Source organism: Rhodoferax bucti, assembly GCF_005876985.1.
Taxonomy (GTDB): domain Bacteria; phylum Pseudomonadota; class Gammaproteobacteria; order Burkholderiales; family Burkholderiaceae_C; genus Allorhodoferax; species Allorhodoferax bucti.
In genome coordinates this window covers 677,584-788,413 of record NZ_VAHD01000001.1, presented here as the reverse complement: position 1 = coordinate 788,413, position 110,830 = coordinate 677,584, and the positions used below count along the sequence as shown (strand labels likewise).

Annotated in this window: 112 protein-coding genes (2 of these 112 running past the window's edge); 64 read left to right on the top strand and 48 right to left on the bottom strand. The window is 61.2% G+C overall.

The features are described from left to right. A protein-coding gene (locus FDM28_RS03755) for a Fic family protein (RefSeq protein WP_240791883.1) crosses the window boundary here: on the bottom strand, window positions 1–688 show its 5' portion. Its footprint begins 599 nt before the window's first position; 688 of the gene's 1,287 nt are visible here — the first part of the coding sequence; the start codon lies at window positions 686–688; its stop codon lies beyond the left edge, outside the window. A gap of 222 nt (window positions 689–910) precedes the next feature. Between FDM28_RS03755 and FDM28_RS03750 the strand changes: the two genes are divergently transcribed. The 12 genes from FDM28_RS03750 (at window position 911) to FDM28_RS03695 (ending at window position 9,707) form a co-directional block, all read left to right on the top strand. After that, a complete protein-coding gene (locus tag FDM28_RS03750) occupies window positions 911–1,462 on the top strand; it encodes a hypothetical protein (RefSeq protein WP_138513150.1) in 552 nt (183 codons plus the stop codon). A 54-nt stretch (window positions 1,463–1,516) separates the two neighbouring features. Further along, window positions 1,517–1,714: a heavy-metal-associated domain-containing protein gene (locus FDM28_RS03745; RefSeq protein ID WP_138513148.1), complete on the top strand. Its 198-nt coding sequence runs from the start codon at window positions 1,517–1,519 to the stop codon at window positions 1,712–1,714. After that, the gene (gene cueR, locus FDM28_RS03740; RefSeq protein ID WP_138513146.1) at window positions 1,698–2,159 is read left to right on the top strand and encodes a Cu(I)-responsive transcriptional regulator; all 462 of its coding nucleotides are present in this window, start codon (window positions 1,698–1,700) and stop codon (window positions 2,157–2,159) included. The genes FDM28_RS03745 and cueR overlap by 17 nt, the downstream gene beginning before the upstream one ends. A gap of 49 nt (window positions 2,160–2,208) precedes the next feature. Next, on the top strand, window positions 2,209–2,883 hold the full coding sequence (locus FDM28_RS03735; protein ID WP_138513144.1) for a Crp/Fnr family transcriptional regulator: 675 nt from the start codon (window positions 2,209–2,211) through the stop codon (window positions 2,881–2,883). Between the two features lie 66 nt (window positions 2,884–2,949). Beyond that, a complete protein-coding gene (locus FDM28_RS03730) occupies window positions 2,950–3,141 on the top strand; it encodes a YgaP family membrane protein (RefSeq protein WP_138513142.1) in 192 nt (63 codons plus the stop codon). A gap of 219 nt (window positions 3,142–3,360) precedes the next feature. Further along, the gene (locus tag FDM28_RS03725) at window positions 3,361–4,392 is read left to right on the top strand and encodes an ABC transporter ATP-binding protein (RefSeq protein WP_138513140.1); all 1,032 of its coding nucleotides are present in this window, start codon (window positions 3,361–3,363) and stop codon (window positions 4,390–4,392) included. An 84-nt stretch (window positions 4,393–4,476) separates the two neighbouring features. Continuing rightward, window positions 4,477–5,757 (top strand): ABC transporter substrate-binding protein, encoded by a 1,281-nt coding sequence (locus FDM28_RS03720; protein WP_138513138.1) that lies wholly within the window; start codon window positions 4,477–4,479, stop codon window positions 5,755–5,757. Between the two features lie 30 nt (window positions 5,758–5,787). Further along, window positions 5,788–6,708 carry an ABC transporter permease gene (locus FDM28_RS03715; protein ID WP_138513136.1) on the top strand — a complete coding sequence of 307 codons (921 nt, stop codon included), beginning with the start codon at window positions 5,788–5,790 and terminating at the stop codon, window positions 6,706–6,708. Further along, window positions 6,705–7,592, top strand: coding sequence for an ABC transporter permease (locus tag FDM28_RS03710; RefSeq protein WP_138513134.1), 888 nt, complete (start codon window positions 6,705–6,707; stop codon window positions 7,590–7,592). The genes FDM28_RS03715 and FDM28_RS03710 overlap by 4 nt, the downstream gene beginning before the upstream one ends. Next, window positions 7,589–8,299 (top strand): GntR family transcriptional regulator, encoded by a 711-nt coding sequence (locus FDM28_RS03705; protein ID WP_138513132.1) that lies wholly within the window; start codon window positions 7,589–7,591, stop codon window positions 8,297–8,299. Before FDM28_RS03710 ends, FDM28_RS03705 begins: the two co-directional genes overlap by 4 nt. A 5-nt stretch (window positions 8,300–8,304) precedes the next feature. Next, window positions 8,305–9,039 (top strand): aspartate/glutamate racemase family protein, encoded by a 735-nt coding sequence (locus tag FDM28_RS03700; protein WP_138513130.1) that lies wholly within the window; start codon window positions 8,305–8,307, stop codon window positions 9,037–9,039. A gap of 113 nt (window positions 9,040–9,152) precedes the next feature. Then, window positions 9,153–9,707 (top strand): glycine zipper domain-containing protein, encoded by a 555-nt coding sequence (locus FDM28_RS03695; protein WP_138513128.1) that lies wholly within the window; start codon window positions 9,153–9,155, stop codon window positions 9,705–9,707. Here the strand turns inward: FDM28_RS03695 and FDM28_RS03690 are convergent. Both FDM28_RS03690 and FDM28_RS03685 read right to left on the bottom strand, forming a co-directional pair. Then, a complete protein-coding gene (locus FDM28_RS03690; RefSeq protein WP_138513126.1) occupies window positions 9,704–10,594 on the bottom strand; it encodes a dienelactone hydrolase family protein in 891 nt (296 codons plus the stop codon). The genes FDM28_RS03695 and FDM28_RS03690 overlap by 4 nt on opposite strands. Window positions 10,595–10,681: 87 nt before the next feature. Then, window positions 10,682–11,617, bottom strand: a complete 936-nt coding sequence (locus FDM28_RS03685) for a recombination-associated protein RdgC (protein ID WP_138513124.1) — start codon at window positions 11,615–11,617, stop codon at window positions 10,682–10,684. Window positions 11,618–11,764: 147 nt separating this feature from the next. Between FDM28_RS03685 and FDM28_RS03680 the strand changes: the two genes are divergently transcribed. The 3 genes from FDM28_RS03680 (at window position 11,765) to FDM28_RS03670 (ending at window position 13,394) form a co-directional block, all read left to right on the top strand. Next, window positions 11,765–12,250, top strand: a complete 486-nt coding sequence (locus FDM28_RS03680; RefSeq protein ID WP_138513122.1) for a Spy/CpxP family protein refolding chaperone — start codon at window positions 11,765–11,767, stop codon at window positions 12,248–12,250. An 86-nt stretch (window positions 12,251–12,336) separates the two neighbouring features. Continuing rightward, window positions 12,337–13,179: a DUF2189 domain-containing protein gene (locus tag FDM28_RS03675; protein WP_240791882.1), complete on the top strand. Its 843-nt coding sequence runs from the start codon at window positions 12,337–12,339 to the stop codon at window positions 13,177–13,179. Next, complete coding sequence (locus tag FDM28_RS03670) at window positions 13,179–13,394, top strand: DUF2788 domain-containing protein (RefSeq protein WP_138513120.1); 216 nt, start codon at window positions 13,179–13,181, stop codon at window positions 13,392–13,394. Before FDM28_RS03675 ends, FDM28_RS03670 begins: the two co-directional genes overlap by 1 nt. 9 nt (window positions 13,395–13,403) lie before the next feature. Here FDM28_RS03670 and FDM28_RS03665 read toward each other — a convergent pair whose 3' ends face one another. Beyond that, window positions 13,404–14,957, bottom strand: a complete 1,554-nt coding sequence (locus FDM28_RS03665) for a sensor domain-containing diguanylate cyclase (protein WP_138513118.1) — start codon at window positions 14,955–14,957, stop codon at window positions 13,404–13,406. A gap of 493 nt (window positions 14,958–15,450) precedes the next feature. On the opposite strand from FDM28_RS03665, the gene minC reads away from it, so the two are divergent. Genes minC through minE form a run of 3 tightly spaced genes read left to right on the top strand, consistent with a single transcriptional unit; the run spans window position 15,451 to window position 17,342 of the window. Then, on the top strand, window positions 15,451–16,227 hold the full coding sequence (minC, locus tag FDM28_RS03660; RefSeq protein WP_138513116.1) for a septum site-determining protein MinC: 777 nt from the start codon (window positions 15,451–15,453) through the stop codon (window positions 16,225–16,227). 34 nt (window positions 16,228–16,261) lie between these two features. Continuing rightward, a complete protein-coding gene (minD, locus tag FDM28_RS03655) occupies window positions 16,262–17,077 on the top strand; it encodes a septum site-determining protein MinD (protein WP_138513114.1) in 816 nt (271 codons plus the stop codon). A gap of 4 nt (window positions 17,078–17,081) precedes the next feature. Continuing rightward, complete coding sequence (gene minE, locus FDM28_RS03650) at window positions 17,082–17,342, top strand: cell division topological specificity factor MinE (protein WP_087495717.1); 261 nt, start codon at window positions 17,082–17,084, stop codon at window positions 17,340–17,342. On the opposite strand, the gene FDM28_RS03645 is transcribed toward minE, so the two are convergent. Next, window positions 17,339–18,094: an NRDE family protein gene (locus FDM28_RS03645; RefSeq protein WP_138513111.1), complete on the bottom strand. Its 756-nt coding sequence runs from the start codon at window positions 18,092–18,094 to the stop codon at window positions 17,339–17,341. The genes minE and FDM28_RS03645 overlap by 4 nt on opposite strands. Window positions 18,095–18,103: 9 nt before the next feature. Beyond that, on the bottom strand, window positions 18,104–18,568 hold the full coding sequence (locus FDM28_RS03640) for an Lrp/AsnC family transcriptional regulator (RefSeq protein ID WP_138513109.1): 465 nt from the start codon (window positions 18,566–18,568) through the stop codon (window positions 18,104–18,106). Window positions 18,569–18,811: 243 nt separating this feature from the next. Here FDM28_RS03640 and FDM28_RS03635 point away from each other — a divergent pair, with 243 nt between their 5' ends. Further along, window positions 18,812–19,297, top strand: coding sequence for a HugZ family pyridoxamine 5'-phosphate oxidase (locus tag FDM28_RS03635; RefSeq protein ID WP_170211577.1), 486 nt, complete (start codon window positions 18,812–18,814; stop codon window positions 19,295–19,297). Here FDM28_RS03635 and FDM28_RS03630 read toward each other — a convergent pair. Continuing rightward, on the bottom strand, window positions 19,294–19,998 hold the full coding sequence (locus FDM28_RS03630; RefSeq protein ID WP_138513105.1) for a glutamine amidotransferase-related protein: 705 nt from the start codon (window positions 19,996–19,998) through the stop codon (window positions 19,294–19,296). The genes FDM28_RS03635 and FDM28_RS03630 overlap by 4 nt on opposite strands. 519 nt (window positions 19,999–20,517) lie before the next feature. Between FDM28_RS03630 and infA the strand changes: the two genes are divergently transcribed. Next, the gene (infA, locus tag FDM28_RS03625) at window positions 20,518–20,766 is read left to right on the top strand and encodes a translation initiation factor IF-1 (RefSeq protein WP_087495722.1); all 249 of its coding nucleotides are present in this window, start codon (window positions 20,518–20,520) and stop codon (window positions 20,764–20,766) included. Between the two features lie 127 nt (window positions 20,767–20,893). On the opposite strand, the gene FDM28_RS03620 is transcribed toward infA, so the two are convergent. Together FDM28_RS03620 and FDM28_RS03615 are read right to left on the bottom strand one after the other, a co-directional pair. Next, window positions 20,894–22,435, bottom strand: coding sequence for a methyl-accepting chemotaxis protein (locus tag FDM28_RS03620; RefSeq protein ID WP_138513103.1), 1,542 nt, complete (start codon window positions 22,433–22,435; stop codon window positions 20,894–20,896). Between the two features lie 107 nt (window positions 22,436–22,542). Then, window positions 22,543–24,267 (bottom strand): IlvD/Edd family dehydratase, encoded by a 1,725-nt coding sequence (locus FDM28_RS03615; protein WP_138513101.1) that lies wholly within the window; start codon window positions 24,265–24,267, stop codon window positions 22,543–22,545. A gap of 136 nt (window positions 24,268–24,403) precedes the next feature. Here FDM28_RS03615 and FDM28_RS03610 point away from each other — a divergent pair, with 136 nt between their 5' ends. Further along, window positions 24,404–25,180, top strand: a complete 777-nt coding sequence (locus tag FDM28_RS03610; protein WP_138513099.1) for an SDR family NAD(P)-dependent oxidoreductase — start codon at window positions 24,404–24,406, stop codon at window positions 25,178–25,180. A gap of 15 nt (window positions 25,181–25,195) precedes the next feature. Here FDM28_RS03610 and FDM28_RS03605 read toward each other — a convergent pair whose 3' ends face one another. Beyond that, complete coding sequence (locus FDM28_RS03605) at window positions 25,196–26,170, bottom strand: LysR substrate-binding domain-containing protein (RefSeq protein ID WP_138513097.1); 975 nt, start codon at window positions 26,168–26,170, stop codon at window positions 25,196–25,198. A 146-nt stretch (window positions 26,171–26,316) separates the two neighbouring features. Here FDM28_RS03605 and chvE (FDM28_RS03600) point away from each other — a divergent pair, with 146 nt between their 5' ends. The 10 genes from chvE (FDM28_RS03600) to FDM28_RS03555 all read left to right on the top strand — a co-directional run bounded on the left by chvE (FDM28_RS03600) (window position 26,317) and on the right by FDM28_RS03555 (window position 37,790). Further along, window positions 26,317–27,393, top strand: coding sequence for a multiple monosaccharide ABC transporter substrate-binding protein (chvE, locus tag FDM28_RS03600; protein WP_138513095.1), 1,077 nt, complete (start codon window positions 26,317–26,319; stop codon window positions 27,391–27,393). A gap of 87 nt (window positions 27,394–27,480) precedes the next feature. Next, the gene (mmsA, locus tag FDM28_RS03595) at window positions 27,481–29,013 is read left to right on the top strand and encodes a multiple monosaccharide ABC transporter ATP-binding protein (RefSeq protein WP_138513093.1); all 1,533 of its coding nucleotides are present in this window, start codon (window positions 27,481–27,483) and stop codon (window positions 29,011–29,013) included. Window position 29,014: 1 nt separating this feature from the next. Continuing rightward, window positions 29,015–30,208 carry a multiple monosaccharide ABC transporter permease gene (gene mmsB / locus FDM28_RS03590; protein ID WP_138513090.1) on the top strand — a complete coding sequence of 398 codons (1,194 nt, stop codon included), beginning with the start codon at window positions 29,015–29,017 and terminating at the stop codon, window positions 30,206–30,208. 9 nt (window positions 30,209–30,217) lie between these two features. Continuing rightward, window positions 30,218–31,147 carry a dihydrodipicolinate synthase family protein gene (locus FDM28_RS03585; protein ID WP_138513088.1) on the top strand — a complete coding sequence of 310 codons (930 nt, stop codon included), beginning with the start codon at window positions 30,218–30,220 and terminating at the stop codon, window positions 31,145–31,147. Window positions 31,148–31,180: 33 nt separating this feature from the next. Beyond that, a complete protein-coding gene (locus FDM28_RS03580; RefSeq protein WP_138513086.1) occupies window positions 31,181–32,341 on the top strand; it encodes a Gfo/Idh/MocA family protein in 1,161 nt (386 codons plus the stop codon). 16 nt (window positions 32,342–32,357) lie between these two features. Further along, complete coding sequence (locus FDM28_RS03575; RefSeq protein WP_138513084.1) at window positions 32,358–33,797, top strand: aldehyde dehydrogenase family protein; 1,440 nt, start codon at window positions 32,358–32,360, stop codon at window positions 33,795–33,797. Between the two features lie 18 nt (window positions 33,798–33,815). Then, window positions 33,816–34,880, top strand: a complete 1,065-nt coding sequence (gene chvE / locus FDM28_RS03570; protein WP_138513082.1) for a multiple monosaccharide ABC transporter substrate-binding protein — start codon at window positions 33,816–33,818, stop codon at window positions 34,878–34,880. Window positions 34,881–35,007: 127 nt separating this feature from the next. Continuing rightward, a complete protein-coding gene (locus FDM28_RS03565) occupies window positions 35,008–35,811 on the top strand; it encodes a TIGR00266 family protein (protein ID WP_138513080.1) in 804 nt (267 codons plus the stop codon). Between the two features lie 4 nt (window positions 35,812–35,815). Further along, entirely contained in the window at window positions 35,816–36,970 is a 1,155-nt protein-coding gene (locus FDM28_RS03560; RefSeq protein WP_138513078.1) for a M48 family metallopeptidase, read from the top strand. Window positions 36,971–36,980: 10 nt separating this feature from the next. Next, window positions 36,981–37,790, top strand: a complete 810-nt coding sequence (locus tag FDM28_RS03555; protein ID WP_138513076.1) for a FliA/WhiG family RNA polymerase sigma factor — start codon at window positions 36,981–36,983, stop codon at window positions 37,788–37,790. Between the two features lie 15 nt (window positions 37,791–37,805). Here FDM28_RS03555 and FDM28_RS03550 read toward each other — a convergent pair whose 3' ends face one another. The 11 genes from FDM28_RS03550 to FDM28_RS03500 all read right to left on the bottom strand — a co-directional run bounded on the left by FDM28_RS03550 (window position 37,806) and on the right by FDM28_RS03500 (window position 51,820). Then, window positions 37,806–38,900: a 3-deoxy-7-phosphoheptulonate synthase gene (locus FDM28_RS03550; RefSeq protein ID WP_138513074.1), complete on the bottom strand. Its 1,095-nt coding sequence runs from the start codon at window positions 38,898–38,900 to the stop codon at window positions 37,806–37,808. Between the two features lie 113 nt (window positions 38,901–39,013). After that, window positions 39,014–40,996, bottom strand: coding sequence for a DUF2075 domain-containing protein (locus FDM28_RS03545; RefSeq protein WP_138513072.1), 1,983 nt, complete (start codon window positions 40,994–40,996; stop codon window positions 39,014–39,016). 99 nt (window positions 40,997–41,095) lie between these two features. Then, window positions 41,096–41,599 carry a DNA-deoxyinosine glycosylase gene (locus tag FDM28_RS03540; protein ID WP_138513070.1) on the bottom strand — a complete coding sequence of 168 codons (504 nt, stop codon included), beginning with the start codon at window positions 41,597–41,599 and terminating at the stop codon, window positions 41,096–41,098. A 14-nt stretch (window positions 41,600–41,613) separates the two neighbouring features. Further along, a complete protein-coding gene (locus FDM28_RS03535) occupies window positions 41,614–41,940 on the bottom strand; it encodes a rhodanese-like domain-containing protein (RefSeq protein WP_138513068.1) in 327 nt (108 codons plus the stop codon). 1 nt (window position 41,941) lies between these two features. Next, a complete protein-coding gene (locus FDM28_RS03530; protein WP_138513066.1) occupies window positions 41,942–43,162 on the bottom strand; it encodes a Fic family protein in 1,221 nt (406 codons plus the stop codon). A gap of 46 nt (window positions 43,163–43,208) precedes the next feature. Next, window positions 43,209–45,383: an alpha-galactosidase gene (locus tag FDM28_RS03525; RefSeq protein ID WP_138513064.1), complete on the bottom strand. Its 2,175-nt coding sequence runs from the start codon at window positions 45,381–45,383 to the stop codon at window positions 43,209–43,211. A gap of 8 nt (window positions 45,384–45,391) precedes the next feature. Further along, entirely contained in the window at window positions 45,392–46,492 is a 1,101-nt protein-coding gene (locus FDM28_RS03520; RefSeq protein WP_138513062.1) for an ABC transporter ATP-binding protein, read from the bottom strand. Between the two features lie 26 nt (window positions 46,493–46,518). Then, window positions 46,519–48,765, bottom strand: coding sequence for a glycoside hydrolase family 2 protein (locus FDM28_RS03515; RefSeq protein ID WP_138513060.1), 2,247 nt, complete (start codon window positions 48,763–48,765; stop codon window positions 46,519–46,521). 9 nt (window positions 48,766–48,774) lie between these two features. Beyond that, entirely contained in the window at window positions 48,775–49,593 is an 819-nt protein-coding gene (locus FDM28_RS03510) for a carbohydrate ABC transporter permease (protein ID WP_138513058.1), read from the bottom strand. Between the two features lies 1 nt (window position 49,594). Continuing rightward, a complete protein-coding gene (locus FDM28_RS03505) occupies window positions 49,595–50,491 on the bottom strand; it encodes a carbohydrate ABC transporter permease (protein WP_138513056.1) in 897 nt (298 codons plus the stop codon). A gap of 42 nt (window positions 50,492–50,533) precedes the next feature. After that, the gene (locus FDM28_RS03500; RefSeq protein ID WP_138513054.1) at window positions 50,534–51,820 is read right to left on the bottom strand and encodes an ABC transporter substrate-binding protein; all 1,287 of its coding nucleotides are present in this window, start codon (window positions 51,818–51,820) and stop codon (window positions 50,534–50,536) included. Between the two features lie 356 nt (window positions 51,821–52,176). Between FDM28_RS03500 and FDM28_RS03495 the strand changes: the two genes are divergently transcribed. Next, window positions 52,177–53,196, top strand: a complete 1,020-nt coding sequence (locus tag FDM28_RS03495) for a LacI family DNA-binding transcriptional regulator (protein WP_138513052.1) — start codon at window positions 52,177–52,179, stop codon at window positions 53,194–53,196. A 13-nt stretch (window positions 53,197–53,209) separates the two neighbouring features. On the opposite strand, the gene FDM28_RS03490 is transcribed toward FDM28_RS03495, so the two are convergent. The 3 genes from FDM28_RS03490 to FDM28_RS03480 all read right to left on the bottom strand — a co-directional run bounded on the left by FDM28_RS03490 (window position 53,210) and on the right by FDM28_RS03480 (window position 55,772). Beyond that, a complete protein-coding gene (locus FDM28_RS03490; protein WP_138513050.1) occupies window positions 53,210–53,836 on the bottom strand; it encodes a flavin reductase family protein in 627 nt (208 codons plus the stop codon). A gap of 113 nt (window positions 53,837–53,949) precedes the next feature. Continuing rightward, window positions 53,950–55,410: a pyridoxal phosphate-dependent decarboxylase family protein gene (locus FDM28_RS03485; RefSeq protein ID WP_138513048.1), complete on the bottom strand. Its 1,461-nt coding sequence runs from the start codon at window positions 55,408–55,410 to the stop codon at window positions 53,950–53,952. A gap of 8 nt (window positions 55,411–55,418) precedes the next feature. Continuing rightward, on the bottom strand, window positions 55,419–55,772 hold the full coding sequence (locus FDM28_RS03480) for a RidA family protein (RefSeq protein WP_138513046.1): 354 nt from the start codon (window positions 55,770–55,772) through the stop codon (window positions 55,419–55,421). A gap of 103 nt (window positions 55,773–55,875) precedes the next feature. On the opposite strand from FDM28_RS03480, the gene FDM28_RS03475 reads away from it, so the two are divergent. Then, a complete protein-coding gene (locus FDM28_RS03475; RefSeq protein ID WP_138513044.1) occupies window positions 55,876–56,367 on the top strand; it encodes a low molecular weight protein-tyrosine-phosphatase in 492 nt (163 codons plus the stop codon). A 7-nt stretch (window positions 56,368–56,374) separates the two neighbouring features. Next, entirely contained in the window at window positions 56,375–57,235 is an 861-nt protein-coding gene (locus tag FDM28_RS03470; protein WP_138513042.1) for an NAD(P)-dependent oxidoreductase, read from the top strand. Between the two features lie 18 nt (window positions 57,236–57,253). Here the strand turns inward: FDM28_RS03470 and FDM28_RS03465 are convergent, their stop codons facing one another. The 7 genes from FDM28_RS03465 to dnaA form a co-directional block, all read right to left on the bottom strand. Then, a complete protein-coding gene (locus tag FDM28_RS03465) occupies window positions 57,254–57,910 on the bottom strand; it encodes a DUF2894 domain-containing protein (RefSeq protein WP_138513040.1) in 657 nt (218 codons plus the stop codon). Further along, a complete protein-coding gene (locus FDM28_RS03460) occupies window positions 57,907–58,536 on the bottom strand; it encodes an OmpA family protein (protein ID WP_420853005.1) in 630 nt (209 codons plus the stop codon). The genes FDM28_RS03465 and FDM28_RS03460 overlap by 4 nt, the downstream gene beginning before the upstream one ends. Window positions 58,537–58,544: 8 nt before the next feature. Next, window positions 58,545–60,431 (bottom strand): hypothetical protein, encoded by a 1,887-nt coding sequence (locus FDM28_RS03455; RefSeq protein ID WP_138513036.1) that lies wholly within the window; start codon window positions 60,429–60,431, stop codon window positions 58,545–58,547. A gap of 6 nt (window positions 60,432–60,437) precedes the next feature. Beyond that, window positions 60,438–61,121 carry a DUF3348 family protein gene (locus tag FDM28_RS03450; protein ID WP_138513034.1) on the bottom strand — a complete coding sequence of 228 codons (684 nt, stop codon included), beginning with the start codon at window positions 61,119–61,121 and terminating at the stop codon, window positions 60,438–60,440. Further along, window positions 61,121–63,724 carry a DNA topoisomerase (ATP-hydrolyzing) subunit B gene (gene gyrB / locus FDM28_RS03445; protein WP_138513032.1) on the bottom strand — a complete coding sequence of 868 codons (2,604 nt, stop codon included), beginning with the start codon at window positions 63,722–63,724 and terminating at the stop codon, window positions 61,121–61,123. The genes FDM28_RS03450 and gyrB overlap by 1 nt, the downstream gene beginning before the upstream one ends. A gap of 84 nt (window positions 63,725–63,808) precedes the next feature. Then, a complete protein-coding gene (dnaN, locus tag FDM28_RS03440) occupies window positions 63,809–64,915 on the bottom strand; it encodes a DNA polymerase III subunit beta (RefSeq protein WP_087495810.1) in 1,107 nt (368 codons plus the stop codon). Between the two features lie 98 nt (window positions 64,916–65,013). Then, entirely contained in the window at window positions 65,014–66,426 is a 1,413-nt protein-coding gene (gene dnaA / locus FDM28_RS03435; RefSeq protein ID WP_138513031.1) for a chromosomal replication initiator protein DnaA, read from the bottom strand. Window positions 66,427–66,701: 275 nt separating this feature from the next. On the opposite strand from dnaA, the gene rpmH reads away from it, so the two are divergent. Genes rpmH through FDM28_RS03405 form a run of 6 tightly spaced genes read left to right on the top strand, consistent with a single transcriptional unit; the run spans window position 66,702 to window position 71,430 of the window. Further along, window positions 66,702–66,836, top strand: a complete 135-nt coding sequence (rpmH, locus tag FDM28_RS03430) for a 50S ribosomal protein L34 (RefSeq protein WP_006299042.1) — start codon at window positions 66,702–66,704, stop codon at window positions 66,834–66,836. A 32-nt stretch (window positions 66,837–66,868) separates the two neighbouring features. After that, window positions 66,869–67,330, top strand: coding sequence for a ribonuclease P protein component (locus FDM28_RS03425; protein WP_138514243.1), 462 nt, complete (start codon window positions 66,869–66,871; stop codon window positions 67,328–67,330). Then, window positions 67,327–67,599 (top strand): membrane protein insertion efficiency factor YidD, encoded by a 273-nt coding sequence (gene yidD, locus FDM28_RS03420; RefSeq protein ID WP_138513030.1) that lies wholly within the window; start codon window positions 67,327–67,329, stop codon window positions 67,597–67,599. Before FDM28_RS03425 ends, yidD begins: the two co-directional genes overlap by 4 nt. Beyond that, window positions 67,596–69,293: a membrane protein insertase YidC gene (yidC, locus tag FDM28_RS03415; RefSeq protein ID WP_138513029.1), complete on the top strand. Its 1,698-nt coding sequence runs from the start codon at window positions 67,596–67,598 to the stop codon at window positions 69,291–69,293. The genes yidD and yidC overlap by 4 nt, the downstream gene beginning before the upstream one ends. A 15-nt stretch (window positions 69,294–69,308) precedes the next feature. Further along, window positions 69,309–70,712 carry a tRNA uridine-5-carboxymethylaminomethyl(34) synthesis GTPase MnmE gene (mnmE, locus tag FDM28_RS03410; RefSeq protein WP_138513028.1) on the top strand — a complete coding sequence of 468 codons (1,404 nt, stop codon included), beginning with the start codon at window positions 69,309–69,311 and terminating at the stop codon, window positions 70,710–70,712. Between the two features lie 40 nt (window positions 70,713–70,752). Then, on the top strand, window positions 70,753–71,430 hold the full coding sequence (locus tag FDM28_RS03405) for a hypothetical protein (protein ID WP_138513027.1): 678 nt from the start codon (window positions 70,753–70,755) through the stop codon (window positions 71,428–71,430). Between the two features lie 21 nt (window positions 71,431–71,451). Here FDM28_RS03405 and FDM28_RS03400 read toward each other — a convergent pair whose 3' ends face one another. Beyond that, window positions 71,452–72,006, bottom strand: coding sequence for an adenine phosphoribosyltransferase (locus FDM28_RS03400; RefSeq protein WP_138513026.1), 555 nt, complete (start codon window positions 72,004–72,006; stop codon window positions 71,452–71,454). A 63-nt stretch (window positions 72,007–72,069) separates the two neighbouring features. Then, window positions 72,070–74,058, bottom strand: coding sequence for a monovalent cation:proton antiporter family protein (locus FDM28_RS03395; protein ID WP_138513025.1), 1,989 nt, complete (start codon window positions 74,056–74,058; stop codon window positions 72,070–72,072). Between the two features lie 43 nt (window positions 74,059–74,101). Here FDM28_RS03395 and FDM28_RS03390 point away from each other — a divergent pair, with 43 nt between their 5' ends. The 4 genes from FDM28_RS03390 to FDM28_RS03375 are packed head-to-tail and all read left to right on the top strand — an operon-like array spanning window position 74,102 to window position 77,068. Continuing rightward, entirely contained in the window at window positions 74,102–75,103 is a 1,002-nt protein-coding gene (locus FDM28_RS03390) for a KpsF/GutQ family sugar-phosphate isomerase (protein WP_138513024.1), read from the top strand. Beyond that, window positions 75,103–75,648, top strand: a complete 546-nt coding sequence (locus FDM28_RS03385) for a KdsC family phosphatase (protein ID WP_138513023.1) — start codon at window positions 75,103–75,105, stop codon at window positions 75,646–75,648. Before FDM28_RS03390 ends, FDM28_RS03385 begins: the two co-directional genes overlap by 1 nt. A gap of 32 nt (window positions 75,649–75,680) precedes the next feature. Continuing rightward, window positions 75,681–76,268 (top strand): LPS export ABC transporter periplasmic protein LptC, encoded by a 588-nt coding sequence (lptC, locus tag FDM28_RS03380; RefSeq protein WP_138514241.1) that lies wholly within the window; start codon window positions 75,681–75,683, stop codon window positions 76,266–76,268. A gap of 23 nt (window positions 76,269–76,291) precedes the next feature. Next, window positions 76,292–77,068 (top strand): SDR family oxidoreductase, encoded by a 777-nt coding sequence (locus FDM28_RS03375; protein ID WP_138513022.1) that lies wholly within the window; start codon window positions 76,292–76,294, stop codon window positions 77,066–77,068. Between the two features lie 59 nt (window positions 77,069–77,127). Here FDM28_RS03375 and FDM28_RS03370 read toward each other — a convergent pair whose 3' ends face one another. The 3 genes from FDM28_RS03370 to FDM28_RS03360 form a co-directional block, all read right to left on the bottom strand. After that, a complete protein-coding gene (locus FDM28_RS03370; RefSeq protein WP_138513021.1) occupies window positions 77,128–77,556 on the bottom strand; it encodes an RNA recognition motif domain-containing protein in 429 nt (142 codons plus the stop codon). Between the two features lie 185 nt (window positions 77,557–77,741). After that, window positions 77,742–77,954, bottom strand: coding sequence for an anti-sigma factor family protein (locus tag FDM28_RS03365; RefSeq protein WP_138513019.1), 213 nt, complete (start codon window positions 77,952–77,954; stop codon window positions 77,742–77,744). Beyond that, window positions 77,951–78,520: a sigma-70 family RNA polymerase sigma factor gene (locus FDM28_RS03360; RefSeq protein ID WP_138513017.1), complete on the bottom strand. Its 570-nt coding sequence runs from the start codon at window positions 78,518–78,520 to the stop codon at window positions 77,951–77,953. The genes FDM28_RS03365 and FDM28_RS03360 overlap by 4 nt, the downstream gene beginning before the upstream one ends. 167 nt (window positions 78,521–78,687) lie before the next feature. Here FDM28_RS03360 and FDM28_RS03355 point away from each other — a divergent pair, with 167 nt between their 5' ends. From FDM28_RS03355 to FDM28_RS03340, 4 genes are read left to right on the top strand one after another with little or no spacing between them, the layout of a single operon-like run. Further along, window positions 78,688–78,945, top strand: a complete 258-nt coding sequence (locus FDM28_RS03355) for a BufA1 family periplasmic bufferin-type metallophore (RefSeq protein WP_138513015.1) — start codon at window positions 78,688–78,690, stop codon at window positions 78,943–78,945. 43 nt (window positions 78,946–78,988) lie between these two features. Beyond that, window positions 78,989–79,918 (top strand): MNIO family bufferin maturase, encoded by a 930-nt coding sequence (bufB, locus tag FDM28_RS03350; RefSeq protein WP_138514239.1) that lies wholly within the window; start codon window positions 78,989–78,991, stop codon window positions 79,916–79,918. Further along, window positions 79,915–80,709: an HvfC/BufC N-terminal domain-containing protein gene (locus FDM28_RS03345; RefSeq protein WP_138513013.1), complete on the top strand. Its 795-nt coding sequence runs from the start codon at window positions 79,915–79,917 to the stop codon at window positions 80,707–80,709. Before bufB ends, FDM28_RS03345 begins: the two co-directional genes overlap by 4 nt. 12 nt (window positions 80,710–80,721) lie before the next feature. Then, window positions 80,722–81,237, top strand: coding sequence for a DoxX family protein (locus tag FDM28_RS03340; RefSeq protein ID WP_206021904.1), 516 nt, complete (start codon window positions 80,722–80,724; stop codon window positions 81,235–81,237). A gap of 30 nt (window positions 81,238–81,267) precedes the next feature. On the opposite strand, the gene FDM28_RS03335 is transcribed toward FDM28_RS03340, so the two are convergent. Next, window positions 81,268–82,470 (bottom strand): ammonium transporter, encoded by a 1,203-nt coding sequence (locus FDM28_RS03335; RefSeq protein WP_138513011.1) that lies wholly within the window; start codon window positions 82,468–82,470, stop codon window positions 81,268–81,270. A gap of 271 nt (window positions 82,471–82,741) precedes the next feature. Here FDM28_RS03335 and metX point away from each other — a divergent pair, with 271 nt between their 5' ends. The 7 genes from metX (at window position 82,742) to FDM28_RS03300 (ending at window position 90,479) form a co-directional block, all read left to right on the top strand. Then, window positions 82,742–83,926: a homoserine O-succinyltransferase MetX gene (metX, locus tag FDM28_RS03330; protein WP_138514235.1), complete on the top strand. Its 1,185-nt coding sequence runs from the start codon at window positions 82,742–82,744 to the stop codon at window positions 83,924–83,926. Further along, a complete protein-coding gene (gene metW, locus FDM28_RS03325) occupies window positions 83,923–84,504 on the top strand; it encodes a methionine biosynthesis protein MetW (RefSeq protein WP_138513009.1) in 582 nt (193 codons plus the stop codon). Before metX ends, metW begins: the two co-directional genes overlap by 4 nt. A gap of 17 nt (window positions 84,505–84,521) precedes the next feature. Then, window positions 84,522–85,343, top strand: coding sequence for a 2-oxo-tetronate isomerase (otnI, locus tag FDM28_RS03320; RefSeq protein ID WP_138513007.1), 822 nt, complete (start codon window positions 84,522–84,524; stop codon window positions 85,341–85,343). A gap of 76 nt (window positions 85,344–85,419) precedes the next feature. Beyond that, window positions 85,420–86,898: a M20/M25/M40 family metallo-hydrolase gene (locus FDM28_RS03315; RefSeq protein ID WP_138513004.1), complete on the top strand. Its 1,479-nt coding sequence runs from the start codon at window positions 85,420–85,422 to the stop codon at window positions 86,896–86,898. A gap of 26 nt (window positions 86,899–86,924) precedes the next feature. Then, window positions 86,925–87,767 carry an alpha/beta hydrolase gene (locus FDM28_RS03310; RefSeq protein ID WP_206021903.1) on the top strand — a complete coding sequence of 281 codons (843 nt, stop codon included), beginning with the start codon at window positions 86,925–86,927 and terminating at the stop codon, window positions 87,765–87,767. A gap of 22 nt (window positions 87,768–87,789) precedes the next feature. Continuing rightward, complete coding sequence (locus tag FDM28_RS03305) at window positions 87,790–89,847, top strand: putative bifunctional diguanylate cyclase/phosphodiesterase (protein ID WP_138513002.1); 2,058 nt, start codon at window positions 87,790–87,792, stop codon at window positions 89,845–89,847. A 29-nt stretch (window positions 89,848–89,876) separates the two neighbouring features. Beyond that, the gene (locus FDM28_RS03300; RefSeq protein ID WP_138513001.1) at window positions 89,877–90,479 is read left to right on the top strand and encodes a chalcone isomerase family protein; all 603 of its coding nucleotides are present in this window, start codon (window positions 89,877–89,879) and stop codon (window positions 90,477–90,479) included. Here the strand turns inward: FDM28_RS03300 and FDM28_RS03295 are convergent. The 3 genes from FDM28_RS03295 to FDM28_RS03285 all read right to left on the bottom strand — a co-directional run bounded on the left by FDM28_RS03295 (window position 90,454) and on the right by FDM28_RS03285 (window position 93,549). After that, window positions 90,454–91,623 carry an MFS transporter gene (locus FDM28_RS03295; protein ID WP_138513000.1) on the bottom strand — a complete coding sequence of 390 codons (1,170 nt, stop codon included), beginning with the start codon at window positions 91,621–91,623 and terminating at the stop codon, window positions 90,454–90,456. The two genes, FDM28_RS03300 and FDM28_RS03295, sit on opposite strands and share 26 nt — an antisense overlap. Then, entirely contained in the window at window positions 91,620–92,345 is a 726-nt protein-coding gene (locus tag FDM28_RS03290; protein ID WP_138512998.1) for a 16S rRNA (uracil(1498)-N(3))-methyltransferase, read from the bottom strand. The genes FDM28_RS03295 and FDM28_RS03290 overlap by 4 nt, the downstream gene beginning before the upstream one ends. A 67-nt stretch (window positions 92,346–92,412) precedes the next feature. Continuing rightward, window positions 92,413–93,549: an aminoglycoside phosphotransferase family protein gene (locus tag FDM28_RS03285; RefSeq protein WP_138512996.1), complete on the bottom strand. Its 1,137-nt coding sequence runs from the start codon at window positions 93,547–93,549 to the stop codon at window positions 92,413–92,415. Window positions 93,550–93,640: 91 nt separating this feature from the next. On the opposite strand from FDM28_RS03285, the gene FDM28_RS03280 reads away from it, so the two are divergent. The 3 genes from FDM28_RS03280 to rsmA are packed head-to-tail and all read left to right on the top strand — an operon-like array spanning window position 93,641 to window position 98,114. Further along, complete coding sequence (locus FDM28_RS03280) at window positions 93,641–96,007, top strand: LPS-assembly protein LptD (protein WP_138512994.1); 2,367 nt, start codon at window positions 93,641–93,643, stop codon at window positions 96,005–96,007. Between the two features lie 5 nt (window positions 96,008–96,012). Further along, window positions 96,013–97,323: a peptidylprolyl isomerase gene (locus tag FDM28_RS03275; protein WP_138512992.1), complete on the top strand. Its 1,311-nt coding sequence runs from the start codon at window positions 96,013–96,015 to the stop codon at window positions 97,321–97,323. Continuing rightward, window positions 97,320–98,114 carry a 16S rRNA (adenine(1518)-N(6)/adenine(1519)-N(6))-dimethyltransferase RsmA gene (gene rsmA / locus FDM28_RS03270; RefSeq protein ID WP_138512990.1) on the top strand — a complete coding sequence of 265 codons (795 nt, stop codon included), beginning with the start codon at window positions 97,320–97,322 and terminating at the stop codon, window positions 98,112–98,114. Before FDM28_RS03275 ends, rsmA begins: the two co-directional genes overlap by 4 nt. Window positions 98,115–98,191: 77 nt before the next feature. On the opposite strand, the gene FDM28_RS17830 is transcribed toward rsmA, so the two are convergent. The 5 genes from FDM28_RS17830 to FDM28_RS03250 form a co-directional block, all read right to left on the bottom strand. Then, window positions 98,192–98,329, bottom strand: a complete 138-nt coding sequence (locus FDM28_RS17830; protein WP_170211540.1) for a hypothetical protein — start codon at window positions 98,327–98,329, stop codon at window positions 98,192–98,194. A 56-nt stretch (window positions 98,330–98,385) separates the two neighbouring features. Next, window positions 98,386–98,787: a barstar family protein gene (locus FDM28_RS03265; protein WP_138512988.1), complete on the bottom strand. Its 402-nt coding sequence runs from the start codon at window positions 98,785–98,787 to the stop codon at window positions 98,386–98,388. 34 nt (window positions 98,788–98,821) lie between these two features. Continuing rightward, the gene (locus FDM28_RS03260) at window positions 98,822–99,160 is read right to left on the bottom strand and encodes a guanyl-specific ribonuclease (protein ID WP_240791912.1); all 339 of its coding nucleotides are present in this window, start codon (window positions 99,158–99,160) and stop codon (window positions 98,822–98,824) included. Window positions 99,161–99,365: 205 nt separating this feature from the next. Further along, window positions 99,366–101,726 (bottom strand): NADP-dependent malic enzyme, encoded by a 2,361-nt coding sequence (locus FDM28_RS03255; protein ID WP_138512984.1) that lies wholly within the window; start codon window positions 101,724–101,726, stop codon window positions 99,366–99,368. A 144-nt stretch (window positions 101,727–101,870) separates the two neighbouring features. Then, complete coding sequence (locus tag FDM28_RS03250; protein WP_138512982.1) at window positions 101,871–103,058, bottom strand: FAD-dependent oxidoreductase; 1,188 nt, start codon at window positions 103,056–103,058, stop codon at window positions 101,871–101,873. Between the two features lie 223 nt (window positions 103,059–103,281). Between FDM28_RS03250 and FDM28_RS03245 the strand changes: the two genes are divergently transcribed. From FDM28_RS03245 to FDM28_RS03235, 3 genes are read left to right on the top strand one after another with little or no spacing between them, the layout of a single operon-like run. Beyond that, entirely contained in the window at window positions 103,282–104,475 is a 1,194-nt protein-coding gene (locus tag FDM28_RS03245) for a multidrug effflux MFS transporter (protein WP_138512980.1), read from the top strand. Between the two features lie 39 nt (window positions 104,476–104,514). Then, window positions 104,515–105,195 (top strand): esterase, encoded by a 681-nt coding sequence (ypfH, locus tag FDM28_RS03240; protein ID WP_138512978.1) that lies wholly within the window; start codon window positions 104,515–104,517, stop codon window positions 105,193–105,195. Between the two features lie 33 nt (window positions 105,196–105,228). Next, entirely contained in the window at window positions 105,229–105,663 is a 435-nt protein-coding gene (locus tag FDM28_RS03235) for a hypothetical protein (protein ID WP_138512976.1), read from the top strand. Between the two features lie 31 nt (window positions 105,664–105,694). Here the strand turns inward: FDM28_RS03235 and FDM28_RS03230 are convergent, their stop codons facing one another. Both FDM28_RS03230 and FDM28_RS03225 read right to left on the bottom strand, forming a co-directional pair. Further along, the gene (locus tag FDM28_RS03230) at window positions 105,695–107,098 is read right to left on the bottom strand and encodes an aminopeptidase P N-terminal domain-containing protein (RefSeq protein ID WP_138512974.1); all 1,404 of its coding nucleotides are present in this window, start codon (window positions 107,096–107,098) and stop codon (window positions 105,695–105,697) included. After that, window positions 107,095–107,943 carry a nucleotidyltransferase family protein gene (locus FDM28_RS03225; protein ID WP_138512972.1) on the bottom strand — a complete coding sequence of 283 codons (849 nt, stop codon included), beginning with the start codon at window positions 107,941–107,943 and terminating at the stop codon, window positions 107,095–107,097. Before FDM28_RS03225 ends, FDM28_RS03230 begins: the two co-directional genes overlap by 4 nt. Window positions 107,944–108,078: 135 nt before the next feature. On the opposite strand from FDM28_RS03225, the gene FDM28_RS03220 reads away from it, so the two are divergent. Beyond that, the gene (locus FDM28_RS03220) at window positions 108,079–108,873 is read left to right on the top strand and encodes a ParA family protein (protein ID WP_138512970.1); all 795 of its coding nucleotides are present in this window, start codon (window positions 108,079–108,081) and stop codon (window positions 108,871–108,873) included. Between the two features lie 137 nt (window positions 108,874–109,010). Next, window positions 109,011–109,280, top strand: coding sequence for a hypothetical protein (locus FDM28_RS03215; protein ID WP_138512968.1), 270 nt, complete (start codon window positions 109,011–109,013; stop codon window positions 109,278–109,280). Window positions 109,281–109,290: 10 nt separating this feature from the next. Here the strand turns inward: FDM28_RS03215 and FDM28_RS03210 are convergent, their stop codons facing one another. After that, window positions 109,291–109,752, bottom strand: a complete 462-nt coding sequence (locus tag FDM28_RS03210; RefSeq protein WP_138512966.1) for a hypothetical protein — start codon at window positions 109,750–109,752, stop codon at window positions 109,291–109,293. Between the two features lie 210 nt (window positions 109,753–109,962). Between FDM28_RS03210 and FDM28_RS03205 the strand changes: the two genes are divergently transcribed. Beyond that, window positions 109,963–110,830 carry the 5' portion of a penicillin-binding protein 1A gene (locus FDM28_RS03205; protein WP_138512964.1) on the top strand. 1,445 nt of this gene lie beyond the right edge of the window, so 868 of the gene's 2,313 nt are visible here — the first part of the coding sequence; it begins with the start codon at window positions 109,963–109,965; the stop codon falls past the right edge of the window.

The following is a 110,830-nucleotide window of genomic DNA, read 5'->3' as shown; positions in this document are numbered from 1 at the left end:
AGGCCAGAGGCAAATACACGCTCCCCCCAATGCCAACCGCTCGCTGCCGCAAGCGGCCCTCCGCCATCGGGTCCGCCATCAGTCCATCGGACAAAAAAGCATGCAGCGCAATCACGGTGTCGGGCGTCAGGCGGGCGCGCTCGGGGTTGTGCACCAGGTACTCGATGGCCTCTTTGTGATTCAAGATCATCTGGGTCTCTACCGCATCCTTGCCCTCGGCGACCTGGCCTTGGGCAATCAGGCGCTCGGTGTCCAAGCGGCTGTAAGTATTGCCCTCCAGGCGCGACGAGGCCCACGACAAATCAATCAACAGGCGGTTCAGGATGTCACGCGCAAACGTACCGGCTGGGGTGTGTGCGGCGGGCGACTGGCCCAGCGCATGCAATTGGGCGCGCAACTCGGGTGGCAGGTAGGCAGTGACATTGGGAACATAGGCCTCCAAAAACGCCTGCTGGTAGCCCACAGGTTTGCGCAGGTGGCGTGGCTGACGCACATAGGCCTTGATGGCTTCGCCCTCGGGTGACGTGGGCACATACGCCTCGGTGGGGTAATCAGCGCCCGGCTCTTGCACCGAAAACGGCACGTAAACGTGAGGCGTTGTCACTGCTTTTTCAGTGGGCACCACATACCGCGCGCCGCGGCCCTTGCCGCTGAGCACCAGCTTTTGCTCCCGCACTAGAGCGGCCATGTGTCGCTGCAAAGTGCGCCTAGGTACAGAAGGAAAGGCCGCGCACAAGGCGTCCATACCTAAACCGGTGGCGCTTTGGGTCACTAGCCGAACCACATCGGCAGCAGCAAAGATAGGAGTTGGCGCATTCATTGGCATATTTACTGGCGCATTCATTATGAATTGCGCCATTATTGCGCCAAGCCGTATGGCGCACAAGCACGAAGGCGGCACAATCGGTCCATGCCAGGTTTCCGCCCCTCAAATCGCCAACTGCGCCACGCCGCCCTGGCACTGTGGCTGCTGAGTTTTGTGCTGCCAACCCTCCAGCTGAAAGGCGGGAGCACCGAGCCCGGCTTCGTGCTAATCGGAATGGGGCTTGCTTATCTGCCCATGGCGGTGCTGCTGTTGCCCTACTCCGCATTGGCAATCGCCAGCCTGCTGAGCAACGCTTTGTTCATCGCCGAGGCCTGGCACCCGCTTCGCCGCACTGCCACGCCCCGCAACCCTTCGCTGGGGGTGTGGGCAGTCTTTTTTGTCGTCAACATCCTGGTAGGGGTGCCGTGGGCGGGCTCTGCCATGCTGCCACTGCATTCCACAGGGTTGCTGGCGCAGCCGGGGTATTACTGCTGGTTGCTGAGCTTTGCCCTGCTCGGTGGCGCCAAACTGCAAGACGCACCGCAGGTGCTCCCATGGCTGGGTGGCTTGCTCCGCCGCGTGGGGCTGATGGCCCTGGTCGCCGCCGTCATCGTGGGGGTGGCTTTGTTCGCCATGGTATTGATGCACAGGGCTTGACCCTCCCACCATGGCAAGGTTCACAATGCGCTCATCGACCAACCAGGAGCCCTTATGAACCAAACCTTTACCGTCACCGGCATGACCTGCGGCCATTGCGAAAAGGCCGTGACCCGCGCGATTCAGGACGCGGACCCTCAAGCCCAAGTGAAGATCGACCGCAGCCAGAACAAGGTGGAAGTCGAATCCACCCAAGCCCGCGAAACCCTTGCCAAAGCGATTGCCGAAGAGGGCTATGCCGTCGCGGCCTGAACCCCTGGCAAGCGTGGGGGCCAACACGCAGCCCGTCAACATCGGCGAGGCCGCCAAGCAAAGCGGCGTCTCGGCCAAGATGCTGCGGCACTACGAGTCGCTGGGCTTGCTGGGCGCGGTGGCGCGCACCGAGAGCGGCTACCGGCTGTACAGCGCGGCCGATGTGCACACCCTGCGTTTCATCAAGCGCTGCCGCGATCTGGGTTTCTCCATGGCCGAGATCGGCGAGCTGGTCGGCCTGTGGCAAAACAAGCGCCGGGCGAGCGCCCACGTCAAAAAGATTGCGCAGAAACACATGGACGAGCTGAGCGAGCGCATTGCCGCCATGCAGGCGATGCAGCGCACGCTGTCCACCCTGCTGCACTGCTGCCATGGCGATGAGCGGCCGGACTGCCCCATCCTTGACGACTTGGCGGGCGGCAGCATTTCACTATCAAATTCATAGCTGCTTGCGCATATTGCACGAACGCTAGAGCCGCAAAACACCACCCACCATGTCCACCGCCACCCTCGATCTGTACCCCGCATTGGCCCATGTGTCGCCCACCCTGGCGGCGCTCGGGCCGGAGGGCCGGGGCTTCACCGTGCCGGCGGGTACCGAGCTGTTTGCTGAAGGGCGGCCCTGCCAGGGCTTTCCGCTGGTGCTGCGCGGCGAGGTGCGGGTGGCGCGCCAGTCCGGCGACGGGCGGCACCTGGAGCTGTACCGCGTGGTGCCCGGGGAGTTGTGTCTGGTGAGCAGTGCATCGCTGTTTCGCAGCCAGGCGCTGAGTGCCCACGGCGTGAGCACCAAAGAGAGTGAGCTTGTGCTCATCAGCCCCGCGACCTTTACCCGCTGGCTGGAGGCGCCCGCCTTCCGCGACCTGGTGCTGGGCCTGTTTGCCGAGCGCATGGCCGACCTGACCAGCCTGATCGACGCGGTGGCCTTCCAAAAACTGGACCAGCGCCTGGCCAACGCCTTGCTGGGCCGCGGCCAGGATTTGCACCTCTCGCACCAGACGCTGGCCGACGAGCTGGGCACGGTGCGCGAAATCATCACCCGTCTGCTGCGCCGCTTTGAGCGCGAGGGTTGGCTCACCTTGGGCCGGGAGCACATCCACATCCTCAACAGCCAAGCCTTGCGTACGCTGGCCGGCGGCGGCTCACCGGGCCCTGCCGCTCGCGCTGCGTGACCTAAGTCACAGACACAAGGCGCCACAAAGCGCCCAATCACTCCAACCCAACCAAGGAGTGATTCCATGAAAGCAAACGTTGGCGGTATCGACCGCATCATCCGCATCGGCGCTGGCGCCGTGCTCGTCGGCTTGGCCGCCACCGGTACGGTGGGCTGGTGGGGATGGCTGGGCACCGTGCCCCTGGCCACCGGCCTGCTGGGCTGGTGCCCGCCGTATGCCATCTTCGGCTTCAGCACCTGCGCGGTTAAACACTGATATCGCTATCAAATCAGGAGCTGTTCGCGCTTATTCCACGAGCGCTAGCACCTGATTTGAACCATAAACAAGGCGCAGGCTAAGGCAGCGCCTGCACCAAAGCCGCGCACCGGATTGCAAATCCGGTGATGCGAGTTGCACAAAGCCGGTGCATTTTGTACACAATTCTTGAAAAACATTGTGTACAAAGCTGGCACGCGCTTTGCGTAAAGGCTTGGCATGAACGCCAACGCACCTGCCGCCATCGAAGTCATCGGGCTCACCAAGCGCTATGCCCAGGGCAAGCCCGCTGTGGACAGCATCCACCTGCGCATTGCCAGCGGCAGCTACTGCTGCCTGCTCGGCCCTTCGGGCTGCGGCAAGAGCACCACGCTGCGCATGATTGCGGGGCACGAGTCGGCGTCTGACGGCGACATCCTGCTGGAGAACCGCAACATCACCGACCTGCCCGCCGCCGAGCGCGGCACGGCCATGATGTTCCAGAGCTTCGCGCTCTTTCCCCACCTGAGCGCGGTGGACAACGTGGCCTTCAGCCTCAAGATGAAGGGCGTGGCCAAGGCCGAGCGCCAGGCCAAGGCGCAGGACCTGCTGGAACGCGTAGCCATGGGCCACCTGGCAGCACGCAAACCCGCAGAACTCTCCGGCGGCCAGCAACAGCGCGTGGCCCTGGCCCGCGCCCTGATCACCCAGCCACGCGTGCTGCTGCTGGACGAGCCTCTGTCTGCACTCGACCCCTTCCTGCGCATCCAGATGCGTGCCGAGCTGCGCCGCTGGCAAAAGGAGTTGGGCCTGACCTTCATCCACGTCACCCACAGCCAGGAAGAAGCCATGGCCCTGGCCGACACCATGGTGGTGATGAACCACGGCGTCATCGAGCAAGTGGGCAGCCCGCACGAGGTCTACAACCGGCCGGCCAGTGAGTTCGTTGCCCGCTTCATGGGTGGCCACAACGTCATCACCACGCCCGAAGGCAAGGTCGGTGTGCGCACCGACCACCTGCAAGTGCTTCCGGCCGACCAGGCGGTGCCGGACGCACCCCACACCAAGATGGCACTCATCACCGATGTGGAATACCAGGGCACCTACGTGCTGCTGGGCCTGCAAAACCCCGGCACCTCGGTCACCGCCTCCACCACCGCCGAGCTGTCGGTGATGTTGTCCGAGTCCACCTTTGCCGCGCGGCCCTATGCCGTGGGCGAGACCGTGCAACTGCGCTGGACGCCCGAGGCCGCACATCCGCTGCCCCGCTGAACGCCACCCGCTGGACACCCGCCCCGTTTCCCCCTGTCTTCGCAAGAAGTTTTCAAACCCTCCGCAACCTCTAGGAGTTTTCTCATGGCTGACGATCTGAAAGACACCCTCTCCACCGCTGCCCCCGTGCAACGCCGCAGCTTGCTCAAAGGCACTGCCGGCATCCTGGCCGCAGGCATCTTCCCGGCCGTGCACGCCCAGGAAAAAATCGTGTTGCGCTACCTGGGCACTGCGGTGAACCAGGACAAGGCGATTGCAGAGAAGTTTGAAAAAGACACCGGCATCAAGATCCAGTACGTGGCCGTAACCACCGACGACGTGACCAAGCGCGCCGTCACCGCACCCAACAGCTTTGACCTGATTGACACCGAGTACTTCTCGCTCAAAAACATCGTGCCCACCGGCAACCTGAAGGGCATCGACACCAAGCGCATCAAGAACGCCGACAAGATCACCACCCTGTTCACCACCGGCATGGTGGCCGGCAAGGCCGTGGGCGACCAGGGCACCGCCCCCAAGAAGACCATCTTCCTGGAAGGCGAAAAGAGCAAGGTGTTCGCCAAGAGCCCCACGCAGTACATGAGCTTGATCCCCACTGTGTACAACGCCGACACGCTGGGCATCCGCCCCGACCTGATCAAGCGCCCCATCTCCTCCTGGGCCGAGCTGCTGAACCCCGAGTTCAAGGGCAAGGCCGCCATTCTGAACATCCCGTCCATCGGCATCATGGACGCCGCCATGGTGGTGGAAGCCATGGGCATCTACAAGTACCCCGACAAGGGCAACATGACCAAGAAGGAAATTGATCTCACCATCAAGACGCTGATTGAAGCCAAAAAGCAAGGCCAGTTCCGCAGCCTGTGGAAAGACTTCAACGAGTCTGTGAACCTGATGGCCTCGGGCGAAGTGGTGATCCAGTCCATGTGGAGCCCTGCGGTCACGGCCGTGCGCACCAAGGGCATTGCCTGCACCTTCCAGCCACTCAAAGAGGGCTATCGCGCCTGGGCTTCCGGCTTTGGCATTCCCGCCACCTTGTCGGGCAAAAAGCTGGACGGCGCCTATGAGTTCATCAACTGGTTCCTGGACGGCTGGGCTGGTGCCTACCTCAACCGCCAAGGCTATTACAGCGCTGTGCTGGACACCGCCAAAGCCAAAATGGAAGCCTACGAATGGGCCTACTGGATGGAAGGCAAGCCTGCCACCCAGGACATCAAGAGCCCCAATGGCGATGTGCTGGCGAAGAAGGGCGAAGTGCGCGACGGCGGCAGCTACGAAGCCCGCATGGGCGGTATCGCCTGCTGGAACGCCGTGATGGACGAGAACGCCTACATGGTCCAGAAGTGGAACGAGTTCGTCGCAGCGTAACCAACTGCTACCTAGAGAAGTGAAAACACCATGAGCGCACCTTCAACACCTTCACTTCCGGCGGCATCTGCCCCGGGCCGCACACTTGCGGCCTGGTGGCAGGCCTTGCCGCTCACCACGGTGTTTGCGCTCTTCTTTTTAATTCCATTGGCCCTGGTGCTGATGGTGAGTTTCTGGGACTACAACCAGTACGAGATGTTGCCCGGCTTCACCTTCAAGAACTATGTCGCGGTGTTTGACGGTTGCCTCTCGCGCAACGAGTCGGGCGACCTGTGCGTCACCCTGAAGACCTACCTGTCCACCTTCAAGTTCTGTTTGCTGGTGTGGGCACTGACGCTGGTGATCGGCTTCACGGTGTCGTACTTTCTGGCCTTCCACGTCCAGTCCAGCGGTGTGCAGGTCGTGCTGTTCGTGCTCTGCACCATTCCGTTCTGGACGTCCAACGTGATCCGCATGATTGCCTGGGTGCCGCTTCTGGGGCGCAATGGCTTGGTGAATGATTTTTTGGTGGGTTACGGCATGGTCGACCAGCCCATCGAGTGGCTGCTGTTCTCTAATTTCTCGGTGGTGCTGGCTTTTGTGCACCTGTTCACGACCTTCATGATCGTGCCCATCTTCAACAGCATGATGCGCATTGACCGCAGCTTGATCGAGGCCGCCAGCGACAGCGGTGCCAGCGCTTGGCAAACCTTGTGGAACGTGATCATTCCCTTGTGCCGCACCGGCATCATCATCGGCTCCATCTTCGTCATCACCATCGTGATGGGCGACTTCGTCACCATCGGCGTCATGGGCGGGCAGCAGATCGCATCGGTGGGCAAGATCATCCAGGTGCAGACGTCTTACCTGCAGTTCCCGCTTGCGGCGGCCAATGCCGTGGTGCTGTTGGCCATTGTCTTGATGATCATCTGGGCGCTGACCCGCATGGTCGACATTCGGAAGGAACTATGAACTCCGACAAACGCCCCCCCGCCTTCTGGCTGCTGGCCGCGTTCTTCGCCGCCTATGTGCTGTTTCTCTACGGCCCCATGTTCGTCATCGTGGTACTGAGCTTTCAGGGGCCTGAAGGCGGGCTGACCTTTCCCATGCGAGGCGTCTCCTTACACTGGTTTAGCAAACTGGCCGAAGGGCTGGGCGTGGTGGACATTACCGCCGCGCTGCAACGCTCGCTGGGTCTGGGCCTGACCGTGATGGCGCTCACCATCGTGCTCTCCGTGCTGGCGGGCCTGGCCTTCCGCAAAAAATTGCGCTTTGCGAATGTGCTGTTTTTTACTGTCGTCGCCAGCCTCATCATGCCGTCCATCATCGTGTCGCTGGGCATCGGCCTGGAGTTCCGCCTGCTCGATGGCGGCGTCAAAAAGGTGCTGGAAAGCTTGGGCATGGACGGCGTGCTGGAGAACTACGGCACCGCCCTGGGCATTTACACCTCGGCCCTCGGCGCCCACCTGACCTGGACGTTGCCTTTTGGCCTGCTCATCATGTTTGCCATCTTCAACCGCTTCAACCCCGCTTATGAAGAGGCGGCGCGCGACCTCGGTGCCACCCCGTGGCAAACCTTCCGCCATGTGGTGCTGCCGCTGATCGCGCCGTCGGTGGTGGGTATCGGCATGTTCGGCTTCACCCTGAGCTGGGACGAAATCGCCCGCACCTCCCAGGCCATTGGTGATGTGAACACCTTGCCGCTGGAGTTGCAGGGGCTTACCACCACCGTCACCACGCCCTCCATTTACGCCCTGGGCACAGTGACCATGGTGGTATCGTTTCTCGTCATGGGATTGGCGGTGGGCTTGTCCTCTCTTCTGGCCAAGCGCCAGCACGCAAAGCGGGACACATGAGCGAATTTGTTGCACTGACGGAAAACGAGATTTACGAGCGCATGGTGGCCACCATCCTCGATCACCGCCTGCCCCCCGGCACCAAGCTGATTGAAGAAAAGCTGGCCAGTGCCTTCGGTGTCTCGCGCACCCGCGTCCGCCCGGTGCTGGTGCGCCTGGCCAATGAGCAAATCGTCACCCTCACGCCCAACCGGGGTGCCATGGTGGCGCAGCCCACGGAGAAAGAAGCACGCGAAGTGTTTGAGGTGCGCCGCATGATCGAGCCCACGCTCATCGAATGCTTCATCGCCAGCGCCACGGCAGACGACATTGCCGTGCTCACCCAGTGCATCAACGAGGAAGAAGCCGCGCGCGCCAGCGGCGACATGCGCCGCGCCATCCGTCTCTCCGGCGACTTTCACCTGCACATTGCCAATGCGTCCGACCACCAGACGCTGGGGCGCATCCTGCGGGAGCTGGTGTCGCGCACCTCCTTGATTTTGATGACCTACAGCGACAACCACGCCCAGGCCAAAACCGAGGCCACCTCGTGTGGCTGCCAGGAGCACCGCGCCCTGCTGGACGCCATCCGCCTGCGCGACCCGCGGGAAGCAGCCCGCCTGATGCGCGAACACCTGGAGCAGCTGGAGCAACAGCTGCATTTCACCGAATCTGCCGACGATGCCCCCGACCTTCTGTCGCTGTTCGGCACACCACCGGCGCCCTGATACCCATGCGCCGCCTGCTTGTGATCAACCCCAACACGTCTGCGTCCGTCAGTGCGCTGGTGCAACACCATGTGCAACAAGCTGCCGGGCCCAACGTGCAAGTGGACACCGTCACTGCACGCTTCGGCGCTCCCTACATCGCCTGCGAAGCCAGCTATGCCGTGGCCGGCCATGCCTTGCTCGATGCCTGGGCCGCCGATCAATCCACATCACCCCTTTTTGCGCCCGATGCGGTGCTGATTGCCTGCTTCGGCGACCCCGGTTTGTGGGCATTGCGGGAGAGCAGCGCAGCCCCAGTTACCGGCTTGGCCGAGGCCTCTTTCCTGCAAGCCAGCCAGCACGGCGGGTTTGCGGTGGTGACCGGTGGCGCAGCATGGAAACCCATGCTCCAGCGCTTGGCCATGGGTTTGGGTGTGTACGAGCAGGTGGTGGATATCCACACGGTTGCACCCAGCGGCGTGGAGCTGGCCAATGATCCGCAAGCGGCCATACAGCTATTGGCTCAAGCCTGTGCCGACATGGCCACACGGCCCGGCGTGCGCAGCATTGTGCTGGGCGGTGCGGGCCTGGCCGGCATGGCGGCGGCGGTGCAGCCCTACGTGCCAGTACCGGTGATTGACAGTGTGCTGGCCGGCACCACCCACGCACTAGCACTAACCCCGCGGTTACAAGCTACCAGCGGCTTTCAGGTGCAGTGGTCCAACGTATCGCCCGAGTTAAGCGCTTTGGGCCGGTCGTAAGCAAATAGCGGCAGGTGTAAAGGCTTGTAATCCGGGTCATCCCCGCGGCAAACCCACCGTTGTAGGTGCATAAACCGCCACGTTTGGCGGTGCGGGCCTCGCCCCTTGCACTTATGTTGAAACTTTGCACAACACACACTTCCCATTCCGGCTGGCTGGCGGCTGCATTGGTGGCCGGTAGCTTGCTAGCCGCACCGGTAGTCCACGCAGATGACCTCACGCCGCTCTTGGGTGGCGGTGTGGGTGCCGCAGCAGGCGCCGTGTTGGGCCAGAGCGTAGGTGGCAAAAATGGTGCGGTGATTGGTGGCGCCTTGGGTGGAGCGGCGGGCGCAGCCGTCACCAACCATGGACGTAACCAAAACGGCGCCGTGCTCGGTGGAGCAGTTGGCGGCGCAGCAGGCGCCGCAGTGGGGCAATCGGTAGGGGGACGTTCTGGCGCGGTAGTGGGTGCAGGTTTGGGGGGTGCCGCAGGCACTGGCATTGCCCGCAACATGGGCGGCCGCGAACCACAGCGGTATGACACCCGGGGCCGCGGCCATGACGACTACGGTTACCGCACCAGCTACCGGGGCGACGACCGCTACCACGACCAATGGGAGCGCAAGCACCATCATCGCCACGGTCAGGGCCACGGCTATGCGCGCGGCCACGACCGGTATGAGGACTAAGCCTTGAGCGTCTGGCTGAAGAACGCCAAGGTGCGTTCCCACGCCAGCTTGGCAGCCACTGCGTCAAAACGGGGCGTGGTGTCGTTGTTGAAGCCGTGCTGGGTGCCCGCGTACTGGTGCGCTGTGTAACGCACGTTGGCTGCTTTGAGCGCTGCTTCGTAAGCGGGCCATGCGGCGTTGATGCGCTCATCCACCCCTGCAAAGTGAATCAGCAAAGGAGCTTTCACTTTGGCCGCATCCTCCGCTGCCGGGTGATTGCCATAAAAAGGCACGGCGGCTGACAAGGTGGGCAGCCGTACTGCCAATGCGTGGGCCACACCGCCGCCGTAGCAAAAACCTACCGTGCCCAATTTGCCGGTGGAATCCGGATGCGCTTGTAACCACTGGGCTGCGGCCACGAAGTATTCCGCCGTTTTCTTTTGGTCCAGAGTGGCAAACAAGGTGCGGGCCTTGTCTTCGTCACCAGGGTAGCCGCCCAGAGGGGCCAAGGCATCGGGTGCCAAGACCAGATACCCTTCCAACGCCAGACGACGGGCAATGTCTTCAATGTGCGGGTTCAAGCCCCGGTTTTCGTGCACCACCAAAATGGTGGGCAACTTGCCTTGTACCCCCGCAGGGCGCACCAGATATCCCTTGACGGTACCGTACCCGGCAGATGACGGAATTTCGACCGTAGCGGTGACGATGCGTTTATCGTCCTTGGGTATTTGTTGGGCCGAAGCAAAGTCCGGGCTCAGGGCAGCCAGCAAGCCGGCGGCTGTCAAACCCCCTACCGCGAACTTCTGGGCTTTTTCCAGAAAGCCCCGGCGATCCACGATGCCGTGCACATAGGCATCAAAAAGAATCAACAATTCCTGGTCGAAATCCTGGGCGGTTTTGCGCGGCATGGGAGCTCCCTAGAAAAAATCGCAGCGTAGCGAACTCCCATGACTGCTCTGGATCGTCAAGGACAAATCCCTACAACGGGCGCGCCTTTAGGCCGCTGCCGGCGCACCAGGCAGCGAGCCTAGCGGTACCTCACCACCCAAGGCCTCCATCAGGTCAGGAATCAACTGCGACAACTCACCGGTGGAAATGATCACGTCGGCGTCAAAGTTGTCGTCTTTGCCATCGCCTGCCGCTTTGGAAGACTCTTCAAACACGGTATCCAGGAACGTCACCTTCTTGAGTTGCAAGGCCTCGGTCAACACAAAAGACACGCGGTCGTTCCAGGTCATGGCCAGGCGTGTGGGCATCTTGCCCAGTGCAATGTGTTGGCTCACCTCTTCGGTATCCAAGGGGTGGCGGGTGTAGCGCACCACGGCTTTGGATTCGTCCGACGCCTTCAACTCGCACTCGCGGTCCACCGAAAAGTCTGTAGGTGATTCGCGGGTGGACAGCCACACCGCCATGGCGGCGGCTGGCGAAATCTGGGTATTCACCAGCTGCACCGCAAAACCGGGCACCGCTTTGACCAACGCTGTCATGACCTCATCGGCCTTGCTTTGGCTGCCGGCATCCAGTACCAGGCAACCCGCTTTGGGGTCTATCCACACCCCCACACTGCCTTGTTTGGTAAAAGCCATGGGCAACAAGGCCAGGCGGGCGTCATCACGCAGTTCGCGCACTTCTTTCTTGCCGGGTTTGCGACCGGTGCTTATTTCAATTTGTGCAACCTGTTCTTCGACTTTACGTTTGACCACGGAGCCGGGTACCGATTTCACTTCCATCATCAAGCGCAGCACCCATTGCCCACCCACCACTTCTACCAGGGGGCCATGCGCCTGGCCGCGGGGCTCGATCCAGCCGACGGATTTTTCCTGGCTGGCACCGCACTCCACAAAGCGGTCCGCCTGCAAGGCCTCATCCAGTTGGGCCTGCGTCACAGACCAGGGAGACACCAAGCGGTACACGATCACGTTTTTAAACACACAACACCTATCGATTTGTTAATCAGGCATTTTCACGCATCTTTACAAGCGGTTAGCGCATCAGCACACCGGCGTTACACGCGAGCGTGACACTTGTTTCCAACCTGTAGGCAATGTCTGTCACGGGTACTCACAAAGGAGATCACAATGAAACCCGCATTCAAAACCCTGATCGTTGCTGGCATGTTGGCGACTGCAGGCTTTTCCGTACTGGCGCAAAAACATGGCGCCGAAGACAGCGCACATGATGACCGACCCGGCATGCACCGCATGGACCCCGCCAAGATGGAAGCCATGCATGCCAAACGCAGCGCCGAACTCAAGGCCAAACTCAAGATTACGGCCGCACAAGAAGCCAGTTGGACAACTTTCAGCAACGCCATGAAACCGCCGGCACAGGCAAACAAGCCCGCCATCGACCGTGCTGAGTTGGCCAAGCTCCCCACGCCGGAACGGTTGGACAAAATGAAAGCCCTGCGTACAGAACACCTGGCAAGCCGCAATGCAGATATGGAGCAGCGCGACCAGGCGGTCAAAACCTTCTACAACACATTGACCGCCGAACAAAAAAAGGTGTTTGACGGTGAGTTTGCGAGCATGAAAGGCCACCACGGCGGCATGGCAAAACACTAAACCCTGAACAGTGCGCAAAGACTTGCGCGCTTGCTTGATCATGGTCAAGATGTCTGCGACCCCATCTCCGTAGACTGCACTTGACCATGACCACACCCGCTGCACCCACGTTTCAAATCCGCACTGTTGGCTTCATGCGCCCTTTGGTGTGGTTGGGCATGGGGTGGCGTGATATCCAGCATGCCGGCATTGCCAGCCTGACGCATGGCTTGGTGCTCACCTTCATCGGTGCAGCCATCGTGGCATTTGCACGGCACAAATTCTGGTTACTTGCGGGTGCCTTGTCCGGTTTTCTGGTGATTGCGCCGGTGCTTGCCACCAGCCTCTATGCCTTGAGCCGCGCCATAGAACGTGATGAACCCGCAGATTGGGATGTCATCACCCAAACTTGGTTGAACTGGCAAAACCAACGCATCAACCGCTGGGGCGAGGAATATTGGTGCATGGTGCGCTTCGGCCTGTTGCTGGCTGCGGCTGCTACCACTTGGGTGGTGACTTCTGCCGCTTTGATCACCTTGCTCGCACCGGCACCGGTTAATTCCCCTGCAGATTTTGTGCGCCTGGTCATCCTGGCGCGGGATGGATGGTTGTTTGAGCTCTGGCTCGCCCTAGGAGCCGTACTGGCAGCGCCCATGTTTGCCTCCAGCGTGGTAGCCATGCCCTTGCTGCTGGACCGCAAGGTGAATGTCAAAACTGCTGTACTCACGAGCTGGCAAGTGGTACTGGCCAATCCGGCAGTCATGGCCTGGTGGGCCGCCCTGATCATGGGCTTTACTTTCTTGGGTCTGGCTTCGTTGCTACTGGGATTGATAGCTGTCATTCCCATGCTCGGCCATGCCAGTTGGCACGCCTACCGGGACTTGATTGCCCCGGACTCGGATGATCACAAGGAGCATGACCACTCCACACAGCGGGCGGGAGTGCAGTAATGTTTGGTTATTCAGAAGAGCAGATTGCCGCGTTCGGCCTGAGCTTCGGCGTGGGAGCGTTCATGCTCTACATGCTTTTCATCATCGGGCAACTGGCATGGGAATCCAAGGCCGGCAAATTCGGCACTTTTGTGCTGTTTTTGGGCCTGGCATTCGGCATGGTCGGGTTTGCCGCCAAATACCTGATCCAGTGGTTTTTATCGGGTAGTGTCTAGCCGACCTCTTCAAGCCCCCAGTACCCTGTTTTTCCCCGCCCGCTTGGCCAGGTACATGGCCTGATCCGCACGGCGAATGGCATCTCCCGGTTGTTCTTCATCCGTGACCTGTGCCACGCCCGCACTGAAGGTAATCAATACTTTCTCAGTCCCCGAAAGGAAAAAGCGTTTGGTCAGCTCTCGCTGTAAACGGGTCATGGCTTCAATGCCTTTGTCCAAGGGGGTATCTGGCAAGAGAATCACAAATTCCTCACCACCATAGCGTGCCAAGGTGTCTTGCGGGCGCATGCACTCTTTGGCCACGGTGGCCAGATGGGCCAAAGCAATGTCTCCGGTGGCGTGCCCTAGCGTGTCATTGAGTTTTTTGAAATTGTCGATGTCCAGCAAGGCCACACTCAACACACTGGCATTGCGCCGCACGGTGGACACCTCGCGGTTCAAGGCTTCATCCAGGCCTTTGCGGTTCAAGGCACCAGTCAATGCATCATGGCGTGCCTGCAAACTCACGCGATCCAGCTCCTTGTGCAGCTTGGCGAGCTCCGCTTCTGTCTGCTTTGCACGCTCTTGCATGGCACCCAACTGTTCGCGGGACAGCTGGCTCTCTTGCGCCATATTCCGTGTTGTACCCACGACCTCTTTGAGCACCGGAGCAATATCCGCCAGACTTTTGGCTTGCTCAATCAACCGGGCACTTTCTTCCAGCTTGCTTTGAAACGTACCAGTGGACTGATTCATCTGTGCAAGCCGCTCAATAAACATGGCCAGCATGCGGCGCATTTCGTCTTGCGCTTCCAATGCTTTGTATTTCGCGTCCTTTTGTTTGAAGATCACATCGCTCAGCAAACGCTCCAGCTCATCCAGCCGGCGCAGACTCAGAGGTGGTGTGGAAACACTCATCAGCGCGTCCATCTGTCCTTTGAGCCACTGCTCATCCAAGCTCAGTTCACTGATGTTGGTGAACACCAGATGCAGTAGCTTGAGCAGGCCGTTGCGGATTTCAGCCTGATCTTCCGCTGCAAACGACAAGCGATGGCTGTAATTCACCAGCATGGTCTTCACCGTCAAGGCATCTGCATCCGGCTTGCGCAAAGCTTGTACCAACTGATGGGTCTGATCGACAAAACGCGCATCATCGTTGCCGAGTGCTGGCTGGGCGTATTCAATCAAACGCGCAATTTGGGCAAAAAACTCGTTCGTCAATGCAGATGCCTGGACTACCGATGCTTCGGGCACTGGCGCAGCTGCATGACTGACAACACTCTCTTCTGGTGCCACTACAGGCGCGAACGCGCCATATCCCACCAAGGCAGATTTCACGCCGTCCCAGCTCAAGCGATCGATTGCGTAGTCCAACAAACCTTTTTGTTTCTGTTGTCCAGGGGTTTTGAGCGGCAGGGACTGCGCCAAATCCCGCAAGAAGTCAGCAGGAAACGGCTGAATAGAAGGAATGCCCGCAATCTCGTTGTACACCGACTGGTAATTCGCTGGCGTAGGGACCAGCTTTCTCGCCGTCAATTGCTTCAAGGTTTCACGGGCAATCTCAAATGAACGTTTCTCAACCATGCTTGCTTCTCTTTCTGGAACGCACCCTGTTTTCAGCCAAAGAACATTGTCGGCTTATTTCATGGCAATAACGCAAAGTCCGGGAGCAGAGGAGCAAAAGCATCGCGTCACGTAGTCTGAGCATAACTCTGTGCATAAATTCAAGCACAACTCCAACTTATCCACAGATGAAGTTGAAAATGAAGACTTATCCCTGTTCGCGGTACAAAATGAAAGCGCAGTCACACACAAGAGTAGAAGAACTGTAACTTTATGATTTAAAACAATTTTTTTTGCTTATCCACAGAGGAAGGCAATCCTTATCTACTACTACTATCTTGAATTTAAAGAAATAAGACAATAGCAAGGAAAACTTTTTCCCCATTTTTCGCATACATGGAAATTTTGAAAAAATCTTGTGCACATCTGCAATTCAGGGAAGCAAAAACAGAAAATGCAGCCTGGTATCAAGTAAGATTTGCCACCTTCTGTTGAACCGCTGATCCATCGCTTCATGCCCGCTTCCTCTGCCGTGCACCCATCCCCTCAAACGCGAAGTACGTTTGAAATCAAAAGTGCACAACTGCCCATGGTTGCTTTGCTGGTGAAGTCGCCCGATTTTTCAAAACTCACGGAAGAACTCCACGCTGCTTTTGGTCCTGATGGAGAAAGCCCTGATTTTTTTGAACGCGATGCCGTAGTCTTGGACTTTTCCTTGATGCCAGCAGAAGAGCTTGCCCAAGATCTGGCACCTCTGTTGTCCGTGTTGAAGGCATGTCAGTTGATTCCTGTGGCATTCCGCCATGCAAGCAGCGCTTGGACTGAAGCTGCATTGGCAGCGGGCCTGGTTAAAGCAGAGGCAGAAATTCAGCGGAGCAAGTCGGCGCCCATTGCCCAGGTCTCTGCAGAACCCGTGATTCAGGAAGTGATTCGTGAAGTTCCCGGTCCTGGAACCATGGTCATCGACAAGCCTTTGCGATCAGGCCAGAAGGTCTACGCCAAAGGCTGTGACCTCGTGGTGTTGGCCATGGTCAACCAAGGTGCCGAAGTCGTGGCCGATGGCAATATCCATGTTTATGCTGCCTTGCGCGGTAAGGCGATGGCAGGAGCACGTGGCAATGTCAAAGCCCGTATTTTTGCTTTGTCATTGGAACCTGAATTGGTGTCCATCGCCGGGGTATACCGGACCAGTGAAAATCCATTCCCCAAGGATGTTCATGGCAAGACGGCGCAAATCCGTTTGAGCGATGATGGACAAGAAAAATTATTGATAGAAGCCCTCAAGGCTTGACACTTTTCACATCTTTTTGAAAGACCAGCTTCTCATGGCCAAGATCATTGTTGTTACGTCAGGCAAAGGCGGGGTTGGCAAAACGACCACCAGCGCCAGTTTTGCAACGGGGTTGGCATTACGTGGCCACAAGACGGCTGTGATTGACTTCGATGTGGGCTTGCGTAACCTGGACTTGATCATGGGTTGTGAACGCCGTGTGGTGTATGACCTGATCAATGTGATTCAAGGTGAAGCGAACCTGAATCAAGCGCTCATCAAAGACAAGCAGTGCGACAACCTCTACATTCTGGCCGCATCGCAAACCCGTGACAAAGATGCCCTGACCCAAGAAGGTGTGGAGCGTGTGTTGAACGATCTGTCTGCTTTGGAGTTTGAATACATCGTGTGTGACTCTCCGGCCGGTATCGAAACCGGTGCGCTGATGGCCATGCACTTTGCAGACGAGGCATTGGTGGTAACCAACCCGGAAGTGTCTTCAGTGCGGGATTCCGATCGCATTTTGGGCATGCTCTCCAGCAAAACCAAGCGCGCCATGGAAGGTGGAGCCCCCATCAAAGAGCATTTGCTGATTACCCGTTACAACCCGGCCCGCGTGGACCAAGGGCAGATGCTGTCGCTGGAAGACATTCAGGACATCTTGCGTATTCCTTTGATTGGAGTGATTCCCGAGAGCGAATCGGTGTTGCAGGCTTCCAACCAAGGCCTGCCTGCAGTGCATATGCAGGGCAGCGATGTCTCTGAGGCGTACAAGGACGTGATTGACCGTTTCTTGGGAGCAGAAAAGCCCATGCGTTTCACTGAAGCGCCCAAACAAGGCTTGTTCAAGCGCCTGTTCGGAGGAAAGTGAAACCATGTCGTTTCTTTCATTCCTGATCGGCGAGAAGAAAAAAACAGCCAGTGTTGCCAAAGAACGCCTGCAAATCATCCTGGCGCATGAGCGCAGTGGCCGCAATGCAGCAGAGCCTGACTATTTGCCCGATTTACAGCGAGATTTGGTTGCAGTTATCAGCAAATACATCAAGATCAATCCGGATGACATCAAGGTGAATCTGGAGCGTCAGGACAACCTGGAAGTACTGGAAGTCAAGATCGAACTTCCTGATGCACGCTAAGGTGTGAACGGAATCTGCAAGTGCACAGTGCCTTGCAGTCCGTTGGGATCAAAGGTCTTTTCAACGAAAGTGCCGCGTTGCCGGTCTATCTGAATCAAGCTGCTGGCACGTGTTCCGTAACCGGGTAATTGGATAAACACCGCGGACAGTTGGTGTTCCATAGCGGTGGGAATGCCCGTGCTGGGCAATTCATCTACATTTGCACGGGTGTCATCAGCAAGGATAGACCAATAGCTTTCCCAAGGGGTGTCAGGGTTCTGCCGAAGTTGTTGTAAACGATTTTTGCTTTTGATGAGCTTGGGCCAAGGCGTGTCAAAGCCAGCATTGGAGACCCCTGAAATGCCTGGCGGTATATGGATAGTGCGTCCGGTATGGCTTTCGAATCCGCACAATTTGCTGCCGTCGAATACCAATAAATTAAAGCCGTTGTAATCCCCCACCTGCTGACCCAGTTCTTCCAAGAAGTGTTCAGAACTGGCATCACTTTTCAGAAAATCCGTGACCAATTTTCCGCGGCTTTTGGTGTGTGCTTGAGCCACCTTTCCATTCCTGAAATTGGTAACAGCAGCGAGCCTGCCGCTGAGAGTGCACCCTAACCAACTTCCCTCGGCTTCCAAGTCTTTACCAGCATAAATATCGGTGTTTTGCCATACATGCAAAGGCAAGGCAGGGCGTTGGTAAAACTCGTCGCGGTTGCTCAGTAGCAGTAATTCACGGCTTGTAGGGTTCCAATCCCACACGATCATGCACATGGGGCACTCTCAAACCAAAGGCAGTGCAGTCCGGTCTATGACCCTGCGCAATACAAAGCTGGAGTGCACACCGGTAACACCCTCAATGCGGGTCAGCTTGTTGAGCAAAAGCGCTTGATAGTGGTCCATATCTTTGACGGCCACCTTGATCTGGTAATCCGCATCCTGGCCGGTAATGAGCAGGCATTCCAGCACTTCGGGCAAGATGCCTACGCTGGCTTCAAAATTGGCAAACCGCTCCGGGGTGTGGCGGTCCATGGAAATATGGACCAGCGCAATCAAAGAAAGTCCGAGTTTTTTGGCATCCAGCATGGCCCGGTAGCCTGTAATCAAACCGGACTCTTCAAGCGCACGTACCCTGCGCAAACAGGGAGACGGCGACAAACCAATCCGGTCTGCCAAGTCTTGGTTGGCAATACGCCCATCCACCTGCAGGATTTCGAGAATTTGCTGATCAAACTTGTCTATGTTCATAAAATTCCAATAAATATTTATTTGTTGGAATAATATTCCATAAATACCGCTTTAGATCGCAATTAGGCAATGAACTGCCGACAGTCCTTGCGTACACTTCTTGGCAGACGCTGAACCACAGCAAGTACCTGTCCAAATCTCACAAGGAACTGGATGTTCAAAGCCTTACCGAGGCTGGATGCAAAAACGCCCCGTTGACGAATGCCGTCACGGGGCGTTTTTGTTGCGCGCTACCATGCTGCAATGACCGATACCCAACGATTTGATGCGGTGCTTGAGGCACTTTTGTCCGGGCAGCGCATCGCCGCCATGGCCACAGTGGATGAAGAGGGCATGCCACACGCGTCCATGGTGCCTTTTGCGATAGACCCTGTGCGTGGAACACTGCTGATTCACATCAGCGGCATGTCACCGCACTTTGCGTATTTGCATAACAAGCCACATGCCAGTCTGTTAGTTGCAAAAGCAGAAACAGCGGGAGCAGAAGTGCATGCTTTGCCAAGAATGTCTGTCCAAGGCACAGCGTCATTTGTGTCCAGAGACCAAAGCGGCTACGCCAATGCCCGCGAAGCTTACCTCCGCCGGTTCCCGGAGGTGGCTTTCATGACAGATTTGCCAGACTTCTCTTTTGTAGAAATCAGTCCGGTAGCCGGCAGAGTGATTGCCGGGTTTGGGGCGGCAAAAAAACTGGATCAGGCACGCATTGTTGCCGCTTTGCAAAAAGCTTAGTTGCCTTCTACAAACGCCACCATCAGCTTGGCAAATTCTGGGCCTTCGTGGCCGTGTTGCAGGCTTTCCATGCTGGAAGCGTAGTGTTCATCTCCCAGCAGTGCACGTCGCTTGTCGAGCAAATAGGCACTGTAGTCCTCTACAAATTCGGGGTGCGGTTGAATGCATAGCACTTCTTTGCCTTTGGAGTACGCTGCAATCGGGCAATGGTCGCTGCTTGCGAGTAAGCGTGCGCCTTCAGGAAGTTCCAACACCTGGTCCTGATGGCTGGCGAGAAGTGCAAAACCATCACGCGCAGGCTCCACCAAGTCACCGGCATGCCATTGGTACTGGTGACGTCCGGTCACCCAGCCTTTGGGCGCCCTGCCCACCTTGGCACCCAGACACAAGGCAATCAGCTGATGGCCAAAGCACACGCCCAACAATTTGATATCGGTGGCAAGCAGCGCTGTCACGCGTCGGCGCAGCTCTACCACCCAGGGTTCATCAGAAAACGAATCTGCTTTGCTACCCGTCAAAAGCACTGCATCGTAGTCTGCGAACGAAGACGGATACTCCCCATGTGGGGTGCTGAACCGGTCCATGGTCCAGTGCTCTGCGCCGGCTTCCCGCAAAACTTTTGCCAGCATGGCGCCGTAACTTCCGTAGACCGGAATCAGGGCTTCATCAATGGTGTCGTTGTCCAGAATGCAAAGTTTCATGGCTTGAAATAGTTCCAGTTTTAGGCAGAAAACCACACACGATCGAGTTCACGGAGCGTGCGAAGTTCCATTTTTAGCGCTCCATGCTACATTAGCGAGTTGCCGAAAAGCGATTGGCAGTGTGAATGCGTGACGCAAAAACACGATTCTTCCGGCCGGAGAATTTCCCGATCCGCCCCGATTCGGCTTCTACAGCGACTCCCACCATGGACCCGCAAGCGCCCTTCAAGGAGCGTTTGGCTCATTGCTGTGGTGTGTGCGTTTGTATTTTTAATGTTTCAGAACCAAAATTAGATTGACGTTTTGCATCCCATCTTCATCGGCAAGCACTGCATTGCCGGTTGCAGCCCGAATCTGCCCGCTGAGCGGATCTGGCAAGGTATGTACCAGTGGGGTACGGCGGTTCTACAACGATTTTTCAACACCTGATGCGCACGCTGACCTTGCAAGCGCACAAGGTATCTACCGGATACAGGCCCTCACCGGCTCCCGGTAACTTATACGTTCAGAGGAAGTTTTATGGCTAAAGAAGACCTGATTGAAATGATGGGTGTGGTGAACGAAGTGTTGCCTGACACCCGTTTCCGCGTGACCCTGGATAACGGTCACCAGTTGATCGCCTACTCCGCAGGCAAGATGCGCAAGAACCACATCCGTATTCTGGCGGGCGACCGTGTGTCCCTGGAGCTCTCGCCTTACGACCTGAGCAAAGGCCGTATCAACTTCCGCCACATCGAAGGACGTGGCCCGATGACACCACGTCGTTGATGTGAATAGGTGTGCATTGGCGCATCGGGTTCGCCAATGCACAACCGGACGCAAGGTTCCGGTTGTATTTGCTATCAAATAGATAGCTGATCGCGCACACTCACCGTGCGCTAGAGCCCGATTTGACTCAAAGCTTGAACACCGCCACCACCTGCACCAGGTCGTTGGCTTGGCCCTTCAAGCTGCTGGCCGCCGCTGCCATCTCCTCCACCAAAGCCGCGTTCTGCTGCGTGGTCTGGTCCATGGAAGTAACGGCTTCTCCCACTTGAGAGACCCCAGCACTTTGCTCTGAGCTGGCGGCACTGATTTCTCCCATGATGTCGGTGACTCTGCGGATGCTGCTGACCACTTCGGTCATGGTTTCACCGGCTTTGTCGACCAAGCTACTACCTTGCTCCACCCGCTCTACGCTGGCGTTGATCAGGGTTTTGATTTCTTTGGCGGCTTCGGCACTGCGTCCGGCCAAGCTACGGACTTCGGAGGCGACGACGGCAAAGCCTCGTCCCTGTTCACCCGCCCGTGCGGCTTCTACCGCTGCATTCAGGGCCAGGATGTTGGTTTGGAAGGCGATGCCGTCAATGACGCTGATGATGTCAGCAATCTTGCGGCTGCTCTCGTTGATGCCTTTCATGGTCTCCACCACCTGACTCACCACTTCTCCGCCTTGAATCGCCACGGTAGACGCATTCATGGCGAGTTGGTTGGCTTGGCGGGCGGAGTCGGCGTTTTGTTTGACGGTGGAGCCGAGTTCTTCCATGCTCGCTGCGGTTTCTTCCAGGGCGCTGGCTTGCTGCTCGGTGCGGGCCGAGAGGTCGTTGTTACCTTGGGCGATTTCGGCGCTGGCGGTGGCGACGCCTTCGGAGCCTTCACGTACCTGGGCGACTACGTTCGCCAGGTTGTGTTGCATCCGTTGCAATGCCGCCAGCAATTGACCCGTTTCATTGCTCGAATCCACAGTAATGATTTTGGACAAATCCCCATCTGCAATGCCATCGGCGAGATCAATCACGGTGGCAATCGGCCGGGTGACTGATCGTGTAACCCACAAAGTGGCCCCCGCTGCTGCCATGGCCCCGACGACCAGTGCCAACAGCATGGAGGTGCGGGCGGTTTGAAAGCTGCTGTCGGTTTGGGCGCTTGCCGATGTGGCACCTGTCCGGTTGTATTCGGCGATCTTTTTCACAGTGGCATCCAGCGAATCGAACAGGGTTTTGGCATCGCCTTCCAGCAGCTTGCGCGCGGGGAATTTTTCGCGCTTGGTGGACATGTCTACCAGCTGCGCATGCAGTGCCTGGTAGGCTTTCCAATCCGTTTCCAAGCGCGAAAACAGGGTTTGCTCTTCGGCTTCGTTGACCAGCTTTCCATAGTCCTGCCGGATGGCTTCAATACCGAGTACGGCTTGGGTTGCGAGTTTGCCGATGCGCTCCATGGCCGTTTCATCGGTATTGAGAATGTGCTGGCTTTCCAAGGCGCGCAAATCCGCAAGACCCGCACGCAGATCGCCGATCAGCCCCACACTCGGGAGCCAATTGCTGGTGATTGCGATGGTGTCATTGCGCATGGCCTGCATTTGCGTCAGCGCGAGAACAACCACGGCCACCAGCAAGGCGGTCAGTCCGCCCATGACGGCGGTCAAACGGGTGGATATCTTGATATTTTTGAAATTCATGGCCTGTCTCCTTATGGTTGTACTGGGGCCGATCACAACGACAAAAAAGGCCCATCGCTACGGCATAACCGCGGCAATGGGCCTGTGAGCCTCTCGGAAAGACGCGCTCAGTGGGAGTCGCGCGGCACTGCAGCGCCGCTTCCACCCACCAAAAAGTCCAAGTCCGCGCCCAAGTGGGCCTGTTGCACGGTCTCTACATACAACTTGTACCAACCGCGCTTGGGCTTCTCGGGTGCTTGCCACGCGGCCAAACGGCGCGCCAGTTCTTCGTCCGACACTTCCAGGTGCAGCTTGCGCTCCGGTACATTGAGTTCAATGATGTCGCCGTTTTGCACCACGGCCAAGGGGCCGCCAGCGGCGGCTTCGGGCGAGGTGTGCAATACGGTCGTGCCATAGGCCGTGCCGCTCATGCGTGCGTCCGAAATGCGTACCATGTCGGTAATGCCCTTCTTGAGCACTTTGGGTGGCAGGGGCATGTTGCCCACTTCTGCCATGCCGGGGTAGCCGCGCGGGCCGCAGTTCTTGAGCACCATGACGCTGTTTTCGTCGATGTCCAAGTCTGGGTCGTCGATACGTGCGTGGAAGTCTTCAATCGACTCGAACACCACGGCCGGGCCACGGTGGTGCAGCAGGTGTTTGGACGCCGCCGAGGGTTTGATCACCGCACCGTTAGGGGCTAGGTTGCCACGCACCACCGCAATACCTGCGGCGGGCATGAAAGGCTCGTCCACCGTCTTGATGACTTCGCGGTTGTAGCAAGGCGCGTTTTCCACGTTCTGGCGGATGGTCTTGCCGTTCACCGTCAGTGCGTCGCCGTGCAACATTGGCAGGATTTCGCGCATGACCGCAGGTAGGCCGCCGGCGTAGCAGAAGTCTTCCATCAGGTACTTGCCGGAGGGTTGCAGGTTCAGGATGTTGTTCACTTCCGAGCCCAGCTTGTCGAAGTCTTCCAGCTTCAACTCCACGCCGATGCGGCCGGCAATCGCCAGCAAGTGGATCACCGCGTTGGTGGAGCCGCCAATGGCCGCGTTGGTACGGATGGCATTCTCAAACGCTTGACGGGTCAGGATCTGGGACATCTTGATGTCCTGCTTGACCATTTCCACAATGCGGCGGCCGGTCAGTTGGGCCAAGCGTTTGCGGCGGGTGTCCGCAGCCGGGATGGCAGCGTTCTCCGGCAGAGCCATACCCAAGGCTTCGACCATGCTGGCCATGGTGGAGGCGGTGCCCATGGTCATGCAGGTGCCACTGGAGCGGTGCATATCGCTCTCGCAGGACGAGAACTCTTCCATGGTCATTTCGCCCGCCCGCACCATTTCAGACATTTGCCACACGCCAGTGCCGGAGCCCACATCTTTGCCACGGAACTTGCCGTTGAGCATGGGGCCGCCGGACAAACCGATGGTGGGCAAGTCGCAGCTGGCGGCACCCATCATCAATGATGGTGTCGTCTTGTCGCAGCCCATGAGCAGCACTACGCCGTCAATCGGGTTGCCGCGGATGCTTTCTTCCACATCCATCGATGCCAGGTTGCGGAACAACATGGCGGTAGGGCGCAGCTGGGTTTCGCCTAAGGACATGACGGGGAATTCGAGTGGGAAGCCACCGGCCTCGTACACACCACGCTTCACAAACTCGGCCAGCTCACGGAAATGGCCATTGCAGGGCGTCAATTCGCTCCAGGTGTTGCAGATGCCGATGATGGGGCGGCCATCGAGCAGGTCGTGCGGATAGCCCTGGTTTTTGAGCCAGCTGCGGTGCACAAAACCATCGCGGTCCTGGCGGCCGAACCAGGCGTGGCTGCGGCGGAATGGGGGCTTTTCGGAACTCATGGGTTTGCCTCTTTATTCGTGGAGGCGACGCCTCCGGTTCTTGACAGCAGGCATGGTACCAATGCACAGTGATAATAGAAAATGAATTTCGAGACAATTCATATATATAAATTGCAATCAAATTTGAGAAAAAACCATGTCTGAGCCCAAAAAACTCGCCCAATACCCCAGCCTGCAGGGCAAAAATGTATTCATCACCGGTGGTGGCACCGGCATTGGTGCGGCCATCGTGACCGCGTTTGCCGAGCAAGGCGCCCGGGTGGCCTTTGTGGATGTGGCAGAGGCGGAAAGCCGGCAACTGGCAGAGAGCTTGAGCGCCCGCACGCAGGCGCAAATTTGGTGGCGCACCTGTGATGTGCGCGACATCGCGGCCTTGCAGCTGGCTGCTACCGAGGCGGCCGCGGCTTTGGGCGATTTCTCGGTGCTTGTGAACAACGTAGCCCGCGACGACCGCCACACCCTGGAGTCGGTGACGCCCGAGTACTGGGATGAACGCATGGCGGTTAACCAGCGGCCGGCCTTTTTTGCCATTCAGGCCGTTGTGCCCGGCATGAAACGTTTGGGTGGCGGGTCTGTGATCAACCTGGGGTCTACCGGCTGGCAAACCAAGGGCAGCGGTTACCCCTGCTATGCGGTGGCCAAGTCCTCAGTCAATGGTTTGACCCGGGGCCTGGCGGATACGTTGGGCGCAGACCGCATCCGCATCAACACCGTGTCTCCCGGCTGGGTGATGACAGAGCGCCAGATCAAAATGTGGCTCAACGCCGAGGGCGAGGCCGATATCCAGCGCAACCAGTGCCTGCCTGACAAGTTGCAACCCTCGGACGTGGCGCGCATGGTGCTGTTTTTGGCGTCGGACGACGGCGCCATGTGCACGGCGCAAGAGTTCAAGGTGGATGCGGGCTGGAACTGACCCGCATCCATTGACTTAGCCTGCGGGGGCGGGGTCCACGCTGAAGGCTTTGCCGTACACCGTCATGGCAGAGGCTTTCAGGGCCCGCAACACCACTTCACCGGCCGGCGACAGCAAACGGTCCCGGCGGGTGATGAAGCCGAAGGGCTCCATTTCGCAGGGCATGGCCACAGGCAGGATGGACATCAAGCCGTGGTTGGCGTAGTAGCGGGCTACGTCCACGGCCATCACGCTCACCATGTCGCTTTGCTGCATCATTTTGCTGATGAACAACAACGCACTGGTCTCCACGCTGTTGGAGGGCTGCTCCAGGCCCAATTCCTGAATCATCAAATCAAACCGGTGGCGCAGCATGCTGCCGGCGGGCGGCACGATCCAGCCGTACTTGAACACGTCTTCCAAGGTGGGCTTGATGGCCGTCAGCAACGGGTGGCCCGGGCGTGCGACGGCGCAAATGGGTTCTTCTGCCACCATTTCGTAGCGCAATGCGGCCTTGTCGTGCTCGGGTGAGAGGCGACCCACCAGAATGTCCAGGGTGCCGCGGTTGAGTTTTTCGATCAGTACGTTGCTGGGCTCAATCTGGATGGTGATTTGCAGATTGGGGTGCGCCTGCTTGACGGCGGCCACGGTGGGCGGCAACAAAGCCAGGCCCGGCGCGGTGATGGAGCCGAGATTCACCTGGCCGAACTGCCCGTTCTTGGCGGCTTGCAGCTCTTCATGGGCTTGGTTGAGGCTGGCCAGTGCGGCGCGCGCATGGCGGATCATGGTGTCGCCGTACCAGGTGGGGCGCATGCCGCGTGGCAGGCGCTCAAACAGGGAGACGCCCAGCACGTCCTCCAGGTCCTTGAGCAGTTTGGAGGCAGCGGGCTGCGTCATGTTCAGCACTTGTGCTGCCCGGTGGATATTGCCCTCCTCGGACAATGCGACCAATAGCAAAAGCTGTCTGGTTTTGAGCCTTGCACGCAGGAACCAATGGGTGTAATTCGTCATATAGGGTTAGCACCAATCCTGAAATACATATCGAATAAGGCTCAAACTATATTAGAAATAAATCAATCCCGTCCTTATCATTCGCCGCCTGAGCCAGTTTGGCAAGGACGTATCTGACAGAAGCAATTAAACACAGGAGACATTCCATGACAGCACGTAGAACCACCCTCAAGGTACTTGCAGCAAGCCTGGCACTGGGCTTGGCATTCGGCACCACCGTTGCTAATGCACAAGACAAAGGCCTGGTCGGCGTAGCCATGCCTACCAAGAGCTCTACCCGTTGGATCGCTGACGGCAATAGCATGGTCAGCGCATTGGCTGCCAAAGGCTACAAGGCCGATCTGCAATACGCGGAAGACGATATCCCCAATCAGTTGGCCCAGATCGAAAACATGATCACCAAAGGCGCCAAGGTGCTGGTGATTGCCGCTATCGATGGCACCACCCTGACCAACGTGCTGCAAAAAGCCGCAGACAAGGGCATCAAGGTCATCTCCTATGACCGCCTGATCGTGGGCTCCAAGAACGTGGACTACTACGCCACCTTCGACAACTTCCAAGTGGGTGTGTTGCAAGCCCAATCCCTGGAAAAAGCACTGGGCCTGAAAGAAGGCAAGGGTCCGTTCAACATCGAATTGTTCGGTGGCTCTGCGGATGACAACAACGCCTTCTTCTTCTACGACGGCGCCATGTCCGTGTTGGACCCCTACATCAAGTCCGGCAAGCTGGTGGTCCGCTCCAAGCAGACTGGCATGCAAAAAGTGGCAACCCTGCGTTGGGACGGCCAAGTGGCCCAAGCCCGTATGGAAAACCTCTTGAGCGCCTACTACGGCAAGGACAAAGTGCACGCCGTACTGTCTCCCTATGACGGCCTGTCCATCGGCATCATTTCCGCCCTCAAGGGTGTGGGTTACGGCACTGCCGCACAACCCATGCCTTTCGTGAGCGGCCAGGATGCGGAAGTCCCTTCTGTGAAGTCCATCATCCGCAAGGAACAGTACTCCACCATCTTCAAAGACACCCGCGAACTCGCCAAAGTGGCCGCCGGCATGGTGGACGCTGTGATCAGCGGCAAGCAGCCTGAAATCAACGACACCAAGACCTACAACAACAAGGTCAAGGTGGTGCCCTCTTACCTGTTGAAGCCCGTGGCAGTTGATCTGTCCAACTACAAGCAAGTGCTGGTGGGTAGCGGCTACATCAAAGAAGAGCAACTGAAGTAATCTTTAGCGGCGATACAGAGGCCCTGTGCCCCACAGCACAGGGCTTTTTACATTCTTCCGGTTCAAGAGAACGATCGTTGAGGCACCATGGCTGAACCCATCCTAGAAATGCGCGGCATGCGCAAAACGTTCCACGGTGTGACTGCCTTGAGCAATGTGAACCTCACAGTGCAACAAGGCCAGATCCACGCGGTAGTCGGCGAAAACGGCGCCGGCAAATCCACCCTGATGAAAGTGTTGAGCGGCGTCTACCCCCACGGGGACTACGAGGGCACCATCCGCTACCAGGGCGAGGAGTGTCGCTTTCGCGGCATTCATGACAGTGAAGAAAAAGGCATCATCATCATCCACCAGGAGCTGGCACTGGTGCCGCTGCTGTCGATTACCGAGAACATTTTTCTCGGCAACGAGCAAGCCAAGGGTGGTGTGATTGACTGGAACGCTTCCTACGTCAAAACCCAGGCCCTGCTGACCAAGGTGGGCCTGAAAGAGTCTCCCAACGCGCTCATTACCAACCTCGGTGTGGGCAAGCAGCAGCTGATTGAAATTGCCAAAGCCCTCTCCAAAGAGGTGAAGCTGCTCATCCTGGATGAGCCTACTGCCAGTTTGAATGAGACGGACAGCGATGCGTTGCTGGAGTTGCTGCTGGAGCTCAAGCGGCAAGGCATCTCCTGCATTCTGATTTCGCACAAGCTCAATGAGATTTCCAAGGTTGCCGATGCCATTACCGTGCTGCGCGATGGGGCCACCGTGGCCACCCTCGACTGCAAAGCAGAGCCGGTGAGCGAAGACCTGATCATCCGCCACATGGTGGGCCGCGAAATGGCGGACCGCTATCCCAAGCGCACCCCCCACATCGGTGAGACGGTGTTTGAGGTGCGCGACTGGGTGGTGCACCATGCGATTCACCCCGAGCGCAAAGTCATCAAGGGCGTGAACCTGCACGTCAAGCGTGGTGAGATCGTGGGTATTGCCGGTCTCATGGGCGCAGGCCGCACCGAGTTGGCCATGAGCATTTTTGGCCGCACTTATGGCCAGAACATCAGCGGCAAAGTGCTGGTGCACGGCAAAGAGGTGGATACCAGCACGGTGCAAAAAGCCATTGACCATGGCATTGCCTATGTCACCGAAGACCGCAAAGGCTACGGGCTGGTGCTGGATGAAACCATCGCCTGGAACACCACGCTCGCCAATCTGTCTGCCGTGTCGCGCAACACGGTGGTGGACGAGGGCAAAGAGTTCGGCGTGGCCCAGGACTTCCGCAAAAAGCTCAACATTCGCAGCCCCAATGTGTTTGCCCGCACCGTCAATCTATCCGGCGGTAATCAGCAAAAAGTGGTGCTGAGTAAATGGCTGTTTTCCGAGCCGGAGGTGCTCATTCTGGATGAGCCGACCCGCGGTATCGACGTGGGCGCCAAATATGAGATTTACACCATCATCGCGCAGCTCGCCGCCGAGGGGAAATGCGTGCTGATGATCTCCAGCGAGATGCCCGAGTTGCTAGGCATGTGCGACCGGATCTGTGTATTGAATGAAGGTGCTTTTGTGGCGGAGTTTCCGGCTGCAGAAGCGACACAAGAAAAAATTATGCGTTCTATCGTGACGTCAGGAGTGAACTGAAATGGCAAGCACAACCCCGGAAACAAACGCCCCCGCCACCGGCGGCGGCATGGCTTTTTTGAAGAGCAACCTGCGCGAATACGGCCTGCTGATTTCACTGGTCATCATCATGGTGTTCTTCCAGGTCCAAACAGACGGCACCCTGTTTCAACCCCTGAACCTGACCAACCTGATTCTGCAGAACAGCTACATCATCGTCATGGCGCTGGGCATGTTGCTGGTCATCGTAGCGGGTCACATCGACTTGTCGGTCGGCTCGGTGTGCGGCTTTATCGGAGCCGTGGCCGCGGTGCTGATGGTGAACTACAACTGGCACTATGTCCCAGCCACCATCGTTTGCCTGATTTTAGGTGGCGTCATTGGTGCGGCCCAAGGCTATTGGGTCGCGTTCTACAAAATCCCGTCGTTCATCGTCACCCTGGCCGGCATGCTGGTCTTCAAGGGCTTAGCACTGGCCGTGCTGGAAGGTGCTTCGGTGGGCCCGTTCCCGCCCGAGTTCCAGTTGCTGAGCACCGGCTTCATTCCAGACCCGTTTGCGGGTGAAACCTTGCGGGTGGCCTCTCTGGTCATCGGTTTGCTGACTGCCTTGGCCATGCTGATTGCCAAGGTGCGTGGCCGCGCTGCTCGTGCCTCCCATGGCATGGACAACGAGCCGGTACTGTTCTTCGCGATTGCCAACATCATCTTCATCGGCATGATTGCGGCCTTCAGCTACCAGTTGGCCTCGTACAAAGGCCTGCCCAATGTGCTGGTCGTCATGTTGCTGTTGATGTTGGCTTACGACTTTGTTGCCTCCCGTACCACCATCGGCCGCCGCATTTACGCACTGGGCGGTAACGAGAAGGCCGCAAAACTGTCTGGGATTCGCACCGAGCGCCTTACCTTCTACACCTTCATCAACATGGGTGTGTTGGCCGCACTGGCCGGGCTCATCTTTGCTGCCCGCCTGAACACTGCCACTCCCAAAGCGGGTCTGGGCTTTGAGCTGGACGTGATTGCCGCTTGTTTCATCGGTGGCGCATCCGCTTCCGGTGGTGTGGGCAAGGTGCTGGGCGCGGTGATCGGCGCTTTCATCATGGGCGTCATGAACAACGGCATGTCCATCATGGGCATCGGCATTGATTATCAGCAGGTTATCAAAGGCCTGGTCTTGTTGGCCGCCGTCTGCTTCGACGTCTACAACAAAAACAAATAAGGACCCGCTATGTACTCCGCAGCCAATGCCCGCTACAAGGGCGTGTTTCCTGTCGTCCCTACGACCTTCAACGAGGCCGGTGAGCTGGACCTGGAAAGCCAGAAACGCTGTGTCGATTTCATGATCGACGCGGGCTCCACCGGCTTGTGCATCCTGGCCAACTTCTCCGAGCAGTTTGTGCTCGCCGATGCCGAGCGCGAAGTGCTCACCAAAACCATCCTCGCGCATGTGAATGGCCGGGTGCCGGTCATCGTGACCACTACGCACTTCAGCACCCAGGTCACCATTGCGCGCAGCCTGCAGGCGCAGCAGCTGGGTGCCTCCATGGTCATGGTCATGCCGCCGTACCACGGTGCCACCATCCGGGTGCCCGAAGGTCAGATTTACGACTACTTCGCCCGCCTGTCAGACGCGATTGATATTCCCATCATGATCCAGGACGCCCCGGTCAGCGGCACACCGCTGTCGGTGCCCTTCCTGGCCCGCATGGCGCAGGAAATCAAGCAGGTGTCGTACTTCAAGATCGAAACTGCCGGTGCCGCCTCCAAGCTGCGCGAGCTCATCCGCGTGGGGGGTGCCGCTATTGAAGGCCCCTGGGATGGTGAAGAAGCCATCACCCTCATGCCCGACCTGGACGCCGGCGCCACCGGCGCCATGACCGGCGGTGCCTACCCCGACGGCATCCGCAAAATTGTGGACGCTTATGCCGCCGGCCGCCGTGACGAAGCGGCGGCGCACTACCAGCAGTGGCTGCCCCTCATCAATTACGAGAACCGCCAGGGCGGCATACTGACTGCCAAGGCCCTGATGAAAGAAGGGGGTGTGATCGCTTGCGAAGCCGGCCGCCACCCCTTCCCCGCCATGCACCCCGACACCCGCGCCGGTCTGATCGACACGGCCCAGCGTCTGGACCCCATGGTGTTGCGCTGGGGCCGGTAAACCCACTCACCACCCACCAAGGACACCGCCGCCATGTCAGAAAACACCGTCTTCCAACTCCTGGGTCGCCGTTTGCGACTGGCCGTGATCGGCGGGGGGCCTGGCTCTTTCATCGGTGCCATGCACCGCCAGGCCGCGCGGCTGGATGACCGGTATGAGCTGGTGGCAGCGGCCCTGTCGTCGGACCCCGAGCGGTCCAAGGCCGGTGGCCAAAGCATTGGCGTGCCGGCGGACCGCTGCTACGCCGATGGCGCGGCCCTGATCGAAGCCGAAGCCTCGCGCGCCGATGGTGCCGAGGTCGTGGCCATCATGACGCCCAACGACAGCCACTTCCGCTTCTCCATGCTGGCGCTGGAGCACGGCATGGACGTCGTCTGCGACAAGCCCATGACCAACACGCTGGAAGAAGCCGAGGCACTGCATGCGAAGGTGCAGAGCAGCGGTCGTGTGTTTTGCCTGACCCACAACTACACCGGCTACCCCATGGTGCGCCAGGCCAAGGCCATGGTGATGGAAGGGCTGCTGGGCGACATTCGTCTGGTGCAGGTGGAATACGTGCAAGGCGGTCGCGCCAAAGGCGGCCCCGGCCGCAAGGCCTGGAAAGAAGACCCGGCCCGTGGCGGTCCCTCGCTGGTGATGGGTGACATCGGCACCCACGCCCACAACCTGCTGCGCTTTATCACCGGGCTGGAAGTGGCCGAGGTGGCCGCCGATGTGGGCACCATCGTGCCCGACCGCATCACCCACGACTACGCCGGCGCCATGCTGCGCATGAGTAATGGCGCACGCGGCAGCTTTTGGGTCACGCAGGCGGCAGCCGGTGTGGAAAACGGCTTGCGCATCCGCGTGAGCGGCTCGCTGGGCAGTGTGGAGTGGCACCAGGAGCACCCGCAGGTGCTGCACTTCAAACCGCTGGATGCACCCGCCCAAGTGCGTACGCCCAATGGCCCTGGCACCCTGCCCTTGGCAGCCCGCGCCTCGCGCATCGTGGCGGGCCACCCCGAGGGTTTTCACGAAGCCTTTGCCAACCTGTACACCAATGCGGCAGACACCATCGCTGCGCAGCGCAGCGGCAACACGCCGGACCCGCTGAACCAGTTTTTCCCGAATGCCTCCGATGGCCTGCAAGGCATCCGCTTTGTGGCCGCCGCTATTCGCTCCAGCCACCAGAACGGTGCCTGGACCGCCGTTTAACCCACTTCATCCCGCTATGACCACCCAACACAACAATCTGATTAATGGCGAATGGCTAGCCGGCACCGGCTACTCGGCCAACCTCAACCCCTCCAACCTTGCAGACGTGATCGGCGAATACGCCCAAGCCGATGTCGCCCAGCTCAACGCCGCGGTAGCCGCTGCCCAAAAGGCCTTCCCGGCTTGGTCTACAGGTGGCATCCAGGCCCGCGCCGACGCGCTCGACAAAATCGGCAATGAAATCCTAACTCGCAAAGAAGAGCTGGGCACCCTGCTCTCCCGCGAAGAGGGAAAGACACGCGCCGAAGGCATTGGCGAAGCTGCCCGTGCCGGCAACATCTTCAAGTTTTTCGCGGGCGAATGCCTGCGTCTGGCCGGTGAAACATTGCCCTCTGTGCGCCCCGGCATCGGGGTGGAGGTGACCCGCGAGCCTTTGGGTGTGATCGGCCTGATCACCCCCTGGAACTTCCCCATCGCCATCCCCGCCTGGAAGATCGCCCCTGCTTTGGCCTATGGCAACTGCGTGGTCTTGAAGCCTGCAGATTTGGTGCCCGGCTGTGCTTGGGCGCTGGCCGACATCATCCACCGCAGCGGCATTCCTGCAGGTGTGTTCAACCTCGTCATGGGCTCGGGCCGCGTGATTGGTGACGCCTTGGTCAACCACCCCGGCATCACCGCCGTGAGCTTCACCGGCTCGGTAGGCGTGGGCCAGCGCATCGCCGCCGCTTGTGCCGGTCATATGAAAAAAGTGCAGCTGGAAATGGGTGGCAAGAACCCGCAAGTCGTGCTGGACGATGCCGACCTGAATGTGGCGGTCGAACTCAGCGTGCAAAGCGCCTTCTACTCCACCGGCCAGCGCTGCACCGCGTCCAGCCGCCTGATCGTGACGGACAAGATTTACCCCGCCTTCATCGAAGCCATGCAAAAACGCATGGCCGCCATCAAGGTAGGTGATGCGATGGCTGCGGGCATTGACATCGGCCCGGTGGCTTCCCAGGCCCAGCTGGAGCAGGACTTGTCGTATGTGGAAATCGGCAAGCTTGAGGGCGCCACGCTGCTCACCGGTGGTGAACGCCTGACGCGCGACACCGAGGGCTTTTACATGGCACCGGCCCTGCTGGTGGACAGCACCCCGTCCATGCGCATCAACCGCGAAGAAATCTTCGGTCCGGTGGCCAGCGTGATCCGTGTGAAGGACTACGAAGAAGCCTTGGCCACCGCCAACGACACGCCTTTTGGTCTCTCGGCCGGCATTGCCACCACCAGCCTCAAGTACGCCACCCACTTCAAGCGCCACAGCCAAGCCGGCATGGTGATGGTGAACCTGCCCACGGCGGGCGTGGACTACCACGTGCCCTTTGGCGGGCGCAAAGGCAGTAGCTATGGCTCGCGCGAGCAGGGCAAGTACGCGGCTGAGTTCTTCACTACGGTGAAGACGGCTTACACCCTGGCATAAACCGGTAAGGCCCTCACCATGCGCACCCTCCGACGGATCTTTTTAAGCAGTTTGTTGTTGGTGTCCATGCCCTGGGCCCATGCACAAAGCAGCAAGGGCGGCGTGGGCATCCTGATGCCTACCGTCACTTCCCAGCGCTGGGTGGTGGACGGTCTGGCCATGGTGCGCGCCATGGACAAGCTGGGCTACCGCCCCGACCTCAAGTACGCCAACGACGATGTGGCCACGCAAGTGGCCCAGACAGAGGAAATGCTCAAGGCGGCTGACATGAAAGTGCTGGTCATCGGTGCCATTGATGGCACCAAGCTGGAACCGGTGCTCAAGAAGGCGGCCGAGCGCAACATCAAGGTCGTTGCCTACGACCGCCTGATCCGCGACACCCCGCATGTGGACTACTACGCCACCTTTGACAACTTCCAGGTTGGCGTGCTGCAGGGCACCGACATCATCGAGCGGCTGGGCCTGGACAAGGGCAAAGGCCCCTTCACCATCGAGTTGTTTGGCGGCTCGTCGGACGACAACAATGCCTTCTTTTTCTATGACGGCGCCATGTCGGTGCTCAAGCCTTACATCGACAAAGGCAAGCTGGTGGTCGGCTCCGGCCAGATGGGCATGGAGAAGGTGGCAACCCAGCGCTGGAGCGGCTCGGTAGCCCGCGCGCGCCTGGTGCAGATACTCGACAAGCACTACACCAAGCAGCGCTTGGATGCCCTGCTCTCGCCCTACGACGGCATCAGCATGGAGCTGATCACCGCCATGAAAAAAGCCAACTACGGTCAAGGTGGTCAGCCCTTGCCGGTGGTCACAGGGCAGGATGCCGAAATGCCCTCGGTGCGCTCCATCATCCGCGGGGAGCAGGCCTCCACCGTGTTCAAGGACAACCGCGAGCTGGCCCAGGTGGTTACCACCATGGTGGACGCCATCCTCTCCGGCAAGAAGCCGCAGATCAACGACGAAAAGACCTACAACAACGGCCAGAAAGTGGTGCCCTCTTACCTGCTCAAACCGGTGGTGGTCGACGGCAACAACTGGCGCGCTCTGCTGGTGAACTCGGGCTACTACAAATCGGACCAGTTCCGCTGAGCACCTGGCGCGCTGGGCTGCCCACATAGCCCCCTCGTGCAGGGGGCTTTTTTACGCCTGTGCCATGCAGTCCTGCTAAGGTTCGCCCTCCGGCCCAAAGCGTGGGCCCGCTAACTGGAGAAACAACATGGCAATGGATGTGGTGGACTACGAAATTTTCGGCTCCGAGATGCAGTACGTCGAGGTGGAGCTGGACCCCGGCGAGGCAGCTATCGGCGAAGCCGGCGTGATGATGTACATGCAAGAAGGCATCACCATGGACACCATTTTTGGCGATGGCTCCAACCAGGGCGGCTTCTTCGGCAAGCTCATGGGCGCGGGCAAACGCCTGCTGACGGGCGAAGGCCTGTTCACTACCGTCTTTCAGAATGCCGGTGCCGGCAAGCAACGCGTGGCCTTCGCCGCACCCTACCCCGGCAAGATCGTGCCCATGGACCTCAGCCAGCTGGGCGGCACCATCATCTGCCAGAAAGACTCCTTCTTGTGCGCAGCCAAGGGCGTGGCCCTGGGTATTGCCTTCCAGAAAAAGCTGGGCGTGGGCCTGTTCGGCGGCGAAGGCTTCATCATGCAAAAGCTCGATGGCGACGGCATGGCCTTTGTGCACGCCGGCGGCACGCTGATGGAGCGCACCCTGGCCCCCGGCGAGACTCTGCGGGTCGACACCGGATGCGTGGTGGCCTTCCAACCCACCGTGGACTTTGACATCCAGTTCGTCGGCAAGGTGAAGTCCGCCATCTTCGGTGGCGAAGGCTTGTTCTTTGCCACCCTGCGCGGTCCGGGCAAGGTGTGGCTGCAAAGCCTGCCGCTCTCGCGCCTGGCCAACCGCATCATCCTTTCTGCCCCGGCTGCCGGTGGCCGGTCTGCCGACCAAGGCTCCTTGCTGGGTGCCGGTGTGCTCGGCGGCCTGATTGGCGGCGGTAGCGACGATTGAGCCCATGCTGAACAGCGGTAGCGAAGTACCTACCAAGCCCGGCATCTTCAGCGGGCGCATGTTCGCCCCGGGCCTGGACGGGGTGGGCGTGCCCGCCACCGCCCACTGGCAGCACGGCAGCTTGCAGGTGCACGCGGCGGGCCGGACCTGGACATCGGGGGTGCAGGCCACGGTGCAGTCCGGCGGATTCAATGCTGCGCAGCTGGCGCTGGTGTGGGTTGACCTTGAAGGTGAATGCCGCTTTTATGTAGATGCCGGTGCACCCCGTGCCGCCTTTGCCGCCGGCTTGCCTGCGCACCTGAGCCCTCAGCACCGCGCGGCGGGCCAGGCCAGCGCACGGGTGGAGCGGCGCTTCCGGCTCTGGTGGGCCGCACTGGGGTTGTTGGCGCTGGTGCCCGTGCTGGTGGTGGCCCTGCTCCTTACCCGGGTGGATAGTGCGGTGGGCTGGTTGGTGACATACATCCCCCATGAACAGGAAGCCAAGCTGGGCGACCTGGTGCTGGTCCAGACGCGCGCGCGCATGCGCGTCATCGAGTCCGGCCCGGCGGTGGATGCGGTGCGCCTCATCGGTGAGCGCCTGACTACCGGCTCGGCCTATAGCTACCGCTGGCTGGTGGTGGACCAACCCGAGCTCAATGCCTTTGCCGCACCGGGGGGCGTGGTGGTGGTCTACAGCGGCTTGTTGCAAGCGGCCAAAACCCCCGAGGAGGCCGCTGGCGTTATCGCCCACGAGGTGGCCCACGCTGAGTTGCGCCATGGTCTGCAGGGCATGGTCAAAACACTGGGCGTGCGTGCCGGTGCCGCCGTGTTGCTGGGCGACTGGAGTGGCGCTGCCCTCGGCCAGGCCATGACCAGCCTGCTGGAGATGAAGTTTTCCCGCGAAGCCGAAGCGGCGGCAGACACCGAGGGCCTGCGCCGCCTGGTGGCCGCCCGCATCAACCCCGCCGGTATGGCCGACTTCATGGATACGCTGGCCCTGCAAAGCCCCGGCGCGGCGGTGCCCGAGCTGCTGTCCACCCATCCCGCGTCGGAAGACCGGGCCGCGCGCCTGCGCGAAGCGGCCCGCGCCTACCCCGGCCCCTGGACGGCCTTGCCGGTGGATTGGGCTGCGCTACAGAAGCGGCTGCCCGGTGCCGACAAGCCGGGTAGCGCACAATGATGCGAAGCTCATGGCCACACGCTCTGACACCCCACCGCCGCAGCTGACCGACCACACCCGCAAGCTGGTGGAAGACCACCAGCCTGTGGTGCGCTCGGTGGCGAACCACGTGGGTCGGCGTCTGCCCCCCAATGTGGACAAGGCCGATCTGGTGCAGGACGGCATGGTGGGCCTGATTGAGGCGCTGCTGCGCTGGACCAAAGAGTCCACCGGCACCCATTTTGAAAACTATATTGCCCTGCGCGCCCAGGGCGCCATGATCGATGGCCTGCGTGCGGCCGACCCGGTGAGCCGCCAGGTGCGCAAAGACATGCGCCAGGTAGAGCAAGCCCTGCAGCAGCTGACCCACCGGTTGGGTCGCCCGCCGGCCGAGGGCGAGCTGGCGGCGGAGCTGGGCATGTCCTTGGCCGACTACCAGCGTTTGCTGCAAGACGCACAGGGCTATGTGCTGATCTCGTTGCAAGACCTGATCGGCGACAGCGTGGACCAGTACCTGCAGCGCTGCGTGGAAGACAACGCTGACCCCCTGGCCTTGCTGGAGCGCTCTTCCTTGCGCCAGGCCCTGGCAGAAAGCATTGCGCTGTTGCCCCGCAAAAGCCAGATTTTGCTCACCCTGTACTACGAGCACGAAATGCGCATGCACGAAATTGCCGAGCACCTCGGCTTGAGCGAAGCCCGCATTTCGCAGATGCACACGCAGACGATTGTGCAGCTCCGCGCATCTCTGGCGGAACGCGATATCACCCGCTTGCTAACCCCCCGCGTGCTGCCCCGCAACGAGCCCGACGAGTCGGAATACAGCGTGCTGACAAACGGCTAAAGCCGTTTACGCCGTTCAGGCCTTCTGGCGGCGCTCGCGCACAGCGGCGGCCAAGGTTTCGAGCACCGGCACGGTTTGCGCCCAGCTGATGCAGGCGTCGGTCACGCTCACGCCGTGTTGCAGCGGCTTGCCGTCCACGATGTCCTGGCGGCCTTCGTTGAGGTGGCTCTCGATCATGATGCCGGTAATGCGCGCATCGCCTGCGGCAATCTGCGCGGCCACGTCTTGTGCCACCACGATCTGGCGGGCGTGCTGCTTGCTGCTGTTGGCGTGGCTCACATCCACCATCACCTGCTCGCGCAGGCCGGCTGCCTTGAGCAGGGTGCAGGCCGCGTCAATATCGGCGGCCGAGTAGTTGGGCTGCTTGCCACCGCGCAGGATCACGTGGCAATCGTGGTTGCCGCGTGTCTCGAAGATGGCGGCCTGGCCCATCTTGGTCATGCCCATGAAAGCGTGTGCGCCTTGGGCGGCCTGAATGGCGTCGGTGGCTACCTTGATGCCGCCATCGGTGCCGTTTTTGAAGCCCACGGGGCAGCTCAGGCCGCTGGCCAGTTGGCGGTGGCTCTGGCTCTCGGTGGTACGCGCGCCAATGGCGCCCCAGCTCACCAGCTCGCTGATGAACTGCGGCGAGAGCAAATCCAGAAACTCGGTGGCCGCAGGCAGGCCGGTGTCCAGCACCTCCAGCAGCAGGCGGCGCGCCATCTCCAGCCCTTGGTTTATGGCAAAGCTGCCGTCCAGGTGCGGGTCGTTGATGTAGCCCTTCCAGCCCACGGTGGTGCGCGGCTTCTCAAAGTAAACGCGCATCACCACCAGCAGGTCAGCACTCAGCGCATCGGCCTGCGCCTTGAGCAGGCGGGCGTATTCCATGGCCTGGCTGTGGTCGTGGATAGAGCAGGGCCCCACCACCACCACCAGCCGGTCGTCCTGCCCCTGCAAGATGCGTGAGATGGCCGCGCGGCTACTCTCCACCAGCGCCTCGGCCGCGGCCGGCACGGGCAACTTTTCTTCCAGCAGCGTGGGGGTGATGAGCGGGCGCACTGCGCCGATGCGCACATCGTCAATCCGGGTGGTGTCGTGGGTGGTCAGGGCGGCGATGGTGGAGGTGGTCATACTATGAATTTGATAGCTGCTCGCGCAGGTAATACGAGCGCTGGAGGGTGATTTAGCTTGTATTTTAGGTGTTTAGAGTCTCTATGGATGAGCACCACATCGTCAACTCAGTCTTAAAGAACTACGAGCCCGATTGAACGCAAATACTCGTAAGTCGAGTCATAGAAGCTGTGAGGCCGTGTCGGGTCTTCATCACTTCCCTCTGGGACGACGATAACCATACCCTGCCGTGCGCGAGTAAGAAGCACCCGATAAGCATTCTTCAAATACATCTGGCGTTCGGCCTTGTGAATGTGTTGCCATTTACTTCCGACAAAAGAGAAGTGTTTCCAACCGCTGGGTGTGTGACGCAAATCTGCATCCCACACCACACAAGCCCAATCAAGTTCCAAACCTTGTACATGGAATTCAGTGGCAACGTCTTCGAGGTAGAAAGAAGAACGTACATCGTCTTTTCCATCTAAGAACCAATGGATGGGATCCATCGGCGACTTAACGTCTATGGCGTGTGGTTTGAGGCGTTGCGCTTGTGATGAGACAACCATTCCATATCGATCAGAACCACGCGCCTGCTGCTTTAGCCAAGACTTTGCGGTGTCTAGATTGCGGGTCAGAACGACGGGGTATCTATCCGCAATCGATGTCAACGCGCTCTTTGCCGAGTTGGAATCCAAATCCAATAGATGTTTGATGAGCGCGGCCACATGCTCAGAGCGGAAAGACCGCATGGGTACTTGAAGATGTAGGTCTTCGTTGAAATGCACATTGGAGCGACAGCTAAGCTGCTCTAGAACCCGCCCTGCACCGTATTCGGAATCATGCAACCGAGGCGAGATATAGATTCGCCAATCTGGAAACGATCGCTCCAACGCATTGATCCATTCTTCAATTCCGGCTTCCCCGGTATTGATCTCTTGCCCGCCCCCGACCAGGCACACAACAACTGCCCAATCCTTATGGCGATCAAGACAAGAAATTAGGAATTCAGGCTCTGATTGCTGGAAGTTTGGTCTCTGCTTTTTTCGAAGCATGAATCCCGCGGTCTGCTCTAGATTCCAGGCGCGTTGCGCCTCGTCAAAGAGTGCGACATGTTCAATAGGTGGCCGTGATGGGTCAATCAGACATTCATCTCGAAAGTGATGGACGTTCTGAATGAATAGCTTCACTTCACTTTTCGCTTCCCCCTTCTTTAGTTTTCGACCAGCTTCAGCTTCTCGACGAACCTTGTCTCTTGCCAGTGCTTCCTGAAGGATGGCGACCAATGGGCCGTTACCCGAGAGGAAAACGGAATGCTGCGCATTGTTTGCGTCGGTGTGCTCCGTCGCAATCTTGAGCCCCACTAAAGTCTTGCCCGCACCAGGTACACCTGTAACCAAGCAAATGGACTTGTGTGAATTCAATTGGGCCGATTGAATGATCTTGGCTATGGCAGAAGTGGTTTTGCTTAGATTGATTGCCGTTGCATCACTTCTGGAAATATCGGAAACACCGTGTCCGTTGTAGAGAGCCATCGCTGCCTCAACAATTGTTGGAGTGGGGTGATATCCGCCAACATCCCAACTTGCTGGATCAATGACATCCCCGTCGCAAAACGAGAGTACATGGTCAATGACCGTCAAAACTTGCGACGATGAGCAGCAGATCGGCTTGAGTACGCCATCATCACGGGCACTTGTAGTAATCAGCAGCGGTTGATCCGATGCTTTCGTTGCGATCAAGATGGGTGCAATTGCCTTGCTGTGTGATGTCTCGTGAAAGTTTTTTAGGTCCACCGCGTAGTCCCATACTTGGTCTTTGGCGGTGGACAAGAAGTCTCGCTCTCCTACTTTGAACTCAAAAACAAAAATGACGTGATTCAGCAATAACAAAACGTCAATCCGTTTGCCCAGACGAGGGACTGCATATTCAAAGTAGACACTACCTCTGCTGCCTAAGCCAGTCAGCGCTGCTTTTAAGAGAGTGATCTGACTGAGCCACGCGTCGCGCTGTGTTGCCTCCACCGCAAAGGAGCTGTTGCGGACTAACTGCCCAAGAATTGAGTCCACATCATCAGATAAAAAGTCGTTGATGGATTTTGCGTAATACGCTCGGCTCATGAATTTGTGCTCCCCTTTTGAGCACTACTGTATCGATTCCGAGGTGAAGCCAACCAAACGTGGGCTTCTTCTCTTTTTCTTTCTGGCGGGCTAAGTGCGTCAAACCAACCCGTGCCGCTCCATCACCTCCCGCCACGCCGCCAGCTTGCGTTCAAAGCTCCATGACGCATTGGCCGGGCTGGTGCTGGGGAGTTGGTAGACGGGCACGCCCAGGCTGCGGGTGTGGCGGGCGTGTTTGAAGCTCTCGCCGCCGTTGTGGGCGATGGCCTGTAGCTGTGGCAGGTGCAGGGCGGCGATGTCGTTGGGCACTGCGTTGCGGATGGCACTGTCCAGGCTGCCTTCGCGCTCGCAGCTGGCGTACACGTCCCACACGCCCAGGCCGCGCTCCAGCAGCCAATTGCTATGAATTTCATAGCTGCTAGCGCATATTTCATAAGCGCTAGCGGGCCAAATGGCTTGCAAAATCTTCCAGAACTGGTTTTGCGGGTGGCCGTAATACTCTTGCGCCTGCAGCGAGCGCACACCGGGAAAGCTGCCCAGTATCAGCACCTTGGTGGCGGGTGACACCAGCGGCGCTAGGCCGGTCAGGGTGACTGCCGCCATGCGCGTGTCCGGCTTTACTTTTTGGCCAAGGTTTTGCGGGCCTGCTCGATGCCGCCCACGTTCTCGGCTTTGCTAAAGCCCAGGCCTTTGAGCGTGTCCAGCGCCATGCCGCTGCGACGGCCACTCTGGCAATACAACATGACCTTGTCGTCTTTGGTGACGCCGGCCTTGGCAATCTCTTGCGCAATAGCGGTGTGCTCGATGTTGATGGCGCCTTCCACATGCCCGGCTGCAAATTCCTGCGGGCTGCGCACGTCGATGATGACGTCTTTGGCCTGGGCCGAGAGGGCCCCCAAAGACATGGTGAGGGCGAGGGTGATGCTGGCGAATAGTGTTTTCATATTAAGAATGATTCCCTTCTGCTTCCGGCCAGAGGCCGGGAAAATAAAACCGCAAAGCGTGTTGTGGCACCCCGAACCTTAACCTGCCATACGCGCTGTCGGTGGTGAGCAGGCCCCGTTTCAGCAATGCGCTCACCTGTGCGGTGGCCAAGCGTTCGCCCAGGCCCAGCATGGCTTTGAAGTCTGCCCGTTCCAGAGCGCCTTGCGTGGCAAACAGGTAATGCAGTGCGGCCAGCGCTTCTGTGCGGACCCCGCTGCGCACCACGTTGTGCTCATAGCCCAAACACGCTGCAATCCGGTCGCGCATGGTGCTCAGGTTCAGCAGGCCTGACATGAATCGCACCTGGTCCAAAGACTGGGTGAGCACGTAGTCCAACCAATCGCACAGGGCTTTTTCTGACAAGTTGCCCCTGCCGTCCAGGTCGCTGGCGCGTGTTTGGTCTGCCGCGTCCAGCAGAGCGTAGTAGTCAGGGGTGCTGCGGGCAAAGGCGCGCAGGGGAGACCACAAGCCATTCGTCAACCCCATGTGGCCCATCGCCAGATGGGTGTGCAGGCGTGCCACCCGGCCGTTTCCATCCGCAAACGGGTGAATCCATGCCAGCCGGTGGTGGGAAGCGGCAATGGCCAGCACCTGCATTTCGCCCCGCCGGACATGGACGTAGTAGCTGCCCCAGCGGCTCAAGAATTGCGGGACTGCTGCGGCGAGCGGCGCTGCATGGCGGCCAACACTCACCTCTTGGGTGCGCAGTGCGCCGGGCTCCAAGGCCTGGCCGTCGGGCAAAAGGCGGTCTGCAGCGTCTAGCCTCGCAAAAAGGTCTTGGTGAATGTTCTGGACCATGGCCACAGACCAGATGTCTTGCGAGGTCCATTGGGGCCACAGCTGCTCCAGGGCCTGTTCGCTGGCCATGTGGCTCAAGGCGAGGCGCTGTTTGCGTGCCCGGTCTGCGTCCGGGGCGTACTCGTTGCGCAGGGCCTGTTCGATCTCCACCGGCAGGGTGTGTTGCCCCTCAATGCGGTTGGTGTAGTACGAGTTCATGGCGCGCAGGAGCCCGCGCAGACCTTCCAGAGCGCCGACTTGGCATTTGCCCGCCAGTTGGTCGGAGGCGCGGATCAGGTCGTTCGCTTTTTCCAGCAAAGGCCCCAGCCGGTGCTCGGCAGGAAGCAGCGGCTCCATCTGGGCCGGATGGTCATACTGCGCGAATTTTTGCGACTTGTCAGACATACCTAAGTGTATGTCTTAAAACAAGTTTTTGCTACTTCTGCAACTTTTATTGCGGGATAAACCGCAGCCGGTAGATCAGCGCGCTCTCCGCATTCATGCGTGGCAGCGGCAGGCCGACTGCGGCCAGCCACGCGCCGTGGGCGGTGGGTGGCAGGGCGGCTTGCGCACCGGCGGCCAGCGCTGCGTCGTTGAGCGGGCTGCTGGTCCACTCGGGTGGGGTCGGGTCCAGCCGCTCGATGGTGTAGTGCGCCGCCGGGCGCAGCATGGGCAGGCGCAGGGGCGGCGTGTTGCGGTGGGTGGTGGGCGTGGTGCGGTACACCAGCAGCAGCACTTCGCTGGCACCGGCGTCGCCATGGGCTTGCCAGACCACGCCGTCGCCGGCCTCGCCCAGCCACACCTGGCCGGTGTGCAGGCGGTTGCGCAGCTGTTTATACATGCCCACCCAGCGGCCCAGGGCCATGCGGTCTTCATCGCTCATGTGGCGCACGTCGGCCTCTATCCCCAGGTGACCGCTCAACGCAACACCGGCACGGAAGTTCAGGCTCTGGCTGCGGCCGGTGGTGTGCGCGGGCGCGGGGCCGATGTGGGCGCCCAGAATTTCGGGCGGCAAAAACTGCAGCGCGCCGCGCTGGATGGCCACGCGCGCGAGTGCGTCGTTGCAGTCGCTGGTCCAAACGCGGTGGGTGTGGGCGAGCACGCCCATGTCCAGCCGCGCGCCGCCGGAGGCGCAGCTCTCTATCTCCAGCTGCGGGTGGGCGGCGCGCACCCGATCCACCAGCGCATACAGCGCGTGCACAAAGCGGCGGTAGGCCGGGCGGCCCAGCGCGTCGCCGGCGGTGGTGAGGTCGCGGTTCATGTCCCACTTGAGGTAGGCAATGGGCACGTTGCTCAAGAGCGCGTGCAGCTTGGCAAACAGGTAGTCGGCTACTTCAGGGCGGGCTACGTCCAGAACCAGTTGGTTGCGCATGGTGAGCAGGGGGCGGCCTTCCAGCTGCAGCGCCCAGTCGGGGTGGGTGCGAAAGAGCTGGCTGTCGGGGTTGACCATTTCGGGCTCGACCCACAGGCCGAACTCCATGCCCAGCTGGTTCACATGGCGGGCCAGGGGTTGCAAGCCGTCGGGGTATTTGGCGGGGTCGGGCCACCAGTCGCCCAGGGCAGCGCGGTCGCTGTGGCGGCCCTGGAACCAGCCGTCGTCGAGCACAAAGCGCTCCACGCCCACGCTGGCAGCGGCTTCGGCCAGAGCGCGGATGTCGTCGGTCCGGTGGTCAAAGTACACCGCTTCCCAGGTGTTGAGGTGCACCGGGCGCGGGCGCATGCGGCCACCGGGCCAAGGCAGGCGGCTGCGCACGGTGGCGTGGAAGTTGGCGGCCAGGCCGTTCAGGCCCTGTACCGAGCAGCTGGCAAACAGGGTGGGCGTTTGCAGGCGCTCGCCCGCAGTAAGGCGCACTTCGCCGGGGGCCAGCCATTCGCCCATTTGCCATTGGTATTGCCCGTCGTGCAGCCACTCGATGGCCTGGCGGTGGTTGCCCGACCAGGCCAGGTGCGCGCCATACACGGTACCCACGTGTTCGGTGCTGCCGGGCGTGGTGACTACGGCACCTGGAAAACTGTCGTGCGAGGTGCGGCCGCGTCGGTTCTCGCGCTGCCAGGTGCTGCGCGAGAGGGCGTCTACCTGCAACTGGAATTCGTTGGCCCACTGGCCGGTGTAAGAGCGCACCGCTTGGGCGTTGCCCGGCAGCGGCACGGTGCCTGCGGCCAGCCATTGCACGTCCAGCACATCGGGCCCGTCGTTCACCAGCGTGCTGCTGAGCTGCAGCACATCGTGCGCGTCCAGCGCCATGTGCAGCGTGAGGCGCAGTTGCGCCACGCTGTCGGTAAGCACGATGGCAATGCGCTTGCCGGTGAGTAGGGTTTCCACCTCGCAGTGGGTGAACTGTTGGGCAAACTGCTGGCCGCTGCGGTGGGCCAGCAAGGCGCTTTGCATGTACCAGCCCACGCCGAAGGTGGGGGCCACGGTCAGCGGCTGGTCGAACTCCATGCTGCTGGGCGGGATGGCCCGGCCGTCGCGCAGCGGGGCCAGGGGCACGCAGTTGTCCGGCAGCCGGGGGCCCCAGTAACGCCACAGCGGGGCTTCGTGGGCGCGCACCTCCAGCACCACGCTGGTGTGGGTGCCGTGCAGGATGGTGAAGGTGGCCGAAGCCTCGGGGGCGTGGGTGGACATGGGCCGGATTATTGGCAGTAAATGCGCGCGCCGCTCTTGTCGAACAGCAGGGCGCGGCTGGCGTCAAAGCGCGCATCCAGGGGCTGACCCGAGCGCAGGCTGCGGCCGTCTTTGCTCTCCATCACCACCATCACACCGCTGGTCGAGCGTGCGTAGACAAAGGTCTCGCCGCCCAGGTGTTCCAGCATGTCGATGCTCACGGGCAGCGTGGCGCTGCCGCCCTCTACAAAATGCTCGGGCCGCACGCCCACCGACACCTCGGTGCCCACGGCAGGCAGGGTGCCGTCCAGCGGCAGGCTCACTACGGCGTTGTCGAAGCCGGCGAGGGTCACCTGGCACTGGCTGCGGCCGTCTGCCTGGGCGTGGCCGGTGACGGTGCCTTCAAAGAAGTTCATGCGCGGCGAGCCGATGAAACCGGCCACAAAAGTGTTGGCCGGGTTGTCATACAGCTCCAGCGGCGCGCCCACTTGCTCGACCACACCGGCGCGCAGCACTACGATTTTGTCGGCCAGGGTCATGGCCTCTACCTGGTCGTGCGTCACGTAGATGATGGTGCTGCCCAGCTCGCGGTGCAGGCGCGCAATTTCGATGCGCATGTGCACCCGCAGCTCGGCGTCGAGGTTGGAGAGAGGCTCGTCAAACAAAAACACCTGTGGGTCGCGCACGATGGCCCGGCCGATGGCCACGCGCTGGCGTTGCCCGCCCGACAGGGCCTTGGGCTTGCGGTCCATCAGCGGCTCCAGGCCCAGAATCTTGGCGGCGGCGTCCACCTTGCTCTTGACCACGTCTTTGGCCACACCGGCGTGCTTGAGGGCAAAGCCCATGTTTTCGCGCACCGTCATGTGGGGGTAAAGCGCGTAGCTCTGGAACACCATGGCAATGCCGCGCTTGGACGGGTCCACATGGTTCATGAGCTCGCCACCGATGCGCAGCTCGCCGCTGGTAATGTCTTCCAGGCCCGAGATGGCGCGCAACAGCGTGGACTTGCCGCAGCCCGAGGGGCCCACAAACACCACGAATTCGCCGTGTTTGATGTCGAGGTCCACGCCCCGGATGATGTCGATCTCGCCGAATGATTTGCGGACCTGGGTGAGTTTGACGTCTGCCATGTTCTATTCCTCGTCGACTCGGTTGTTTAGGCGGCTTGCAGCGTCAAGCGCTGCTCGCCCATGCGGCGGGTGGATACGCACAAGCTGATGTCACCCACCGCGCCGGTGGTTTCCAGCCAGAAGCCGGTGGTGCCGCCCTTGAGTGTGAGCAAGTCAGGGCCCAGCAGCTTGGCTGCACCGGATACCTGCACATGCACCACGTCGTCCATAAACGGCAGCAGGCGGCCTGCCTGATCCAGCGCGCGCACGATGACGCGGGTGGCGTCTTTCTCATGGGCGTGCAATTGCGTGTCGTCCACTTCCACTTGCAGGGTGGTGGGCACCGGGTTGCCCGAGAGCTTGACGGTGGACACCGCCTTGCCGTTGATATAGCCCGTCACCGTGGCATCGCGCCACAGCATGCCCCAGGCGCCCAGGTCGTTCATGTTGACGTGGCGGCTGTCAAAGATGACCGGGGCGTGCGGCAGGTGGGGGTACAGCGCGCGGTCAGGCTCGGCGCGCTTGGGCGCAAAGTCGCCCACTTGCAGTTCCACATAGTCGCAGTTGGTCAGCACGATCAGGGGCAGCACTTCGCAGCGGTCTTTCTCGCCACGGGCCCAGTAGGTCACGGGTTGCAGCACTACTTGTTCGGCCGGGCTGCACTGGCTGGTGTAGCCCCAGGCGGCAAATTTGGGTTCGCGGAAGATGTCCATCACCCCGTGGTGGCAGATGCGGTCGCCCGCGCCGAAGTCTTTGTGGGTGTTGTAGTCAAACATGCACCAGCCGATGGCGCCGCTGATGACGGGGTTTTCATACGCCTTGTTCAGCACGTCCAAATGCCGGCGCACATGCTCGGACTGGCGGTCTTCGGGGTCGATGCGCTTGGTAGGGTACATGTGGCCGTTGAACTCGGTCACCAGATACGGCACCTCGTGGGCCAGGCCGGTCACCTGGCGGGGCTGGCGCAGCGGCGTGGGGGGCACGCCCTTCATCCACTCCGGGGGGGCCACGTGGCAGAAATCGTTCACGGTGTACACGTCTTCGAGCAGCTCGCTGTTTTCGATGTAGCGCACGCCACCGGTCTGGCGGGTGCTGTCCAGGCTGCGGGCCATGGCGTTGGTGCGGGTGTAGAAGTTGTGATTGTCCTGCGACTCGTTGATGCGCACGCCCCAAATGATGATGGAGGGGTGGTTCCAGTCGCGCTCGACCATGCGGCGCACGTTCTCCACCGACTCGTCTTGCCAAGCCTGGCCACCGATGTGCTGCCAGCCCGGAATCTCTTCAAACACCAGCAGGCCGATCTCGTCGCAACGGTCCAGAAAGTACGTGGACTGCGGGTAGTGCGAGGTGCGCACCAGGTTGCACTTGAGCACGTCTTTCATGACGTCGGCATCTTTGGCCTGGGCGCGCTGGCCCATGGCGTAGCCCACGTAGGGGTAGCTCTGGTGGCGGTTGAGGCCGCGGATTTTGAGCGGCTTGCCGTTCAGGAAAAAGCCTTCGGTGGTGAAGCGCGCGGTGCGGAAGCCGAAGCGGGTGCTGTGCTGGTCGCTGCCGGCGCTGGTGTTCAGCGTGACGCGGGCCACGTACAACACAGGGCTGTCCAGCTCCCACAGTGCGAGGCCGGTCAGTGACTCCAACGATGCGCTGAACTCCGCGCCCGCCACGTCCACGGTTTGCTGGTGCAGCACGGCGCCATCCACACTGCACAGCTCCACCAGCGCGGTGCCGGTGAAGGCCGCCTGCGTGGGGTTGGCCAGAAAGCCTTTGACGGTGACGCTCTTGGTGTCGCTCAGTTCGTTGGAGGTTTCGACCTTGAGGTTGGCAATCGACACCGCGTCGGTCACTTGCAGCCACACATCGCGGTAGATGCCGGCATAGGTCAGGTAGTCAATCTGGCCGCCGAAGGGAGGGATCTCGGGGTTCTCGCTGCCGTCTACCTTCACGGTGATGAGGTTGTCGCCAACTTTGAGCAAGCCGGTGAGGCGGGCGTTGAAGGGGGTGTAGCCGTCCTTGTGCGCGGCTACTTGCTGGCCGTTGACCCAGACCACGCTGTTGGCCATGGCGCCGTCAAAGCGCAGGGCCACTTCGCGGCCGGCCATGTCGGGTGTCCACGCTAGGGTGTACTGGTAGGCAAATTCCTTTTGGAAGCTGCGTTCGTCGAAGTAGGTCATGTCCAGGTCGACGGCGTTGTGCGGCAGGCGCACGGCCTCGCCGGCAGCGGCCGCAGCGACCAGTTCAGACGAAAAAGAGGTGTGAAAGGTCCAGCCCGAGACGAGCTTGGTAACGGTACGCATGTGAAAACCTTATTTGACGGAGCCCAGCATGCCCTGTACGAACTGCCGTTGCATTGCGAAGAAGACGACCAGGGTGGGCAAGGTGGCCAGCATGGCCGCCAGCATGATCACGCCGAAGTCGGGGAAGTAGGCCGAGCCCAGTGAGGATAGGACCAGGGTGATGGTTTTGAGCTCGGGCGACTGCAGCACGATGAGGGGCCACAAAAAGTTGTTCCACGCCGCCATGAACACGATGATGAAGGCTGCCGCGTAGGTGGAGCGCATGACCGGCACATACACAAACAGGAAGATTTGCCACTCCTTGAGGCCGTCCAAGCGAGCGGCTTCGCGCAGCTCGGGCGGGAAGGCCTTGGTGCTCTGGCGGAAATAAAACACGATGTACGCCGAGGCCAGCACCGGCAGGATGACTGCGAGGTGCGTGTCCAGCAAATCAAACTGCGCCATCAGGATGAACAGCGGAATCATCAGCGCCGCAAAGGGCACCATCAGCGTTAGCAGCAGGCCGTTGTAAACGCGCTCACGGGCTTTGGAGCTGAACACTTCAAAGCCATAGCCCGCCATGGAGGAAATGAGCAGCGTGAAGAAGCCGCCGATGACGGCGATCTTCCCGGAGTTCCAGAAGACCTGCACCACGTCAAAACTCTTGTTGAGCTTGCTCAGGTTGTCCAGGAATGCGGTGCCCAAGGTGAACTTGCCCTTGGTGACGTCTACCGAGGCGTTGGTGGCGCTGATCACCATCCACGCAAAGGGAAACAGGGACACAAAGGCCATCACCCCCAGAAAGAGGTAGACGCCGGCCATGCGGAATTTTTCAGCCCAGTTGGTCATGTCAGTTGCGCTCCCGGGCGGCATAAAACTGGATGGCGGCCAAGGCGGCTACCAGCAGCACGATCACATAAGACACCGTGGCGGCGTAGCCGAAGTTGGGCACGAACTTGAACGACAGGTTGTAGATGTACATGGACAGCGTGAGCGTGTTGTCGGAGAACACGGTGCCCACGGTGGTGATGTTCATGGGCTCGTCAAACAACTGCAGGGTGCCGATGGTGGAGGTCACCGTGGTGAACAAAATCACCGGCTTGAGCATGGGGATGGTGATGGACACAAAGCGGCGGTAGGCCGAGATGCCATCGATACGGGCGGCCTCGTAGATCGACTTGTCGATGTTCTGCATGGCCGCGAGATAAAAGATCATGTTGTAGCCGGTCCAGCGCCAAGTGATGGCGATGATGATGACCACCTTGGACCAGAACGGGTCGTTGAGCCAGGGAATCGGCTCGCTGATGAGGCCCAGCCACGCCAGTGCGTGGTTGACCAGGCCGTCATACGAAAACATGCTCTTGAACACCACCGAGTACGCCACCAGCGAGGTCACGCAGGGCAGAAACACCGCCGTGCGCAACAGCCCGCGAAAGCGCAGGTTCGGCATGTTGAGGCAGCTGGCCATGACCAGCGCCAGCAAGAGCATGATGGGCACCTGGATCACCAGGAAGATGCAGGTGTTTTGCAGTGCCTTCAAAAAGACCGGATCACCGGCCAAGCGCACCACGTTGCCCACGCCTACGAACTCGACCACCGTTCCCTGCCCGGCGTGCAGGGACATCCACAGCGAGCGGACGATCGGGTAGGCCATGAAGACCCCGATCAGCCCGAGGGCGATGGATACAAATAGCCAACCGTTGACGTCATAAAAACGCCGGTAGCTGGTCGTAGGCTTGGACGCCATGGTGCTCCTTGGGTGCAGTGTTGCCGTGACTTACTTGCTGACTTACTTAATTTGCGAGGCGAGCTGGTTGTGGATGTTTTCCAGTGCCTTCTCGACCGGCAGACCTTGTGCCAAACCGGGCAGTTGGGCCGCCACAGCCGCGTCACCTTCGGCGGTGTAAATGCCGTAGTTCACGCTAGGCACTTTGCCCATCCAGTCGCTGTATTGCTGCCACACCTTGGCGCCACCGAAGAAGGGGTCGGCTTCCGAGTACGCCTTGCCATTGCGCGAGGCCAGCAAGGAGCCCACCGCACCACGCGATTGCAGAATGGTTTGGTAGAAGTCCACATCCTTGGCGTAGATTTCGTTCAGGAAGTCGGCAGCCGCGGCCTTCTCTTTGCCGCTGGAGAGCACGTACCAGCTGGAGCCGCCCAGGTTGGAGGCGTTGGTGGCGCCGGGCACATTCAGGCGGGGGGTGGCGGCCACTGCCCATTTGCCGGACTGGCTGGCTTCGGCCTTCACGGAGCCGGTGATCCACACGCCCGTAATCACGGAGGCCACATCGCCCTTGTTCAGCGCGCCGACCCACTCACCCCAGCCCGAAGTGGGCTTGTAGACGCCGCTCTTCATAAAGTTGGTTTGCACTTCCAGTGCGGCTTTGAGGGCGGGGTTGCTCTTGATGTCGAGCTTGCCGTCTTTGTCAAAGTACCAGCGGCCGGCGGACTGCATCATGATGCGGATGCTGGCAATGTCTTGCGGGTCCATGGCGAACATCTTCTTGCCGGTCTTGGTTTCGACCTGCTTGCCGATTTCGATGTAACGGTCCCAGGTGATGTTTTGCATGTCCTTGTCGCTGAAGCCGGCCTGCTTGATCAGGTCGCTGCGGTAGTACATGCCGGTGGTGCCGGTGTCAAAGGGCACGCCGTACACCTTGCCGTTCAGGGTCATGAGGTTGACCTTGTAGCCCGCGAAACCTTTGTGATCCACCTTGCCGGACAGGGGCTCAAACGCGCCGGGGAAAGAGCGCAGGTACTTGGGGGCGTTGTAGTCTTCCACCAGCACGATGTCCGGCAGGGTTTTGGTGATGCCGGATGCCAGGGTGGTTTGCAGCTTTTGCTCCAGGTCGCCCTTGGCCATGTCCACGATCTTGAAGGTCACGCCAGGGTGCTTGGCGGTGTAGCGCTTGGCCGCCTCTTGCATGATGGCGATGTTGAAGTTCGGGTCCCAGGCCCAGATGGTGACTTCGCCGGCGTTGGCGGCGTGGCTGGCCATCAGGCCGGTGGTGCCCAGGGCCAGGCCCAGCATGGCGGCGGCGGTGCTGCGGATCGTGAAGCGTTTGGCGAAATTCATGGTGTGTTTTCCTGTCTCGTTGTCAATGAATAGTGTGGGCAAGTAGCGCATGGTGGCGCTAGGCTTGTTGTCTCCGGTGTACGTGTAATGACGGTGGTGCGACTGGCATCCCTTTCCAAAATTTAAGCGGTTAAATTCTTGGCCGATCAGAAGGCCGGCTTCACTGATTCGCCAAGGGCGCGGCCTTGCGTACGCGCCCTCGTGGCTGCTTAAAAATTAAAATTTAAGCGATTAAATTCAGCAATTTTTGGAGTATACCTACGGGTGTCTGTGAAAAAACCGGCGCCTAGGGTAAGTCCTAGGAGTCAAAAAACGTATCAATCGATGCCAATTCGCGTGAAAGTGCAGCAACTCCCATGGCAACCCTGAGCGAAGTCGCCCGTCTGGCGGGAGTCACCACGGCCACCGTCTCCAATGTGCTGCGCAACACCCAAAAGGTGAAACCCGCCACGGTGCAAAAGGTGCAAGAGGCGATTGCCGCCACCGGCTACCGCCCCAACCTCATGGCCCGTGCGCTGGCCGAAGGCAAGTCGTCCATGGTGGCGCTGGTGCTCCCCGACATCAACAACCCCTTCTACCCCGAGTTTGTGCGGGTGGCCGAGCGGGTGGCGCGGCACCGCAACTACTTCTTGATGGTGTGCAACACCGACGAGCGCCCCGACATCGGCCGCGCCTACCTGCACCAGATCGCCGGTACGCTGGCTGACGGGGTGCTGGTGCTGCACACCGGTATCAGCGCGGACGACATCAATGAGCTCAAAACCCGGCGCTCCCCCATCGTGCTCGCGTCAGAGGAAAAGGTGGATCTCGCCGACAACATTCCCCACGTGGTGGTGAACTTTCACCGCGCCGGCGAAATCGCTGGCCAGCATTTGCTGGCGCTGGGCCACCGCCGTATCGGTGCCATCGTCGGGTGTGGTTTGGAGGGCATGCAGCTCGGGCGTTTGGATGGTTTCAAAAGCGCTTTGTCGGCGGCAGGCATCACGCTGGAGGAGGCCATGGTCCGCAATGTGAGTGACACCGTGGCCGGAGGCCATGAGGCCACTGACGCACTGCTGGAGCAGCACCCCGACATCACCGCCATTTTTTGTACCAATGATTTGATGGCCTACGGCGCCAGCCAGGCGCTGGCAGACCGAGGCATCCGCATCCCGCAGGACATTTCGCTCATCGGCATCACCGACATTCAGCTCGCGCGCGACATGCGCCCGGCCCTCACCACCGTGGCTTTGGGCATAGAGCAGGTGGCCACCCTCTCCATCAACCTGCTGCTGGACCTGATTGAAAACCCGCAGCACGAACCCACCATCGTGCAGGTGCCCGACCCCGAGCTGGTGGTGCGGGCCTCCACCGGCCCGGTGCGCGGCAGCACTTGAACGCGGGCACTCGCTAGAGCGTGTCGATGGGGTTGCCGGCCGGCTCGTCGCCCAGGGCGAAGCGGTCGCGGCAGCGGGTGTAAAAGCTTGCGCCAAAGCGGCCCACCGGGTGGTAGTCCTGTAGGTGCACGCGCCACTTCTCGGTGTCAATCAGGCCCTCGCGTGCGGTCATCCACAGCACCCGGCCTATGAACACATAGCGGCTGGGCGTTTCCAGTGTTTCATGCAGCACGCACTCAAACGCCACCGGCGCCTCGGCAATGCGTGGTGGGCGCACGGTGTGCGAGGGCGTGGCATGCAGGCCTACCGCGTCCAACTCACTCACCGAGGCCGGGAAGGCCTGGCCGCAAGCGTGCATCTGGGCTGCCAAGGGCTCGTCCGTCATGTGCACCACAAACTCGCGCAGCGAAAGAATGTTGGCCGCCGTGTCTTTGAGCTGCCCGTCCTGCAATCGGTTGATGCTGAGCATGACCACCGGCGGGTCTTCGCCCAGCATGTTGAACATGGAAAAGGGTGCCGCATTCACCACTCCCGCCGCGCTCAGGCTGGTGACCAGCGCGATCGGCCGGGGCACGATGAGGCTGGCCATGAGTTTGTAGCGCTGGTAGGCGGTGATCTGGGCAAAGTCGACTTCGGTCATGCCAGCAGCCCATGCAAGGCACGTGCCGCCGCGCATCAAGAAAAAAATTTGCTATCAAATCAGGAGCTACTTGCGCATATTCCACCTGCGCTAGAGCACGATTTGGTTCGTCATCAGGCGGGTGAGCGTCTGCGGGCGGCAGCAGCCAGCACCGCATCCAGCAGCATCTGCACATCCTCCTCCCGGGTGCGGTGGTTGACCAGCGCAGCGCGCAGGGCCAGCACCCCGTGGATGCGGGTGGTGGAGAGCACCGCCACGCCGGATTCCTGCACATCGGCAGCAATGTCGGCGTTGAGCGCGTCGAGGTCGCAGCCCTCCCCGCGCACCCGGAAGCACACCACGTTCAGCGTGACGGGCGCAAGCCGCTTCAGCTCCGTGTGGGCATCCACATGCGCGGCCAGTTGCCGGGCCAGTGCGCAATTGCGGGCCACCACCTCGCCCAGTTTGTCGGCGCCATAGGTTTTGAGCGTCATCCACACCTTGAGGGCCCGGAAGCCGCGCGAGAGGTCGGGTCCGAAGTCGGTGGGCCAGGGCAGGTTGCCGGCCAGGCCGCGCGCGCTGCGCTGCAAGTACGCCGGCTGGCTGGCAAAGGTGGCGGCGTGTAGCGCGGCGTCGCGCACCACAATGCAGCCCGCGTCGTAAGGCACCTGGGCCCATTTATGAAAGTCAAACGCCACCGAGTCGGCCTCGCTCAGGCCCTGCACCAGCGGGCGCTGCGCGGGCGAGAGCATGGCCAGTGCGCCATAGGCGGCATCGGCGTGAAACCACAGGCCTTCGGCCCGTGCGAGCGCGGCCAGCGCGGGCAGGTCGTCCACCGCGCCGGTGTCTACCGTGCCGGCGCTGCCCACCAGCAGAAAGGGCTGCAAACCCGCCGCCCGGTCTTGGGCGATGGCGGTTTGCAGGGCGTCCATATCCATGCGGTGCTGGGCGTCCAGCGCTATCAGACGCAGCGCTTGGCTGCCCAAGCCGGCCATGTCCATGGCGCGGGCCACGCAGTTGTGCGCCTCCACCGAGGTGTAGGCTACCAGCGGTTTGCCTTGCAGGCCCTCTTGCCGCACGGAGGTGCCCAGGGCGCGGGTGCGTGCCACCAGCACCGCAATCAGGTTGGCCATGGAGGTGCCGGTGACCAGCACACCGCTGGCATCGGCCGGGAACCCCAGCATCTGCGCAGCCCAGCGGATCACCTTGCGCTCCACCTCAATCGGCGCGTGGTCGCGCCCGCCAAGGTTGGGGTTGGTGGCAGCCGCCAGCAGCTCGGCGAGCATGCCCACCGGGTTGCCCCCGCCCTGCACCCAGCCCATGAAGCGCGGGTGGGCGTTGCCACTGCCGTAGGGCTGGATCAGGGTTTGAAACTCGCGGTACACCTCCGCCAGGTCGGTAGGCCCGGCAGGCAGCTCGCCACTGCGCAGCGCTTGGCGCGCTTCCGGCGGCAGGGGTTGCCAGGTGGGGGCCTCCCGCAGGCCGGCCAGCATGTCCACCATGTTGTCCACCATGCGGTGGCCCATTTGGCGCACCGACTCCCAGTCGGTCGGGTCCAGGCTGTCCGGGGCGGCTTCGAAGCGTGCTGCGGTCATGGGCGGCTTTAGCGTGTGGCGGCGGTGAAGACGATTTCCAGCAAAAAGTCCGGGCTGGCCATCTCGGCGCTCACGCAGGCGCGGGCCGGTGCACAGCCCTCGGGCAACCAGGCCTGCCACGCGGCATTGAAGGCCACGCGGTCGCTCATGTGCTTGAGGTAGATGGTGGCCATCAGCAAGTGGCTTTTGTCGCTGCCGGCCAGGGCCAGCGTACGCTCGGCCTGGGCAAATACCGCTTGGGCTTGGCTGGTGATGTCGGTGCCGCTTTCGGGCACTTCCACAAAATAAGCAGTGCCGTTGTGCACCACCGCGTCGGACCATTGGGCGGCGGGGTGGATACGTTGGATGGAGGTGCTGGTCATGGTGGGTGTCCGGGGTGTCAAAAAGTGAGTGCGGCGGATACTACTAGAAGCCTGCGGTAGGCAAGACAATGGGGTGTCTTTGATCCACACCGCAGGTATTTTCATGAGCAGTTACCGCATCCTCTTCGTCTGCATGGGCAACATTTGTCGCAGCCCCACGGCCGATGGCGTCATGCGCCACAAGGTGCGTGCATTGGGGCTGGAGCCGTGGGTGCAGGTGGACTCGGCCGGCACGCACAACTACCACCCCAACAGCCCGCCCGATGCCCGCTCGCAGCAGCATGCTGCGCAGCGCGGCTACGACCTGTCAGCCCTGCGTGCGCGACAAATGACCGAGGCGGACTTTGAGGCCTTCGATCTGGTTCTGGCCATGGACTGGGACAACCTCGCGCTGGCGCAAGCGCTTTGCCCGCCGCAGCACCAGCACAAGGTCCGGCGCATGACCGAGTTTTGCCGGCAGTATGACGATGCCGTAGTGCCTGACCCGTATTACGGTGGCGCGGCGGGCTTCGAGCAGGTGTTGGACCTGGTGGAAGACGCGTGCGATGGGTTGATCGCCCACGTCCGCCAAGTTCGCCCTGTGCAGACGCGCTGAGTACGCCATGCACATCGCCATCATCGGTTTGGGTGAAGTCGGCCGGGCCTATGCCAAGGCCCTCCACGCAGCGGGGCATACGCTGCAGCTGTGCAATGCCCGCGCGGGCGCGGCTGCACAGGCTGCGGCAGATGCGCTGGGGCTGCCTTTGCACCTCGCACCCGGCGAGTGGCTGCGCGCTTGCGATGCGGTGCTGCTGTGCGTGACCGGGAGTGTGGCCCCGCAGGTGCTGGCGCAATACAGCCCGTGGATGGCGCCAGGGGCTGCGTGGTGCGACATGACCACCGCCAGCCCGCAGGCCAAGCGCGCTGCGGCGGCCACGGCCCGTGCGCAGGGTCTGCACTACCTGGATGTGGCCATCATGGGTGCAGTCGCGCTGGGCCAACACGCCACGCCGCTGTTGGTGGCGGGCGATGGTGCCGAGACATTCAAACGCTGGATGGAAAGCGCCGGTGGGCGGGTGCAAGTGATAGAAGCGAGCACGGCGGGCGACGCCATGGCCCTCAAGCTGCTGCGCAGCACCTTTACCAAGGGGCTGGAGGCGTTGAGCGTGGAGCTGCTGATGGCGGCCGAGCGTCAAGGCCTGCGCGACCCGCTCTACGCGCAGTTGCAAGATATTGACGACACCCCGCTGCGCACCTTCATCGACATGCTGGTGCGCACCCACGTGGTCCACGCAAAGCGCCGCGCTGTGGAGGTGCAAGAGGCCGCCATGGAGATGGCCTACCAGGGCATTGCATCGCAGGTGCTGCCCGGCGTGGCTAACCGCTTTGAGAAAACCGTGGCGGGGCTGGAAAGCCATCCGCTTGAAGCGGCTGCACCGACCACGGAAGATGCGCTGCAATGGTTGTTGCAGCGCGAAGGCTAGATCCCAGCCCGTAGCCGGCTATTTCTTCGCAGCGGTTTTTCGCACTACCGGCTTCGCACTTTTAGCGGCTTTGACCGGCTTGGCCGTCTGCGGCGCTGCCAAGCTATCGAGCCGCAGCAGGGTGTCCAGATGGCCCATGAAGTGGTGCAGGTAGTCGGGCGACAGGCCTTGCATCAGGCCCAGCGTGCGCAACACCAGCTGGTGGGAGTTGAGCGGGCCGGCGTTGGCAGGGCCTTGGGTGAGCGCGTGGCCCACCTGGTCCTGCACCTGCATGCGGCCCCAGGCTTGTTTGAATTGCTGCACGCTCTTCATTTCACCTAAACCCTGTGGGGCGCTGCCACCGCTGGCGTGCGCTGCGCCGGGCGGTTGCGCCCGCATGGACAGGTTCAGCGCCTTGAGGCCATCGAGGCCAGCGCGGCGCAGGGTGGCACGCCGCATCGGGTGCGATGTGCCTGACCGGGCAGGCGCCTGCGCGCAGCGTTGCTGGTAGTCGGCCAGCGCGGTGTGCAGTGCGGTGCACAGATGCGCTTGTACCGCGCCGTGTTGGGCGGGCAGCCGCTGAGCGAGCGTTTCCAGGTAGCCAAAGCGCACCGGGTCGAGCGCATGCCTGCCCTCTGCGCGCAGGGTATGCAGCACGTCCACGAGCGACGTGACGTTAGGCACGGCCTGTGTCATGGTGCCTGTGCGCCTTTGGGCACGGGGGCCATTTCTACCCGGCGGTTCAGGGCGCGGCCGCTGTCGCTTTGGTTGGATGCCACCGGTTGCTCGGCACCGAACGCGGCGGCAAACACCCGGGAGGCGGGCATGCCTTCTTCAATAAGCGCGCGGGTCACGGTCAAAGACCGCTGGGCCGAGAGCTCCAGGTTGTCGGCAAATTGGCGGTTGCTACCGGACACAGGTTGGTTGTCGGTAAAGCCGCTGACCATCAGCATTTCGTTGCGCTCGCCCAGGTACACCTGCAGCGGGGGCACCAGGCTTTTGAGCAGTTGGTGCCCGTCGGGCCGGAGCTGGTCGGAGCTCACCGCAAACAGCACGCTGCCGCTGATGCCGATGCGCCCGTTGTTGAGCGTCACACGCCCCGACATCAGGGGCACGGCCAGTGCTTTTTCGAGCGCCATGCGGCGTTGCTCTTCTTGCTGGCGCTTTTTGACTTCGGATTCGAGATTGGCCACCAAGTCCATTTGCACCACCAACACGCCCACCAGAATGAGCACAAAGGCGCCCAGCAGGCCGGCCATCAGGTCGCCAAAGACGGCCCAGACCGGCGCTGTTTCCAGTCCGGTGTCGTCCACGCTGTCCATGTCCACCATCACGCGTTGACCGGTGTGGGCCCGGAGGCGGGGCTGCGCAGCTTGCGCAGGTCTTCCAGCACCGCCTTTTGCGAGCTGAGGCTCAGGTCGATCACCTCACGCGCCTGACCTACGTAGTAAGCCAGTTGCTCATCGCTGCGCTCTGCCGATTGGCCGACCGCCGCTTCCATGCCTTGCAGGCTGTGCACCAGTTGCTCGTTGCTCCGTACAAACAACTCCACGGCATGCTGGAAGCTGTTGCCCAAACTGGAGAGTTCAATCGCGCTGCCGCTGAGGTGGGCGCCCAGGCTTTCGGCTTTGTCGGTTTGCAGTGCAAGCGTTTGGGCAAATTGCTGCTGCACCTGCACCAGTGTGTGGCCGGCGGTGGTGACCAGGGTGTCGATGGCTGCACGTTGCCCCTGGGTCGTGGCTTCGGCCGATTGCAGCAGGCCGTGCAGGCGCTCCATCAGCGCGTGGCGCTCTTGCAGCGCCGCGGTGTCGCGTTCATCCAGGCGCGTCATCTCGGTGCGCAACTGGGTGGTCAGTGCGCCCAGGCGCTCGGCGGCGGCCTCGCCACGCGCCGTTTCTTCGGTGCGCAAGGCGGCGAGTTCCGTGCGCCAGAGCGCGGCGAGCTGGTCCATGCGGGCGTGCTGCTGCTGGGCCCAGTCGGCCTCGCTTTGCTGGCGGGCACTGACCAGGGTCTCTGCGCGCTCCAGCACACGGGAGATACCCGCCATGGCCGTCGCTGCCTGCTCTGCTGCCTGGGTGGTGACGGTGGCAGCGCTTGCATCCAGTGCTTTGCACATGGCTTGTTGTTGGGCCAAGGCTTCGGCACCTGTGCGTTGCCACTCGGCTTGCAGGGTGGCGGTGCTGCGTTCGAGGGCGTAGGCCCAGTCCGCAGTCAGGCTTTGGGTACCCGCCTGGAAGCTGGCCTGCATCTCGCTCAGTTGGGCGTGCAGCGCTGCGCTGGTGCGCTGGTGCTGGGCCTGTGCCTCTGTGGCCACGTGGTGCATGGCGGTTTGCACCACCGGCACCATGGCTTCACCCGCCTGCCGGGTGCCTGCCAGCAAGCTGTCTTGCAGCGTCTGCGCGACCGATTGCGCCAAGCCGGTGTACGCCCCGCTGACCTCCTGGTGGAAGGCCTGTTGCTGTGCCTCCAGCCGGGTGCTCAGGGCTTCGTGGCGCTGTTCCAGGTGCTCCATCAAGCGTTGCAGCTGTTCCGCCACACCGGGCAGCGCCTGCGATTGCTGTTGCAGTGCCTGTAGGCTGGCTTCCCTCTGGTGGGCCAGCGAGAAAGGCCGCAGCACCGTGGCAATGCGGCTGTCCAGCAGGCGGGCCACGTCCAGACGCTCGCGGCGGCAGAGGGCAGACACCAAACCCAGCATGGCCGATGTAGCCACCCCCGCTACGGAGGTGCCGAAAGACAAACCCAAGCCCTTGATGGGCGCGGCCAGCGCGGCCCGTATGGCTTGCAAATCCGCAGAGCCTTCCAGCGCAAACACGGCACCCTTGAAGGTGAGCACCATGCCCAAAAAGGTGCCCAACATGCCGAGCATGACCAGCAGGCCGACCAGATAGGGCGTGAGCGCAGGCCCGGGTAGCCCAGTGCGCTCCCCCTCAATCCGCAGGCGCACGGAGTGCTGCAGTGGGGCAGGAACCCGCTCCAGCCAGTCGCCCAAAGACGCCAGCCCTTGCGGGATATCGTTAAGCGCGTGCCGCAGTTCTGCGGTGCTCGCCCGAAAGCGCTGCAGCTCGCGGATGCCCGTGGCGTACACCACGCCGATGAGCAGTGTCATGCCCAGTGCGAGGTGGCTGGTGCCCACAAAGCCGGCACTGATCCAAAGCACACAAAAAGCCCCGAGGGCAGCTGCCCCGGGAATAAGAAACCGGTTGAAATCTTTGCTCATGTCGTCTCAGGAGCCGGTGCGCCAAGCCTCTACAAGGCCCGCGACCGGTTCCAATCTAAAGTCCAATTCGGCCACCATGGCGGCCTGAAAATCCTGTTCAAAAGCGCTTGCGGCGCTCCCCTTGTCGCGGTGCTGCATAAAGCGCCGCTCCAGCACAGCGGGTAGGCGGGCCAGCAAGCTTTCGCTGCGCAGGCCCAGCATGTCTTCCAGTGCGGCGTCCAGCCGCGCCAACTGACTGAGCCGTGTGCTGGTGTGTGTCAGCACTTCGCGGCAATGCTGCCGGAAAGGGCCTAGCCGCCATTCCATGCGGCGCTCAATATCCAGGTAGCGCTGCTTGTAGCTGCCGAAATCTTCTTCCACGGCTACGACCGCTGCCCCCGGCACCACCGGTAGCGGGCGCGCAATTCCGCGGGACTGCGGTACGGGTGGTGTGCAAATCAAGGCCAGCAGATCGTTGCGCAGAAGCCGGTAGGCTTCGCCCAGATCCGTGTCTTTGGTGCCTGGTCTCGCAGGTGGTGCGTGCACCGTAGAGCGGACCTCTGAGAGAGCCCCGCTCAGTGCAATTGCATCCAGCGGCCCGATCCACGCCGACCAATGTTGAATCCAGTCCTGCCGGGTCGCGCGTCCGTCTACCGGCGCCCACGATTCCAGCAGGTCTGCGAGCCTGGAGGGCCCCGAACTCCCCTGCATCAAACGTCGATATTGCCGGCTCGCAGGGCGTTGGTTTCAATGAAGTCGCGGCGTGGTTCCACTTCGTCGCCCATCAGCATGGTGAACACGCGGTCGGCTTCGATGGCGTCGTCGATTTGCACACGCAGCAGGCGGCGCACCGTGGGGTCCATAGTGGTCTCCCACAGCTGGGCGGGGTTCATTTCGCCCAAGCCCTTGTAGCGCTGGCGGCTCGAGGTGCGTTCGGCTTCGGCAATCAGCCAGGCCATGGCTTCGCGGAAGTCGGAGACCTTTTCTTCCTTTTGGCGCTCGCCCTCGCCGCGCATGACGCGGGCGCCTTCGCTCAGCAGGCCACGGAAGGTGTTGGCGGCTTCGGCCAGGGCGGCGTAGTCGGCGCCGTGCACAAAGTCTTGCGTGAGCACGCTGCTCTTCACGTTGCCGTGGTGGCGGCGGCTGATGCGCAGGATAGGCTTGTCGGTGCGGGCGTCAAACTCGCCGGCCACTTCAGCGTCCGGCAACTTGGCTTGCAGGGCGGCGGCAGAGGCTTCGGCGTCCGCCACGGTGTCGAGGTTCAGCACCACGCCGTCGGCTACCGAGCGCAGGGCTTCGGCATCCATAAAGTTTTTCAGGCGCGCAATCACGGCTTGGGCCACCTGGTGCTTGCGCGCCAGTTCGGCCAAGGTGTCGCCGCTCAAGGTGGCGCCGTTGGTGCCGCCGGTAAACACCGAGGCATTCACCAATGCGATGCGCAGTAAAAAGCTGTCCAGCTCGGCAGGGCCTTGCAGGTACAACTCTTCCTTGCCGGACTTCACTTTGTAGAGCGGGGGCTGGGCAATGTAGATGTGGCCGCGCTCCACCAACTCGGGCATCTGGCGGTAGAAGAAGGTCAACAGCAGGGTACGGATGTGCGCACCATCCACGTCGGCGTCGGTCATGATGATGATGCGGTGGTAGCGCAGCTTGGCGACGTTGAAGTCGTCATTGCCGGTGCTGCCACCGGCCTTGCCGATGCCGGTGCCGAGTGCGGTGATCAGCGTCAAAATTTCATTGCTGGTCAGCAGCTTTTCGTAGCGGGCTTTTTCCACGTTCAGGATCTTGCCGCGCAGGGGCAGGATGGCCTGGAACTTCCGGTCGCGGCCCTGCTTGGCGGAGCCGCCGGCGGAGTCACCCTCGACGATGTAGATTTCGCAGCCTGCGGGGTCTTTTTCCTGGCAGTCGGCGAGCTTGCCGGGCAGGCCCATGCCGTCTAGCACGCCCTTGCGGCGCGTCATGTCGCGGGCCTTGCGCGCGGCTTCACGTGCGCGGGCGGCTTCGATGATCTTGCCGACGATGATCTTGGCATCGTTCGGGCGCTCTTCCAGGTAGTCGGCGAGCAGCTTGCCCACGATGTCTTCCACCGGGCCGCGCACTTCGCTGGACACCAGCTTGTCTTTGGTCTGGCTGGAGAACTTGGGTTCGGGCACCTTGACCGACAGCACGCAGCACAGGCCTTCGCGCATATCGTCACCGGTGACTTCGACCTTGGCTTTCTTGGCCAGCTCGTTTTGCTCGATGTACTTGCTGATGACGCGGGTCATCGCCGCGCGCAGGCCGGTCAGGTGGGTGCCGCCGTCACGCTGGGGGATGTTGTTGGTGAAGCACAGCACTTGCTCGTTGAAGCCGCTGTTCCACTGCATGGCCACTTCCACGCCGATGTTGGTGCCTTGGTCGCTCTGCCGATCGCCCATGGCGTGGAACACGTTGGGGTGCAAAACAGTCTTGCCCTTGTTCACATAGTTCACAAAGCCTTGCACGCCACCGGCGCCAGCAAAGTCGTCTTCCTTGCCGCTGCGCTCGTCCTTCAGGCGGATGCGTACGCCGTTATTCAGGAAGCTGAGTTCGCGCAGTCGCTTGGACAGGATTTCGTAGTGGAAATCGTTGTTCTCTTTGAAGATCTCGGTGTCGGGCAGGAAGTGCACTTCGGTGCCGCGCTTCTCGGTGTCGCCGATCATCTTCATGGGCGAGATGTCGATGCCGTTCTGCGTTTCAACAATCCGGTTTTGCACAAAGCCCTTGCTGAATTCCAGTGTGTGGACCTTGCCGTCACGGCGGATGGTCAGGCGCAGCATCTTGGACAGCGCGTTCACGCAGGACACCCCCACGCCGTGCAGACCGCCGGACACCTTGTAGCTGTTTTGGTTGAACTTGCCACCAGCGTGCAGCTCGGTCAGCGCGATTTCAGCGGCCGAGCGCTTAGGCTCGTGCTTGTCATCGAGCTTGATGCCGGTGGGAATGCCGCGGCCGTTGTCGACGACGCTGATGGAGTTGTCGGAGTGGATCGTGACCAAGATGTCGTCGCAATGGCCGGCCAGCGATTCGTCGATCGAGTTATCCACCACTTCGAACACCAGGTGGTGCAGGCCGGTGCCGTCGGACGTGTCGCCGATGTACATGCCGGGGCGCTTGCGCACGGCTTCCAGGCCTTCCAGAATCTGGATCGAGCCTTCGCCATAAGCCTCTGTCGCACCGGCTTGGTTGGTGTCGATGGTGGGCTGGAAGTTGGAACTGTCTGTGCCCGCATCGCCCGTATGGACGAGTCCATCGTTGTTTTCGGGGGTTGGAACAGACTTGTTTTCTTCGGTCATGGCTAACTTTCTCTCGATTCTTTAATGACCAAACCCCCGAAGGCCGGGGGTTTGATTGCGCGGGCAGCTACTGTTTTTGTAGCGTCAGATTCTCATGGGCATCACGACGTACTTGAAGGTCGTGTTATCGGGGATGGTGATCAGGGCAGAACTGTTGCCGTCGGACAGCTCCACTTTCACCATGTCCTGGCTCATATTGCTCAGGGCATCGATCAGGTAGGTGACGTTGAAGCCGATCTCGATGCTGTCACCGCCGTAGTCGATGTCCAACTCGTCCACCGCTTCTTCCTGCTCGGCGTTGTTCGACGCTACACGCAGGCTGCCGGGGTCGATGTTCAGGCGCACGCCTTTGAACTTGTCGCTGGTCAGAATGGCGGTGCGTTGCAGCGTCTTGAGCAGCGCTTCGCGGCCCAGGGTGATGCTGTTCTTGTGGTTCTTGGGGATCACGCGGTTGTAGTCGGGGAACTTACCCTCGACCAGCTTGGTCACGAACTCCATGCCGTCAAAAGTGAACTTGGCTTGGTTGTTAGCGAACTGCATTTCGATGGCGCCTTCGGCGTCGCTCAGCAGGCGCTGCAATTCGATGACCGTCTTGCGCGGCAGGATCACTTCCTGCTTCGGCACTTCCACATCGAGGGTGGCGGAGGCAAAGGCCAAGCGGTGGCCGTCGGTAGCGACCAAGCTGAGTTGCTTGCCTTCGGCCACAAACAAAATGCCGTTGAGGTAGTAGCGGATGTCGTGGACTGCCATCGCGAAGGACACCTGGCTCAGCAGGTCCTTCAGGGTCTTTTGCGGCACGCTGAACACGGGGCCGAAGCTGGCGCTCTCTTGCACCAGAGGAAAGTCTTCGGCCTGCATGGTTTGCAGGGTGAACTTGCTCTTGCCGCCTTTGAGGATGATTTTGCTTTGGCTGGATTCCAGCGACACGGTTTGGTCCCCGGGCATGGTGCGCAGGATGTCGATCAGCTTGCGCGCACCGATGGTGGTGGTGAAGTTGCCGGTGTCGCCACCCAGTTCTGCGGTGGTGCGGATCTGGATTTCGAGGTCGCTGGTGGTGAGTTGCAGGGAGGTCCCGGTTTTGCGCAACAGCACGTTGGCAAGAATGGGCAAGGTGTGGCGGCGTTCGACAATACCGGCCACCGATTGCAGAACCGATAAGACCTTGTCTTGCGTTGCCTTCAATACGATCATGTCAACCTCTTTGTGAAACTCTGCCAAACATTCATTCAATCCTGCCATTTTCCCTGTTTTTTCAGTGAGTTACGGGGGGCAAGGGCTAGTTTTTACGGTTAACCCTTCAGGGTTTGCTCCAGAACGTGCAGCTGCTGGTTCAACTCGGTGAGCTGCTGGCGCTCGCCGCCGATTTTGCGTACCGCGTGCAGCACCGTGGTGTGGTCGCGCCCCCCGAACAACTCACCGATTTCGGGCAGGCTTTTCTGAGTCAGTTCCTTGGCTAGGTACATGGCAATCTGGCGCGGCCGGGCAATGCTGGCGGGCCGCTTTTTGGAATACATGTCCGCAACCTTGATCTTGTAGTAATCGGCCACGGTTTTTTGGATGTTTTCCACCGAAATCTGCCGGTTCTGGATGGACAGCAGATCGCGTAGCGCTTCGCGGGCCAGCTGGATGGAGATTTCCTTCTGGTTGAATCGCGAGTACGCCAGGATTTTGCGCAGCGCGCCTTCCAATTCACGCACGTTGGAACGCACGTTTTTCGCTACGAAGAAGGCCACTTCCTCGGGCATTTCAGAGCCCTCGGCATGCGCTTTGTTGATCAGAATCGCCACCCGCATTTCGAGCTCCGGTGGCTCGATGGCCACGGTCAGGCCGGAGTCAAAACGCGATACCAAGCGCTCGTGGATGTCCGCCAAGCCCTTGGGGTAGGTGTCGCTGGTCATCACGATGTGCGATTTTTTGGCCAGCAGGGCCTCGAAGGCGTTGAAGAACTCTTCCTGCGTGCGGTCCTTGTTGGCAAAGAACTGCACGTCGTCGATCAGCAGCAGGTCCAGGGAGTGGTAGCGCTCCTTGAATTCGTCAAAAGTTTTGCGTTGGTAGGCCTTTACCACGTCTGACACAAATTGTTCTGCATGGATGTAAAGCACCTTGGAGCCGGGCTTATCCACAAGCAAGCGGTTGCCAACCGCATGCATCAAGTGGGTCTTGCCCAAGCCCACGCCACCATAGATGAACAAGGGGTTGTAAAGGTGACCCGGCATGGTGGCGACATGCATAGCCGCTGCACGCGCCATGCGGTTCGCCGTTCCTTCGACCAGGCTCTCAAACGTGAGCATGCTGTTGAGCCGGCTTTTGGGGCCACCGGCGACACGGTCTTCGCCGACCTCCACTTCTTCGATGGCGGCAGGTACTTCTGCAGCGCGTGGCACCATGGCCGGGCGCACAGGAGCTTCACGCGGAGTGATTACTAACTCTACGGCTACAGCTTGCCCGTAAAGCTTCTCCAGCATGGCTGCAATGCGTTGGCTGTACTGGGCGCGCACCCAATCGAGCTTGAAGCGGTTGGCCACGAACACGGTGATCTTGGACATGTCCTCGTGGGCGAGGGCGGTCAGCGGCTTGATCCAGGTGTTGAATTGCTGCTCAGGAAGTTCTTGTGCGAGTTGGTCGACGCAGCTTTGCCACAGGCTTTGCCCGAGTTCAAAATTGGAGCCGTCGTGGGAGTTGGGATGGGAGCCCTGGGTCATTGTGCGGGTCAGCTTCTGTGGATAGTTGTTGTTTGCTGCGAAGCGGATTCTAATTTATCAATACTTTATCCACATTCCGTAGGGCGCAGTGTGCAGTTCGTGCAAAAGAATCTGATTCGTTCCTAAGGTGTTGCCCTGATTGATAAAGTTTGCGATAATCCGCGGTTCCCCTGATTGTGTTCGGGGCGATAAGACCGAAATCTGCGCTGTTAGGCCGTTGGTGGAATGCATCGATGGGTCGCGCGGATACCCACTGAGCCTGTTAGGAAAATTTCATGAAACGCACATACCAACCTTCCAAAATCCGTCGCGCACGTACCCACGGCTTCCTGGTCCGCATGAAGACACGCGGCGGCCGCGCTGTGATCAACGCACGCCGCGCCAAGGGCCGCAAGCGTCTGGCTGTCTAAGACGGCTTCGCAAACCAAAGCTTTGGCTTTTGGTGACTGCGGAACCGCAAACCGGCAGACCGCCTGCCCTTAAGCGCCTTCAAACGCGCGCCCAGTTCCAAGCGGCTCTGGGTGGCACCACGGTTTCAAAAACAGCGCACTTTGCTATGCATTGCTGCGCTGTTGGTGTTTCTGCGCCCGAAGAAGCTGTGTCGGTGTTCCCCGCGCCCGGTATCTGGCTGGGGGCGATGGTGCCCAAACGCTGGGCCAAGCGTGCGGTTACGCGCAACGCTATCAAGCGGCAGGTCTATCACTTGGGCGTGGAGTTTGCGCCCTTGTTGAAAGAAAAAGCCCATCTGATCCGCTTGCGCCGGGACTTTGATCGGAAGCACTTTGTCAGCGCAAGCTCGGATGCCTTGAAGGCGGCAGTACGGCAAGAGTTGCTGGACTTGTTTGTCCAAATCGTCGGCCCCCGCCCGCAGAAGGCAGATCCCGAAAGCAAGGCCTCCGCATGATGCAGGGGTTGTTGATGGGCTTGGTCCGTGGCTACCGCCTGTTGCTCAGTCCGTGGCTGGGCTCGGCGTGCCGCTTTAACCCCACATGTTCTGTGTACGCGCTGCAGGCCCTGGAGCGCCACGGTGCGACAATAGGAAGCTATTTGACGGTTGCGCGTCTTGCGCGCTGTCACCCGTGGTGCGCGGGTGGGCACGATCCCGTGCCTGAGAATGCGCCGCGACTGTTCAGTCGCTTGATTCAATCCCCCTCTGAGAAGAAGTCTTCATGAACGATATTCGCCGCACCATTTTGTGGGTGATCTTTGGGTTCTCCATGGTCCTCTTGTGGGACCAGTGGCAGATCCACAATGGCAAGCAAGCCACTTTCTTCCCCAACCCGGCTGCCAAGGCAGCGGCTGTTCCGGCGGGCGCCGCCAGCGCATCGGCAGCTGTGCCTGCTACACCTGCGGCTGTCGGCCAAGCACCTGCTGCCGGTCCTGCAGCGGCGGTGGCATCCGAGCGTTTTGACGTCAGCACCGATGTGCTGAAGTTGACGTTTGATACCCAAGGCGGCGCATTGGTTCGTACCGAGTTCTTGCAATATCTGGACTCCAACGACAAAACCCGCAACTTTGTGTTGCTGGATGACACCCCCGCCCGCTTCTACCAAGCCCAAACCGGTTTGATTGGTGGTGCTGCGCCTGACAGCTTCCCGACCCACAAGTCCGTCATGGCGGTCAGTGGCGACAAGTCTCTCAAGGACGGACAAGACGAGCTCAAGCTTGTTTTTACCTCGCAAGACACGGGTGGCATCAAACTGGTGAAGACCTATACCTTGCGTCGCGGTGCCTATGACATTGCTGTTAAGCACGAAGTCATCAACACCGGCACAGCGGCAGTCAGCCCTCAGTTGTATTTGCAACTGGTGCGCGATGGCAACAAGCCGGCGGGCGAGTCTTCTTTTTATTCGACTTTCACGGGTCCCGCGGTCTATACCGATGTCAAGAAGTACCAGAAAGTGGAATTTGCTGACATCAAAAAAGGCAAGGCCGATTTTGAAAAGGAAAGCACCAACGGCTATGTCGCCATGGTGCAGCACTACTTCGCCAGCGCCTGGATCTTGCCTGCCGATGTGAAGCGTACCTTCTCCCTGGACGCTAAAGACGTCGGCGCCACCGTGGCCGATTGCTGCTACCGCGCCACCATGATCACGCCGCTGGAAACGGTGGCCCCGGGTCAAACCAAGGCCGTAGAAGCCAAGCTGTTTGTGGGCCCCCAGGAAGAGAAGAAGCTGGAAGCCCTAGCGCCCGGCATGGAGCTGGTGAAAGACTATGGCTGGTTGACCATTTTGGCCAAGCCTTTGTACTGGTTGCTCGACAAGCTGCACGCCTTCATTCAAAACTGGGGTTGGTCTATCGTCGCCCTGGTGTTGTTGCTCAAGGTTGCTTTCTACTGGCTCAATGCCAAAGCCTATGCCAGCATGGCCAAGATGAAGGCGGTGAACCCGCGCATCATGGAAATGCGTGAACGCCTCAAGGACAACCCGCAGCAAATGCAGCAGGAAATGATGAAGATCTACCGGGAGGAAAAGGTCAACCCCATGGGTGGCTGCTTCCCCATCATGATCCAGATTCCGGTGTTTATTGCCTTGTACTGGGTGCTCTTGTCCAGTGTGGAAATGCGCAATGCTCCGTGGGTGCTGTGGATTCATGATTTGTCGTCGCCGGATCCTTTCTTCATCCTGCCCGTGGTGATGACCCTGACCACCCTCTTGCAAACTGCGCTGAATCCCGCGCCACCTGACCCTCTGCAAGCCAAGATGATGTGGATCATGCCGCTGGCCTTCAGCGTGATGTTCTTCTTCTTCCCGTCGGGCTTGGTGTTGTACTGGATCACCAACAACATCTTGTCGATTGCACAGCAGTGGATCATCAACACCCGCATGGGCGTGCCACCGCAGTTCAACCTGCCCAAGTTCAAGTAAATACGGGCTGGGACCGTGCTCGCACGACACGCAGACCCCATCGTCGCTATTGCCACGGCCTCCGGCCGTGGTGCAGTGGGCATCATCCGCCTGAGCGGCAGGGATCTGCGGGCTTTCATCCGGTCCTTGCTGGGGCGTGACCTTCGCGCCCGAGAAGCCACTTACCTTCCGATTCCGGACGCCCAAGGCCAGCCGCTAGACCACGGGCTGGCTTTGTTCTTTCCGGGGCCACACTCCTTTACGGGCGAGGATGTGCTGGAGCTGCAAGCCCATGGTGGCCCGGTGGTGCTTCAGCTGCTGATGGCCCGCTGTATGCAAGTGGCCACAGCGGCGCCCACGCCGGATGGCGTGGTGCTGCCCGGCCTGCGCATTGCCGAGGCGGGTGAATTTACCCAGCGCGCTTTCCTGAACAACAAGCTGGATCTGGCGCAGGCGGAAGCGATTGCCGATTTGATTGATGCCAGCACCGAAGCAGCCGCGCGCAGCGCGAGCCAGTCTTTGTCGGGCGCGTTCTCCAAAGAAGTCGCGGTGTTGCGGGATGCCTTGATCCATTTGCGCATGCTGGTGGAGGCGACCTTGGACTTTCCGGAAGAGGAAATCGATTTTCTGGAAAAGGCCGATGCCGTGGGCCAGCTGCAGCGTTTGCAGCTGACTTTGCAACAGGTGTTACAAAAAGCAAGCCAAGGGGCGCTGTTGCGCGAAGGCATGACCGTGGTGATTGCCGGGCAGCCCAATGCCGGTAAGTCGTCCCTGCTCAACGCCTTGGCAGGTGCAGAGCTGGCGATCGTGACCCCGATTGCCGGCACGACCCGCGACAAGGTGCAGGAGACCATCCAGATCGAGGGTGTGCCGCTGCATATCGTGGATACGGCCGGTCTGCGCAACAGCGAAGACGCGGTGGAGCAAATCGGCATTGCCCGCGCCTGGGAAGCGATTGAGCGCGCGGATGCGGTACTTTTTTTGCACGATCTGACCCGTCGCGATGCTCCTGAATATATAGCAGCTGACGCAGAAATTGCGGGCGCTATCGGCCAAAAACTACCTGCATCGGTGCCCGTGATTCATGTCTGGAACAAGGTGGACGCCAGCGACAAGGGCACGCCCTCCGAGGGCCTGGCCCTGTCTGCCAAAACAGGGGCGGGTCTGGATGCTTTGCGTCAGAGCCTGCTGCGCGCCGCAGGCTGGCAGCCGGCGCAGGCGGGCACCTTCATTGCGCGCCAACGGCATTTGCAGGCCCTCCGGCAGGTGGGGGAACATCTGGAAACGGCGGCGCAGTGGCTGTCTTCCGGGGCTGCGTCCTTGGACTTGTTGGCCGAGGAATTGCGCCTGGGCCAAAACGCATTGAATTCGATCACCGGGGAGTTCGGGGCCGACGATTTGTTAGGCGTGATCTTTTCCAAATTTTGCATCGGCAAATAGCCGCACTACACTTTCAGGCTTACTCCTGCGTTTGAGTTCCATGTCATTTTTAAGCTGGTTGACCCGCCGCCCTTCCCAGAAATCCTCGCCCTCCGAAACTTCGGGGTTGGCGCAGGTGGATGCCACCTTGCCATTGGTGCGTAGCGGCTCAGCGCGCACCAGCCATTCGGTGCCGGGTGTTGCGGCCAACCGCCGCAGTGAGCGCCTGGAGCGCCGCGAGCTGCTGTACGCCGTGGTGCGCGAGTCTATGACCGGCGCGGGCATGCTGTCCAGCAGCTACAAGTTCAAGGTCTTGTCTCTGGACTCACGCGGACGTCAGTACCTGATCATGATGGACATGGCCCGCCAGAATGTGAGCGATACGGCGCGCCTTTCCGACATTGAGACGCATATCGCCAAGATCGCCAAGACGCGGCACGATATTTTGGTCACGGCAGTTTATTGGCGGGTCAATGAGCATGTGAGTACCCAGTTGTCCCACGTCAAGCCGGCACCTGCCAAGCAGGCGCACCCACGTTATGAGCCCTTGAAGGCGTCGGAAGTGGAGGCTTTCAAGCAAGCCATTGCATCGGTGCCGCCTCCCACGCAGTTGTCGGCACCCGGGGAGATTGTCAAGTCGTCCCGCCGCAATCCACAGCCGCCGCCCCGCTTTGCGGATACCCAGTTGGATGAGCGCGCGTCGCCGCTGAGCGGCACCCAGTACGGCGATCTGAATTAACGAGGGGGGCGCCGAGGCCGCTTAGTGGCCGGCGAAGTCCACTAGGGTGAACAAGGGCAGGCCGGCTTCCCGCAATTTGTCAGAGCCACCGAGCTCCGGCAAGTCCACGATGGCGGCCCCTTCCATGACGTGGGCGCCCAGACGCTCCAGCAGTTTTTTGCCGGCCATCATGGTGCCGCCGGTGGCGATCAGGTCGTCGATCAACAACACCCGGTCGCCCGCTTTGACGGCATCGGTGTGCAGTTCCACGGTCGCGCTACCGTATTCGAGTTCGTAGGTTTCTTCAACGGTGGTGAAGGGCAGCTTGCCCTTTTTGCGGATAGGCACGAAGCCGATGTTGAGTTCATACGCCACCACTGCGCCCAGAATGAAGCCGCGCGCATCCAGCCCGGCCACCACATCGGGGCGCATGGCGTTGTCCATGTAGCGGTGCACAAAAGCGTCGATCAGTACCCGGAACACCTTGGCGTCCTGCAGCAGCGGGGTGATGTCCCGGAACTGTACGCCCGGCGTGGGCCAGTCGGGCACGGTACGGATGTGGTCGCGGAGGTATTGGTTGACGCTGAGGTGTTGCATGGTGCTAATCAAAAAAGCGCCCCGGTGGCGCGGCGTTATTGTGCGCCCAAAGCGGCGGCGGGTTTACAGGCCTTGCAGCAGTTTTTGCTCGGCAGCGGCCAGGTCGGTGGCTTTGCCGCTCAAGACCAGGGTGTCGCCGGCTTGCAGCAGTGTGGCCGGCTCGGGCTGGACGGGCCTGCCATCGCTGCGGCGCATGCTCACCAGGCGCACGCCCAAGGCAGGCAGATTGGCATCCGCTAGCGTCTTGCCGTTGGCCTTGGCGGCCAGCGGGAGGCTGACGGTCACTAGCCGCTCGTGTAGCAGCTCGTCGGCGCTGCTGTCGTCTGCGCCGTGAAAAAAACCGCGAAGCAGGTTGTAGCGGGCGTCGCGCTGGTCCTGCACGATGCGAATCACCCGGCGCATGGGCACGCCCACCAGGGCCAAGGCGTGGCTGGCCAGCATCAGCGAGCCTTCAATGGCCTCAGGCACCACTTCAGTGGCGCCGGCCTCCTGCAGTTTTTCGAGGTTCTGGTCGTCCTGGGTGCGAACAATTACCGGCACTTTGGGGGCGTGGGCGCGCGTGTTGGCCAGTACCCGCAGGGCGCCGGGGGTGTCCAGGTAGGTGATCACCACGGCGCTGGCCCTGGCTAGACCTGCCGCCATCAGGGCTTGCAGCCGTGCCGCGTCACCGAATACCACCGAATGGCCGGCGGCCGCAGCCTGGCGCACCCGGTCCGGGTCCAGGTCCAGCGCGAGGTAAGGGATCTGCTCCTGCTCCAGCATGCGGCCCAGGTTTTGGCCGCAACGGCCGTATCCGCAAATGATGACGTGCCGGTTGGTATTGATGGACTTGCGGGCGATGGTGGTCATTTGCAGTGACTGCTGCAACCACTCGCTGCTCACCAGTTTCATCACGATGCGGTTGGTGTACATCACGATGAATGGCGTAGCCAGCATCGACAGCACCATGCCGGCCAAAATGGGGTTCAGCAAGGCCGCAGGCACGAGGTTTCCCTTCTGCGCGAGGGTGAGCAGCACAAAGCCGAACTCCCCTGCTTGCGCCAGGTACAAGCCGGTGCGCAGGGATACGCCGGCGGTCGCTCCCAGTGCCCGGGCCAGCAAGGTCACCAGAGCGGCTTTGAATACGGTGGGCAGTACCAGCAGCAACAGCACCAAGGGCCAACGCTCCAGCACCAGACGCCAGTCCAGCAGCATGCCGATACTGATGAAAAACAAGCCCAGCAGCACATCATGGAAGGGCCGGATATCGGTTTCCACCTGGTGCTTGTACTCGGTCTCTGAGATCAGCATGCCGGCGATAAAGGCGCCCAAGGCCAGGCTCAGCCCTGCCAGCTCGGTCAGCCACGCCAAACCCAGGGTGATGAGCAGCAAATTCAGCACAAACAGTTCTTCGCTCTTGCGGCGCACCACCACCGTGAGCCAGCGCCGCATCACATGCTGGCCGCCGACCAAGAGCACGGTGACTAGCACCGTGGCTTTGAGTGCCGCCCAGGCCAGGGACTCGACCAGCTGCTCTCCCGAGGCACCCAGCGCGGGAATCAGCACCAGCAAAGGCACCACGGCCAAATCCTGAAACAGCAGCACGCCCATAACCCGCTTGCCGTGCTCGGACTCCATTTCCAGCCGCTCCACCATCAGCTTCACCACGATGGCCGTACTGCTCATGGCCAGCGCGCTGGACAGGGCCAGTGAGGCTTGCCACCCGAGTTGCCAGGACGCAGGGAGCACCGCAGACATCGCCACCATCAGTCCGCCGGCCAGCACCATGGTCAGCGCCACTTGCAAAAAGCCCAGTCCGAACACATGGGTGCGCATGGCGCGCAAGCGAGGCAGGTTGAATTCCAGCCCGATCACAAACATCAAAAACACCACCCCGAATTCGCCCAGGTGGCGCACGCCCTCGGAGTTTTGCGACAAGGCCAGCGCGTTCGGCCCGATCACCACTCCCACGGCCAAGTAGCCCAGCATGGGCGGCAGTTTGAGCGTGCGGCAGATCACCACGCCCAACACAGCCGCCAGAAGGTAGAGAAGGGTGATTTCAAGGCCGGTCATGGCTTGATACTAGCAAGAGTAACGCGCTCTATAAAATGCCTGCATGACAGCATCTTCCCTCCCTGTGCGGGGTTTCCAGGCGCAACGCGCACTGGACCTCGCCAAAGAAGCATTCGACATTGAGGCCGCCGCCGTGTTGGGGCTCAAAAACCGCTTGAATGCCGGCTTCACCCAGACCATCGAAAAAATCCTCGCCTTGCAGGGCCGGGTGGTGGTCATGGGCATGGGCAAGAGCGGGCATGTGGGGCGCAAAATTGCGGCCACTTTGGCCTCGACCGGCACGCCCGCCATGTTTGTGCACCCCGCCGAGGCCAGCCATGGTGATTTGGGCATGGTGACCCCCATTGATTTGGTGCTGATGATTTCCAACAGCGGCGAGTCGCAAGAGATGGCGGCCATCCTGCCGGTGCTCAAGCGCTTGGGTGCACCTCTGGTGGCCATGACTGGCAATCGTCAAAGCACCATGGCTCTGCATGCCGACATCTGGATCGATACCGCAGTAGAAAAAGAGGCCTGCCCCTTGAACCTGGCCCCCACGGCCAGCACCACGGCCCAGTTGGCCATGGGGGACGCACTCGCGGTGGCGCTGCTGGACGCGCGGGGCTTCCGCGCCGAAGACTTCGCCCGCTCCCACCCCGGCGGTGCCTTGGGCCGCAAGCTGCTAACCCACGTGAGCGATGTGATGCGCAGCGGCGATGCCCTGCCCCGCGTGGCTCCCCACGCAGGTTTCAGTGATTTGATGCGCGAAATGAGCGCCAAAGGCCTGGGTGCTGCTGCCGTGGTGGACGACGAGGGCGCGCTGCTGGGCATCTTTACCGATGGCGACCTGCGTCGCTTGGTAGAGCAAGGTGCCGACTTGCGCGCGAAGACGGCTGCGGATGTGATGCATGCGAAGCCTTGCACCATCGGCATGCACGCTTTGGCGGTGGATGCGGCTGACTTGATGGAAGCCCGCCGCATCACCAGCGTGCTGGTGGTGGACGACGCCGGCAAGCTGTGTGGCGCGATCAACAGCAACGACCTGATGCGGGCCAAGGTCATTTGATGGCACCCTTGCTTCACTTTCCCCCGGACTTGTTGCTCAAGGCGCAAGGCATTCGCGTGTTGTTCTTGGATGTGGATGGCGTGCTGACGGATGGGGGCTTGCACTTCACCGCCGACGGTGAAACCACCAAGCGCTTCAACACCTTGGACGGCCATGGCCTGAAGTTGCTGCAAAAAGCCGGCATCACGCCAGCCGTGGTGACGGGGCGGGACTCGCCAGCCCTGCGGGTTCGCCTGCAAGCCTTGGGCATCACCCATGCCCGTTTTGGCACCGAAGACAAACGCCCCGCCGCCCAGAGCATTCTCGATAAGCTGGGCCTGGATTGGTCGCAGGCCGCCGCCATGGGCGATGACTGGCCCGATTTGCCCATGATGACCCGCTGTGCGTTTGCCTGTGCGCCGGTGAACGCCCACATAGAAGTGAGCGGACGTGCCCACTATGTAACCCGTACCCTCGGCGGTGCAGGTGCTGTGCGTGAAGTGTGCGATGTGCTCTTGGTGGCCAGTGGCCGCTATGTGGATTTGTTGCGGGCTTACCTCGCGTGAAAAACTTCCTCTATGCGGCTTGGGAGCGCTTGATGCTCTACCTCCCCATCCTGGTGATGGGGGTGTTGGCCCTGGGAACGTACTGGCTGGTGCGCAGCACGCCGGTGCTGGAGGCAGCGGCTCCTGAGCGGGCGCGTGGCCATGAGCCGGACTATTTCATGGAGGGGTTTTCTGTCAAGACGTTTGACCCCGCTGGTAAATTGCGCTCCGATGTGCAGGGCAGCATCGCCCGCCATTACCCGGATACGCAGTGGATGGAAATCGACGACATCCGTATCCGCTCTTACGACGCCAAGGGGCGCCTCACTACGGCGACCGCCCTCAAGGGCTTGGCCAATGAAGACGGCTCCGAAGTGCAGTTGATGGGCAATGCCCTGGTGGTGCGCGACGCCATTGCGGCTGCCAAAGGCCAGCCCGAGCAGCCGCGCACCGAATACCGGGGCGAGTTTTTGCATGCCTTCATGGATACCGAGCGGGTGACCTCCAACAAGCCGGTGGAGCTGCGCCGGGGCAAGGATGTGTTCACCGCCGACCGCATGGAGTTTGACAACGTGGAACAGGTCATGCGTCTGCAAGGGCGGGTGCGTGGCTTGCTGATTCCTGCGCCTGTGCGCCCCTGAAACGTGTGAATCTGGAGAACACCATGGCCCCTTTGCTTTTCATCACCGGCGCATCCAGCGGCATTGGCCAGGCGATGGCCAAGCGGTTTTACGACGCGGGCTACTCCCTGGCACTCGTCGCCCGGCGCACTGCGGAGATCAAAAGCTGGGCTGACGCTCAAGGATTAAGCGTATCGCGCTATCAAATTTATAGTGCTGATGTCGCGGATATTCACAGCATCGTGGCGGCTGGCGAGGCGTGCTTGCAGCAGCAAGGCGTGCCGGACGTGGTGGTGGCCAATGCCGGTATCAGCATCGGCATGGATACCGCGGTGCGCAGTGATCTGGATGTGCTGCAACGTACCTTGGCGACCAACAACATCGGCCTTGCTGCCACATTTCACCCCTTTGTGGCCCCCATGCAAAAGCGCGGCTCCGGTCGACTGGTGGGTATCGGCAGCGTGGCGGGCATCCGTGGCCTTCCCGGCCATGGTGCGTACTGCGCCAGCAAAGCGGCGGTGATTGCCTATTGCGAATCCTTGCGGGGCGAGTTGCGGGCCAGCGGGGTCAAGGTGGTCACTATTTGCCCTGGCTATATCGATACGCCTCTGACCCGGCAGAACCGCTATTCCATGCCGTTTTTGATGTCTGCACAGGATTTTGCAGACCGGGCGTTCCGCGCGGTAGATGCCGGCACCAGTTACCGCGTCATTCCGTGGCAAATGGGCGTGGTCGCCACTTTGTTGCGGGCGCTGCCCAACCGTTTGTTCGACCGCGCTCTCTCTGGCCGCCCCCGTAAACACCGGCTGGACGAGGTGTAAGGCCAGAAATACAAAAGGGACCCGAAGGTCCCTTTTTATCTGCTGAAGCAGTTCCTGGCTTAGTAGCTGGAACGGCCACCGCCGTAGCCGCCACCACCGGAACGGCCGCCGCCACCGCCGTAGCCGCCGCCACCGGAACGGTCACCGCCGCCGTAGCCGCCGCCACCGGAACGGCCGCCGCCGCCAAAGCCACCACCGCCAGCGCCGCCGCCGAAGCCGCCGGAACGGGGAGGACGTGGCTCCATGGGACGTGCTTCGTTCACAACCAAACCGCGGCCACCGAACTGTTGACCGTTCATGGCGTTGATAGCAGTTTGTGCTTCAGCATCGCTGCCCATTTCCACAAAGCCGAAGCCCTTGGAGCGACCGGTGTCGCGTTCCATCATGACTTTGGCGCTGGAAACAGAACCGTGTGCTGCAAAAGCTTGTTGCAGGTCTTCGTCACGGAAAGAATAAGGCAGGTTGCCTACGTAAAGTTTGTTGCCCATGAAAGGACTCCTCAAAATAACTCAAAACGCGATGGAGTCCTTAACCGCAATCAACAAACCATTGAAGACTTAAAGCAGACGCGAAACTGACTAATCACCGCAAACTTGCACACCGATATTTCGGCAATGCCAAACCATTATGCGTTACTTTGTGGACGAATCCTAGTTTTTATTGTTTTTTCAGGTTAGCCGGCAGAATCGGCATCGTTTTCGCTGTAATGGCGCCACTGGCGCATGCTGTTGCGCAGGGTGAGCAGCTGTTTTTCGAAGCGCGGGCAGGCTTGGCAGGCCAACAAATGAAAATACAGGGCCACCCGGTCTGCCACTGGAAGGGCGCGGTCTTCCCGGGCCACCATCAGCGCGGCGGCCTCTTTGCATGTGCGGCGCAGCAGTTTCATGCGGCACCTGCTTTCTGGAACCAGTTCATTTCGAGGCATTCCCGTAGCCGTAGCCGGGCACGGTGGAGTTGGACGTAGAGGTTGGTCGGGGTCAAACCCAGCTCCTTACAGATTTCTTCACTGGAGAGTTCCAGCCACTCCCGCATCAAAAACAGCCGGCCCTGTACGGCGGGCAGTTTCTCGGCGCAGGCTTCCAGAATTTCAAAAAACTGCCGGCTGCTGGTGTGCTGCTCCGGGTTGCCCCAATCGGCTGGCGCTTCGGCAAAGTGGCCGTCAGCTTTGAAATGCAGTAGCTCCAAGGGGTCGCCATCGTCGTCTTCTGTGCTGCCGACACCGGTGACTTCACGGCCATGGTGGCGCAGGGCGTCAATCACTTTGTGCTTGAGGATGCCGATCAGCCAGGTCTTGAGTTGCGAGCGCTGCGCAAACGCCTGGGGCTTGGCCAGCGCGGCGAGCAGTGTTTCGGACACCGCATCTTCCGCCCATGCTTCGTTGCGCAGTTGCAGCCGTGCAAATTTGTAGAGGTAGTCGCGGTGTTCGGCGACCTGGTCTTCGTAACGTGTCATGGAGGGCCCGCAGGTGTGTGGCGGGCAGTGTACGGGCGAGTTTTAAAAATTGTCGATGTGCATGTAAGAAAGCGCGGGCCCGCCGGACTAAACCTCAACCACAGCGCCGGAGCACTTGGCACCGGAGGCTGCATGGTTGATTGTTTTACCCCTCCAGGAGTCCCACCATGAACCAACGTGCCCTGCTTGCTGCTACTGCCGCCACCTTGATCTCCCTGACCCTCGCCTCTGCGCCAGTGGCCGCCCAGGAAAAAGAAAAATGCTTCGGCATTGCCAAGGCGGGCCAGAACGATTGCGCCAATGCGTCCGGCGCGCACTCTTGTGCCGGCCAGTCCAAAGTGGACATGGACAAAGGCGAATGGAAATACGTGGCCAAAGGCACCTGCGAAAAAATGAAGGGCAGCCTGATGGCGCCCAAGATGTAAGACGGCCCCACATCTGAACGCCCGCCTGCCCATGCCCCGCACCATGCTTGCTGTGCCTGCATCGGAAACCTCTCGCACGGTGTCCGTTGGCATCGGGTGGCGGCACCCTCATTACGCGCAGCTGCTGCATGAGCAGCCGGCGCTGGACTTTTTGGAAGTCCATTCCGAAAACTTTTTTGCCCCCGGCGGCGCTGCCTTGGCGGTGCTGGAGCGGGGGCGCGCCCTGTACCCCATCAGCCTGCATGGGGTGGGTTTGTCTTTGGGCTCGGTGGCGGGGCTGGACCCCTGGCACCTGGATCAGCTGGACGCTTTGGTGCGTCGCATCGACCCGGTGCGGGTCAGCGATCACGCCAGCTTTGCCCGTGCCGCTTGGGGCCCTGGCCGCACCGTGCACGCGGCGGACCTTTTGCCGTTGCCCTTTAGCGATGAAGCGCTGGAGACCTTGTGCGCCCATGTGCAGCAGGTGCAAGACCGCTTGCAACGCCGCTTCATGGTTGAAAACCTCTCCGCCTACCTGCAATGGCGCTGCGCACCCGGCGAGCGGGAATGGGCGGAGCCGGAGTTCCTCAACACCCTGGCCCGCCGCACCGGCTGTGAGTTGCTGGTGGATGTGAACAATCTTTACGTCAACGCGCTGAATGCCCAACTCCAGGGGCACCCGCACGACCCGGTGGCCGCCTGCTGTGCCTGGCTGGATGCGATCGACCCCGGCACCGTGGGGGAACTGCATGTGGCCGGGCATTGCCATGTGGACGACGCCCATGGGCGCATCGTGATTGATGACCACGGAAGCCGCGTGTGCGATGCCGTGTGGGCGGTGTACCGCCATGCCATCCGGCGCTTCGGTGCGGTGCCGACGCTGGTGGAGTGGGACACCGACGTGCCGGCGCTGGACGTGCTACTGGACGAAGCCGGCAAGGCCCGCCAAGTGGCCTGGCACGCGCTACAGCCCGCGGAGGCGCTTGCGGCATGAGCCCTCTGGCCTTGCAACAACAAGCGCTGCTGGCAGCCTTGTTCGATACCTCCGTGGATGGCGCTATGAAAAATATAGCTGCTTGCGCAATACATACGAGCGCCAGAGGGCTAAAAGCCTATCAAGCCAACGGCCACGCTCTGGCGGAGCGGGCATTGCAGGCAGCCTACCCGGTGCTCACCCGGCTGCTGGGCGATGAGAGCATGGGCCAGCTCGCCCGTGCCTATTGGCACGCCCATCCGCCCGTGTGTGGCGACGTGGCGCAATGGGGCGCTGACCTGGCCTCGTTTCTGGCGGACAGCCCCCAACTGCGCGGCACCCCCTACCTGCCCTACATGGCGCGCTTGGAGTGGCTGCTGCATGTGGGGGCCAGCGCGCGGGATGCGCAGGCAGACGCCGGCACCTGGGCTTTGCTGGCCACCGAGAACCCCGATGCGCTGTGGCTGCGTTTGGCGCCGGGTACCGCGGCGCTGCGTAGCGCTTGGCCTGTGGTTTCCATGCATGCGGCCCACGGTGACAACGGCCCCGCTTTCGAAGACGTGGGCCGCATGTTGCAGGCCGGCGTGGAGGAAGACGCCGTGGTCTGGCGGCAAGGCTTCAGGCCGGTGGTGCGGGTGGCTTTGGCGGGGGAGTGGGCTGGGTTGAGTGCCTTGCTCCGTGGGTGCAGCCTCGGCCAAGCCTTGGATGCTGCGCCGGAGCTGGATGTGTCGGTGTGGCTGCCTCTGGCGGTTCAGAGCGGTTTGTTGCTCGCAGCGCGGTCCGGCGCTGGCGGCGAGCCCTCTTTAGTTTGAAAAGAGTTCTCCATGAAAACAACGATGTCTCGTACCCCTATTACCTCCCGCGCCCAGTGGCTGCCGCACATCGGCGCCTTGCTCATTGCGGGCCGTCGCCTGCTGGACGCCTTGCAGGCCCCCGCTGCGCTGATCGCGCGGCTGTATGTTGCGCAGGTGTTTTTCCTCTCCGGGCTCACCAAGCTGCGGGATTGGGACATCACGCTGGCCCTGTTCATGGACGAATACCATGTGCCGCTGCTGCCGCCCGCGCTGGCGGCGTGGATGGGCACCACGGGTGAGTTGCTGCTACCGGTGTTGTTGGTGCTGGGCTTGGGTGGCCGCTTTGCGGCTTTGGGCTTGAGCGTGGTCAACGTCATGGCCGTGTTGTCCCTGAGCGAGATCGCGCCGGCTGCTTTGCAGCAACACATCACTTGGGGTGTGTTGCTGGCGGTCATCGCGCTTTACGGGCCCGGCGCCTGGTCGGCAGACCGGTTTATGGGTAAAAAGATGCTCTGGCGCCGGTTGCATCTGCGCAAGCAGCTATGAAAATCATAGTTGCCTGCAGCTGCTGGTCCGTTACCAGTTCGCTTCCCGCTCGGGGCTGGCGCTGATTTTGTGGATGGAGAGGTCGGCGCCGTCGTATTCCTCTTCCTGGCTCAGGCGCAGGCCGACGGTGGTTTTGAGCACGCCGTAGACCACAAAACCGGCCAGTGCCGCCCATGCCACGCCCATGGCGGTGCCGATGAGTTGAGCACCGAGACTTACGCCGCCCAGGCCACCAAATGCTTGGCTGCCGAAGATGCCGGCCGCAATGCCGCCCCAGGTGCCGCACAAGCCGTGCAGGGGCCAGACGCCCAGCACGTCGTCAATCTTCCATTTGTTTTGGGTCAGGGTGAACATCACCACAAAGATGGCACCCGCCACGCCGCCCACCACCAGCGCACCCAGCGGGTGCATCAGGTCGGAGCCGGCGCACACGGCCACCAGGCCGGCCAGGGGGCCGTTGTGCACAAAGCCGGGGTCGTTTTTGCCCATGAGCAGCGCCACCAGCGTGCCGCCCACCATGGCCATGAGCGAGTTCACCGCGACCAGACCGGACATTTTGTCGAGCACCTGTGCGCTCATCACGTTGAAGCCAAACCAGCCCACGATCAGGATCCACGCGCCCAGCGCGAGGAAGGGAATGCTGCTCGGCGGGTGGGCCGACATGGCGCCGTCCTTGCGATAGCGGTTGCTGCGTGCGCCCAGCAAGAGCACGGCGCCCAGCGCAATCCAGCCGCCCACGGCGTGCACCACCACGCTGCCGGCAAAGTCGTGAAACTCGGCGCCGGTGAGGCCCTTGATCCAGGCCTGCACGCCGAAATGCTGGTTCCATGCAATCCCTTCAAAGAAGGGGTACACCAAGCCGACGATGACGGCGGTGGCAATCAGCTGTGGCCAGAACTTGGCGCGCTCGGCAATGCCGCCCGAAATGATGGCGGGAATGGCCGCCGCAAAGGTCAGCAGGAAGAAGAACTTCACCAGCGCATAGCCGTTTTGCGCGGCCAGCTGCTCGGCGCCCACAAAGAAGTGCGTGCCATAGGCCACGCCGTAGCCCACGGCGAAATAGACCACGGTGGAGACCGAGAAGTCCACCAGAATCTTCACCAGCGCGTTCACCTGGTTCTTGCGGCGCACGGTGCCCAGCTCCAGAAAGGCAAAACCGGCATGCATGGCCAGCACCATGATTGCGCCCAACAAAATGAACAAAGCGTCTGCGCCCTGTTTTAGTGCTTCCATACGAGTCCTTTGGTCGTTCAATGCTTTGGAATGGTGCAAAACCGGCGATAAAAGGTTTTGCGCACCAAAATAAAGCAAAAAACAGGCCAGGATGTCCAAAGCGGTGCGGAAGCGCAGGAAAACCTTTCGCTTGCGGCCCCGATTGCTATACTTGCGGCTCACAGCGCCAATTTGCTCCAGCTTGCGGGCGCTTAATAAATTCAGCTAAACACGGACCCGCCTTTTGGCATTGCAACCCGGCCCGCGTTTAGCGTTGCCGGGTTTTGTTTTTATGCTGATTGCCACGCCCCAAACCATGCGCTTTGATGCCCCTTTGCTGCTGCAAAGCGGGGCGTCCATCCATGGCTATTCCTTGAGTTACGAGACCTATGGCACGCTCAACGACGACAAGTCCAATGCGGTGCTGGTCTGCCACGCCCTGAATGCCTCGCACCATGTGGCGGGTGTGTACGAAGGGCAGGACAAGTCCGAAGGCTGGTGGGACAACATGATCGGCCCGGGCAAGTCGGTGGATACCAACAAGTTTTTCGTCATCGGTGTGAACAACCTGGGCTCCTGCTTCGGCTCCACCGGCCCCATGCACACCCACCCCGACACGGGCAAGGTGTACGGCGCGGACTTTCCGGTGGTTACTGTGGAAGACTGGGTGAATGCCCAGGCTCGGCTGCTCGACGCGCTGGGCATCCAGACCTTAGCAGCCGTGTTAGGTGGCAGCTTGGGCGGCATGCAAGCCCTGAGCTGGACGCTGCAATACCCCGAGCGCATGCGCCATGCGGTGGTGGTGGCCAGTGCACCCAACCTCACGGCGGAGAATATTGCGTTCAACGAAGTCGCCCGTCGCGCCATCGTGACCGACCCCGACTTTCATGGCGGACACTTCTACGAGCATGGCGTTATCCCCAAGCGCGGCCTGCGCATCGCTCGCATGATCGGCCATATCACCTACCTGAGCGACGACGTGATGAACGAGAAGTTTGGCCGCGAGCTCAAAGACGCCGTGCTGGCCAGCGCCAACGGCTACAAGTACAGCACGCAAGACGTGGAGTTCCAGATCGAGAGCTACCTGCGCTACCAGGGCGACAAGTTCGCCGAGTACTTCGATGCCAACACTTATTTGTTGATTACCCGTGCGCTCGATTACTTTGACCCGGCCAAAGCCTATGCCGGCGACTTGAGCCAGGCACTCGCCCGCACCCGCGCCAAGTTTTTGCTGGTGAGCTTCACCACCGATTGGCGCTTCAGCCCCAAGCGCAGCCGCGAGGTGGTGAAGGCCTTGCTCGATAACAAGCGCGAGGTCAGCTATGCCGAGATCGATGCGCCCCACGGCCATGATGCCTTTTTGCTCGATGACGACCGCTACATGAGCGTGATGCGCTCTTATTTTGATAGCGTATTTAATGGTTTGAAGGGCAGCGCAGTACGCGCAGCGACCAGCGTGGGGGCAACAGCAGCATGACCGATATCAACACCTTACATGCTATTGCCAGCCTCGTACCCCAAGGCTCCCGCGTGCTCGACCTCGGTTGCGGCGATGGCGCCATGCTCGACTATTTGCAGCGCGAGCGCGGCTGCAGCGGCTACGGCGTGGAGCTGGACGATGCCAATGTGCTGGCTTGTGTAAAACGTGGCGTGAATGTGCTGCAGCTCAACCTTGACCAAGGGCTCACCGTGTTTGAAGATGCCAGCTTCGATGTGGTGCTGCAGATCGACACCTTGCAGCACCTGCGCAATGCCGAAACCATGTTGCGCGAGACCGCCCGCGTGGGCCGGGTCGGCATTGTGGCCTTCCCCAACTTTGCGCACTGGCCCAATCGCCTGAGCATTCTGCAAGGGCGCATGCCGGTGACCAAGCGCCTGCCCTACCAGTGGTACGACACGCCCAACATCCGCGTCGGCACCCATGCGGACTTGGCGGTGCTCGCGCAGCGCAATGGCTTGCGGGTGTTGGATAGCTTCGGCCTGCAGGATGGTCACACCGTGCGCTTGTGGCCCAATTTGCGGGCGGGCACCTCGGTCTACAAACTGGCCCGCTAAGCCCGGCGCTGCTTGCCATGCCCCGCTTCGCTGCCAACCTGAGCTTTTTCTACACCGAGCTGCCCTTTCTGGAGCGCTTTGCGGCGGCCGCACGCGATGGTTTTGCCGGGGTAGAGTTTTTGTTTCCTTATGCTTGGCCGGCGAGCGCTATTGCAGAGGCCCTGCACGCCAACGGCTTGCAGCAGGTGCTGTTGAACGCGCCCCCTGCAGGGGTGGATGCGGCCCAGATGGCCACTGCCTTCGAGCAGGGCGCGCGCGGCACTGCTTGCTTGCCGGGGCGGGAGGCCGAATTTGATGCCGGTGTGCGGCAAGCCCTCGCCTATGCCACGGCATTGGGGTGCCCCCGGGTGCATGTGATGGCGGGTCTGGTGCCGCAGGGTGCGGACATGACGCGCTTGCACGACACCTATGTGCACAACCTGCGCTGCGCAGCGGTCTGGGCGGCCGATGCCGGCGTCACACTGCTGATTGAAGCCATCAATGGCCGAGACATGCCGGGGTATTTTTTGACCACCCAGGCCCAGGCCCATGCGGTGGTGGAGGCGGTGGGCTCGCCCCAGGTGCAGGTGCAAATGGACCTGTACCACTGCCAGATTGCCGAGGGCGATGTGACTCGCAAGCTGCAGCAGTACCTGCCCGGCGGGCGCGTGGGACATATCCAGATTGCGGGCGTGCCCGAGCGGCAGGAGCCGTCGGTGGGAGAGCTGAACTACACCTATGTGTTGGCCCAGCTGGACGCCTTGGGTTACGACGGGTGGGTTGGCTGCGAGTACCGGCCGCGTGCCGGGGCGGTGCCCGGTGGCACCACCCGGGGGCTGGGCTGGATGCACTCCGCGTGAGGGTTTGTCGTAGGCAGTGACGGTGGCGGCCCGTGGCATGATGGCGCTCCGCGCTGTTTCTGTTTCAGGAGCCCCCATGAACGCCCGCGTTCCGTCTGCCGTATTCAACACCACCCAGGCCCTGGAGCATGTCAGTGCCGCCTGGGATCAGGACATCGTCCACCGTCTGGAAGACTACATCCGCATCCCGGCCAAGTCGCCCATGTTCGACCGGCAGTGGGCTGAGTCCGGCTATATCGACACGGTGGTGCGCAACACGGCGCAGTGGATCGAAGCGCAAAAAGTCCCCGGCCTCACGCTGGAGGTGCTGCGCCTGGAGGGCCGCACCCCGGTCATCTTTTTTGAAGTGCCTGCCAGCGCGGGCGAGGCCAGTGAGGTGCCGGAGTCCGGCCAGACGGTGTTGATGTACGGGCACCTGGACAAGCAACCCGAGTTTTCCGGCTGGCGCAACGACCTGGGCCCCTGGACCCCCAAGTATGAAGACGGCAAGCTCTATGGCCGTGGCGGTGCAGACGACGGCTATGCCGCCTATGCCGCCATCGCGGCTTTGCAGGCCCTCAAGGCCCAAAAGCTGCGCCATCCCCGCGTGGTGGGTCTGATTGAAACTTGCGAGGAAAGCGGCTCCTACGACTTGCTGCCCTATGTGGATGCCCTCAAGACCCGCTTGGGCGATGTGGGCCTGGTGGTGTGTCTGGACTCCGGCGCGGGCAACTACGACCAGCTCTGGCTGACCAACAGCCTGCGCGGTATGGCCAGTGGCGTGCTCAAAGTGGAAATCCTGACCGAAGGCATTCACTCCGGCGACGCCTCGGGTCTGGTGCCTTCGAGCTTTCGCATCCTGCGCCAGGTGCTGGACCGCTTGGAAGACAGTAAAACCGGCCGCTTGCTGCCGCAGAGCTTTCATTGCGAAGTGCCGGGTGAGCGCCTGCAGCAAGCCCAAGCCACCGCGCAGATTCTGGGCGATGAGCTCTTCAAGCGCTTTCCGTGGGCGCATTACGACTGCGGGGGCGCCACCACCTTTGCCCTGCCCACCACCTCCGACCCGCTGGAGGCGCTGCTCAAGCGCACCTGGCAGCCGACCCTGAGCGTGACCGGGGCCGATGGCTTTCCCGACATCGCCAATGCCGGCAATGTGCTGCGCCCCTACACTGCGTTCAAACTGAGCCTGCGCCTGCCTCCCTTGGTGGAGGCCAGCGCGGCGGTGCAGGAGCTCAAGGCGCTGCTGGAAGACAACGCCCCCTACCAGGCCAAGGTCACGTTTGAAGGCCTCTCCAGCGCCACCGGCTGGAATGCGCCGGACACCGCGCCCTGGTTTGATGCGGCTTTGAACGAAGCCTCCCAGGCCCATTTCGGCGCGTCGTGCGGCCACATCGGCCAGGGCGGCACCATTCCGCTCATGAACATGCTCTCCAAAGGTTTCCCCCAGGCCCAGATGATGGTCTGTGGCGTGCTGGGCCCCAAGAGCAATGCCCACGGGCCCAACGAGTTTTTGCATGTGCCGTATGCCAAAAAACTCACGGCGGCGGTGGCGCAAGTGATTTCCCGTTTTCCTTGACTTCTTTATTGAATCCGCAGGTGCGTATGGCCTCAGACTCCACCCTCAGCACATTCACCGCTAGCGATGGCGACAACCTGGCCGTGCAGGACTGGCCCCTGGACCCCGGGGTTCGGTCGCGCGGCGTGGTGTTGATCGTTCACGGGCTCGGGGAGCACGCAGGCCGCTACGACCATGTGGCGCAGCAGCTCAATGCCTGGGGCTTTGCGGTGCGTGGCTATGACCAGTGTGGCCATGGCGAAAGCGGTGGCCTGCCGGGCAGCTTGCCCACCGACACCCGCTTGCTGGACGACCTGGCCGACATCATCGACAGTACCCGGGCCCGCATGGCACCCGGCACGCCGCTGATCTTGCTGGGCCACAGCATGGGGGGCTTGGTGACGGCCCGCTTTGTGTCCCTGGCCATGCGCAAGGTGGAGGCGCTGGTGTTGTCGTCCCCGGCGCTCAACCCCGGCATGAATGCGTTTCAAAAGCTGCTGGTGGCGGTGCTGCCCCGCATTGCGCCCAACCTGCGGGTCGGCAATGGCCTGAACCCGGTGTACATCTCCCACGACCCTGCCGTGGTGCAAGCTTATAAAACCGATCGCCGGGTGCATGACCGTATTTCGGCCCGCCTGGCCCGGTTCTTTTCGACCCAGGGGCCCGCCACCGTGGCTGCCGCTGGCCAATGGACCGTGCCCACCTTGCTGATGTACGCGGGCGATGACCGCCTGGTCAATCCGCAAGGCAGCCGCGACTTTGCGGCTGCGGCGCCCCACAACGTGGTGAGCGCGATTTGCTTTGAGGGGCTTTACCACGAGCTCTTCAACGAGCTGGATGCCAAGCCTGTTTTTGTTGCGCTGCGCCAGTGGTTGGATGCACGTTTTTGAGCCACTGAGCTCCTGACAATCCATGGCCTTGTTGTCCTTGCGCTGGAGGCAGCTCCGAAACCGTTTGCGTGAAGGCTTGCCGCTGCGTTACACCATGATGGTGGTCGTGGTGGTCGGCGTCACGCTGCCTGCCCTGTTGCTGTTGACGCTGGAGCAGCAGCTGGCCGAAAAATCGCAGAAAGCCCTGCTCTCCCAGAGCGAGTCTGCCTTGATGAAGATTGGCAGTGTGTCGATTGCCGAACCCATGTGGGTGGTCGACCGGGTGGCGTTGGATGCAGCCGCGTCCCGCCTGCTGGAGAGCCCGCAGGTGGTGGCGGTGCGGATTGAAGACGGCTTGGCCAACACCCCGGAGCTGGAGCGCATCCGGCCCGAGTTCAAGGGGTCCTTGCAAAGCGATACCGAGGCTGGCCGGCTCAACCGGCGCACCCAGTCGGTGGTGCGCTCCGGGGAGCCCTTGGGGACACTGGTGATCTGGTTCGATGCCACCTACGGCCAGGGCCTGCTGCAGGCGCGGCGGGACCAGATGCTGGTGCTGGTGGCCTTGCAGGTGCTGGCCATTTTGGCCGTGCTGATGCCGGTGCTGGTCTCGCGGGTGCTCCGGCCGATTGAGCGTCTGAAGGAGCACGCCACGGCCTTGCTGGACCACGACCGCGATTCAATTTCCTCGCAGGTGTTCGTATGGCGCCGGCAGGACGAACTGGGCATGCTGGGCCGCCACCTCAGCCGGGTGCAGGAAGAGTTGCGGGGCTTGTTTGCCCAATTGGGCAACAAGAATGCGCAGCTCCAGCAAATGGCTTTTTATGACCAGTTGACGGGCTTGCCCAACCGGTCTTTGTTCATCGATCTGGTGCAGCGTGAAATGCTCTCTGCGCACCGGCATGAGCAGCAATTTGGCATCTTCTTCATCGACTTGGACCGCTTCAAGGCGGTCAACGACTCCATGGGCCACGCGGCGGGTGACGCCTTGTTGATGGAAGTGGCTCGCCGCCTGAGCGATGTGCTGCGCGAGGTGGATGTGGTGTGCCGTCAGAGCGGCGACGAATTTCTCGTGCTGGTGCGGGATATCGACCATTGGGAGTCGCTGGGCGAGATGGCCCAGCGCGTGCTGCGGGCGATTGAGCTGCCGGTGGTGTTGGCGAACTCGCCGGTCAAGGTGTCGGCCAGTATCGGTATCTCCCTGTACCCGGAAGACGGGCAGGACTTCGAGACGCTCATCAAGCATGCTGACATTGCGGTCTACCAGGCCAAGACCCTGGGCCGTGCGCGTTACAGCTATTTCCACTCCGAGCTGAACTCCCGCTTGCAAGCCAACCTGGAGTTGGAGCAGGAGTTGGCTTACGCCATCGGCCACAACCAATTGGTGCTGCACTACCAGCCGCAGGTGGACGCCCAGACCGGTCAGTTGGTGGCGGTGGAGGCCTTGGTGCGCTGGCAGCACCCGACCCGCGGCCTGTTGTACCCGGGGCAGTTCATCGGGCTGGCGGAGGAGTCGGGCCGCATTGCCGAAATGGGCGTCTGGACCCTGCGTGAGGCCTGTCGCCAGTTGGCTGACTGGAATGCGCGGGGGGTGCACGTCGGCAACATGGCGGTCAACGTGTCGGCGCTGGAGTTCCGCGACCACCGCCTGCTTGACAGCCTGCAGCAGGCCCTGGACGCCAGTGGCATTCCGCCCCAGAACCTTGAAATTGAGATCACCGAGAGCGTGCTGATGGCGGAGACCGAGACCAGCCAGCGCATCATTGAGCGACTGCGCCAGATCGGTGTCGGCATTGCGATTGACGATTTCGGCACCGGCTATTCCTCGCTGGCCTACCTCAAGCGCCTGCGGCCCAACCAGCTCAAGATCGACCGCTCGTTTGTGAACGATGCGGATACCGACAGCGACTCCCGCGCCATCGTCAAAGGCGTGGTGGGGCTGGCGGAGGCGCTGGGCTTGAATGTGGTGGCCGAGGGCGTGGAGACCGCGGAGCAATGGTCTTTCCTGCGGGAAAGCGGTTGCCACACCTTGCAGGGCTATTACATCGCCCGGCCGCTGACCGTGGAGGCTTTGGAGCAGTGGCTCCGGGAACGAGCGCCGTAAAAAATACCAACACAACAGGGAGAAACAGGATGACAAACACACTACACACCAGCATCCGCACCGCCATCGTGGCGATCGCCGTCCTGGCTGGCGCAGGCAGCAGCGTGCTGGTGCGGGCCAACGCCAGCACGGTGAGCAGCACCTTTGAGCCACGCACGACCTTGCAAGGCGTGCCTTTGCAGCTCAACGGCGCGGGTACCCGCTACAAGGCTTTTTTCCGTCTGTACGACATGGCTTTGTACACCCCGGCCAAAGTCACCACCCCTGAGGCTTTGCTGACCCAGCCCGGCCCCAAACGCCTGAGTTTTGTGGCGCTGCGCGAGTTGCCGGGGACCGATCTGGGCCTGGCCTTCATCAAAGGCTTGTCCAGCAATTCTCCGCCTGATCTGGTGCAAAAGCACACGGCCTCCAGCACCCGTTTGATCGAGATTTTTTCCGGCAAGGCCAAGCTCAACAGTGGCGATACCTTCGCCATGGAGTACCTGCCCGGCAAGGGCACCGTTTTCTACATCCAGGGCCAGTCGCAAGGCGCCCCGGTGGGGGATGCCGAGTTTTTCAACATGGTGCTCAAAATCTGGGTGGGGTCTTCACCCGCGGACTTCAAGCTCAAGGATGCATTGCTGGGCGTTTGAGCCACAGCCAGAGCAGGCCCGCCGCTGTCAGTGTCAGCGGTGGGATGGAGCCGATGTTGAGCCACGCCCAGCCTCGGGTCACCACTAGCGCGCCCGAGGCCAAGGAACTCAAGGCCATGACGGCAAACACGCAAAAGTTCACGGCGGCTTGGGCACGGTCTTTCTCCTCCGGGCGGTAGGCCGTTAGCGCCAGCGTAGTGCTGCCGGTGAACAGAAAATTCCAGCCCACGCCCAGCAAAAACAAGGCGACTACGAACTGCTGCAGCTCCAGGCCGCTCAAGGCAATGGCCACGCACAGCAGGTTGAGCGCCACGCCCACCGCCATGATTTGCAGCGTGCCGAAGCGCTTGATCAGGTGGCCGGTGAAGAAGCCGGGGGCAAACATGCCGATCACGTGCCACTCCAGCACCAGGGCCGCGTCATCAAAACCCAGGCCGCATTGCTGCATGGCCAGGGGGGTGGCCGCCATCAGCAGGTTCATGACTCCGTAGCCCATGGCGGCGCTCAGGCAGGCCACGATGAAGGCGGGTTGCTGCGCGATTTCGCTCAAAGGACGGCCGGTGGCGGTAGCGGCATTCGGCGCTTGGTGCGCCGGAAAACGGACGAACGCCATCAGCGCCATGGCGAGCAGCCCCACACCAGCCAGCACCAGGTAGGCCCCGGTGAACGGCACATCCATAAGCGTGCGGGTGCGGGCGGCCAAGTTGGGCCCGGCGATGGCACCAATCAGCCCGCCGGCCAGTACCAGCGAGACGGCTTTTTCGCGGAAGGCCGGCAAGGCCAGTTCCGCTGCGGCAAAGCGGTAGAGCTGGCCGTTGGCGCTGTAGTAGCCGGCCACCACGGTCGCGGCCACCAGGCCCCAGAACTGGTGTGCCGCCACAGCCCAGGCCCCTGCGAGGGCCGACACTACGGCGACGGCCAGCCCGATTTGGAAGGAAGTGCGCCGCCCGAAGCGCGCCTGGGTGGCGGCCACGAGCGGTGTGGCCAAGGCCCCGCCCACCACATAGCCCATCACGGGCAGGGTTGCCATCCAGCCGTAAGGGGCCATGCTCAGGCCGACCAGCCCGTTGATGGCGATGAAGGTGACGTTATTCGTGAGAAACAGCCCTTGGCACAGAGCGAGTAGCCAAAGGCTGCGGTTCATAGTTGCGTCAGTAAGGTGAGTGCTGCCAGTGCTGCGGTTTCGGCCCGCAACACGCGGGGGCCCAGGGAGGCGGGGGAGAAGCCGGCAGCAATAGCGGCATCTTCTTCATGGCTGCTCAAGCCCCCTTCGGGGCCGGACAAAAACCAGACCGGTGCCGGGCTGGCGGGCAAGGAGGCCACCGGGGTGCTACCGGCACGCAAAGAGAGCAGCAAACGTTGCGGGGTATCTGGTTGCGCGCTCGGGCTTTTGAGCCACTGTGCCAGTGTTTGCATGGGGTGCACCATGGGCAACAGGTTGCCACCGCACTGCTCACAGGCTGCCACCGCCACGCTTTGCCAGTGGGCCACTTTTTTTTCGGCCCGCTCGCCGCTGAGTTTGAGCACGCTGCGCTCGGTCATCAGGGGCTGGATGCTGGCCACACCGAGCTCGGTGGCCTTCTCCACCAGCCAGTCCATGCGGTCATTGGCGGGCATGCCTACGGCGAGGTGGATCTGGCGTGACGGTTCCCGGGCCACGGTGCGCCGCTGCCCCACTTGCACTGCCACATCGCTGCGGCCCATGCGAGTGACGGTGGCGTCGAACTCATCAGCGCTGTGCCCGTCAAATAGGGTGATGCTGTCGCCCGGTTGCAGGCGCAGCACTTGCACATGCCGTGCGGCGCCCGGAGGCAGGTCCAGGGCGGTGTCGCTGACCAGCGCCGCAGCGCAGTAAAAACGGGGCATGTTGAATGATTGCTATAAATTCAGGAGCTGCTTGCGCAGGTTGTACGGGCGCTAGAGCACGATTTGGCTATGAACGGCCAAAGGCGAACACATTGGGCACCTCAATACCGTCCACTTTTTCCACCAGACGCAGCAGCGGCTTGAGCTGGATGTAACGGCTGCAAGTACTGCGGATGTAGTCGATAAAGCGGGGCGTGTCGGCCAGGTACTTGGGCTTGCCGTCGCGCAGGGTCAAGCGGGCAAAGATGCCGGCAATTTTGAGGTGGCGTTGCAGGCCCATCCACTCCACACCCCGGTAGAACTCGCCAAAGTCGTCGCCCACCGGCAGGCCGGCTTTGCGGGCTTTTTCCCAGTAGCGGATGGTCACATCTAGGCAGAAGTCCTCGTCCCAGGTCAGAAACGCGTCGCGCATCAGGCTGGCAATGTCGTAGGTGATGGGGCCATAGACGGCGTCTTGGAAGTCCAGCACACCGAGGTAGCGCGGGTCGGCTTTGGGAGGCATCTCCGCTTGATCCGGCACCATCAGGTTGCGCGGCATGAAGTCGCGGTGCACATACACGCTGGGCCAGGACAGATTGTTCTGGATCAGCAGGGCAAACGTGTCGTCCAGCGTTTTGCGCATGGGCGCATCCAGGGTGAATTGCCGGTGGCGGGCTATGTACCACTCGGGGAACAGCTCCAGCTCGCGGCGCAGCAGCGCTTCGTCATACGCCGGCAGCACGCCGGGGGCGGAGGCCAGCTGCCACTGCACCAGGGTGTCCACGGCGTGCAGGTACAGGTCCAGTGGCGGCTGGGCCGGGTCGATGGTCTGCATCATGGTGCGGGTGCCGAGATCGGTGAGCAGCATGAAGCCATCGGCTTCGTCCCAAGCCAATATCTTTGGCGCGCGCAGGCCCGCATGGTTTAGCAGGGCGGCAATGTCCACGAAGGGCTTGCAGTTCTCCTTGTCCGGGGGCGCATCCATGATGACCAGGCTACCCCGCCCGCTGTGCACCCGGAAGTAGCGGCGAAAGCTCGCATCGGCGGAGGCCAAGCCCAGCGTCGCCAACTCCAGCGAAAAACCGGTCTGGTGGCTGGCAAACCAGGTCTGGAAGCGTTGCTCCCGCGCGGGGTCGCTCCAGACAATCGGTTGGGGGGCAGTGGTGGGGGCGGTGGTGGGGGAAAGGGGCGTGGCAGAGGGCACGGTGTGGGGGCTTGGGCTCATGGATAATCCATTCTACAAAGCTAGGTGTGATTGCCCTGTGCAACACCGCCGGCTCCCCTTGTCCCTCTTCGTGGTTTTTGCCCCTCGCCCCATGCGTTTTTCTTTGCGCGCCCTGCCCCCCGGGGTGCCTGTCTGCCGGCCACCGCTCGCCCGCCTCGTGGTTCTGGTGGCGGTGGCCTGCGCACACATCGGAGCCCAGGCGCAAACGGAAGACGCCCCCTTGCCGCTTAAGCCCACGCCCCGCTTGGCAGATGGCATCGGCCAAGCGCAGCTGGACGCGGCCCCTATCTTTTTGATGGGCGAGCAAATCAGCGGCCGCCCAGACTTGGAAACTGTGGTCGAAGGCCAGGCTGAGATGCGCAAGCCGGGCACAGTGATCAAGGCTGACCGGCTGGAGTACTACGCCCCCGACGATCAGGCCCGTGCCACCGGCCATGTGCGCATCAACCGCAACGGCAATGTTTTTGAAGGCCCCGCGCTGGAGTTGAAGGTCGAGGCCTTTGAGGGTACGTTCGAGTCCCCCACCTACCGTTTTTTGCAGAACGACGCGCATGGCGATGCCTCCAAGGCGGTGTTTCTGGACGAGAGCCGCACCGTGGTGCACAACGCTACCTACACCACCTGCCGCCGCAAGCCCGGCCCGGACTGGTTGCCCGACTGGGTGCTGAAGGCTGCCAATATTGAGTTCGACAGCGGGGAAGACGTGGGCATTGCCCACGGCGCCTACCTGACGTTCAAGGAAGTGCCCATCCTGCCGGTGCCGGCGATCAGCTTCCCCTTGAGCGACAAGCGCAAGTCCGGCGTGATGCCGCCTACCTTCGGGGCGGACAACGTCAACGGCACCGAACTCAGTGTGCCCTACTACTGGAACATCGCCCCCAACCGCGATGCCACGCTGACGCCTACGGTGATGTCCGCGCGCGGCGTGGACATGGGCACTGAGTTCCGCTACCTGGAGCCCACTTACTCGGGTGTGCTGCGGGCCAATTACATGCCTAGCGACAAGTTGCGCAGTGCGGACCGCTGGGGCGCCTCGCTGAACCAGACCGGTAGCTTGGCCACGGGCATGGGCAATGTGGCCTACAGCCTCAATTTGAACCGGGTCAGCGACGATAACTACTGGAGCGATTTCAACGCCAACGGCGCCCTGAAGTCCCGCACGCTGGCCAACGACATGGTGGCTACTTGGGCTTATGGCGGCGCCACCGTCATGGCCCGTTCGCTGGCGTGGCAGACGCTGCAACAAAGCACCTCGGTCATCGTGCCGCCCTACAACCTGAGTGAGTTGCAAGTCAGCCGCAGTCAGCTGAATGACCAAGGGCTTGACTGGTCGGTGGTGGGCGATTTCTCGCAGTTCAGTTCTGACAAGTCTCTCACCGGGCAACCCAATACCCAGCGTATGTACGGCCTGGCGCAGATCAGCCGGCCTTTCATTACGCCCGAGGGGTACATCACGCCCAAGCTGCAGCTGCACACGGCGGCCTATCAGTTCGATTCGCCGCTCGCCAATGGCACCCAGTCTGCGGACAGCACCGTGCCCACCTTCAGCTTGGACAGCGGCTTGGTGTTTGAGCGTGATACCGATTGGCGCGGCCGTGCCTTGGTGCAGACGCTGGAGCCGCGTATTTTTTACGTGCGCACCCCCTACCGCAACCAAAGCTACCTGCCCAACTACGACACGGGTGCCAGCGACTTCAACTTTGCAAGCATCTTTACCGAGAACGCCTACGTCGGCCATGACAAGATTTCCGACAACAACCTCGTCACTTTCGGCCTGACCACCCGCCTGATCGATGCCTCCACCGGCGAGCAGCTGGCCCGTTTCGGGGTAGCCCAGCGCTACCGGTTTGAGGACCAGCGGGTCACGCTCAATTCGACTGCGTCGCCGGCTTTGGCGGGCTGGAGCGATGTGATGCTGGGGGCCGGGGTGAACCTGTCGCCCCAGTGGGCGGTGGACTCCACGGTACAGTACAACCCCTTGACGGCGCAGTCCACCCGCTCCACTGTGGGTGCCCGCTACACGCCGGCGCCCTACCGTGTGTTCAATGCCGCATACCGCTTCCAGCGGGATGTGAGCGAGCAGCTGGATTTCAGCTGGCAGTGGCCGCTCAACGACCTGTGGGGTGACCGTGGCGAAAGCCTGGGCGCCGGGCGCGGGTTGGGCGAAGGCCGCTACTACGCCGTGGGCCGCCTGAACTACAGCATGAACGACAGCCGCCTGGTCGACACCCTGTTGGGCGTCGAGTACGATGCGGGCTGCTGGCTGGCCAGGGTGGTGGTTGGGCGCGTGCAGACCAGCACTACATCGTCCACCGAAAGCATCAAGTTCGAGCTGGAGTTTGTCGGCTTTGCCCGCGTGGGTGTCAGCCCTCTGCAGACCTTGAAATCCAATATTTCGCGTTACCAGAACTTGCGGGAAGCGAGCGGCTCCAACAGCCGTTTCAGTAACTACGATTGAAAACCATGAAATCTCGTGTGCGGGCCCTGGCCCTGGCTTGTCTTCTGACTGCAGCAGCGCCGGCGTTGATGGCCCAGGCGGCGCAGCCCTTGGACTACATCGTGGCGGTGGTGAACTCGGAGCCGATTACCTACCAGGAGCTGAACCAGGAAGTGCGCCGCGTAGGTCAGCAAATTGCCCAACAAGGCAAACCCATGCCTCCAGCGGACGAGCTGCGTCGCCTGGTGTTGGAGCGTGTGATCAACGACCGCGCGCAGCTTCAACTGGCGCGTGAGCAGGGCATTCGTATTGACGATGCGGCCGTAGACCGCGCCGAGCAAAGTGTGGCTAGTCAAAGCGGTGTTGATGTGGACGCACTGCGCCAGAAATTGGCCAAGGACGGTGTTACGCCGACTGCTTTTCGGAGCAATTTGCGCGATCAGCTGACGCTGAGCCGCTTGCATGAGCGGGAGGTCGAGTCCACGATCAAGGTCTCGGATGTGGATGTGGCGCGCGCTATCCAAGAGCAGCAAGCTAGCAACACCGATCCGTTCACCTTTGAATACAACCTCGCGCAAATCCTGATCGTGGTGCCGGAGAAGGCCAATGGCGAGCAGTCGGCCGCCTTGTTCCTGCAGGCGCAAAAGCTATTGCAGCGGGCCCGTGCCGGAGAAGACTTTGCCAAGTTGGTGCAAGAGTATTCGGCTGCCGATCGCAAGAACGGTGGCGAAATCGGCTTGCGCCGTGGGGACCGCTTGCCGCCGGCTTTTGTGACGGCGGTGCAGTCCCTGCAGCCCGGCGAGTGGGCCGAGGTGGTACGCACCGGCGCCGGTTTTCACATTCTCAAACTGGTGGAGCGCAAGGCGCCTACCGGGTTGGTGCAAACTATGGTGCAAACCCGGGCACGGCACATCCTGTTGCGAACCTCGCCGCAGCTGACCCAGGCGCAGGCGATTGCCCGCTTGGCGGACGTGCGCAAGCAAGTGGTCGCTGGCAAAGCGGATTTCGTCAGCATGGCGCGCCAGATGTCGCAAGACTCCTCCGCCCAGCAGGGGGGGGACTTGGGTTGGGCATCGCCCGGCATGTTTGTGCCTGAGTTTGAAGAGGCCATGAACCGCTTGGAAGAGGAAGGCGCCATCAGCCCGCCTGTGGTGTCCCGCTTCGGGGTGCACCTGATCCAGTTGACCGAGCGCCGCCGCGTGGAGCTCAGCCCCCAGCAGATCCGCGAGTCGGTGCGTAACCAATTGCGCCAGAGCCGGTATGAAGATGCCTACACCGCCTGGGCGCGTGACGTGCGGGCCCGCGCCTTCGTCGAGATGCGCGAGGCACCCCAATGAAGCACTTGGCGCGCAAGCGTTTCGGGCAGCATTTCCTGTCTGACAGCAACATCATTCACGCGATTGTTGAGGCTATCAACCCGCAGCCGGGCGACCCGATGGTGGAAATTGGCCCGGGCTTGGCGGCGCTGACGCAGCCGCTGGTCGAGCGCTTGGGGCGCCTTACCGTCATTGAGCTGGACCGTGATCTGGCCAAGCGTTTGCGTGGCCATCCTCAGCTCCATGTGATTGAATCGGATGTGCTCAATGTGGACTTTAGCCGCACAGACATTGCGCCAGCAGCTCCTGAAACAGGAGCAACACCTGCTGTACCGCGCAAGCTGCGGGTGGTGGGTAACTTGCCGTACAACATATCCACGCCCATCCTGTTTCATCTGCTCGATTTCGTGCACTGCATTGAAGACCAGCACTTCATGCTGCAGAAAGAAGTCATTGACCGCATGGTCGCCCCGCCGGACAGTTCTGATTTCAGCCGCCTGAGTGTGATGCTGCAGTGGCGCTACGCCATGGAAGATGTGCTGTTTGTGCCACCGGAGTGTTTTGATCCTCCGCCCCGGGTGAACAGCGCGGTGGTGCGCATGGTGCCCCTGGCCCAGCCACCGGTGCTGGATGTGGCCTTGTTCTCCGAGATGGTGCAGGTGGCCTTCAGCCAGCGTCGCAAGCTGCTGCGCCACACCTTGGGTGCATGGCTGGAGCAAAAGGGTTTTGCAGGGCAGTTTGATGTGCAGCGCCGCGCGCAAGAGGTGCCGGTGGAGGAGTACGTTGCATTGGTGCAAGCCTTGAAAGGCTAGTCTGCAATCAGCAGGCACACGGTTATGCCCATGAAAAAGGCCTGTCAGTGACAGGCCTTTTTTGTCTGGCGCCGGGATCAGGCTGCCGCGAGCCAGTACCCTGCGTTGAAAGGGCTGCTCATGCGCAGCGCCAGAGGGGATACGTCCAACAATTTGTCGGTCGGCATTTTTTCGCCGGTGTCGGTGATCGCTTCTGCCACGGCAATCTCTGCCACGGCATCGCTGCTTGCCTCATTCGCCCGTTCTGCTTGGCTGGTTTGTGCAGAACGGGCTACAGAAAAGAATAGAAGCATCGGAAAGGAATTTTCCGGTCTCCCCAGTAGTCGGCGGTGTCGCGGAAAATGTCCAGCAACTGCTCGCGCGCTTCCTTGTCGAACTTCACGTTCGCAGGAATGTGCTCCAGCACCGCCACAAAGCCAGGCTGGGGCCCCGACTTGTGCACCGGGTCGGTCAGGTTGTCGTACAGGGCGTCAAAGTTCTTGCTGACGGTGGTCGGCAGCATGAATTGCTGGCCGATCATGTCCAGCACGTCCTGCTTGGTCTGGGCTTCTGCCAGGTTGGCGTACAGAAAGTGGTGACCCAGGCCCTGGGCGGCTTCCTGGAGGTCCGACACGCGGAAAGCGCGGATCGATTGAACGATATTCGTTCTGACAGTTCGAAGTGGCGTATCCATCCCCGATTCTCTTTCTCAAAGTACAAAATTCGATTCAGGGCACGATCTTGCGAAAACTCGCATAGTGATCGGCCGTGTAGTAACAGGCTTGGGGCGCGGTAACGGGCTGTCCGCCGCACACAATTCTTCGGGTTCCCCGGTTGGACGCACCGGGCGTCTTCACGGTGTATTCGCGGTAGTAACCCCGGGGCTGGGATGGCAGCAGTCGTTCCCGGTTGCCGAAGATGTCACCATCTTTGTCGTAGGGGAAAGGGCCGCCTTGCAGGACGAGGCTGTAGGTCGTACGGGCCTGGGGCGGGAGGCTGGCGAGTGCAACAGATGTGTCTGCGGCGTAGGCCGGCGCTTCCTTGGCTGAAGTGACGCCACTGCACAGTGCCGTCGTTAAAAACAAGCCAGTGAGTACTAACTTGAACACTCCCTTGCGCACCCAGAATCCTTTGTGACTACTGCGGGTTAACCCGAAAAAGTAAGCGCGTAGTGTCGTGTATCCGGCCCAAAAAAGCAAGGGCTTGCTCAATAAATAAGCAAGCCCTTACACAACTTTTACACCTGGAGTGGGCACTAACTGCCCGGCTAACTCAGCGTGTGGCGTTCGCGTCTGCCACGGTCAAGGCAGTCATGTTGACGATGCGGCGCACGGTGGTGCTGGCGGTCAGCACATGCACCGGCTTGGCGGCACCCAGCAGCACCGGTCCGATGGCGATATTGCCGCCGGCTGCCGTTTTGAGCAGGTTGTAGGCGATGTTGGCCGCGTCGATATTGGGCAGCACCAGCAGGTTGGCGTCGCCATGCAGGGTGCTGTTGGGCATCAGCGCTTTGCGGGCTGCGCCATCGAGTGCGACGTCGCCGTGCATCTCGCCGTCCACTTCCAGCCAAGGGGCTTGTTCGCGCAGCAGTTCCAGGGTGCGGCGCATTTTGACGGCGCTGGGCTCGTTGCTGCTGCCGAAGTTGGAATGGCTCAACAACGCTGCCTTGGGTTTGAAGCCGAAGCGCATCATTTCTTCGGCCGCCATGACCGTGATTTCGCACAGTTGCTCGGCAGTCGGGTCGTAGTTGACGTGGGTGTCCACCAGGAAGACCTGGCGGTTGGGCAGCATCAAGCCGTTCATGCAGGCGTAAATCTGCACATCTTGCGGGGTGCTGGGGCTGCCGCCATGACGTTTGCCGATGACTTGGTCGATGTAGTGCAGGTGGGTCGCGGTGGTGCCCCAGGTGCCGCAGATCATGCCGTCCACATCGCCTTTGTGCAGCAGCATCGCACCGATCAGGGTCAGGCGGCGGCGCATTTCGATCTTGGCCATCTGCACCGTCACGCCTTTGCGCTCGGTCATCCGGTGGTAGCTTTGCCAGAAGTCGCGGTAGCGGTGGTCTTGCTCTACGTTGACCACGTTGTAGTCCACGTTTTCTTTCAGGCGTAGGCCGAATTTCTCGATGCGCTCGGCAATCACCGCAGGGCGGCCGATCAGGGTGGGGAGCGCCAAGCGCTCGTCCACCACGATCTGGGCAGCACGCAGCACGCGCTCGTCTTCCCCCTCGGCGTAGGCCACACGCTTCTTCAGGGCCTTCTTGGCGGCATTGAAGATGGGCTTCATGGTGGTGCCGGAGGCGTACACAAAGCTTTGCAGCTTTTCGCGGTAGGCATCCATGTCCTGGATGGGGCGCAAGGCCACGCCGCTGTCTGCGGCTGCCTGGGCCACGGCCGGCGCGATCTTCATCATCAAGCGCGGGTCAAACGGCTTGGGGATGAGGTACTCGGGGCCGAAGGCCAGTTGCTCGCCCACATAGGCCGCTGCCACGACTTCGCTCTGCTCGGCTTGTGCCAGTTCGGCGATCGCATGGACAGCTGCAATTTCCATTTCCAGGGTAATGGTGGATGCGCCGGCATCCAAAGCACCCCGGAAGATATAGGGAAAGCACAGGACGTTGTTGACCTGGTTGGGGTAATCGGTGCGGCCGGTTGCCATGATGGCGTCGTCGCGCACGGCCTTGACTTCTTCCGGCAGGATTTCGGGCGTGGGGTTGGCCAGCGCGAAGATCAGGGGCTTGCCCGCCATGGACTTGACCATGTCCTGCTTGAGCACGCCGCCAGCGGACAGGCCGAGGAAGATGTCGGCGCCTGCAATGACGTCGCGCAAGCTGCGGGCATCGGTCTTCTGGGCGAACTGGATCTTGTCCTCGTCCATCAGCTCGGTACGGCCTTCGTAGACCACGCCGGCCAAGTCGGTCACAAAGATGTTTTCGCGTGGAATGCCCAGCTTGACCAGCAAGCCCAGGCAGGCCAGTGCCGCAGCACCCGCGCCCGAGGTCACGAGCTTGACCTTTTTGGGGTCTTTGCCGGCAATTTTCAGGCCGTTCAGGATGGCCGCGCCCACGCAAATGGCGGTACCGTGCTGGTCGTCGTGGAACACCGGAATCTTCATGCGCTCGCGCAGCTTGCGCTCCACATAGAAGCAGTCGGGCGCCTTGATGTCTTCGAGGTTGATGCCGCCGAAAGTAGGCTCCAGCGAGGCAATGATGTCGACCAGCTTGTCGAGGTCGTTCTTTTCGTCGATTTCGATGTCAAACACATCGATGCCGGCGAACTTCTTGAACAACACGCCCTTGCCTTCCATCACCGGCTTGGACGCCAGCGGGCCAATGTCACCCAGACCCAGCACCGCAGTGCCGTTAGTGATCACGGCCACCAGGTTGCCGCGGCTGGTGTATTTGAAGGCGTTGTTCGGGTCTTTGACGATCTCTTCGCACGGAGCTGCCACACCGGGGGAATAGGCCAGCGCCAGATCGTGCTGGTTGATCAGTTGCTTGGTGGCGCAAATGGCCACTTTGCCGGGGGTGGGAAACTCGTGGTATTCCAGGGCCGCTTGCCGCAACTGGGCTTTCTTCTCTGCGGAATTGGAAACAGGGGGGCGTGGCGTGAGCGGCGTAGTCTGGTCTGTCATTCGGCTTCCTCGGTGGCTGGGGCGCTCGCAAGACGACGCGATCCCCGGCACGGTAATGGGCTTTGCATTGTAGGCCTCGCTTACTGGCTGCTTACCTGCAAGGGAGGCAACTTTATGCGAATGGCGTATGGGTTTATGACGACTTTAGGCGGTGGTGAGCTTGCTCATTTCCATGCGGCGCGCAGTGCTTTTGCCCGTCAGCACAAAGCCGCGCTGCACGCCCGCAGTGTCTACAAAGCGCCAGGCGCCCCCGCCGCCTTCTGCTTCCCACTGGCCTTCGGTGGCCGGGTGCGCGGCGGCCACCACGATGGGCAGGGCCGGTGTCTTGATGCTCACAGGCATCAAGGGGAACACTACGTCGGTAGGCGTGCCCGCCAGGGTGGCGGCCAAGGCGCGTGCCGCAGTCATGACCGGCATGACATAGGGCAGCGTGCGTTGCCCGGCGCTTGCATACTGGGCGCAATCACCCAGGGCGTAGACATCCGCGGCGGAGGTTTCCAGGCGGGTGTTGACGAGAACACCCCTTTCACAGGCCAGCCCTGCGGCCAGTGCCAGAGCGGTATCGGCGCGCAAGCCAATAGCGCTGAGCACCAGATCGGCCAACACGGTGTTGCCATCCGCCAAGGTGGCCAGTAACTTTCCATTGGAATCAGCATTCACAGACCCCACCGAGGTGCCAAAGTGCCATTGCACGCCCAGCCCGGACAAAGCGGCTTGCAATTGTTCGCCAGCTTCGGCGGGCAACAAAGCGGCCAGGGGCCTTGCAGCGGGGTCCGCCACATGGACCTGTACACCGGCCAGTGCGAGGTCGTTAGCAAACTCGCAGCCGATCAGGCCGGCACCCATCACTACTACGGTTTTGCCTTCGCCACTGCCGGGCACGGTGGCGTCTACACCCAAGGCGGCGTGGAAACCCGCGAAATCGTCGAGCGTGTTGATGGAGCGCACGCGGTCGGCAGCATCACCCTGCAAGGGAATGCGAATTGGGTGAGCGCCGGTAGCGAGTACGAGCTGGCGGTAGCCCAAGGTTTGAACAGCGTCACCCTGGCGCATAGTGATGGTCTTGGCGCTTGTGTCCAGGCTTTCCGTAGGTGAATGGTCCATCAACGTGACTTGCAGGGTCTCGGCCATTTTGGCGGCGGGGGTCGTCACCAGTTGCGCGGGACCCCGCTTTTGGGCGTAAGCATTGGACAGCGTGGGCTTGGCATAAAAGTCCCCGCTGTCGGCGGTCAACAGTACCACCGGGGTGATGGCGTCGAGCTTGCGGAACTCACGCACCGTGGTCCAACCGGCCACACCGCTACCAATCACGATGACAGGAGAGCTGCTCATGCGCGGGCTCCAGTGCTGTGGCTGGGGGCAGTGGGGCGGAGTGGGGGCGGTGGGACGTTGTGATTCATCGTGATTTCCTGTGGGTGGGCTTGAGGCCGGATGGCCTAGATCGTAACGAACCTGAACCTCGCTTTGGTCACGCTCTGGGGTGACGGTGGGCATGCATGCACTGAATCACACACCCGCCATGCGTGTAACCCCGCAGGGGTATGCTCCCGCCCCTATGAAAACTTCCTTCTTCGGTACCGCCCTGGTGCTTGGCCTGCTGTCGGCCATCGGCCCCTTCGCCATTGACATGTACCTCCCCGCCCTTCCCTCCATCGGCCAGAGCCTGGGGGCGTCCATGGGCGCGGTGCAGGCCAGCCTGATGGCCTTCTTCATTTCGCTGGGGGTGGGGCAGATCATCTACGGCCCGGTGTCTGACATGGTGGGCCGCAAAGGGCCTCTGTATTTCGGCCTGGTGCTGTTTGGCCTGGGCAGTGTGGGCTGCGCACTGGCACCGGATATCGAAACCTTGGTCGTGCTGCGCTTTATCCAGGGCTTGGGGGCGTGTGCCGGCATGGTGATTCCCCGCGCCGTGGTGCGCGATCTACACACCGGGCATGACGCCGCGCGGCTGATGTCGCTGCTCATGCTGGTGTTCAGCGTGTCGCCCATCCTCGCGCCATTGGCAGGCAGCCTGCTGATAGAGGTGTCGGGCTGGCGCGCGGTCTTCTGGGCTGTCACCGTAGCCGCAGTGTTGGGCATTGCCCTGCTGGCGACCAGCCTGCCGGAAACCCGCCGTTCAGAAGACCGGGTCAACAGCAGCGTGGGCAGTGCAGTGGCGGCCTACGGCGTGCTGCTGCGCGACCGGCATTTTCTGGGGCTGGTGTTCATAGGTGCCTTTGGCATTTCCAGCTTCTTTGCCTACCTGGCCAACTCGTCGTTTGTGTTGATTGACCACTACGGCCTCACGCCCCGCCAGTACAGCCTGGCGTTTGCGGCCAATGCCGCGTCCTTCATCGGCATCTCGCAGTTCACCGGAAAACTCAGCGCCCGTTTCGGCCTGGTCAAGCTGGTGAAGTTCGCCGTGGTGGGCTATGCACTGACCATGGCCGCGCTGCTGGTGGTGAACCTCAGCGGCATCGAACGCCTGGACGTGATGCTGGGCATGCTGTTTGTCGGCTATGGCTTTTTGGGCCTGGTGGTGCCGACCACGGCCGTGCTGGCGCTCGACGAGCATGGCGAGATTGCGGGCACCGCCTCCGCCCTGATGGGTACCCTGCAGTTTGTGACCGGCGCAGTCGTCATGGCCGTGACGGGCGCCCTGGCCGATGGCACGGCGCGGCCCATGGTGGCCGGCATTGCCGGTTCGGCTATGGTGGCACTGGTGTTGGCCCGCATCACCTTGCGCAAGGCAGGCCGTGCGGCCGATTGATTCCGTTTTCTTTGTTCGCGTTTTTGCAGGAGTGACCCCATGAGCGATATCGTTGTCCAACAGCCTGCGGGCAGCCCCCAACAACTGTTTTTGTTGCACCACGGCGTGGGCGCCACACCGCAGGGTCTGGTGCCTTTGGGCCGGCGTTTGGCCGGTGAGTTTCCAGACGCTTTGGTGGTCAGCGTGGAGGGGCCGCAGGCCTCTGACCTGGGCCAAGGCTTTCAGTGGTTTTCGGTGATCGGTATTACAGAAGAAAGCCGGCCTGAGCGCGTGGCTGCGGCCCTGCCCGGTTTTGTCCAGGCCGTGCAGGCCTGGCAGGCCCGCAGCGGTGTAGGCCCCGAGGCCACTGCGCTGGTGGGCTTCTCGCAGGGCGCCATCATGGCGCTCGAATCCACCCAGCAGCCTACCTATCTGGCCGGTCGCGTGGTAGCCCTGTCCGGCCGGTTTGCGCAGCTGCCCCGTGCGCCTCATGCCCACACCACCCTGCACATGGTGCACGGCAAGGCCGATGGCGTCATGCACTACGGCTACACCGTGACTGCCGCAGAGCACCTGGTGAGCCTGGGGGCGGATGTGACGGCCGATGTGATTCCCTTCCTCGCGCACGAGGTCACGCCGGAGGTGGTGGACCTGGTGGTCGAGCGCTTGCGCAACCACCTGCCCAAACGCCATTGGGAGGCGGCACAACAAAGCGCCGAGAGCGGCCCCGCCCCGGAGTAAAGTTCAGCGCCTGAGGACATTTTGGAGGGGTGAATGGCCCACAGCAGTAACAGCACCAGCAGCAGCGAGACCCAACGCGCTGCCGATTGGGATTTGTACCGCGCCCTGCGCGAACAGTGGACGCATGAGGACAATCTGGTGAACCACCGGCTCATGTGGCTCATCCTCTCGCAAGGCTTGCTGTTCACCGCCTATGGCAGCCTCACGCTGGACAAGCACCGCTGGTTGGTGATCGGCTTTCCGGTATTCGGCATGGCGGTGGCGGCCATCATCGGGGTCAGCATTCTTGCTGCACTTGACGCCACCGAGGCCATACGCCGCCACTATGTGGCCGCCGGGTTGGAGCGTTTGTGCAACCTGACCCCCAACAGCGACACCGGCCACCGCGGCGCCTGGGCCGCCAAAGCGCTGCCCTTTGTGTTCGGCACTTTGTGGATGCTGGCCTTGACGGGTTACTTGCAGGCCTGAGCCTGCAAATTCTTTAACCCCGCATCAGCGCTTATTTCATGAGCGCTTCGATGGCATCGGCATCCACCGGCACGCCGCGGCTGATGAGCTCGCAGCCGGTGTCGGTGACGATGGCGTCGTCTTCAATGCGAATGCCGATGTGGTGGAACTGCTCCGGCACCCCCGGCGCGGGGCGCACGTAGATGCCGGGCTCGATGGTCAGCACCATGCCGCTGCGCAGAATGCGCGCGGGCCGGTTCACGATCTCATTGCCGGTGAGCGCGTCTTTGCGCACATGCTTGGTGCCCAGCTCAGACGGCTCGGTGTAGGAGCCGCAGTCATGCACATCCATGCCCAGCCAGTGGCCGGTGCGGTGCATGTAGAACTGGAAGTAGGCGCGCTTCTCGATCACATCGTCCAAGCTACCCACGGTGTTTTTGTTCAAGAGCCCCAAGTCCAGCATGCCTTGCGCCAGCACCCTGACGGTCGCGTCATGCGGGTCGGTAAACCGGGCACCGGCCTTGGTGGCTTCCACAGCGGCCACTTGCGAGGCCAGCACCAGGTCATACAGCGCGCGCTGCGGGCCGGTGAATGTGCCGTTGGCAGGGAAGGTGCGGGTGATGTCGCTGGCGTAGCCGTCCAGCTCGCAGCCCGCGTCAATCAGCACCAACTCACCATGGCGCACCGGGGCCGCGTCGGCACGGTAGTGCAGCACGCAGGCGTTGGCACCGGCGGCCACGATGGAGCTGTAGGCCGGGTACTGCGAGCCCTGCAGGCGGAACTCATGCAGCAGCTCAGCGTCGAGGTGATATTCACGCACATCCTTGCCTTCGCGCAGCATGCGGGCCGACAGCTGCATGGCGCGGATGTGGGCTTGCGCGCTGATCTGCGCGGCGCGGCGCATCACGTCCTGCTCATAGGCATCCTTGATCAGACGCATCTCGTCCAGTGGGCCGCACAGGTCGCGCACCTGCTCGGGCACCAAGGTGCCAAAGCGCACGCGGGCGCGCAGGCTGCTGAGCCAGCCGTCGATGCGGGTCTCCAGGCCCTTGTGGGTGGCAAAGGGGTACCAGACGGCATCGGCGCCATCCAGCAGTGCGGGCAGTCGCTGGTCCAGCTCGTCTACCGAATAGGCGGCGTCCACGCCCAGGGCGCCCGGCGCTGCATCCGGCCCGAGGCGGAAGCCGTCCCAGATTTCGCGCTCCAGGTCTTTGGGTTGGCAGAACAGGGTGGTGGTGCCGTCACCCTGAATCACCAGCCAAGCCCGCGGCTCGGCAAAACCGCTCAGGTAATGGAAATAGCTGTCATGGCGAAACAAAAAGTCCGCATCCCGGTTGCGTTGCTGCTCCGGGGCCGTGGGCAGCACCGCCACGCCATGCGGGCCGATGTGGGCGGCCAGGCGCGCGCGGCGGCCGGCGTAGTCTGCGGTGAGTGCGGAGGTGGAGAGCTGGGTCATGGTGTCTGTGCGTTGAGTTCTGCCAGGCGCTTGGGGGTGCCGACGTCGGTCCAAGGGCCAGTGTAAATCTCGGCGCTTACCCTTGCACCCTGCATGGCCCGGCGCAATAGCGGAGCTAGCGGCGCTTTGATGCCGTGCGGGTTGCCGGCGGGTATGTCGCACCAGGGCTGGGCAAACAGGTCGCGGTGGAAGAGCGCAAAGGTGCTGTAGGTGTAGCGGGGCGCAGCGCTGCCCGGAGCGGGGTCCACGCAGCGGCCAATGCCATCCGCGCCTGCTGCCTCAAGCCCGAAGTCACCCTTGGTGTTGTGCGCCGGGTTGGGCACCAGCCACAGGTGGGCCAGCATGCCGCTGCGCGCAAAGCGCTCCAAGGCTGATGGGGTGAACACCATGTCAGGCGCAAACACGTCACCTGCCATGGACCAGAACACGGTGTCCAACTGCGGCAGGGCGCGGGCAATGCCGCCGGCTGTTTCCAGCGCGCCGCCGAAATCCCGGCCTTCATGGGAGTACTGCAGACGGATGCTCGTAGCTGCTTGCTCTGAATTTGATAGCTGCTCGCGCATATTCAACGCGCGCTGGAGGGCTAAAACATCATGAAACGCAGCCTCGATCTGTTCGCCCAGCCAGGCGGTGTTCACTACCGCAGACGCAAAGCCGCCGGTGGCCAGCGCCTCCAGGTGGTACTGCATCAGCGGTTTGCCGTGTACTTTGAGCAGGGGCTTGGGCGTGGTGTCGGTCAGCGGGCGCATGCGCTCACCGCGCCCGGCGGCTAGCACGATGGCGGGGCTGGTGGGGGCTGTTGGCGGGATGTCGGTGAGGGGTGCAGAAGGGTGGGCGTCAGGCATGGGCTGGGAGCATAGCCCAAGCCATGGCGCGGTTTTTGCCTGCGCTGCGGGGCGCAGCGGGTTCAGCCGCCTGTCATGCAGGCCCGATAGACTCCAGCCCATCCCCCGGGTCTGCCCACAGCAAAGGAAATCGTTATGCAGCACGTTGTTTTCAACCAGAAAGGTGGCGTCGGCAAGTCCACCATCACCTGCAACCTCGCGGCCATCAGTGCCTCGCAAGGCCTGCGCACGCTGGTGATCGACCTGGACTCCCAGGGCAACTCCAGCCGCTATCTGCTGGGGGCCGATATGTCGGACGCCCTGCCCAATGTGGCCGAGTTTTTTGAGCAGAGCCTCAAGTTCACCGTGCGTGACAAGCCGGTGGGCGACTACATCAGCGAAACCCAGTGGCCGAACCTCGATGTGCTGCCCTCCAGCCCGGCGCTCGATGAGCTGCACAGCAAGCTGGAGAGTCGCCACAAAATCTACAAGCTGCGTGACGCACTCGAGCAACTGGCCGCCGACTACGACCAGATTTACATCGACACCCCGCCCGCGCTGAACTTCTACACCCGCAGCGCGCTGATTGCGGCGCAGGGCTGCCTGATCCCGTTTGATTGCGACGACTTTTCCCGCCGCGCGCTCTACACCTTGCTGGAGAACGTGCAGGAGATCAAGGCCGACCACAACAAGGCGCTGGAGGTGGAGGGCATTGTGGTCAACCAGTTCCAGCCGCGAGCCAACCTGCCGCAGCGCATGGTGCAGGAGCTGATCGACGAGGGCCTGCCGGTGCTGCAGCCCTATCTGGGTGCCTCGGTGAAGATCCGCGAGTCGCACGAGCAGTCCAAACCCATGATTTACCTGGAGCCCGGCCACAAGCTGACCCAGGAGTTTGTGGCTTTGCACGACGCACTCTTGCCGAAGAAGAAATCAAGCAAAAAGAGCAAATAGCGCCCGTCGGGTATGCGCGAGCAGCTCCTGATTTGATAGCGTTTGCAAACTCGTTGCCGCCTTTGTCGGTGGCGTTCAACTTCGACCGTGATTCAGAGCAAAGCTATGATTTCGCGTAAACCAATAAGGAATACCAAATGGATCAACGTGAAGTTCTCTCAAAGTGTATGGCTGAGTATGAGCGACTAGTGGCGCTCGTCAGCGGCGGGGGAAATATTGGCGCTATTAACTCTTGGGAGGAATGCGAAGAGTCAACGTCAAATTTACTGATCGAACTCGAAAGTTCGCTTGAAAATCTCCCACCCACGGACGACTTCAAGAGCATGAAAAAAAAGCTATTCGATCTCAATACACGTGCTCGTCGAGAAGTCGCATCAGCCGAGCAAATGCAGCGAGAAAACAGATAGGTCTAGCGACTCATTCACACTTTGTGGTTGTGGTGCTCCCGATGGTTTCGCTCGTGCATCGCAACGGTCTATTCGGCGGCGGTTGATGTGCAGCGATACGGTCGTTCAATTCATTTTCTTTTTTTGAAATTAAGAACATGCCCTCAATCTTGTCAATTTTTCCCGCATCGGTAACTTTGACCACTTGAAGGCTATACATGTACAACTCCATGTCGTAGCTGTTGATCTGCATGAGACTGCGGTGATAGTTCATGACCGAATTAACAGACTCGTATCCTGTGATTGAACCGGCAAGCCATGCTTGGCGTTGCTGATCCTGATATTTGTTAATCCTTTGAATCTTCAAGCAATCCCCACCAAGCAGAGCATTGATTGAACAGTCTATTGAATTGACGCCCTGCGCGAAGGCTGGGAAACAGTTGCTGCCTATTAAGGCAACGACGAAGAACAGTTTTGCGATTTGCGTTTTCATTCTTATCCCTTAGTAAAAACTGCACGATACCCGATCTATCCGCGTCCAAAACCACGACCAAGTGCAGTCCCCTCATCTTTGGCGTTCAACCACGCGGCATTTTCGTGTGCATCAGCCATCAGTTGGCGAAAGGTGCATTCAAAGTCGGGGTCTTCAGCCACTTAGTGCGACCCGCCTGCCGATAATGCGCGTCTCTATTTGCGAAACGCTATGTCCACTTCTTCCTGGGGCCCTTGGCCCATGCGCATGCTCAAAACCGGCCTGGTGCTGGCCGTGGTGGGGCTGCTGTTTTTGGGTGCGGCCACCGCGTATTTCTCTACGCAGCTGCCCGATACCTCCTCGCTTTCCAACTACCAACCCAAGCAGCCCCTGCGGGTGCTCACGGCGGATGGGGTGGAGGTGGCCGGCTTCGGCACCGAGCGCCGCGTGTACAAGCCCATAGACCAGATTCCGAAGCTGATGAAAGACAGCCTGCTGGCGGTGGAAGACGCACGCTTCTACAGCCATGGCGGGTTGGACCCGATTGGCGTGCTGCGGGCGGTAGCGTCCAACCTCACCGGTGGGCGCACCCAGGGCGCGTCCACTATCACGCAGCAGGTGGCGCGCACCTTCTTTTTGAGCCGCTCGCGCACGCTGGAGCGCAAGATCAAAGAGGCGCTGCTGGCCTACAAGATTGAGTCCCAGCTCAGCAAAGACCAGATTCTGGAGCTCTACATGAACCAGATTTATCTGGGCGCGCGGGCGTACGGTTTTGAGGCGGCGGCGCAGGCCTACTTCGGCAAAACGCTCTCCGCGCTCAGCCCGGCCGAATGCGCCATGCTGGCCGGCTTGCCGCAGAACCCTTACTTTGCCAACCCGATTCAAAACTTCGAGCGCGGCCGTGCCCGCCAGCTGGTGGCCCTGAGCCGCATGCGCTCGCAAGGCGTGATCGACGAGGCGCAGTACCAGGCCGCCAAGGCCGAAAAGCTCAATGTGCGCAAACGCAATGAGGTGGATGTGCACGCCGAATATGTGGCTGAAATGGTGCGCCAGCAGGTGTATGCCCAGTTTGGCGAGCTGAGCTACACCACCGGTCTCA

Excerpts from the sequence above, each read along its gene's own strand:
- metX (WP_138514235.1), top strand. The coding sequence starts at position 82,742 with ATGCTGATTGCCACGCCCCAAACCATGCGCTTTGATGCCCCTTTGCTG.
- FDM28_RS03675 (WP_240791882.1), top strand. The coding sequence starts at position 12,337 with ATGACCACACCCGCTGCACCCACGTTTCAAATCCGCACTGTTGGCTTC.
- FDM28_RS03300 (WP_138513001.1), top strand. The coding sequence starts at position 89,877 with ATGACAAACACACTACACACCAGCATCCGCACCGCCATCGTGGCGATC.
- chvE (WP_138513095.1), top strand. The coding sequence starts at position 26,317 with ATGACAGCACGTAGAACCACCCTCAAGGTACTTGCAGCAAGCCTGGCA.
- yidD (WP_138513030.1), top strand. The coding sequence starts at position 67,327 with ATGATGCAGGGGTTGTTGATGGGCTTGGTCCGTGGCTACCGCCTGTTG.
- FDM28_RS03310 (WP_206021903.1), top strand. The coding sequence starts at position 86,925 with ATGGCCTCAGACTCCACCCTCAGCACATTCACCGCTAGCGATGGCGAC.
- chvE (WP_138513082.1), top strand. The coding sequence starts at position 33,816 with ATGCGCACCCTCCGACGGATCTTTTTAAGCAGTTTGTTGTTGGTGTCC.
- FDM28_RS03255 (WP_138512984.1), bottom strand. The coding sequence starts at position 101,726 with ATGACAGACCAGACTACGCCGCTCACGCCACGCCCCCCTGTTTCCAAT.
- FDM28_RS03665 (WP_138513118.1), bottom strand. The coding sequence starts at position 14,957 with ATGGTTGAGAAACGTTCATTTGAGATTGCCCGTGAAACCTTGAAGCAA.
- FDM28_RS03505 (WP_138513056.1), bottom strand. The coding sequence starts at position 50,491 with ATGGCGTCCAAGCCTACGACCAGCTACCGGCGTTTTTATGACGTCAAC.
- FDM28_RS03315 (WP_138513004.1), top strand. The coding sequence starts at position 85,420 with ATGAACGCCCGCGTTCCGTCTGCCGTATTCAACACCACCCAGGCCCTG.
- FDM28_RS03520 (WP_138513062.1), bottom strand. The coding sequence starts at position 46,492 with ATGGCAGACGTCAAACTCACCCAGGTCCGCAAATCATTCGGCGAGATC.
- FDM28_RS03530 (WP_138513066.1), bottom strand. The coding sequence starts at position 43,162 with ATGTCTGACAAGTCGCAAAAATTCGCGCAGTATGACCATCCGGCCCAG.
- FDM28_RS03750 (WP_138513150.1), top strand. The coding sequence starts at position 911 with ATGCCAGGTTTCCGCCCCTCAAATCGCCAACTGCGCCACGCCGCCCTG.
- FDM28_RS03215 (WP_138512968.1), top strand. The coding sequence starts at position 109,011 with ATGGATCAACGTGAAGTTCTCTCAAAGTGTATGGCTGAGTATGAGCGA.
- FDM28_RS03225 (WP_138512972.1), bottom strand. The coding sequence starts at position 107,943 with ATGCCTGACGCCCACCCTTCTGCACCCCTCACCGACATCCCGCCAACA.
- FDM28_RS03405 (WP_138513027.1), top strand. The coding sequence starts at position 70,753 with ATGTCATTTTTAAGCTGGTTGACCCGCCGCCCTTCCCAGAAATCCTCG.
- FDM28_RS03640 (WP_138513109.1), bottom strand. The coding sequence starts at position 18,568 with ATGAACATAGACAAGTTTGATCAGCAAATTCTCGAAATCCTGCAGGTG.
- mmsB (WP_138513090.1), top strand. The coding sequence starts at position 29,015 with ATGGCAAGCACAACCCCGGAAACAAACGCCCCCGCCACCGGCGGCGGC.
- FDM28_RS03390 (WP_138513024.1), top strand. The coding sequence starts at position 74,102 with ATGACAGCATCTTCCCTCCCTGTGCGGGGTTTCCAGGCGCAACGCGCA.
- FDM28_RS03680 (WP_138513122.1), top strand. The coding sequence starts at position 11,765 with ATGAAACCCGCATTCAAAACCCTGATCGTTGCTGGCATGTTGGCGACT.
- mmsA (WP_138513093.1), top strand. The coding sequence starts at position 27,481 with ATGGCTGAACCCATCCTAGAAATGCGCGGCATGCGCAAAACGTTCCAC.
- FDM28_RS03720 (WP_138513138.1), top strand. The coding sequence starts at position 4,477 with ATGGCTGACGATCTGAAAGACACCCTCTCCACCGCTGCCCCCGTGCAA.
- FDM28_RS03610 (WP_138513099.1), top strand. The coding sequence starts at position 24,404 with ATGTCTGAGCCCAAAAAACTCGCCCAATACCCCAGCCTGCAGGGCAAA.
- FDM28_RS03230 (WP_138512974.1), bottom strand. The coding sequence starts at position 107,098 with ATGACCCAGCTCTCCACCTCCGCACTCACCGCAGACTACGCCGGCCGC.
- FDM28_RS03490 (WP_138513050.1), bottom strand. The coding sequence starts at position 53,836 with ATGACCGAAGTCGACTTTGCCCAGATCACCGCCTACCAGCGCTACAAA.
- FDM28_RS03375 (WP_138513022.1), top strand. The coding sequence starts at position 76,292 with ATGGCCCCTTTGCTTTTCATCACCGGCGCATCCAGCGGCATTGGCCAG.
- FDM28_RS03485 (WP_138513048.1), bottom strand. The coding sequence starts at position 55,410 with ATGACCGCAGCACGCTTCGAAGCCGCCCCGGACAGCCTGGACCCGACC.
- dnaA (WP_138513031.1), bottom strand. The coding sequence starts at position 66,426 with ATGACCCAGGGCTCCCATCCCAACTCCCACGACGGCTCCAATTTTGAA.
- FDM28_RS03495 (WP_138513052.1), top strand. The coding sequence starts at position 52,177 with ATGGCAACCCTGAGCGAAGTCGCCCGTCTGGCGGGAGTCACCACGGCC.
- FDM28_RS03265 (WP_138512988.1), bottom strand. The coding sequence starts at position 98,787 with ATGGATACGCCACTTCGAACTGTCAGAACGAATATCGTTCAATCGATC.
- metW (WP_138513009.1), top strand. The coding sequence starts at position 83,923 with ATGACCGATATCAACACCTTACATGCTATTGCCAGCCTCGTACCCCAA.
- FDM28_RS03700 (WP_138513130.1), top strand. The coding sequence starts at position 8,305 with ATGCGCCGCCTGCTTGTGATCAACCCCAACACGTCTGCGTCCGTCAGT.
- FDM28_RS03275 (WP_138512992.1), top strand. The coding sequence starts at position 96,013 with ATGAAATCTCGTGTGCGGGCCCTGGCCCTGGCTTGTCTTCTGACTGCA.
- FDM28_RS03470 (WP_138513042.1), top strand. The coding sequence starts at position 56,375 with ATGCACATCGCCATCATCGGTTTGGGTGAAGTCGGCCGGGCCTATGCC.
- FDM28_RS03705 (WP_138513132.1), top strand. The coding sequence starts at position 7,589 with ATGAGCGAATTTGTTGCACTGACGGAAAACGAGATTTACGAGCGCATG.
- FDM28_RS03295 (WP_138513000.1), bottom strand. The coding sequence starts at position 91,623 with ATGAACCGCAGCCTTTGGCTACTCGCTCTGTGCCAAGGGCTGTTTCTC.
- rsmA (WP_138512990.1), top strand. The coding sequence starts at position 97,320 with ATGAAGCACTTGGCGCGCAAGCGTTTCGGGCAGCATTTCCTGTCTGAC.
- dnaN (WP_087495810.1), bottom strand. The coding sequence starts at position 64,915 with ATGATCGTATTGAAGGCAACGCAAGACAAGGTCTTATCGGTTCTGCAA.
- FDM28_RS03460 (WP_420853005.1), bottom strand. The coding sequence starts at position 58,536 with ATGGACAGCGTGGACGACACCGGACTGGAAACAGCGCCGGTCTGGGCC.
- FDM28_RS03355 (WP_138513015.1), top strand. The coding sequence starts at position 78,688 with ATGAACCAACGTGCCCTGCTTGCTGCTACTGCCGCCACCTTGATCTCC.
- FDM28_RS03725 (WP_138513140.1), top strand. The coding sequence starts at position 3,361 with ATGAACGCCAACGCACCTGCCGCCATCGAAGTCATCGGGCTCACCAAG.
- FDM28_RS03450 (WP_138513034.1), bottom strand. The coding sequence starts at position 61,121 with ATGCAGGGGAGTTCGGGGCCCTCCAGGCTCGCAGACCTGCTGGAATCG.
- FDM28_RS03545 (WP_138513072.1), bottom strand. The coding sequence starts at position 40,996 with ATGAGCCGAGCGTATTACGCAAAATCCATCAACGACTTTTTATCTGAT.
- FDM28_RS03560 (WP_138513078.1), top strand. The coding sequence starts at position 35,816 with ATGCTGAACAGCGGTAGCGAAGTACCTACCAAGCCCGGCATCTTCAGC.
- FDM28_RS03535 (WP_138513068.1), bottom strand. The coding sequence starts at position 41,940 with ATGAAAACACTATTCGCCAGCATCACCCTCGCCCTCACCATGTCTTTG.
- FDM28_RS03210 (WP_138512966.1), bottom strand. The coding sequence starts at position 109,752 with ATGAAAACGCAAATCGCAAAACTGTTCTTCGTCGTTGCCTTAATAGGC.
- FDM28_RS03515 (WP_138513060.1), bottom strand. The coding sequence starts at position 48,765 with ATGCGTACCGTTACCAAGCTCGTCTCGGGCTGGACCTTTCACACCTCT.
- FDM28_RS03400 (WP_138513026.1), bottom strand. The coding sequence starts at position 72,006 with ATGCAACACCTCAGCGTCAACCAATACCTCCGCGACCACATCCGTACC.
- FDM28_RS03670 (WP_138513120.1), top strand. The coding sequence starts at position 13,179 with ATGTTTGGTTATTCAGAAGAGCAGATTGCCGCGTTCGGCCTGAGCTTC.
- FDM28_RS03365 (WP_138513019.1), bottom strand. The coding sequence starts at position 77,954 with ATGAAACTGCTGCGCCGCACATGCAAAGAGGCCGCCGCGCTGATGGTG.
- FDM28_RS03745 (WP_138513148.1), top strand. The coding sequence starts at position 1,517 with ATGAACCAAACCTTTACCGTCACCGGCATGACCTGCGGCCATTGCGAA.
- rpmH (WP_006299042.1), top strand. The coding sequence starts at position 66,702 with ATGAAACGCACATACCAACCTTCCAAAATCCGTCGCGCACGTACCCAC.
- FDM28_RS03480 (WP_138513046.1), bottom strand. The coding sequence starts at position 55,772 with ATGACCAGCACCTCCATCCAACGTATCCACCCCGCCGCCCAATGGTCC.
- FDM28_RS03340 (WP_206021904.1), top strand. The coding sequence starts at position 80,722 with ATGAAAACAACGATGTCTCGTACCCCTATTACCTCCCGCGCCCAGTGG.
- FDM28_RS03615 (WP_138513101.1), bottom strand. The coding sequence starts at position 24,267 with ATGAGTTCCGAAAAGCCCCCATTCCGCCGCAGCCACGCCTGGTTCGGC.
- FDM28_RS03690 (WP_138513126.1), bottom strand. The coding sequence starts at position 10,594 with ATGCCGCGCAAAACCGCCCAGGATTTCGACCAGGAATTGTTGATTCTT.
- FDM28_RS03465 (WP_138513040.1), bottom strand. The coding sequence starts at position 57,910 with ATGACACAGGCCGTGCCTAACGTCACGTCGCTCGTGGACGTGCTGCAT.
- FDM28_RS03245 (WP_138512980.1), top strand. The coding sequence starts at position 103,282 with ATGAAAACTTCCTTCTTCGGTACCGCCCTGGTGCTTGGCCTGCTGTCG.
- FDM28_RS03500 (WP_138513054.1), bottom strand. The coding sequence starts at position 51,820 with ATGAATTTCGCCAAACGCTTCACGATCCGCAGCACCGCCGCCGCCATG.
- cueR (WP_138513146.1), top strand. The coding sequence starts at position 1,698 with ATGCCGTCGCGGCCTGAACCCCTGGCAAGCGTGGGGGCCAACACGCAG.
- FDM28_RS03575 (WP_138513084.1), top strand. The coding sequence starts at position 32,358 with ATGACCACCCAACACAACAATCTGATTAATGGCGAATGGCTAGCCGGC.
- lptC (WP_138514241.1), top strand. The coding sequence starts at position 75,681 with ATGCTCTACCTCCCCATCCTGGTGATGGGGGTGTTGGCCCTGGGAACG.
- FDM28_RS03710 (WP_138513134.1), top strand. The coding sequence starts at position 6,705 with ATGAACTCCGACAAACGCCCCCCCGCCTTCTGGCTGCTGGCCGCGTTC.
- FDM28_RS03455 (WP_138513036.1), bottom strand. The coding sequence starts at position 60,431 with ATGAGCAAAGATTTCAACCGGTTTCTTATTCCCGGGGCAGCTGCCCTC.
- FDM28_RS03285 (WP_138512996.1), bottom strand. The coding sequence starts at position 93,549 with ATGAGCCCAAGCCCCCACACCGTGCCCTCTGCCACGCCCCTTTCCCCC.
- FDM28_RS03395 (WP_138513025.1), bottom strand. The coding sequence starts at position 74,058 with ATGACCGGCCTTGAAATCACCCTTCTCTACCTTCTGGCGGCTGTGTTG.
- minE (WP_087495717.1), top strand. The coding sequence starts at position 17,082 with ATGTCGTTTCTTTCATTCCTGATCGGCGAGAAGAAAAAAACAGCCAGT.
- FDM28_RS03385 (WP_138513023.1), top strand. The coding sequence starts at position 75,103 with ATGGCACCCTTGCTTCACTTTCCCCCGGACTTGTTGCTCAAGGCGCAA.
- yidC (WP_138513029.1), top strand. The coding sequence starts at position 67,596 with ATGAACGATATTCGCCGCACCATTTTGTGGGTGATCTTTGGGTTCTCC.
- FDM28_RS03730 (WP_138513142.1), top strand. The coding sequence starts at position 2,950 with ATGAAAGCAAACGTTGGCGGTATCGACCGCATCATCCGCATCGGCGCT.
- FDM28_RS03695 (WP_138513128.1), top strand. The coding sequence starts at position 9,153 with ATGTTGAAACTTTGCACAACACACACTTCCCATTCCGGCTGGCTGGCG.
- FDM28_RS03630 (WP_138513105.1), bottom strand. The coding sequence starts at position 19,998 with ATGAAACTTTGCATTCTGGACAACGACACCATTGATGAAGCCCTGATT.
- FDM28_RS03635 (WP_170211577.1), top strand. The coding sequence starts at position 18,812 with ATGACCGATACCCAACGATTTGATGCGGTGCTTGAGGCACTTTTGTCC.
- FDM28_RS03525 (WP_138513064.1), bottom strand. The coding sequence starts at position 45,383 with ATGTCCACCCACGCCCCCGAGGCTTCGGCCACCTTCACCATCCTGCAC.
- FDM28_RS03580 (WP_138513086.1), top strand. The coding sequence starts at position 31,181 with ATGTCAGAAAACACCGTCTTCCAACTCCTGGGTCGCCGTTTGCGACTG.
- FDM28_RS03510 (WP_138513058.1), bottom strand. The coding sequence starts at position 49,593 with ATGACCAACTGGGCTGAAAAATTCCGCATGGCCGGCGTCTACCTCTTT.
- FDM28_RS03345 (WP_138513013.1), top strand. The coding sequence starts at position 79,915 with ATGAGCCCTCTGGCCTTGCAACAACAAGCGCTGCTGGCAGCCTTGTTC.
- FDM28_RS03715 (WP_138513136.1), top strand. The coding sequence starts at position 5,788 with ATGAGCGCACCTTCAACACCTTCACTTCCGGCGGCATCTGCCCCGGGC.
- FDM28_RS03220 (WP_138512970.1), top strand. The coding sequence starts at position 108,079 with ATGCAGCACGTTGTTTTCAACCAGAAAGGTGGCGTCGGCAAGTCCACC.
- ypfH (WP_138512978.1), top strand. The coding sequence starts at position 104,515 with ATGAGCGATATCGTTGTCCAACAGCCTGCGGGCAGCCCCCAACAACTG.
- gyrB (WP_138513032.1), bottom strand. The coding sequence starts at position 63,724 with ATGACCGAAGAAAACAAGTCTGTTCCAACCCCCGAAAACAACGATGGA.
- FDM28_RS03290 (WP_138512998.1), bottom strand. The coding sequence starts at position 92,345 with ATGCCCCGTTTTTACTGCGCTGCGGCGCTGGTCAGCGACACCGCCCTG.
- FDM28_RS03305 (WP_138513002.1), top strand. The coding sequence starts at position 87,790 with ATGGCCTTGTTGTCCTTGCGCTGGAGGCAGCTCCGAAACCGTTTGCGT.
- FDM28_RS03735 (WP_138513144.1), top strand. The coding sequence starts at position 2,209 with ATGTCCACCGCCACCCTCGATCTGTACCCCGCATTGGCCCATGTGTCG.
- FDM28_RS03645 (WP_138513111.1), bottom strand. The coding sequence starts at position 18,094 with ATGTGCATGATCGTGTGGGATTGGAACCCTACAAGCCGTGAATTACTG.
- FDM28_RS03585 (WP_138513088.1), top strand. The coding sequence starts at position 30,218 with ATGTACTCCGCAGCCAATGCCCGCTACAAGGGCGTGTTTCCTGTCGTC.
- bufB (WP_138514239.1), top strand. The coding sequence starts at position 78,989 with ATGCTTGCTGTGCCTGCATCGGAAACCTCTCGCACGGTGTCCGTTGGC.
- FDM28_RS03555 (WP_138513076.1), top strand. The coding sequence starts at position 36,981 with ATGGCCACACGCTCTGACACCCCACCGCCGCAGCTGACCGACCACACC.
- FDM28_RS03235 (WP_138512976.1), top strand. The coding sequence starts at position 105,229 with ATGGCCCACAGCAGTAACAGCACCAGCAGCAGCGAGACCCAACGCGCT.
- minC (WP_138513116.1), top strand. The coding sequence starts at position 15,451 with ATGCCCGCTTCCTCTGCCGTGCACCCATCCCCTCAAACGCGAAGTACG.
- FDM28_RS03565 (WP_138513080.1), top strand. The coding sequence starts at position 35,008 with ATGGCAATGGATGTGGTGGACTACGAAATTTTCGGCTCCGAGATGCAG.
- FDM28_RS03540 (WP_138513070.1), bottom strand. The coding sequence starts at position 41,599 with ATGGCGGCAGTCACCCTGACCGGCCTAGCGCCGCTGGTGTCACCCGCC.
- FDM28_RS03605 (WP_138513097.1), bottom strand. The coding sequence starts at position 26,170 with ATGACGAATTACACCCATTGGTTCCTGCGTGCAAGGCTCAAAACCAGA.
- FDM28_RS03280 (WP_138512994.1), top strand. The coding sequence starts at position 93,641 with ATGCGTTTTTCTTTGCGCGCCCTGCCCCCCGGGGTGCCTGTCTGCCGG.
- minD (WP_138513114.1), top strand. The coding sequence starts at position 16,262 with ATGGCCAAGATCATTGTTGTTACGTCAGGCAAAGGCGGGGTTGGCAAA.
- FDM28_RS03250 (WP_138512982.1), bottom strand. The coding sequence starts at position 103,058 with ATGAGCAGCTCTCCTGTCATCGTGATTGGTAGCGGTGTGGCCGGTTGG.
- infA (WP_087495722.1), top strand. The coding sequence starts at position 20,518 with ATGGCTAAAGAAGACCTGATTGAAATGATGGGTGTGGTGAACGAAGTG.
- otnI (WP_138513007.1), top strand. The coding sequence starts at position 84,522 with ATGCCCCGCTTCGCTGCCAACCTGAGCTTTTTCTACACCGAGCTGCCC.
- FDM28_RS03475 (WP_138513044.1), top strand. The coding sequence starts at position 55,876 with ATGAGCAGTTACCGCATCCTCTTCGTCTGCATGGGCAACATTTGTCGC.
- FDM28_RS03360 (WP_138513017.1), bottom strand. The coding sequence starts at position 78,520 with ATGACACGTTACGAAGACCAGGTCGCCGAACACCGCGACTACCTCTAC.
- FDM28_RS03370 (WP_138513021.1), bottom strand. The coding sequence starts at position 77,556 with ATGGGCAACAAACTTTACGTAGGCAACCTGCCTTATTCTTTCCGTGAC.
- FDM28_RS03335 (WP_138513011.1), bottom strand. The coding sequence starts at position 82,470 with ATGGAAGCACTAAAACAGGGCGCAGACGCTTTGTTCATTTTGTTGGGC.
- FDM28_RS03550 (WP_138513074.1), bottom strand. The coding sequence starts at position 38,900 with ATGACCACCTCCACCATCGCCGCCCTGACCACCCACGACACCACCCGG.
- FDM28_RS03620 (WP_138513103.1), bottom strand. The coding sequence starts at position 22,435 with ATGAATTTCAAAAATATCAAGATATCCACCCGTTTGACCGCCGTCATG.